Source organism: Roseateles albus, assembly GCF_028595345.1.
GTDB classification, from domain to species: domain Bacteria; phylum Pseudomonadota; class Gammaproteobacteria; order Burkholderiales; family Burkholderiaceae_C; genus Paucibacter_A; species Paucibacter_A albus.
Map to the genome: position 1 here is coordinate 395,474 of NZ_JAQQXT010000003.1, position 92,135 is coordinate 487,608.

Genomic DNA, 92,135 nt, shown 5'->3' on the forward strand with positions numbered 1-92,135 from the left:
CTGTCGTCGATCGGGCGGCCCAGTGGCAAGTCAGCGCCGGATTCGGGCGCCTGTCCTTCGGCCGTATCAAGGGTGCAGTCCCAAGCGGTGGCGAAGATGGTGGCTTCCGTTGGACCGTAGACATTGAACAGTTGTGCGCCGGTTTCACGCACAAAACGCGCGGCCAACTCGGGCGCCAAGACCTCGCCGCCGCAACAGGCCACACGCAGCTTCAGCCCCGGCTTGCCATGCCAGCCGGCCAAGAGCCCGGGCAGGCTGGAGGGCACCAGGGCGCTGAAGGTCGTGCCATGCCTGAGCATGAAGTCCGCCAAACGCTGCGGGTGCAGCTTGCCGGGCGGCGGCAGCGCAATGCTGGCCCCTTGGGTCAGCGGCAGCAAGAGCTCGATCAGCGCCGGGTCAAAGACCAGTTGTGTGCCTTGGGCCGAGCGGTCGTTGGCGTCGATCGCCCAGGCGCGGGACAGCCAAGCCAGCCGCCGTGACAAGGCGCCGTGCTCGACCATCACGCCCTTTGGCCGCCCGCTGGAGCCCGAGGTAAACAAGACATAGGCCAAGTCATCGGGGCTGGCTTTCGCCCATGACCCTTGCGCTTGCGAGGGCGCCACCGCTGAGTCTGAAGCCACACGCACAGGCAGGCAGCGGCTGTGCAGCGCCGCCAAATTGGGGGTGGCCGAAGCGTCCAACAGCAAGGCGACGGCGCCGCTGTCCGCCAAGATCTCGGCTAAGCGAACCGTGGGCGCTTGCGGGTCCAGCGGCAAAAACGCGGCGCTGGCGCGAGAGATGGCCAACAATGCGGTCACCATCTCAGGCCCGCGTTCAATGGCCAGGGCCACCACCTTGTTACGTGCAGCGCCCAAGTCGCGCAAGCGTCGGGCCAGCATTTCGACCCGCTGAGCAAGCTCACCGTAGCTGAGGCTGCCGCCATCCCACACCAGCGCACAGCGCTGCGGCCACAGCGCGGCTTGATGCTCGAAAAGATCGATATAGGCTTGCGGCGCGTCCAACTGAGCGAGATCTTTGTGCAGCCCTTCCAGCAAGGCCCAGCGCTCTTCGGAGGGGACAATGTCTAAGGCCTCAAGGGAGCGGTTTGGGTGCAGGGCCAAGGCCTCTGCCAGGGCCTGCGTCAAGTGCCAAAGCCTGCGCGCCAAAAGCTGCGGCTCACCCGGCCCGAAGCAGTCTTGGCTGGCTTCAACAATCATCTCCGGGTCGGCCTGGGAATCAAACTCGCACACCGTCAGCGCCAGCGGATAGCGTGCCACGCCGGCAAAGAGTTGGCGAGAGTCCACCAGCTGTGCCGCGCCGAAAGACAAGGCGTAGTCTTGCCGCTCAAAAGACAGCACAAGGTCGAGCAGACTGTCGCGACCCGCACGCATCAGCGGCAAGGAATGACTCAGCTCACTCAAGGGGTAACGCGGATGGCGCAGCGCGCCCTGGATTTGCTGGCTGACATGGCGCAGCAAGTCCGCCGCGCTCGCACCGGCTTCGATCTGCACGCGAACCGCCAGAACGCCGACAAACATACCCGGCGTGGCGCGGTAGCGCCGGCCCGAGCGGTTCAGGCTGGGCACGCCGATCAGCAATGACGAGCGGCCCAGCAGGCGGGCGTAATACAGCGCGACTGCGGCCAAAAAGCAGGCAAAGACGCTGCTCCCCGAGGCTTCTGCGCTGGCCGCCAGGCGGTCGTAGGCGGGTCTGGGCAAAGGCAGTTTGAAAACATCGGCTTCGGGCAGGGCTTGGCGCCTTAGCTGGCCTTGGCCTTGGCTTTGGCGCGGTGCAATCAAGGCGCCGTCCAGCAGGCTTTTTTGCTTCCCCGCGAGGTGTTCGCCGAGCTGCTGCTGCCAATAGATTGCGTCTCGCTCAAACTGCACCGAACTTTTGTAGGCCACAGACTCGGCAATAAAGTCTTGGTAGCTGGGTGCTGGCAATGTCGTGTGGGCTGAGTCTGAGTCCAGCTCCGCGTAGATTTCGCTCCAGGCTCGCATCACTTGGGTGGTGCCCCAGCCGTCCATGACCAGATGGTGAAACTGAATCGTCAGCCCATGCAGCAGATCGTTGGCCCGCAGCAGGGTGAAGCGCCAAGGAGGCTGGCCGTCTAACTCGAAATGCTGTCGCATGCTTTGCTGCCACCAGGCGCGCATGCTTTCACGTGGGTCGTCGCTGGCATCAAGCCTGATCAAGTCGAGCTGCGGCTCGAAGTGGCTGAGCAGGCATTGTGTGCCGTCGGCGTGAGGGGCCAGGCGCAGCGCGTCATGGCGCGCCACCAACAGCAGCAAGGCCTGCTGCAGGCGTGCCACATCCAGCGGCCCGACAAGGAAGCCGGCGCCGCCGATGTGCAGATGTGTGCTGCCCGGCCAAGCGCGCTGATCGAGCCAAACCTCACGCTGGCTGAGGGATAAATCGAGTTTCAAGCCCGGGGTGGGTCTGACTGCTTGGGAAGATCCCATTGGCCAATTTTCTCCATCGCATAGCGGTAACCAATTTCGGCAATATCGGCACCTCGCCCGTAGGCCATGAGGGCATATTCACCGACCGGCGGTTCCAAATAATGGTCAGCCTGAGCGATGGTGCGAACTCTCTGGTTCATGCTGCCCACATGGCTTGCGCTGTAAAGAATTTCGGCAATCCCAGGGGAGACCGGCGCGCGGGTAGAAAATTTTGACTTCAGGGTGCTCCAGGCGCTCAGGCGCTTGAGCGCGTGATCGGCAAGCAGATTGGCACGCACATCCACATCAATCGCGATGATCAAACCGTTGCCGCGCCGCCTTTCTAACTTGGTACCTAGGCGCATGCGCATCGCCTGAACGGGCACGTTGTCCAGAATGGCACCATCCACCAGCAAGGCGCCTCGCATCAATACCGGCGGCAACAGGCCGGCCGGGGAGTTGCTCGCCAGCACGGCCTTCCACAGCGGGCCGGCGTCCAGCACCTGCGTATTGCCCAGGCTCAGATTGCAGGCTGCCGCGAAATAAGGACGCCAGAGTTGCTCAATCTGAGCGTTGCCAAACATGCGCTTGAGGTCGCGCTCGACCCGGCGCCCAGCCGCCAGCGATACCAAGGGCAGGGTCGGCCTTTCGCCGCCGGCCGCGAAGCGCTGCGTGTGTCGCAGGATATCGGCCAAATCATGGCCTAGCGCGTATTGCGCGCCGATCAAGGCGCCCATGCTGTTGCCGCCGATCAGATCGACCGCAAGCCCGCATTCCTGCAAGGCACGTAAGACCCCCAGATGCGCGAAACCGCGCGCACCGCCGCCGCCCAACACGATGCCGACGGCGCTGCCGGTCAGAAAGCGCGCCAAGCGGGCCGAGTCTCCCAGCCTGCCCCGGCGCAGCGGGTAAATGCGCTCGACATCACGCCCCAACAACCAGGGCGCTGGCGGCACAGCTTGCACTTGCGCGGGGCTGTGCAGCAACACCAAGTGACGGCGTTTGAGCAAATAGCCGGGCTCTTGACAGAGCGTCAACTCGATATCGGCAAGCCTGGGGTCGGCATCGGCATCGGCCACAAACACGACTTGATCGGCTTGCCTGAAGGCGTAGCGGGTCCAAGCGCAGTCTTCGCCCGAGCTCTCGTACAGGATGAACTCATGCTCTTCCTCGATGCGAGGCAGGGCTTCGCGTGGCACGGCTTGGCCATTCAGCAATAGCTTGCTGCCATCGGCAGCAGCTTGAAGGTGCGCCACCCGGCCATGCTTGGCAAATGCCAGGGTCAGGTCTTGCCCCAGGCTTGTTTGCTGCCCGTGTTGTTGCTGGTGTTGAAGCGGCAGCAGCACAAAAGTCTGGGCCAGATGTCGATCGGCCGGGTCGGGTGCATTGCGCATGCGGTCATAGACCGCCTTGAGGAAAACCTGCGACAGCTCGAGCGGGAAGCATTGCAGCAGCCGCTCGTAGGCTTGGCGGCTCAGCAGGGCCAAGCGCGAATCGCGCACGGCCGTCACATCTTGGGCGCGCGCCTGGCCCAGGATCATCCCCAATTCGCCAATGCTTTGGCCGGGCTGAATCTGGTTATAGAGCAGCAGTTGGCCGTCGGTGCCCTGGCGAGAAACCCGCAGCCCGCCGCTGATCACGAAGATGATGCAGTCGGATGCGGCGCCCTCATGAATCACGGTTTCGCCGCCGTGCACGCTCTTGAGCGTCATCGCGTCGGCCAAGGCCTCAATGATCTCGGTCTGGAGCGCACCAAATACCGAGCTTGAACGCAAAACGTCGATGACGCGGGCACGGCTGCTTGGGGAAGGCTGCATCGAAGCAGTCTAGCCTGTGGCGGTGCCCCGAGTGGACACAAATCAGCCCCCGATTGCAGGCACGAGGTCAGTGCAGAAAGAACAACACCCGCTGCTCGGTAAGAAACAGCGGGTGCGGGAGGCAGCCAGGTCCAAAGCCTGCTTGCAGACAGTGCCGGCCTGAGTGCCGGCGCAGACCTTAGTTGGGTATCAGCGCCGAACCCAGCGCCTGCACGGCTTCGTCCAACTTGGCTGAAGCCAAGGCTTTGCACTGTTCCACCGATGCATTGGCTTGCGAGCCAAATGTGGTGGCGCTCTTGGCCGGCTTGAAAAGCAGATCCTTGCCCTTGACCGGCAGCATCAGCGTGCGGGCGGTGATCACGCAAGTCTTGTTCGCATCAATGCCACCTTCGACTTGGCTCAGAAAGCCCCATTTTTTGGCGGGAAAGAGCTTGACGAACTTGGCCGTGGGGGCCTTCAACCAGATCGCTTCGGCGCTGGCTTGATCCATCCAGGGGGCGGTCGAGTGGTCGATGATGATGTATTTGACGGGTGCTGCAAAGGCCAGCGAGGCGCAGGGCAACAAGAGGGCGGCCATCAGCTTGGAGATTTTCATGGGTTTCTTTCGATGTGTCGGTGTGCAAATGGACGCGACCGAGCATGGCGGCCGACTGCGCGGATTGTAGGGAGAGTTTTCGAGAAAAATCTGTGTTTGGTGCTTGCTGACTATCGGCGTAAACCCGAGTGTCGGCCGTAGGCCGCGCGGCCCGTGCCGGTTTGCGTGAAATGTTGAAGCTGCTGGCTATCATCCGGTTCATGGTGACCTCAACTCCGCGCAAATCCTCCGCCGCTTCCAGCGTAAGAACGGCTGCTCCTACCAAGACGGCCAAGACGGCCAAGACAGGCAAGTCGGCCGTTGCGGCCAAGGCGTCCAAGCCCGCAAAGCGGGGTACGGCGGCAAGTGAGGAGGCGGCCCCACAAGCCCTTGAGGAGCCGTCGGCCCAGCCTTCGCTGCGCTTTATGCACAGCCAGGCCATGCGAAAGCAGACGCTGAAGGTGCTGTCTGCGATGGAGCAGGCGGACGCGCCCGGCGAGCACCGGGCAGCCTTGGCCGATATGGTCGTGGTGTTGATGACTGCCGGCATGGATTTTTATTTCCTCGCCCCACTCAAACAAGCCAAGGCCGGCTTTGTGATTCAGCAGTCGGCCAATCTCGGTATGGTCGGCGTGCAGCAGCTGATGGGCGGGGTGATCCGCAACATCATCGGGCGCATGGATGGGCCGGCCTTGTTGAGTGTGTGTGGCTCCATTCGCTCGATGATGCGCTGAGCTGACTAGCTCAGCAGCCATGTGCTGAGCCTGAAGGTGACGAAGGACGCCAAGTAGGCCAGGCCGAACAGGTAGGCGGCCATCACCAGCGGCATGCGCAGCCCGCCGGTTTCTCGCCGCACCGCCGCCAAAGTAGCCAGGCATTGCGGCGCGAAGACGAACCAAGCCAATAAGGACAAAGCGGTCGGCAGGCTCCAGCTCTGCGCGATCAGCGGTGTCAAGGCTTGGGCCGCGTCCTCGGCTCCGGCCGACAAGGCATAGACGGTGCCCAAGGCGCTGATGGCGATCTCGCGCGCTGCCAGGCCGGGCACCAAGGCCAGGCTGATTTGCCAGTTGAAGCCAATCGGCTCGAACACATGGGCCAGGCCGCGCCCGAGCATGCCGGCCACGCTGTACTCGATGGCCGCGCCGGTGGCGCCGTCCGGCTTGCCGGGGAAACTCGACAGCGCCCACAGCAGCAAGGTCAGGCACAAGATGATGCCGCCGACGCGTTTGATGAAGATCGCGGCCCGCTGCCACAGGCCAATCATCACATTGCGCGGATTGGGCCAGTGGTAATTCGGGAGTTCCATCATCAGTGGCCTCACTTGGCTGCCGCTGGTGAAGCGTTTGAGTACCCAGGCGACGGCGAGGGCGCCCAAGATGCCGACCAAATAGAGCCCCAGCAAGACCAAGCCTTGCAGCTCGAAGCCACCCCATACCAGGCGCTGCGGAATGAAGGCCCCAATCAACAAGGCATAGACCGGCAAGCGGGCAGAGCAGGTCATCAGCGGGGCAATCATGATGGTGACCAAACGGTCGCGCGGGTTGGCGATGCTGCGCGTGGCCATGATGCCGGGAATCGCGCAGGCAAAGCTCGACAGCAAGGGGATGAAGCTGCGCCCGGACAGGCCCACGCTGCCCATCAAACGGTCGAGTAAGAAGGCGGCGCGCGGCAAATAGCCCGACTCTTCCAGCACCAGGATGAAGAAGAAAAGAATCAGAATCTGCGGCAAAAACACCAGCACGCCGCCAACACCGGCGATCAAGCCGTCGACGATCAAGCTGCGCAACCAGCCGTCTGGCAGCTGGCCCGAGGCCTGTTGCCCCAGCCAAGCCATGCCCGCTTCGATCTGATCTTTGGGCCATTCGGCCCAGCTGAACACCGCTTGGAACAAAAGGAATAACACCAGCATCAAGATCAGCGGGCCGGCAACTGGGTGCAGCAAGACCCGGTCTATCCGGTCGCTGGGCAAATGCGGCAAGACTTGGTCGAGGTCCAGCGCCTGCAAGATCTGCCGCACGGCGGCGTGGTCGCTGGCTTGATGCCCTGCCGGCGCGCTGGCCGCGTTCAGCTCGGGCAAGGCCTCAGCAGCCGGCGACCAGACCTCGCGCTGATCGAGCAGCAACTTCAGCTCGTCCACGCCAAGGCCTTGCGTGGCTACGGTGCGAATCACCGGCACACCGATGGCCGCGGCCAACTTGTCGGCGTCGATATGGATGCCGCGGCGGTCGGCCAAGTCAGTCATATTGAGCGCCACCACGCAGGGCAGGCCCAGGCGCTTGACCGCCAGTACCAGGCGCAAGGTGCGGCGCAGATTGGTTGCGTCGAGCACGCAAATCACCAAATCGGGTCGCTTCTCGCCGCGCGCACGGCCGGCCAAGACATCACAGGTGACGCGCTCGTCCGGCGAGCGCGGATGCAAGCTGTAGGTGCCGGGCAGGTCGAGCAGGCGCAGGCTCTTGCCCGCCGCGCTGCTCAGGCGTCCTTCCTTGCGCTCGACCGTCACGCCGGCATAGTTGGCGACTTTTTGCTGGCTGCCGGTCAGGCGGTTGAAGAGGGCGGTCTTGCCGCAGTTCGGGTTGCCCACCAGCGCCAACAAGGGGCCGCTCGGGTGCAGATGGATGACGGCTTCACGCACCGAGGCTTCCCTCATTCAAGACGGTGATGCAGGCCGCTTCGGCCCGCCGCAGCGCAAACGTCGACTGGCCGATGCGCACCACCAAGGGGTCTGCGCCGGGTTGGCCGCGCGCTATCACCCGCACCGCTTCACCGGGCAAAAATCCCAGCTCTTCCAGCCATTCGGCCCACTCGGGGGCATAGCTGGGTGAGCTCACACCAACGACGCTGAGCGCCGCGCCAATCGCGGCCTCGGCCAGGCTGTCTGGGGCTTCGTGGGTCATGGATTTTGAAGTGGGTTTAATGCAATCAAGAATTATTCGCATTGTACCCATGCCGGGCGGCGCTCAGGAACTTGGCTGACTCAATGTTTGATCAAGCGCAAGCTTGAGTTGCTCAAGTCCGGCGGCAAATTGTTCCCCTTGGCGCATATCGGCGAAGCGCTCAAGTTCATCGCTTAAGTCGTAGCTGCGCCCCTGGGGTTCGATGAAGGCCAGGCAGCCTTTGATGCCGTGCACGGTGGTGGCTGCCGCAGGCCAGTCGGCTTGGGTCATCGCGGCTTCGATTTCCTGCAGGCGCAAGGGCCATTGCTCCTTGAAGGCGCTCAACATCTGCCCCTTCAGTTCGCGCACGCGCTGCGCTCGAATCTCTTGCTTGCTGACCGGGGTGGCGGGGCTGCTCGGTGCCGAAGGGCTTGCTGGGATGTGTGGGCCTTGCTCAGACTGATCAATGGGCTGATCGCGTGGCAGCTCAGGCGGCACATTGCGCGGCCTGAGTGGGCGACCTTGGATGCGCCGCGCTTCAATAACGTCGGCGAGCACCTGATGCAGCGCTCGCTCGTCGATGGGCTTGCTCAGAAAACCGGCCATGCCGCTGCTCAGGAAGCGCGCTCGGTCCTGCTCGGAAGCATTGGCTGTCAAGGCAATGATGGGGATCTGCGGCTCAGGGAACACCAGCTCGCGCCAACGTCCGGCGCGGATATGGCCGGTCGCTTCCAGCCCATCCATCACCGGCATACGGCCATCCATCAAGATCAGGTCAAAGGCCTCCTGGGTCAGCGCCTGCAAGGCCTGCTCCCCGTTGTTCACCAAGGTCAGGGTGTGGCCCATATCGTTGAGCAGGGCCTTGATGATCAACTGATTGGTCTGCGCGTCCTCGGCCACCAGCACATGCAGCGCATGGGCATGGGGGACTAAGTCCTGCTCGACCACTTGCTGCGGCTCTTGCCCAAGTGCAAAGGGCACTTCAAAGTAGAAGGTGCTGCCCGCGCCCAGGCTGCTTTGCAGGCCGATGCGCCCGCCCATCAATTCCACCAACTGCTTGCAAATCGACAAGCCCAGGCCGGTGCCGCCGAAATTGCGCGTGGTCGACATATCGGCCTGTTCGAACTTCTGGAATAGCCGTCCCTGAGCCTCCTCGCTGATGCCCAAGCCTGAATCTTGGACGGCGAAGTAAATCGATACTTGCGCGGGCCCAGGCCCGGTCGCGTCGCAACGCTCGGGGCTGCTCAAGCTGGCGGCCACGGTGACACCGCCGCGTTCGGTGAATTTGATGGCGTTGCCGACCAGATTCAACAGCACTTGGCGCAGCCTTGTCGGGTCGCCCTGCAGGTAATCCGGTATTTGCGGGTCCAGGTGCAGCTCCAGCCGTATGCTTTTTTGGCCCGCGCGCTCGTTCAGCAGTTGCATGGCGTCGTCCAGCAAGGGCCGTAAGGCAAAGTCCACCGTTTCCAGCTTGAGTTTGCCGGCCTCGATCTTGGAGACATCGAGCAAATCATTGACGATCTGCAGCAAGGCCTGCGCATTCTTGCTGGCCAAATCAACGCGCTCACGCGCGAGCGGCTCCATCTGCCCGCGCAAGCCAAGTTTGAGCATGCCCAAAATACCGGCCAGCGGCGTTCTCAACTCATGGCTCATCATCGCCAGGAAAGCACTCTTCAGGGTCGAGGCCTGTTCGGCCGCATCTTTCAGGGCCAGCAAGCGGCTGTTGCTGTCCTCCAGCTGGCTGTCGCGTTTGACGATCTGGTCGAGCATGCGGTTGAACACCGTGCTGAGCGCGCCGACCTCGTCATTGGCCACCACCTGGGCGCGAACGGTGAACTTTTCGCGTTGTGACACCTCTTCCATGACCTGCTTCAGGCCGGTGATGGGGGTCAGCGCACGACGCAAGAAGCGGCGTGCCAAAAGCAAGGCTGCAGCACCCGACAGCCCCAGCGTCAGCACCAGGGCCAGGGCGAAATGAAGAATGGATTGCCACATCCGCGCCAAATCCACCTTGGCAACCAGCGTACCCACGCGAGCATCCGACAACATCACCGGTGCAGCCAAGATCAGCGAGTTCTCGAACAGGCGGGATTCGCGCTGCAGTTGCAACTCGGCATTGCTCAGACCCATGTTTGCGCTGGCCAGGTGGCTGGCAATGATGCTGCCGTTGACGCGCAAGATGTAGACCGACTGCAGACCGGGATAGATGCTGGCGGCGCGCAAGATTTCACCGGCCGCCTTCTCGTCATCAAAAACCAGCGGAGACGCCGCTTGCACCGCCAGGGTATTGAGCCAGGCTTGGCTGCCGTCGATCACGGCGGCGCGCTGCATCACGGCCTCCTGCGCGGAGGTCAGCAGCAGCGCGATGGCCAAGGCTGCCGCGAGCGCGGCGGCAAGAATGCGCTCAAGCCGCGTGACCAAGGAGCGCTGCTTGGCATGATTCAGGGCTGTGCTGGTCTGAGGACTTGTCACCGTTGCTTCAGGGTCGGGTTGGATAGGCGGGCTGGGGTTGGGCGTCAATTCGTGCTTCTGGCCAATTGCAAGACTTTGGACGACAAAACGATGCCGACCTTTTTGGCCCGCTGGATATTGACATCAAACACCAGTCGTTTGCCGTCCAGCGACAATAATATTGCCGCACCGGCTGCCACCGGCGTATCGGCCACCGTCAAGACCGGCGCGTCCGCCAAGTGTTTCAGGATGGCTTGCATATTGGGTGCCTCTTGCTCGGTGACGAAGAGCAGCTGGCATTTTTTGATACCGGCCAAGCCGTTCATGCGGCTGACCGACAAGCGCCGGCCGTTGACATTCTTGCCTTCGAGACTGCTCAAGGCCTCGCCGAAACTGTCCTGACCCAGCACGCAAAGCGTCAGACCTTCCTGCGGCGTTTGGGGGTCCAAATTGGGCCATTCGGCAAAGATCATGAAGTTGTAAAGATAGCTGGCCTTCATGGCGTACTCGGGCACGGCTTGCGCTCTCGCAGTCGGGCACAAGGTCGAGCTCAGGCCGGCCCCCAGCAGCAAGGCCGGCAGCAGCAATCTCAGCTTCGACAGCAAAAGGCGCTTCATCCTTATTTCCAGAAGTCCCAGCTGACTTGCAGCCAATAAGTCCGCCCGTCCATCTGCATGGTGTCAAGCGCCATGCCTTCGCGCGTGTTCCGGACCACCGAGGCCGGCACCTCAAATTGGCGATTCAATGCGTTCTTGATGCTGAAGGACGCGCCGAGACCGTTCCACCGCTGCGCGGAGGTCAGCGTCAGATTGAAGAAGCTGGTGCCGCCCACTGGGCGGCCCGGCCGCACCATGACGTTGTCTGAGTTGCGCAACTCCTTGGTGATGCGAGAGCCCAGGTACTGGGCTTCCAAACCTATGCGCAAGATGTTGTCGAGCGCCGGCCAGCTGAGATTGACCTTGCCCAAGCTGCGCGGCGAATTGACCAGTCGCAACCCTTCGGAGTCCGTGGCGTCTTGCCAAGCGGCACTGGCGCGCAGCTGCACATCGCCGGCCCAGCTTTGGTCGATCTGCACTTCCAAACCCTTGGTTTTGCTCTGACCATCGAAGACATCGGCACCGCTGGCGGACGCCACATAGTGCTGATCAGACAAGACATAGTGGTAGACCGATCCGGTCAAGCGCAGCTTGGGGCTCACGTCGTGTAGCAGCACCAACTCTGACGCGCTGACATGCTCGGGTTTGAACAAGTCCGATTGCTTGGAAGAGCTGATGTCGTAGGGGTTGGGCAGGCGAAAAGCCTGGCTGTGGGACGCCTTGATGGTGGTCTCGGCGTCGGCCTGCAGGGTCAGCGCCAGCCTCGGGCTGATGGCGGCCTTGTGGGCATAGCGAATGCAAGGTTCGACCGAGCAGTCGATGGCATTGGGTTTGTCATAGCGCAGGCCGACATTGGCGCTCAGTTTGTCACTGACGGTGAACTCGTCGGTGGCATACAGGCTGTAAGTCCTGTTGGTATAGGGGTAGCGGTAATAAACGAATTGTTTTTGAAATTTGGCATCCAGCGCCACCGGAGAAAATACTTGTTTGAAATCATCCCGGTACTCGGCTCCAAAAACCAAGGTATGCCCGGTAAAGCGGGTCAGCGCAAACTTTTGATCGAGTCCCCACCACCGGCCTTCATGTTGGTTTTGCCTGAATTGCTCCTTGGGGTCTATGGCGCCATATTCGCGAATCGATTTATCTTCATACAGGCCGTAGTACAGGCGCGAAACCGATTTGAAATCCTGGCTGATATTGAAGTCATATTTCGCACTGGCGTGGCTGGTCTCGTCGACCAAATGGTAGATCCGGTTGAAAGCGTCCTCGCGTCTTGGTAGAGGGGAGGCCTTGGTTCGGGTCACGCTGGCGGCCTGCAGGCTCAAACCATTGAATTCAACTTTCGCGAACAGGCGCCGAGCCTCTTCAAAATCCTGACCGATGGCCCAACCATTGTTTTGCTTGGGAGTGTCAAAGTAAGGGAAGTAGAAGTCTTGCCCATCGCTCTTGAGCCAAGACGCCGAGAACAACAGGTCCAGGCCGTTGTCCAACTTCTTGCCGAAGCTCAGCCGCTCTTTGCGGCCGCCATGGCTGAAAACGTCAGCGGCCACCTGGGCTGAATTGAAATCGCTGCCTTTTTTGGTGATGACATTGATAATCCCCAACAAGGCATTGTTGCCGTAAGTGACCGAGCCGGTGCCGGGTACATATTCAACCCGGTCTATTAGTTCGAGGTCAATCAAGCCCGAGTTGTCAATATAGGCTTGGTTGTAGAGATTGTCTTGGGTGGCGCTGCCATCAATCAATACCATGATGCGGCCGACATAATCACCCGGTGCACCAAAACCTCGGCCGCCCAGATATTCATAGCGCCGATCAAATGTGGTGTAGAGCCCGCGCATGCTGTTGATGACGTCGGCCAAGGTGCGATATCCAAAAGTTCGGATGTCGGCAGCGGTCACGATAGAAACCGCCGAAGGTGAATCGCTGACTTGCTTGGCTAGTTTGGACGCGGTGATCACGTCTGTTTGAGTGAGTTTCTCAAACGGCAACGAGGTCAAGTCCAATGGCTTGTCCTGCGCCCAGGACTGGGCGCTGCAGGCGAGGGCCAAGCAGAGAATCGTAGTAGGTCGCATGCGTTGAAGAGTCGTCAGGGGGACCTGAATGGGCGAAGGGGGCTACGCGCCGAGTTCGAACTGTACTTGAGCGAAGCTGCGTCAAGACCTATGCAAACCCCTTGGGGCTGTCCGAACTGCTGGCCTCGACTTCGACAAGACAAGGCCGCCGCTTGGCTGAAAGATTGCCAAAACTTTGCCAAGTTCGGCCAATGCTGGTCTGTGTTGGTCGCTGTTAGTAGGTGGGCGGCAAAGGCGCGGGGCAAGGGTGCAGGTCAAAAGTGCAGAAGCTAAAAACCGCTGTTTTTCCGCACAAAATCGAGGGCGCAAACGTTTAGCGTTTTCCTTTAGACGGGAAGACCTGCAAATTTCCTACAATGCACGGTCCTTGTTCGGGTCCGCCTGAGCATGCCTGTTCTGCCGATATTCGCGCAGATGATTTTTAGCCAAAGCTCCAAGCCATGATTGCTTCCCCGAAGTTTGCTCCTCCTGCTCGCACAGCCCTGGCGCTGGCTTTGTCATTGTTGGCGCTGGCCGCGCAGGCCCAGACCAAGCCGGCGGTGATTTTTGACATGGGCGGCAAGTTCGACAAATCGTTCAATGAGTCGGCTTACCGGGGCGTCGAGCGCTGGAAGGCGGAGACCGGCAAGCCCTATCTCGAGTTCGAGATCAGCAACGACACGCAGCGCGTGCAGGCCATCCGCCGCATGGCCGAGCGTGGCGCCAGCCCCATCATCAGTGTTGGTTTCGCCCAAGCCTCGGCGCTGGAGCAGGTTGCCAAAGAGTTCCCCAAGACCCAATTCGCCATCATCGATGCCGAGGTCAAGCTGCCCAATGTGCAGTCGCTGCTGTTCAAGGAGCATGAGGGCAGCTATCTGGTCGGTGCGATGGCCGTGCTGGCCAGCAAGACCGGCAAGGTCGGTTTTGTTGGCGGCATGGACATCCCCCTGATTCGCAAATTCCAGTGCGGTTACGAGCAGGGTGCCAAGGCTACCAACCCCAAGGCCGAGGTGTTCTCCAATATGACAGGAACGACCTCGAGCGCCTGGAACGACCCGACGCGCGGCGGTGAGTTGGCCAAGGCACAGTTTGCCAAGGGCTCGGATGTGGTCTTTGCCGCCGCCGGCGGCACCGGCTCTGGCGTCTATCAGGCCGCCAAGGATGCCGGCCGCTTGGCCATCGGCGTGGACAGCAACCAAAACCATTTGCAGCCCGGCACCATGCTGACCTCAATGGTCAAGAACGTCGATGTGGCGGTCTATAACGTGCTCAAGGGCTGGAAGCCCGGCACCACGATGCTGGGCCTGAAGGACGGCGGCGTTGAATATGCGCTGGACCAACACAATGCCAAGCTGGTCACGCCGGCCTTGAAGGCCAAGGTCGATGCGATCAAGGCCGACATCGTGGCGGGCAAGATTCGCGTCGCCGACTATATGGCTGACGGCGCCTGCAAGTACTGATGAAACGTTCAGCAAGCCAGGGCGCTGCGGCACCCGCCGTGCGCCTGTCTGCGATCTCCAAGCGCTTCGGCGCGGTGCAGGCCAACCGCGAGGTCAGCCTGACCGTGGCTGCCGGCACGGTGCATGGACTGGTGGGCGAGAACGGAGCGGGCAAGAGCACCTTGATGGCCATTCTCTATGGCTATTACCAAGCCGACTCGGGCTCGATTGAAGTGGCGGGGCAGCCGGTCCATATCGGCAACTCGCAACAGGCTATCGCCCTGGGCATCGGCATGGTGCATCAGCACTTCATGTTGGTCGATACCTTGAGCTGCCTGGACAATGTGATGCTGGGTGCGGAGCCCGGCTTCTTCTTGGCCAGCGGCGCGCGCAAGGTGCGGGCCAAGCTGCAAGCCTTGATGACCGAGACCGGCCTGCATGTGAGGCTGGACGCCATGGTCGGCGACCTCCCTGTCGGCGAGTTGCAGCGCCTGGAGATTTTGAAGGCGCTTTACCGGGGCGCCCGCGTGTTGATTCTGGATGAGCCGACGGCCGTGCTGACGCCGCAGGAAACCCAGCAGTTGTTCGAGACGCTGCGGCGCTTGCGAGCGAGCGGTGTGACAATTTTGCTGATCACCCACAAGCTCAAGGAAGTGATGGCCTTGTGCGACACGGTCACCGTGATGCGGGCCGGCCAGATCGTGCAGACCACGCCAATCGCCGACACCAGTGCCGAGGACTTGGCCCAGGCCATGGTCGGGCGCAAGGTCAATTTGGGCCGCAAGGAATCCGAGGGCGTCGTCGCTCAAAAGGCGCTGCGCCTGCAAGCCCGCGACTTGAGCCTGCGCGCCGCCAATGGTGTGCCGACGCTGGCCGGCGTGAGCCTGAGCTTGTATGCCGGCGAGATCGTCGGCGTGGCCGGTGTGTCGGGCAATGGCCAGAGCGAGTTGCTGGAGGTGCTGTCTGGCATGTTGGCGCCCGAGGCGGGCCACTTGCAGCTCGACAACAGTCCGTTTGATGCGGCCGCCGGCAATTGGCTGACGCCGAGCAGGGCGCGTGAATTGAAGCTGGCCCATGTGCCCGAAGATCGCCATGCCTGCGCAATGGTGATGAACTTCCCGGCCTGGGAAACTGCCGCGCTCGGCTATCAGAATCTGCCAAGCTATCGCAGCGGCCCGGCCGGGCTGGGCATGAACCAAGGCTTGATGCGAGAGCAGACCGCCCTGATGCAAGAACGCTTTGATGTGCGGCCGCGCGACGTCAACCTGGGCTCGTCCAAGTTCTCCGGCGGCAATCAGCAAAAACTGGTGTTGGCGCGTGAGATTGGGCAGGCGCCGACGGTCTTGCTGGTCGGCCAGCCGACGCGCGGCGTTGACATCGGCGCAATCGAGTTCATCCACGGCCAGTTGCGCGCGCTGCGCGACACCGGTTGCGCGGTGCTCTTGGTCAGCAGCGAGTTGGATGAGATATTGGCCTTGGCGGACCGCGTGATTGTGATGAATGGTGGCCGAGTGACTGGGGAGTTAGACATTGCCGACTGTGACGAGAAGAGCTTGGGCCTGCTGATGGCAGCGCAAGCCGATTTGAATGAAAAGGCTTCGGCATGAGCGCAAACCAAACCGCCGCGCTGCCGCGTTGGATCGACGTCGGCCTCTTGCCGCTGTGGAATTTGGGTGTAGCGATGGGCGTCGCTGGCCTGGTTGTGCTGGCGATTGGTCAGAGCCCTTTGCAAGCGCTCACCGTGCTCTTGCAGGGTGCGCTGGGCAACGCGCGCGGCATCGGTTACACGCTCTACTACACGACGAGCTTTGTGTTCACCGGCTTGGCCGTCGCGGTGGCCTTTCACGGTGGGCTCTTCAATATCGGCGGCGAGGGGCAGGCGACGCTGGGTGGTATCGGCTTGGGCCTGCTGGCGCTGGCCTTGGGGCCGCTGTTGCCGGCCGCCTTGTTGTTGCCTCTGCTGGTCTTGGCCGCGGCCTTGTTCGGCATGGTCTGGGCCCTGGTGCCTGCGGCGCTGCAGGCTTGGCGCGGCAGCCATGTGGTCATCACCACCATCATGTTCAACTTCCTGGCAGCCAGCCTGAATGTGTATTTGCTGGTCAACTGGCTGCGGCCCAAGGGCAGCATGTCGGTGGAGAGCGATGTCTTTGCTGAGTCGGCCCGCATGCCTGCCCTGCATGAGATCGCCGCAAAATTCGGCCTTGAGCTGCCTTCGTCGCCGCTTAACTTGAGTCTGTTGCTGGCGCTGCTGGCCTGCTTCTTTGTGCACTGGTTTTTGTGGAAGAGTGCGGCCGGCTACGCCTTGCGTGCCGTCGGCAGCGCGCCGCGCGCCGCGCATTACGCCGGCATCAAGCCGCGCTGGCAGATCATGATTGCGATGGGTTTGTCGGGCGCTTTGGCGGGCTTGGTGGCCGTCAATGAAATCTCCGGCGTGCAGGGCAAGCTGACGCTGGACTTTGTCGCCGGCGCCGGCTTTACGGGCATTGCGGTCGCCCTGATGGGGCGCAACCATCCGGTCGGCATCGTGCTGGCTTCGCTACTGTTTGGCGTGCTCTATCAGGGGGGTGTTGAGGTCTCGTTCGAGTTGCCCGGCTTCAGCCGCGAAATGGTGGTCACGGCGCAAGGTTTGATCGTCTTGTTTGCCGGTGCGATGGCGACCGTCAGTGCGCCGATGTTCGGCCGCATTTATGCCGCCCTCAAGCCAAAGGAGCCAGCTCATGGATGAGATATTGATCGGCTCAGTGTTGGCGTCTACCTTGCGCGTTAGCACGCCGCTCTTGTTGTGCGCGCTTGCTGGCCTGGTTGCTGAGCGTTCCGGCGTGGTGGACATCGGCCTGGAAGGCAAGATGCTGTTCGCCGCTTTTGCTGCAGCGGCCGCCGCCAGTGTCAGCCATTCAACGGGTTGGGGCATGTTAGCGGCGATTGCCGTGGCTTGTTCCATTTCATTGATCCACGGTTTTGCCTGTGTCACGCATCGCGGCGACCAGGTGGTGTCGGGCGTGGCGCTGAATATGGTGGCGGCAGGTCTGACGGTCGTATTGGGCATTGCCTGGTTCCAACAGGGCGGGCAGACCCCGCCGGTAGCGGCGGATTTGCGCCTGACCGGCCTGATCCCGGCCTGGAGCGAGCTGGATGGCGCGGTGGCGGATTTGGGCCCCTGGCTGGGCGCGGTGATCGGCCATGGCCTCTTGAGCCACAACATCCTGGTTTATCTGGCCTTTGCCCTGGTGGCCGGCGTCTGGTTCTTTCTGGAGCGCACCAAGCCGGGCCTGCGCCTGCGCGCGGTGGGAGAGAACCCGGCCATGGTGGACGCTGCCGGTGTGTCCGTGCCGCGTCTGCGTTATGCCGCCTTGATGATCAACGGCCTGCTGTGCGGCCTGGCCGGCAGTTACTTGGTGCTGGCGCAGAACGCGGCCTTCTCGCCCAATATGACGGCGGGGCGCGGCTATATCGCGCTGGCGGCGATGATCTTCGGCAAGTGGCGTCCGCTGCCGACGATGTTCGCTTGCCTGCTGTTCGGCTTTCTGGACGCGGTCGCGATTCGCATGCAAGGCGCTCATTTGCCTGCTGGCTTGGGCGGTGCCGAGATACCGGTGCAGCTGATCCAGGCCTTGCCCTATCTGCTGACCGTTGTTTTGTTGGCCGGCTTTATCGGCCAGGCCCTGGCGCCCAAGGCGCTGGGCCGGCCGTATGTGAAAGAACGTTGAAGTGAAGGAGCGTTGAAGAAATGAAGCTCACGCAAGAAGTACAAGCGCAGCTGCTGCAAGCCTCTTTGGGCGCTCGGGAACATTCCCATTCGCCGTATTCAGGCTATGCGGTAGGTGCGGCGCTGCTGGACGAGCAGGGCCGCATCCATGTCGGCACCAATATCGAGAATGCGGCCTATCCGCAAGGTTGGTGCGCCGAGGCCTCGGCGCTGACCGCGATGGTGATGGCCGGCGGCAAACGCGCGACGGCCGTGCTGGTGACCGGCCCCGGCCCGGACGTGATCACGCCTTGCGGCGGCTGCCGGCAAAAGCTGCGTGAATTCGCCGGCCAAGATTTACTCATCATTGCCGGCGACCCATCCGGCATCAAACAGCAATGGACGCTGGGCGAATTGCTGCCCTTCAGTTTCGGCCCCGAACATCTCACCGTCAGTGGAGTTAAAAAATAATGATTGATAACAAGACCCTCAATATCGCGATCGACGCCACGGTAGCCAAGCTGAACGATTCTTTCGGCGCAGCCCCCGCCGTGGCCGTGGTGCTGGGCTCGGGCTGGGCCGGCGCGGTCAGTCTGGTGCAGGACGCCAAGCACCTGTCCTATGCCGAGCTGGCCGCTTTCCCGCAGCCCAAGGTTGAAGGCCATGTCAACGAGATCGTTGTCGGCAGCATTGGCGCGCAGCGCGTCGTGATGTTGCGTGGCCGCGCTCACACCTATGAGAGCGGCGAATGCACCGGCATGGCCGGCGCCTTGCGCAGCTTGAAGCGCTGGGGCGTGCAAGTGCTCTTGCAGACCAATGCCTCGGGCTCTTTGCGCACGAATATGGGCCCCGGCAGCCTGATGCTGATCAGTGACCATATCAACGCACCGCAGCGCTCGCCGCTGGTGGGCGAGCAGGGCAGCGAGCGCTTTGTCGACATGAGCCATGCCTATGACGGCGAGTTGCGAGCGCACGCCAAGAAGGTCGCACAAGCGCAGAACCTGATGCTGGGCGAGGGCGTGTATTGCTGGGCGCTAGGCCCGCAGTTCGAGACCCCGGCCGAGATCCGCATGTTCGCCGCCTGGGGCGCCGACGCGGTTGGCATGAGCACCGTGCCCGAGACCATTCTGGCCCGCCACGCCGGCCTGCGCGTGATGGGTCTGGCCTTGATGACTAATATGGCCGCCGGCCTGTCGGCCGAAGCGCTGACCCATGCCTTGACGCTGCAGCAAGCCAGCCTGTCGGGCGAACGCGCCGCCAGCTTCCTGGGCGCGGTGGTGGCCGGCTTGGCCGACTTGCCTTCCTTGCAGCCGGTGGCTTGATGATGGATGAGAGTTTGATGAAAAAAGCGGCCCAGCAGGCCTTGCAATGCCTGGACCTCACCAGCCTGAATGAAGGCGACACCCCGGCCGATATCGATGCACTTTGCGCCCGTGCCCAGACTCCGTTTGGCCCGGTGGCGGCCGTCTGTGTCTGGCCGCGTTTTGTGGCCCAGGCGCGTGCCTTGTTGCCCGCCAATATTCGTGTCGCCGCGGTGGCCAACTTTCCCGCCGGTGATTTGGATCTGGCTCGCACCTTGGCCGATGTGCAAGAGATTGCTACGGCCGGCGGCGACGAAGTCGATGTGGTCTTGCCTTACCGAGCCTTGATCAAGGGCCAGACGGTCGAATGTGCGGAGTTCTTGGCCGAAGTGCGTCATGCGACGCGGCCCTTGACGCTCAAGGTCATCATCGAAAGCGGCGAGCTGCTGACGAATGATTTGATCGCACAGGGCGCGCGCCTCGCCTTGATGGCCGGGGCCGATTTCGTCAAGACCAGCACCGGCAAGACCAAAGTGTCGGCGACGCCCAAAGCGGCCGGCGTGATTCTTAAAGAAATCAAGCTCAGCGGCCTGGGCTCGGCCGGCTTCAAGGCTTCGGGTGGTATCCGCACGGTGGCCGACGCGCAAGTCTATTTGCAGCTGTTCGAGACCCATCTTGGCGCAGCGGCGATTGGGCCGCAGCGCTTGCGCTTTGGCGCCAGCGCCTTACTTGGCGATATCGAGGCGGTCTTGTCCGGCAGCCAAGTCGCCGCCGCCAGGAGCGTTTACTGAGAGCCGGCCATGCTTGCTCAGGAGATCATCCGCACCAAGCGTGACGGCGCGGCAATGTCGCTGGCGCAGATCGAACACTTTGTGCGCGGCTTGGTCGACGGCAGCTGGAGCGAGGGGCAGGTCGCCGCTTTGGGCATGGCAGTTTTTTTGCGAGGTATGGGCAAAGCCGAATGCGTGGCGCTGACCACCGCGATGATGCGCTCCGGCCGTGTGATGAGCTGGCCCGATATGCCGGGGCCGGTTCTGGACAAGCATTCCAGCGGCGGCGTCGGCGACAAGGTTTCGTTGATGCTGGCGCCCCTGGTGGCTGCCTGCGGCGGCTTTGTGCCGATGATCTCCGGCCGTGGCCTGGGCCACACCGGCGGCACGCGCGACAAGTTCGATGCCATCCCTGGATACAGCTGCACACCGTCGGCCGCCTTGTTCGACCGGGTGGTGCGTGAGGTCGGCTGCGCGGTGATCGGCCAGACGGCCGATCTGGCGCCGGCCGATGGGCGTTTATATGCCACTCGCGATGTCACCGCGACCGTCGAAAGTGTGCCGCTGATTACAGCCAGCATCCTGTCCAAAAAGCTCGCCGCAGGTCTGCAAGGCTTGGCCATGGACGTGAAATGCGGCAACGGCGCTTTTGCCGACACGCCCCAAATGGCCCAAGAATTGGCGCAGAGCATTGTCGAAGTAGCGAATGGCGCCGGCCTGCCGACGCGGGCGCTGATCACCGATATGAGTCAGGTGCTGGGGAGTGAGGTCGGCAATGCGCTGGAGATGGCCGAGGCCATCCGTTACTTGAAGGGCGAGGGCTTGCGTGACGCGCGTCTGCATGAGGTGACGCTGGCCCTGGGCGCCGAAATGCTGCTCTTGGGTGGTCTGGCGCGCGATACGACCGAGGCGACGCTGAAGCTGCAACAAGCGCTGGACAGCGGCGCTGCCGCCGAGCGTTTTGCCCGCATGGTGGCCGGTCTTGGTGGCCCGGCCGATCTGCTGGAGAGGCCGACTGCCTATCTCGCTAGCGCGCCGGTGATCATCCCGGCGCCGGCCCTGCGCAGCGGCCGCCTGACGGCCATGCAGACCCGCGATATCGGTATTGCCATCGTCGAGCTGGGCGGCGGCCGGCGCAAGGCGAGTGATGTGATCGACTTCCGGGTCGGTTTGAGCGCCATGCGGCAATTGGGCGATGAAGTTCGCACTGGCGAGCCATTGGCTTATGTGCATGCGGCAGATTTGGCTGCCGCCGAACGTGCGGTGGCGCAGTTGCAGGCGGCCTGCCATTTGAGCGAAGACGCCAATGGCTGGCAGCCTGCCTCGCCCATCTTGGCGCGGGTCGGCTAGACTTCCGACCCCGCTTCGCGTCTTTATCAACTTCAACGGCATGTCTGACACCACCCCCGCACCCGCTCCCGAGAGCACGCCAGAGAACGCGCCAATGAACGCGCCAGAAAAGCCGCTAGACCCGGCCCAGCATCGCCCGATCAAGAGCTTTGTCGTACGCGCCGGTCGCATGGGCTCGGGCCAGGTCAAGGCCTTGGCCGAGTTGGGTCCGAAGTTCGTGCTGCCCTTCAAGGCCGAGCGATTGAATCCGGCCGAGGTGTTTGGTCGCGAGGCGCCGCTGGTGTTCGAGATTGGCTTCGGCATGGGCGACGCCACCGCCAAGATCGCACAAACACTCGCTGATACCGACTTCATCGGCTGCGAAGTCCACGCGCCCGGCGTCGGCGCGCTGCTCAAACATATCGACGAGCGGGGCTTGAGCAATATCCGCATCGTTCAGCATGACGCGGTCGATGTGCTGGAGCAGATGATTGCGCCCGATTCGCTGGCCGGCGTGCACATCTTTTTCCCCGACCCTTGGCACAAGGTGCGCCACAACAAGCGCCGGCTGATCCAGTCGCCGTTTGTCGCTCAGTTGGTCAAGCACATCCGCCCGGGTGGCTACCTGCATTGCGCGACAGATTGGGAGCCCTATGCCCAGCAAATGCTGGAAGTGCTTGGCGCTGAGCCGCTGCTCGAGAACACGGCTGAAGGTTTTGCCCAGACGCCTTCTTATCGCCCGCTGACCAAGTTCGAGAACCGCGGCATCAAGCTCGGCCATGGTGTCTGGGACGTGGTGTTCCGCCGCAAGGCTTGAGTACAAAGGCCTGCCATGTCTGACTCCCATGCCCATGCCCTTGCCGGCAAGCACATCTTGCTCGGCCTGTCCGGCGGCATCGCCTGCTACAAGTCCGCTGAGTTAACGCGTTTGCTGATCAAGGCCGGCGCTACCGTGCAGGTCGTGATGAGCGAAGCGGCCGAACATTTCATCACCGCGGTGACGATGCAAGCGCTGTCCAACCGGCCCGTCGTCAGCAGCCAATGGGACGCCCGCGAGCCCAACAATATGGCGCATATCAATCTGAGCCGCGAGGCCGATCTGATGCTGGTGGCGCCGGCCAGTGCGGATTTCATTGCCAAGCTGGCGCAGGGCCGGGCCGATGATTTGCTCAGCCTGACCGCGCTGGCGCGGCCGCTTGAGCGCTGCCCGCTGGCGGTGGCGCCCGCGATGAACCGCGAGATGTGGGCGCACCCGGCCACGCAGCGCAATGTTGCGCAGATTCAGGCCGACGGCGCCAGCCTGTTTGGCCCCGGCAGCGGCGAGCAGGCCTGCGGTGAGGTCGGCGACGGCCGCATGTTGGAAGCGGCCGAGTTGCTGGACGAGGTGATTGCCTTCTTTCAGCCCAAGCTACTGGCGGGTCGCCGTGTGCTGATCAGCGCCGGCCCGACCTTTGAGCCGATTGACCCGGTCCGTGGGATAACGAATCACTCCAGCGGCAAGATGGGTTTTGCCGTGGCCCGCGCGGCTCGCGAGGCCGGCGCCGAGGTCACGCTGGTGGCCGGCCCGGTGCATCTGGCCACGCCGCGCGGCGTCAAACGCATCGACGTGCAGACGGCACAGCAGATGTTTGACGCAGTGCTGCCCTTGGCGGAGCAGCATGAGATCTTTGTCGCCACCGCAGCGGTGGCCGATTGGCGGCCGGCGGCCGTGCAATTGCACAAGATCAAAAAGGACGGCAGTGGCAGCCCGCCGAGCCTGAGCATGACGGAGAACCCGGACATTTTGGCCTCAGTCGCCAAATTGGCCGACAGTCCGTTTTGTGTTGGCTTCGCCGCCGAGAGCGAGGACGTGCCCAAGCATGGTCGCGCCAAGCTGCTGCGCAAAGGCGTGCCGCTGATCGTTGGCAATATCGGTCCGGCCACCTTTGGCCTCGACCATAACGCACTGCTGCTGATCGACGCCGATGGTGAGCGCGAAATCCCCCATAACGACAAGCTCAGCCTGGCGCGCGAATTGGTGCGTGAGATCTCCGAGCGTTTTGAAAAGAAGACCAAAAGCAAATGACCACGGTTGACCTGAAAGTGCTCGATACCCGCATGGCTGAGCAGTTGCCCGCCTATGCCACCCCTGGCAGCGCCGGCCTCGACCTGCGCGCCTGCCTGGACGCCGCCATCACCCTGGAGCCCGGCCAAACCACCTTGATCCCGACCGGACTGGCCATTCATATTGGCGACCCTGGTCTGGCCGCCATCATCCTGCCGCGCTCGGGTCTGGGCCATAAGCATGGCATCGTGCTGGGCAATTTGGTCGGGCTGATCGACTCGGATTACCAGGGCCAGCTGATGGTCAGCTGCTGGAATCGCGGTCAGACCGCTTTTGTGATCGAGCCGATGGAGCGCATCGCGCAGCTGGTCTTGGTGCCGGTGGTGCAGGCGGCGTTCCGTGTGGTGGATGATTTCTCCGATGCTTCGCAGCGCGGCGAGGCGGGGTTCGGGTCAACCGGCAAGGCTTGAGCCGGCGCTGAATCGCTAAAAGGCTAAAGAGCTAAAAAGGCCGGCCTGGCTCTCAGCGACCGGGCGTGTAGATTTGATCGAAGTAGCCGCCGTCGGCGAAATGCGTCTTCTGGGCCGCACGCCAGCCGCCGAAGACTTCATCCACCGTGATCAGCTTGGTCTGGCTGAACTGCTTGGAATATTTGGCCGCCACCTTGGGGTCACGCGGCCGGTAGTAATGCTTGGCGGCAATCTCCTGACCTTCCGTTGTGTAGAGGTATTCCAGATAGGCCTGAGCCTGCTTGCGCGTGCCGCGTTTGTCGACCACCTTGTCGACCACGGCCACCGGCGGCTCGGCCAGGATGGACAGGCTGGGTGTCACGATTTCGAACTTGTCCGGGCCCAACTCCTTGACGGCCAGATAGGCTTCGTTTTCCCATGAAATCAGCACGTCGCCGATGCCGCGCTCGGTGAAGGTGGTCAGCGAGCCGCGCGCGCCCGAGTCCAAGACCTTGGTGTTCGCGTAGATGCGTTTAACAAAGGCTTTGGCACTGTCGGCATTGGCGCCGGGCTGCTGCAAGGCATAGCCCCAGGCGGCCAGATAGTTCCAGCGCGCGCCGCCCGAAGTCTTGGGGTTGGGCGTGATGACATCGATACCCGAACGGGCCAGATCCGGCCAGTTCGTGATCTTCTTCGGATTGCCCTTGCGCACCAGGAACACGATGGTCGAGGTGTAGGGCGATGCGTTGTGAGGCAATCGTTTTTGCCAGTCTGCGGGCAGTAGCTTGGCGTTGTCGTGCAGCGCGTCGATGTCATAGGCCAGGGCCAGCGTCACCACATCGGCCTCCAGGCCATCGATCACCGAGCGCGCTTGCTTGCCTGAGCCGCCGTGCGACTGCTTGACCGTCAAGGTCTCGCCGGTCTTGGCCTTCCAATGCTTGGCAAAAGCGCTGTTGAAGTCTTGATACAGCTCGCGCGTCGGGTCATAGGAGACATTGAGCAAAGAGACTTGGGCCTGAGCCTGGGTCAGGCCGGCAGCGCTCAGCAGCAGGGCTGCGGTCGCGAGGGAGAAGTGGCGTCGGATGGCGTTCATGGATACAGAGCGTTCGGTGATGGGCTGAGAGGAGCTTTAGAGCAAGCTTATGCATAAGGTTCAGCGCCACTGTAAGCAAGCAGGCAGGGCGCGTGAACCAAGAAGTTCTTCTATGCATATGAGAAAAACGCAGGGCGAGCGCAAAGATGCGCTGCAAAACGCATGTCACGCCTGTCTTGTCAGTTGCTGCTCGCGGCTTGTAGGGGCGCCGAGCGGCACCATCAGCCCATCTACCTTGTTTACTTGGGCGCGGGTGCGACCGTAATCCAGCGCCATTCCAGCCAGTTGTCCGGCCTGTGCACGACCGTGACATTGCTGCGCGCCGCCCAGGGGATGTATTGGCGGTGCAGCGGGATGTAGTGCAGCTGCTCGGCCATGCGCTTGAGCGCTTGTTTGATCAGTTGCTGACGCTTGACTTCATCGGGCTCGCGGCTGGAGGCGGCAACGACGGCGTCAAGCTCATCATCCTTGAAGTTGCCGCGGTTGTATTCGCCGACGCCTTTGTCTACGCCTTTGTCACCCCGGTTGCGGAAGTGGCTGGTGAAGATGCTTTCCGGGTCGGTGATGGCGCCGCCCCAGCCGAACAGATAGGCCGAGGTATCGAGCTTCTCGATCTTGTTGAAGAACAGCGCCTTGGGCTGAGCATTGACCTTGACCTTGAGTCCCAGCTTGGCCCATTGCGAGGCCAGCGTCATGCAGATGCGCTCATCATTGACGTAACGGTTGTTCGGGCAATCGAGCGTGAACTCGAAGCCGCTGGCGTAGCCTGCCTCGTTCAAGAGCTTTTTGGCGGCCGCCAGATCGAAAGGCAGGCGCGCTTCCAGCGCCGGATCATTGAAGCTGCCCAAGGGCGAGGGCACCATAGCGCCAGTCGGCGCAGCCTGGCCGTCCATCAAGCGGGTCTTGATGGTCTCGATGTCGATGGCCTGGTAGAGCGCGCGCCGCACGCGTACGTCCTTGAAGGGATTTTTGCCCTTGGGTCTGCCGGACAGCAACTCGTCACGGCCTTGATCGAGACCAATGAAGATGATGCGGTTCTCGGGCCCGCTGATGATCTTCAGGCCGCTGCTTTGTGCCAGTCGGGCCAAGTCGCGTGGCGCGGGGTCGAGCACAAAGTCCACCTCGCCCGAGATCAGCGCCGCTGTGCGTGTGGCTTCGCTCTTGATCGGGGTGTAGATCACCTCTTGCACATTGCCTTCGATCTGGCCCCAGTAATTGGGGTTGCGCTTGAACACGGTCTTGCTGTCCGGTGCGCGGCTGACCAGGATGAAAGGGCCGGTGCCATTGGCATGGAAGGCGGCATAGCTTTCTTCCTTATTGGCAAAGTCTTGCGTCTTGGTCGCCTTATTGGCCTCGGCCCAGCCCCGGCTCATGATGTAGAGGGTGCTGAGATGCTGAAGAAAGATCGGGTTGACCTGGGGCAAGTTGAACTCGACCGTCAAGTCGTCGACTCGGCGCGGCTCGCCCACGGCATTGGCATACATGGCGATCTGCGAGCTGGGCTGGCGCGCGCGCTGGATGGAGAACACCACATCGTCGGCTGTGAAAGCTCGCCCGTCATGAAACTTCACGCCTGGGCGCAGCTTGAGCAGCCATTTCTGCGGCCCGGTCTGTTTCCATTCGGTCGCAAGTTGCGGCACCAGCTTGAGCTGCTTGTCGCGGGTGACCAGGAATTCGTAGATCTGCCCGTTGACGGTGTTTGTTAGGGTTTCATTCTGAGCGTAGGGATCCAGCGTAAGCGGGTCGCCGGCGCTGGCCCAGCGCAGCGTTTGGGCCGAGGAAAAACAGCTGGACAAGGCTAGGCCGGCAGCTAAGGCAGCGCTGATGACTAAATTGGATTTGCGCATTTGATTCATGGGGGTAGTCTGGCAGAAGCGGGCCAAGGCTGCTTGCGCAATGGCTTAGAAGCCAGCGTGCCAGCTTGCCCTTAGGTTTGGCAGCTATCTGGTGCGCGCTTGCACGAAAGGGCCGAACTCTTCCGCTGGCATCGGTTTGGCAAACAAGTAACCCTGTACCTCATTGCAGCCTTGCTCACGCAGAAAGTCCAGCTGGCCCTGTGTCTCCACGCCCTCGGCGATGGTTTGCAGGCCGAGGCTTTTGGCCATGCTGATGATGGCGCTCACAATCGCCCGGTCTTCGGGGTCATCGCTGAGGTCGCGCACAAACTGCTGGTCGATCTTGAGCTTGTAAACGCGGAACTTTTTCAGATAGCTGAGTGAGGAGTAGCCGGTACCGAAGTCGTCGATCGACATGCGAATGCCACGGTCATGCAGGTCATTCATCACCGCGATGGCGCCGAGCGGATCGTTCATGGCGACCCCCTCGGTCAGTTCCAGCTCAAGCAACGCGGGCGCTAGCTGGCATTCGTCCAGAATGCGGCTGACCAGGGACGGCAGGTCGGCACGGCGGAATTGCACCGAGGACAGATTGACGGCCATGATGATGGGGGGCAAGCCCTGCGTCATCCAGTCCTTGAGCTGCAGGCAGGCGGTGCGCAGCACCCACTCGCCGATTTGCAGAATCAGGCCGCTGGCCTCGGCGATCGGAATGAATTCTGCCGGGCTGATGGCGCCCAGGTCGGGGTGATGCCAGCGCAGCAAGGCTTCGGTCCCTATCACTCGGCCGCTCGTCATGCAGATTTGTGGCTGATAGTGCAGCTTCAGCTGATCACGCTCCAGCGCGCGGCGCAAGGCGTTTTCCAGCAGCAGGATGCGGGCGGACTCGGCCTGCATCTCAGCGGTGAAAAACCGGTAGGTGTTGCGCCCGTCCTGCTTGGCGCGGTACATGGCCACATCGGCGCAGCGGCACAGCGCATCAAAATCAAGGCCGTCGAGTGGATACAGCGCCACGCCGATCGAAGGTGTGACCGTGATCTCATGCTGTTCGATTTGAAAGACCTGGCAGGCCAGATCCATCACTTTGGCCGCCACATGAGCGGCGCCAGCCGCGTCGGCGCCGGGCAGCACCAGGATGAATTCGTCGCCGCCCAGGCGCGAGACCGTGTCTTGCTCGCGCACCGCCGATTTGAGCCTGCGCGCCAGCTCCTTGAGTAACTCGTCACCAAAACGGTGTCCGAGCGAGTCATTGACGTTCTTGAAATGATCCAGATCGAGGAAGAGCAGGGCCAGCGTGCTGCTGTGGCGCTTGGCGATGTCGATCGCTTGGTTGCTGCGCTCATTCAGCAAAGCCCGGTTGGGCAGGCCGGTCAGCGTGTCGAAATGCGCGAGTTGCTGAATGCGCGCCTCGGAGGCTTGCTGTTCCAGGACCTTTTGCTCCAGCGCCTTGACCGAGGCATTGAGCTCCTGGGTGCGCTGGGCCACCATTTGTTCGAGCTGCTGTTTGGCCTGCACAAGGGCGGCCTCGGCGTCCTTGCGGGCGCTGATGTCCATGGTGATCCAGATCGAGCCCAGGGCCAGATTGCTTGGATCTACGGCTTTGGAGCGCACCTCGCAGAAGATTGGCGAGCCGTCCTTCTTGCGCAGCATCATCTCGCCTTGGAAGGCATGACCTGCAGCGAAGGGCGCATAACACTGCTGGCCAGCGGCTTCCCAGTCGGCGTCGCTCAAATACCACTGGCGCGAGGAGCCGCCGTCGAGCTCTCCCGACGCGTAGCCCAGCAGCTCCTCGAAGCTGCGGTTGCACTGTGTCACCTGACGATCGCGCAGAAACACGATGCCGACCATCGCATGGTCCAAAATCAAACGCTGGCCGGTCGTGATCGACAGCAACTCAGCCTCGGCGGCTTTTTGCTCGCTGATGTCGTCGACGATCCAGATCGATCCCTCCTTGGCGTCAGCGGGGTTGACCAGGCGCCCGGTCAGGCTGCACCAAAATTGCTCGCCGCCCAGGCGCTTCATCAGGCGTTCGGTTTTGAAGCGTTGACCGGTGGCCAGTACCGGATAGGCCTGCGCACCCAACTGCTTGAACGCGGCCTCGTCGGGGTAAAGCTCGACGCTGCTGAAGCCCAGCATGTCTTGCGCCCGAGCGTGGCCGAAGATCTCGGCATATCGCTGATTGCACCTGTTAACGCGCCTTTGCTTGACAAAAACAATGCCCACGCCGGCGGTCTCGAGAATGACATCGCGCTCGCGCAATGCCTGCTCAAGCTGCTGATAGACGCTGGAGACCGAGAACGATTGGGGCTCAGTCATGCTGCTGCTGTCAAACGCTGGTCAATGCAATTGGGCGTCAGGTGGCGCGCCCGACTCAGGATTCCCAACTTGGAAAATGGCTTCACCGAGGCTGCCGGCTTCGATCTCTTCCTCGCTGGCTTCGCGCACGTCCAGCACCTTCAAATGCATGCGCAGGCCCACGCCGGCCAGCGGGTGGTTGCCGTCCAGCACCACATGCTCGGGATAAACGTCGGTGACGGTGTAGATGCCGGGCGCCATGCCTTCGGTGACAGCACCTTCGGGCAGACCTTCGATCTGCATGCCGGCTTCGACACCGTCAGGGAAGAGGCTGCGCGCCTCAAAGCAAACTAGGCTGGAGTCATAGTCGCCAAATGCGTGTTCGGGTTCCAGCGCAATGCTGGCTTCGAAACCGGCTTCTTGGCCGGCCAACTCCTCTTCAACCTTGGCGAACAAGTCATCACCGCCATAGAAGAACTCCAGCGGATCTTCCAACTCGTCGATCAACTGACCTTGGGCGTCTTCGAGTCTCCAGCGCAGGGAGACGATGCAGGGGGCGGAAATTTTCATGGCGATATTGTTTCACAGGGCCGCGCTGTGCATCGCCGGGGCCGTGCAAGGCTTGCGCTGGCCATCGCCCGTGCCGTCCACCCCTCAGGGCGAGATCTCCCGCAAAAACTCCCGGCAATGGGCGGCCACCAAGTCGGGCGCCTCCACCATGGGCACATGGCCGAGGTCGGCAAAAACATGCTTGCGGCTGCCCGGGATGGCCGAGGCCAGCAGGTCGGCGTCGGCAACATGCAGCACCCGGTCCAGCCCGCCCCACAGAATCAGCGTCGGGGCGCGGATGCTGGCGAGGCCGGCGCGCTGATCCTGATCGCGTTTCAGGTCCGCCAGGAGTCGGCGTTCGATGTTGCGGCGCTGGCGTTTGTGCTCCAGCAGTATTTGCATCACGAAGCGGGGCAGCCAGGGCTTTTTGGCCATCCCCCAGTCCAGCATGGCGCGGTAGTCGGCCAGGCTGTCGACCTCGATCATCGGATGTTTGTGGCCCTGCTCGACATGGGCGCGCAGCTCGCTGCGGCGGCTTTCGGCGCCTGCCGCGTTGATCAGGATCAGCGATTGGACCCACTGCGGCCTTTGTTGCGCCAAGCGCAGTGCGAGCGCGCCGCCCATCGAGTTGCCCACCAGGTGCAAGCGGCTGAGGCCCAAGCTGCCCAGCCATTCGATCAAACGCTCGGCCTGCGCGGCGATGCCCAGGTCCATCTCAGGCGCCGAGGCACTCTCGCCATGGCCCGGTAGATCGGGCAGCAACAAGCGCCGCCGCGGGCCCAATGCGCGGGCAAAGCGCAGCCAACTGCTGTGGTCCGCGCAAGCGCCGTGCAGCAAGAGCAGCACTTCGCGCCGCTTGGGTGCCCCAGCCCCCGCCCTAGCTGCAGCACCGCTGTCCAGATAGGTCATGGAGCCGAAAGACAGCTGGCGACGCTGCACGGTCAGGCCGGCGCGCTTGCGCTCGCTGGCCATCGCCTGGCGAAATAGCCAGGCCTTCATGGCGCTTGCTCCTGGGGCCCTTGCGTAACCGCGGAGGTCAAGGCCAGCGCAAACATCTGGCCATTGAACTCGGCCAGGCGATCCAGAAAGGCCTCGTCCATGGGCCTCTCCATTTGCGCCTCGAAGTTTTCTCTCAAGAGCATGGGCATCATGGCGAGGCTGGTGAAGGCCAGGCGCAGCAGGTCCGGGTCAAGCCCGGCTTGCTGCAGCCCGCTTTGCTGCATTTCATCCAGCCGGCGGGCGCCGCGTTTTTGGCCCCGCTCCAGCAGTTGTTGCACGAAGCGCCGGCCCGGCCCCTCGCTGAGGGCTACCACCTTGAACATCAGCTTGGGCAACTCCGGCGTGGCCGACATGGTGCGGTAGTAGGTGCGCAGGTAGTCGATATAGCCTTGGCGGGTCGTCAAGGTATCGCTGTCGAGTGCGTCGAGTATCGGCGTCAGCGCGGCCCGAATCATCTCTTCGTACAGACCCTCCTTGTTGCCGAAGTAGTAGCGAATCATCGCGGTGTTGACCTTCGCCGCCTCGGCAATCCGGCGGGTGCTGACCTGGTGGTATTCATCGGACAGGAAGAACTGCTTGGCCGCCAGCAGCAGGCGTTCGGGCACGCTGAGCGCGGAGCTCGTGCTGTCGGCTTGTTTTTCGGAGTCGTTCATTGGAAAACGCCTGGCGCGGTGGATACAGCAGAAGGTTGTTTGGAACTTGTCAGCAAGCAATGTTCGATTTGGCCGCACAACGCCCTGGCATCCGCGCGGCGGTCGAACTGCAATGCCACCTGCGCGCAGCGCGCCTGCACGGTCGCTGAACCGGCCAGCGCGGCAAGAGCGCCTGCCAGTTTGCCCGCCGTCAGGCGTTTGGCCGGGATGACCCGACCGACGCCCAGTGCAGCCACACGGGCGCCGTTGTCGAACTGATCCCAGGCGAAAGGCGTCAGCAATTGGGGCGTGCCGCAGCGCAGCGCCTCGGCCGTGGTGCCAATGCCGCCATGGTGGATCAGCGCGCGCGACTGCGGCAGCAGCGTGGCCAGCGGCACATAGGCTTGCCAGCGCACCGAGTCGGGCAGATGCGCCGGTATCTGCGCCCGCTCTTTGCTCAAGAAGATGGCGCGCGCGCCCAGCTGTTGGGTGGCCGCCAGCGCACAGGCGAAGAATTTTTCGGCATGTAAATTGCCGGTGCCGGGCGTGAATACCAGTGGCCGCTCGCCGGCCGCCAGCCAGGCCGACAGCTCCTCATCGAGCTCCCCGGCCGGGCCAGCTTCGAACAACTGGAAATCGCCTTCGATCAGCGCTTGCGGCCAATCCGGCTGCCTCGGTGCAAACCAGGACGGGAACAGGGTCAGCGACAAATCTGGCGCCGCGGCGATATGCCCGAGAAAAGATCGCACCGGCGCCAGCCCCAGCGGCTCGCGCAGCGCATTGACCTGCGCCAGCGCGACCGGGTCAATCCAGCCTTTCTCGATATAGCGCCAAAGTGCGCGGCGCCACGCCATCGGAACCCAAGTCGGCACCGAGGTCGGGCCTATGGTCAGCGGATCAAAGCAAGTCTTCAAATTGGACGGCGCCAGATAGGCCGCTACAACCGAATCGACCAGGCCTAGCTCGCGGGCCATGGCCGCGCCCGGTACCAAAAAGGGATGGCTGATCACGACCTTGGGTGCGTGCGGCGGCAGTGAGCGGAGCAAGTCCAACAGCTGCGCCAGCCCCTCGCGGTAGCCGCTGGCCAAGAGCGCACCGAAGGACTTCTTGGCATCCCAGATGTCGGGGTTGCTCAGCAAGCGCAGGTATTCCTCGTCCGAGCCCAAGCCCATGCAGGGGATGCCGGCCTGGCGCAGCAGGGGCGCATGAAAGCTGTGCGTGATGAAAGTGACCTGTCGGCCAAGCGCTTGCAAGCCTTTGGACAGACTCATCATCGGGTGAATGTCGCCGGTCGTGCCGACCGTGATGACTAGGTAGTGGGGCGCCTCTGAGGCGGGAGTAATTTTCATGGCCAAGAGCTTAGTGCTTGGTGCGCCGCATGCCCAGCGAAGTTGCCACTCAAAACAGCCGTTTTGGATAAACAGGGCGGCCTGCCCAGGCCTGCCTCCCCGAGCGTGGCGCTATGTCTTGAGGGATCAGCGGCCGCCTTGACCGATGGCGCTGAAACGCAAGATCGCCGCGCAGCCCCGGCCCGGCCCATCCCGGCGAGGCTCAAGGCTCAAGCTGCCTTGATGGGCCTCGGCAATCTGCCTGGAGAGCACCAGGCCGATGCCCGCGCCCTCGGGCTTGGTGGTGTAGAAGGGCACGAACAGATTGGCCGGATTGGCGATGCCCGGTCCGCAGTCCAACACGCTCAACTGCAGAGGCTGGACTTGGCAGCGCAGCTCCAGCGCCGCGCCGCCGGCCTCGACGCCGTTCTTCAGCAGATTGATCAAGAGCTGCTCGATCTGCACCGGATCGCCGAAGAAGGGCAGTTTGAAGTTGCTTGGCATCGGTGCAAGACAGTCGCCCGCGATCGTCAAGCTTAGCCCGGCTTCGGGCAGCATGGTCGGCAAGCGCCGCAGCAAGGCGGCCAGATCGAACAGCTGCTTTTGCGGCTCGGGCAGACGTGCGAGCCTGGCGTAACGGCGCACGAACTCGGCCAGATGTTTCGCGCGCTCGTGAATGATGGCCAGGCCTTCATCCAAGTCGGCCGTGCCGACTCGGGCCAGATTGCTGTGCAGCGTGGCACTCAGGCTGGAGATCGGCACCAGCGAGTTGTTGACCTCGTGACTCAAGACCCGCAGCAGGCGCCGCCAGGCTTGCAACTCCTCGCTGCGCAGCACCTGTTTGAGGTCGGTGACGAAGAGCAGGGTCTGCTCGCGGCCATCGACCGAATAGGGCAGGCGCCGCAGCCGCCACAGGCCGGCCGCGCCGGCAAACACATGTTCGCTCAAGACGGCGGTGTCGGCCGTCAACAGTGCCGCCAAGCCCAGTTCGGCGGCGCTGCGGCCCAGCACCCCGTCCTTGTCGCGCAACAACAGCGCCAATGCGGCGGGGTTGGCCAGGCGCAGACTAGCCTGCTCATCAAACGCAAAGATCGCCACATCGATGCCCTGCAAGACGGCGTCCACCAGACAGTGCGCTTCTTCCGCGCGCAGGCGCTGGCGATGCAGCGTGTCGACCAAGGCATTGATCTGTTCGCCTAACTGCTCATTCGCACTGGCACTGCGCAGGCGCTGGCTGTAGTCACCCGAGGCGATGCCCTCGACAACATTGCCTAGGGTCTGGAGCTGAAACTCGGCCCGCCTTGCCAGGGCCCAAGCAGCCCCCAGCCAAGCGCCGCTGCACAGCAGCCAGAGCAGGATCTTGGGGTAGATCAGCCATGTTTGTTGCCAGATAAAGTAGCTCGCCAAGCCCCAGGCCGGCGCGCCGCCGGCCAAGGCCCAGAGCCCCAGCCGCTTGGCAAAACCCGGGTATGACTTCACAAGCGGTACTTTTCGAGCCGGCGATAAAAGGCCGAGCGGCTCAGGCCCAGTGCTTGAGCGGCCTGCGGTGCGTTGCCGCCGGCGCGCTTGAGCGCCGTGCGTATCAAGATCACCTCGGCCTCCTCCAGCGTCAACTCGCCCGCATCAAAGGCTGCCGTGGCGACCGGCGCTGTTGCCCCGTTCAAACCCAGATCGGCGGGCTCCAGCAACTGATGCTGAACCAGCAAGCTAACTCGTTCCATGCAGTGCGCCAATTCGCGCACATTGCCCGGCCAGTGATGCTGCAACAGCGCCTCGCGGGCGGCCGGGCTGAGCGTCTTGGCCGGGCATTGATAGCGCCGCGAATGGCTGGCCAGGTAATGCTCGGCCAGGCTCACAATGTCGGCGCCGCGCTCGCGCAGCGGCGGCAAATGCAGTTGCACGCTATTGAGCCGGTAAAGCAGATCGCGGCGAAAGCTGCCCAGCTCAACCATCTGCGCCAGATCCGCGTTGCTGGCCGCGATCAAGCGCACATCGGCCCGGCGGGGCTTGGCCGAACCGAGCCGCTCGAACTGCCCGCCCTCCAGCACTTGCAAGAGCTTGGCCTGCTGATTCAAAGGGATGTTGCCGACTTCGTCGAGGAACAATGTGCCGCCATCGGCCAACTCGAAGCGGCCGATGCGGGTCTGACGGGCATCGGTGAAGGCACCTTTTTCATGGCCGAACATCTCGCTCTCGAACAAGGTGTCGGGGATGGCGCCCATATTGACGCTGATGAAGGGCGCCGGGGCGCGCGCTGAAGTGCGGTGGATGGCCTGCGCGAGCTGGCTTTTGCCGGTGCCGTTTTCGCCGGTGATGAGCAGATTGACGCCGGCATCTTTGAGCCGTTCCACCTGCGCCATCAAGGCCTGCATCGTCGGCGAAGCCGCTATCCAGGGCCGCTCGCTCTGGCCCTCGGCGCTCAGCAATTGATTCCTTGCCGCCAGCCGCTGGTTGGCTTGGCGCGTTTGGCGCAGCGCCAATAAATTGCGCAGCATGCTGGCCAGGCGGTTGTTGTCCCAGGGCTTCTCGATGAAGTCACTGGCCCCGCCCCGCATCGCCTCGACCGCCAGCGCGACCGTGCCCCAGGCGGTCATCGCGATGATGGGCAGCTGGGGGTCGACGGCATTGGCTTGGGCGATCAGGCTCAGGCCTTCCGCGCCTGAGGTGGTGTCGCGGCTGTAGTTCATATCGGCCAGCAAGACGCCAAACTCGCGCCGCGCCAGCGCCGCCAAGGCCTCGGCCGGCGAAGCCACCAGCTCGCAGTCCAGCCCCTCGCTATTGAGAAAAATCCTCAAGGTGCTGCGCACGGCGGCATCGTCATCGGCCACCAAGATGGGCAGGGCAGGGAGCTGAGCGGTCATTGGGAAGGGCTGATCGTCGGGCGGGCTTGCGGCGCATTCTCGCCCAGGCCCGTGTCCAGGCTCATGGCGCCCAAGTTCATTCGCAATGCAAGGCCATATTCGGCGGCATCGCGATCGCGCGCCTAGCCGGCAACCACGTCGCCATCATCACCACCGCGCTGATTACGATGCCGACGGCCAGCACGCCGAGCAGAAAGGCCGGCCCAACCTCATCCATCTGCGTGACCGCCAGCCAGCCCAGCAGCAGGCCCAGCGGCATGCCCAGCGCCAAGGCCCAAAGCCCTTGGCGCAGCAGCAAGCGCAAAACCTGCGCATCGCTGGCGCCGACCGCGCGGCGCACCCCGATCTCCTGCGTGCGCTGAGCCACCGCCCGGCTGGTCACGCCGTAGATGCCGCTAACGCCTAAGGCCAGCGTCATCAAACCCAGGATCAAGCACAGTGCCGCCATCACCTCGGAGCCGCCGTAGGCAATCTTTTGCCGCTCCTCGGCGCTGTAGACATGCTCCAGAGCCAGCGCGGGGTCGGCGCGGGCGATGGCCTTGGCCAGCAGCTCCCGGTTGGTGGCCGTGTCGGCCCAGCCAACCATGGCGATGCCCAGCTGATCGGGGACCGACTGGCTGATAGGCAGATAAATGTTGTGACTGCGCATACCGTTGTCGCCGCCCGTGCCTTGCACCAAATGGCCGTTGACGCCGACCACGGTATACCAGTCGCGCACCTTCGCCCCGGTCTTGTCGACCTTGGGGTTCAAGGCAAAACGTTTACCCAACACGGCTTGCGGGTCCAGGCCCGGCCAATACTGTGCCGCGAAGTTGCGATTGACGATGGCCACATGCAAGCTGTCCGCGCGGTCATGGCTGCCGAACTCGCGCCCGGCCAGCAGGGCCACCTCGAGTGTCTTGAAGAAGCCGCTATTGACGCTATAGACGCCGGCTTCGGGGTAACGCTCATCTTCCACGGTCATGCCTTCGGGCAAAACCTCTTCGGTTGAGGACATGCCGCCGCCGGGCAGGCTCAGGCTCAAGGCGACGCCGGCGCTGGATGCTGCCGCACTGTCGCGCAGACTTGTTTCGACCCGAGCCCAGAGTTGGGCGCGGGCGGCTTCGTCTTTGGTGTAGGCGGCCTGGCGTGGCCGCAGCATGGCCGTCAAGACGCCCTCGGTGCGGGCGCCGGTGCCGGCGTTCAGGCGTTGATGGACCGAATAGGTCTGCGCGGCCGACACCAGCAGCAACAAGCTCGACAACATGATTTGCAAGAACACCAGCACGCGGCTGAAACGCCCGGCCGCCCGGCCGCTGGCGCCGCGGCCATCGCGCAGCACCGCTGCGGCATCGACAGCCGAGGCGCGCCAAGCCGGCAGCAAGCCGGTGGCCAGCGCGGTGACAAAGGTCAGTCCCAGGCCAAAGGCCGCCGCCGCGCCGCTCATCTGGATGCGAATCCAGAAGGGCATGCGGCCGTCTGAGGTCTCAAAGACCGCTTGCTGTGTTGCCTCCAAGGCCCAGGCGCTGAAGAACAGGCCGATCAGCGCGGCGGCCAGGCTCAGGATCAAGGCCTCCGCGAGCATTTGCTGAATCAGGCGGCCACGCGGCGCGCCCAGCGCTGCCCGCACCGCCAACTCTTGGCGCCGCTCGTTGGCGCGTGCAAGCAGCAAGTTAGCGGTGTTGATGCAGACCAGGCTCAGTAGTAACACCGCCGCGCCGGCCAGACCGAGATAGATGGCGTCGGTGTCCGGCATGGTCCACTTGGCATAGGGCAGCGCCACGGCGCCGACCTTGGCATTGCTCTTGGGGAAGCTGGCGGCCAAGCGCTGCGCCGTCAGGTCCAGCTCCTGCTGAGCTTGGGCGCGGCTCGCCCCGGCCTTGAGTCGCCCCAGTACAAACACATGCTTGGCCGTGCCCATCTCCATAGCCTGCGCGCGCACCATGCCGGCGCCGGGCATATTGAAGGGCAGCCAGAGCTGTTGCGTCATCGGGAAACGCAGCGCGGCCGGCGCCACGCCGACGATTTCGGTGCTGACGCCGTTGATGCTGATGTGGCTGCCGATGACTTGCTTGCTGCCGCCCAAAAAGTTGCGCCAGATATCCGCGCCGATGACGACCACCGGCGGTGCGCCGGGCAACTCGTCGCTGGCTTGCAAAAGGCGCCCGGCCTCGGGCTTGGCCGCGTCGCCCAACCAGGGCCAGATGGCGGCCGGCACATAAGCGGCCTGGAAGTTCTGCGGGTATTGCTGCGTGCCGCCGAGCGTGACGGTGGCCGTATCCAGCGCCTGCAGCCCTTCCAGGCTGGGTGTTGCGCGGGCGTATTCAAGAAAATCCAGGTAGTGAACGCTCTTGCCCTGCGTGCGTTCATCGTGGCGAGTGGCTTCAACGGCAAGCAGCCGTTCAGGCTCGGGGAAGGGGATATTGCCGGCGGTGAAGCTGAAGTAGATGGCCGCGCTATAGATTGCAAAGCCCAGGCCGCAGCTCAGCGTCAACAGGCTCAGCAGCGCGAAGCCGGGAGCGCGGCGCAGCGAGTTCAGGGTTTGGCTCAGGTCGTCCCACATCACAGCTGCTCCGCGGTTTGACGCGCGACCAGAGCTGGCGCAGGCGTCGGTGCAAGCGTTGGCATCAAGGTGGGCATGTCGGCGACCACGCGGCCGTCAAACAGCGAGATCGTGCGCTGCGCGGCCGCCGCGTAGCGCGGGTCATGCGTGACCATGCACAGCGTGGCGCCGCCGGCATGCACATCGCTGAGCAACTGCATCACCAGATCGGCGTTGCGTGAATCGAGATTGCCGGTCGGCTCATCCGCCAGGATCAGGCTGGGCTTGCCGACCAGGGCTCGCGCGATGGCCACGCGCTGCTGCTGGCCGCCGGAGAGCTGGGCAGGGTAATGGCGCGCGCGGTGGCCCATATCGACCTGCGCCAGCACCTCGGCCACGCGGGCGCGGCGCTCGGCGCGACTCATTTCGCTGCGGTAGGTCAGCGGGAGTGCGACGTTATCTTCTACGCTCAGGTCGCCGATCAGGTTGAAGGCCTGAAAGACAAAGCCAATCTGGCGGTTGCGCAGCAGTGCGCGGGCGCGGTTGTCGAGCGCCTCCACGGACTGTCCGGCCAAGGCATAGCTGCCGGCGCTGGGGCTGTCGAGCAGGCCCAGGATGGCCAGCAAGCTGGACTTGCCGCAGCCGGACGGCCCGCTGACGGCCAAGAACTCGCCGCTGTGGATTTGCAGATCAACGTCGTCCAGCGCGCGGGTCTCCAACTCATCGGTGAGAAAGCTTTTTTGGATGCCTTGCAGCTTGATCAGAGGCGGGGTGAAAGTCATAGGGGTGTCTCCTGGGTTAACTATTTGAACTTGAGTTCAGCGGATGCTGACGCGGGCGGCCTGGCTCCAGGCGCTGGTGTCGGATACGACGATGCGGTCCCCTTGGCTCAGGCCCGAAAGAACGGCAATTCGGCCGACCGAGGCCGCACCGAACTGCACCGGCACGCGTTCGGCCACGCCGCCCGTGCCGATGCGGAACACGCTGGCCGTCGACTGCGCTTGACTGAAGACCGGACGCTGCACTTGCAAGGTGTCGGCGAGGCGTGTAATGGCGATCGTGCCGTCCACGCTCAGATCGGGCCTGGCACCGCGCGGCAGCGGGCCTTGCAGGCTGATGTCGACCTGGACCGAGCCCTTGCTGACTTTGGGCGCAATGCGCGCGACGAGGCCGGCGATTTGGCCGTCGCTGCCGCCGGTGCGCAGATCAAGCCGCACGGTTTGGCCGATGGCGATGTCGCGGGCCATCGCCTCTTGCACCTGCAATTCGGCGTAAAGAGCGTCGGCCCTGGCCATCTTGGCCAGATTGGCGCCGGCCGACACGCTTTGCCCGGGCTGCAGGTTCAGCTCCTGCAAGATGCCGCTCATCGGCGCGCGCACCGTCAAGGCGGCTACTTGGTCGAGATCACGCTGCAGGCTTTTGCTCAATTTGGCGAGCGTCGCCTGCTTGGCACTCAGCTGCGCTTGTTGGTTAGCTTGGGCTTGTTGGAAGAGTTGGCGCTCCAGGCTCAGGCCTTGCGTGCTTTGTTTGAGGTTGAACTCGCTGCGCTGATAGGCCAGCTTGGACACCATGCCGTCCTTCAGCAGCTCCTGGTCGGCAGCCCACTGCAGTTGCGCGCTTTGCAGCGCCAATTCGGCCCGCTGAATGGCGGCGCTGGCACTCATTTGCTGGCTCTCCAAGCTTAAGCGCAGCGCACGCGCCTCGGCCTGTGCCTGCTCCAGGGTCCAGCGGCTTTCCTCGGCGCGCTGTTGCAACTGCGGATTGCTCAAGACCAGCAAGACCTGACCCTGCGCCAGTTCGGCCCCAGCTTGCACGGCAATGCGCTCGACCCTGCCTTCGCTCTGAGCGGCGATCCAGCGGACCTCGCTGGGTAACAAGATGCCGCTGGCACGTAGGTCCAAGTCCAAGGCGCCGCGCTCGACGGTGGCCAGGCTGACGGTCTTGGCGCTCACGCTCATCGAGGCCGGGCGTGCGTTCAGGCCTAGGCTCAGGGCGCCGCCCAATAGCGCGAGGCCGGCGGCGGCGAGGCCACTCCACTTGACGATGGGGCGACGTAAAAAAGCGAATCGGTGAGGGCTGCGGCGGATGTCCATGAGCTATCTATTGCAGGACTCGTGCCAGGCGCCTCTCGCTGGCTAAGTGTTTGATTTACAAGCCCCTGGGCCACCGGCGTGGACTTGAGTTGGCGCAAGCGGTCTCGAAATTGGGACGGGCCTGCTGTCGTTTTTCCCGTTACTGGGACGCCAGGGGGGCGCGTTCGCCCGCGCCAGCAAGCACAATGTCGCCCATGAACATTGAATCTCCACTGCCGCTGCTGGCCGGCCTTTCGCCCGAACAATTCATGCGCCTGCATTGGCAAAAAAAGCCTTTGCTGGTCCGCCAAGCCTTGCCCGGCATCAAACCGCCGGCGACTCGTACCGAGTTGGCCCGCATGGCCGCCAGCGAGGATGTCGAGTCGCGCTTGGCCAGCTCGTTCGAGGGCCGCTGGGCGCTTTATCCGGGCCCGGTGGCCAAGTTGCCGCCTTTTTCAAAACCCGGCTGGACCTTGTTGATTCAAGGCCTGGAGCAGCATTTGCCGGCCGCGGCCGATTTATTGAACCAGTTTCGCTTTGTGCCCGAGGCGCGGCTCGATGATTTGATGATTTCCTATGCCACCGATGGTGGCGGGGTCGGCCCGCATTTCGATTCTTACGATGTGTTTTTGATTCAAGTGCAGGGCCAGCGCCGCTGGCGTATCGGCCGACAGCCAGGCGCGGAGTTGCGGGATGACGTGCCGCTGAAGATCATCAAGACCTTCGAGTATGAGGAAGAGTTTGTGCTCGACGCCGGCGACATGCTGTACCTGCCGCCGGGCTGGGCGCATGACGGTGTGGCGGTGGGTGAGTGCATGACCTGCTCGGTCGGATTTCGCACGCCTTGGCGGGCCGAGTTGGCCAAGGATCTGCTCAGCCGTTTGATGGACGATGAGGATCAGGGTTACGCCAACAAAATGTATGCCGACCCCAAGCAGGCGGCGACTGCCACGCCGGGCCTGGTGCCCGAGCAGCTGATCGAATTTGCCCGTGACGCCGCCGAGCGGGCGCTGCGCGAACCGCGCGCCTTGGAGCGCGCCTTGGGTGAGGCCCTGACCGAGCCTAAGCCGCGTGTTTGGTTCGAGGCGGGCGCCGAGTTTGCGCCGGATCAGGGTGTTAGCCTGGATAGGCGCAGCCGCATGATGTATGACAAGTCTCATGTCTTCATCAACGGTGAATCCTTCCGTGCAGGCGGGCGCGATGCGACGCTGATGCGTGCGTTTGCTGATAGCAAGCTGCTGACACGCAAGCAGGTCGCTCAGTTGTCGGAGGGTGCCCGTGATCTGCTGGCTCAGTGGGTCGAAGATGGTTGGGTCCAGCAAGAGGTGGAGCAGGGCTGATGGACGCGCTGGCTCCGAGCAAGTTCGAGGGCAGGGCGGCTTATGTGGCCAATTTGCGGCAAGCCTTGCTACAGGCTTGTGCGGCTAACGCACGGGACCTGTACTGCTTCGATGAAAACCTGGTCGATTGGCCCTGGTCGGATGCCGATGTTCTCGCGGCCTTGACGACTTGGGCCAAGCCGCACCGGCGCTTGCATCTGTTGGCCGCGGAGTACGAGGATTTGCGCCAACGTCATCCGCGCTTTGTGCGCTGGCGCGGCAACTGGGGGCATTGCGTGCAGGCCCTGGCTTACACGCCCGAGGCTTTTGCCGCGGCCGGATCCTGTGGTGGGGTGCAATCGTTTTTCACATGCGTTGGTACTGCGCAGGCTCTGAGCCTCAGCCTGTTCGACAAGAGGCTTTGGCGGTCGTCAATTTCCACCGAAGCCGAAGATTCATTGCAAAAAAGCCAATGGTTTGATGCATTAGCGCAACGATCAAGCGAATCGTTTGCTGTTACGACACTGGGCCTCTGAGAGGCTTCAAGCGAGCAAGCTATAATTTGCGGCTAGGCGGTGGAAGCGCTCGAGGTTTCCTCGTCTTGTCATGCCGAAGTTTTACAACAACAGCCACCGCGAGGTTTGGTCAACGTTGTTGGACTTCAAAAAATTACCGGTAATTGCAATTTCGTTTAACGATTTTTGAGGATAAGTATGAACAAGTCGATCCTGTTGGCTGCTGTGCTGGCTGCTGTTGCTCTGACCGCTTGCGGCAAAAAAGAAGAAGCTCCTGCTGTTGTGGCTCCTGCTGTTGCTGAAGCCGCTTCGGCTGTCGCAGTGGCTGCTGACGCAACTGCCTCGGCAGCTGTGACTGCTGTTGACGCTGGCGCTTCGGCTGCCGCGGCCGGCGTTGCTGACGCTGCTTCCGCAGTGGGCGGCATGGCTGCTGACGCCGTCAACAAGGCTGCTGATGCAGCTAAGGACGCTGTCAAGAAGTAATCGCTTCTCGATGTGATCGGTTCCGATCACCGCGAAAACCGCCCGGTGCAAATCAGGCGGTTTTTTTACGTCTGATGTTTTACTGCTTGGTTTCAGCTCAGTTCGGTCCAGGCGCAGCCTAGGTCCTGGCTGGCGACGGCGATCACCTCGGGCGAGCAGCCCAGCACTGCGGCCAAGCTTGCGGCGGCCAGCGCCGGCCTGTTGTTGCTTTCGCTCAGATGGGCGGCGACCACATGCTGAAGCCCCGTGTGCAGGCAGCTCCGTAGCAGTTCGGCGGCACTTTCATTGGACAGGTGGCCGTGGCTGCCCAGGATGCGGCGCTTGAGGCTGGCGGGGTAGCTCGATGCGCGCAGCAACTCCTCATCGTGATTGCACTCCAGCAACAGCCCTTGGCAGCCTTGCAAGGCTTGCGCCACGGAGGCGCAGGCGTGACCGAGATCGGTGATCAGGCCGAGCGAGCGGGCGCCGTCGCTGCAACGCAGATGCAGCGGCTCTTGCGCGTCGTGCGGCACGGCAAAGGGCTTGATCTGAATGTCGCCCAAGTCGGCGCATTCGCCGTCCTTGATCAGATGCAGCAGCGCCGGGTCGAAGTCGGCCGCCGACATATTGTTCGGCCGGTCATTCAGGGCTCGCCAAGTGCCACGGCTGGTCCAAAGCGGGATGCGATAGCGCTGCGCCAAGTTCAAGGCGCAGCCGATATGGTCGCCATGTTCATGGGTGATGAAGATGGCGTCCAAGTCGGCCGGGCTGCTGCCGGCGCGTTCCAGGCGGCGCGTCAATTCGCGCAGGCTGAAGCCGCAGTCGACCAAGAGCTGCGTGCTGGTGATGCCTTGACTGGCCTCGATCAGGCTGGCGTTGCCTCCGCTGCCGCTGCCTAGGCTGCAAAAACGCATTGAAAAACCTTCTGGGCGAGAACAATAAAAAACGCCGCAGACCTTGCGGCAGCGGCGTTAGCTTGATCGGGGCAGGCCCGGTTCAGCGCAAATCGTCCATCAGCAAGTTGAGGATGCGCTTGGCATTCTCGTTGGTTTGCTGCTGACCCTTGTCGTCCAGCACCATCACCGTGCTGCGCTCGCCTTCAGACTTGACCGAAACACGGTAACGCGTCGCCACCGGGGCAGCATCCGAGCTGAACAATTTCTGGAAGAAATTAGGCTCTTCCTTGCCAGCCTGGGTCGGGTCGGCATAGCGCAAGAAGAACAGGCCTTGCTTGCGGTCACGGTCTTCAATCGTGAAGCCGTGGCGGTCCAGCGACTGGCCAACTCGGCGCCATGCGCGCTCGAAGCCTTCGTTGACCTGCAAGGAGTCCGGAACTTCGGCCAAAGAGCGCGTGGTGGCTGCAAGAGCCACGCCCGTCGGGGCCACTGCTGCAGCAGCAGAACCTGCTGGCAATGCTTGCACCTTGGCGGCGGCAAGCGCGGCCTTGGCCTGCTCGTCGCTGGCACCCAGCTTGAGCATTAGGCGCGACAGCATTTCGGCTTCCAACTGCGGATCGCTCGGGCGCGGCTGCCAGGCGGTATTGTCTTTTTGCGCGCCGGTGTAGATCTCTTGCATGCCGCGGTGGCTGATGAAGACCTCGGTGCCTACGCCGTTGGCGCCGCGCTCCAGGCGCGTGCGGAACATGTCTTTTTCGCCGGTCGAGTAAAAGCTGTCCAGCACCTTGCCAATGGTCGAGCGGATGATGTCTTGCGGCAACTTGGCACGGTTTTCGTTCCAGTTGGTTTCCATCACGCCAACATCGGCCGAGTCCTTCAAGACCTCGAAGCCGCGCTCTTGCCAGAAGTCACGCACCAGTGGCCACATTTGCTCGGGCGTCAAGCTGCTGACCAGCCAGCGCTGCGAGCCACTGCGCTCAATGCGCATATCGGCCACCGCGTTCAAAGCCACCGTGTTGGCGGGTTGGCCGGCGGCCATGGCCGCTTTTTGCTCCTTGCCCTTTTGCTGAAAGCTCGCCGCGCTGACGCTTTCGCCTTGCGGCTGGTTGCGGTTGTCGCGCGCCAATTGCTTCAAATCGGGTGGAATATCCAGCCCGGTGGTTTGGCGTGCGCCGCTGCGGTAGTCCACCTTCTCGGACGAGAAAGTGTTGTCAAGAGTGCTGCAAGCAGCCAATGATCCCAGCAAAGATGCGATTGCCAACTGGCATGCCAGGCGCACCGGAGTGGCCGTGGAGGAAACAAATGAGGAACGAGTCACGCTAGACATCTCCGAGGGAATCAGGGCGGCTGGGACCGTATGAGCACGGCCCAAATTTCAAAAAGCGAATGGGGGATTAGAGCAGACTGCAGCAGCGGCGGCGATCAGAGCAAACCAGCCTCATGCATCGCCCGCTCAACCTTGGCCTGGCCGTCCACCGTCAAGGTGGTGATGGGCAGGCGCAGCGCATTCTTGCAGCGGCCCAGTTTGGCCACTGCCCATTTGGTCGGGGCGGGGCTGGGCTCGCAGAACAGCTGTTTGTGCAGGTCCAGCAGTTGGAAGTGAATCCGGCGCGCCTCTGCCACTTGGCCGGCCAAGGCCGCGCGGCACAACTCGCTCATCAAACGCGGCGCCACATTGGCCGTGACACTGACGTTGCCGTGGCCACCCAGCAGCATCAGAGCGATCGCGGTGCCGTCGTCACCCGAGTAAATCGAAAAGCCTTTGGGCGCCAGCTTGATCAGCTGAGCCGCACGTTCAATATTGCCGCTGGCTTCCTTCACGCCGAAGACGCCGGGCAAGGTCGCACAGCGCAGCGTGGTTTCGGGCTGCATATCAGCGACGGTGCGGCCGGGCACGTTGTAAAGCATCATGGGCAGGTCGACCGCCTCGGCGATCGCCTTGTAATGCTGATAGATACCTTCTTGCGAGGGTTTGTTGTAGTAGGGCACAACCGACAAGCTGCAGTCGGCGCCGACCTTTTTGGCGAAGCGACTCAGATTGATGGCCTCGGCGGTGGAATTGGCGCCGGTGCCAGCCATGACGGGGACACGGCCGGCTGCATGCTCAACCGCAACCCGGATCACTTCGCAGTGCTCTTCCACGTCCACCGTGGGCGATTCGCCGGTTGTGCCGACCACGCAGACGCAGCTGGTGCCCTCATTGATATGCCAGTCGATCAAATTGCGTAGTGCAGCGTAATCAACGCTGCCGTCTTCTTGCATCGGTGTCACGAGTGCGACGATGCTGCCAACTAATCCGTTCATTGCAATTCCTAGTTATCCGACAATTCTACTCAGCGGCGGCAGGGACTCAGTTTTGATCCAAGGCGTAGCGCTGAAACACCCCGTCATGGAGGTCGCGCACAGCAGCAACGCGCTGCACAAAGCGTGGGTTGACGGCCATCACCTCGAATCCATCTTCAAAGGCCACCACGCTGAGGCCTTTGCAGGCCTCCAGCAACTCGCCCGGCTGCAGCAAGAACTCGGGCCGCGCGGGCCGGCCAATGCTTTGCTGGCCCTGGGCGAAGGTCTCATAAATCAGCCAACCGCCCGGCGCGACCGCGGCGGTGATCAAGGGGATCAAGGGGCGCCAGAGGTAGTTGGTGACCAGCACCAGATCGAATTGACGGCCCGCTAGCGGCCAAGGGCCGGACTCGATGTCGGCATTGATGATTTCGGCTTTGCTCTCTAATCCGGCGGTGGCCGCCGCATCGATATCGACGCCGGTGACCTTCATCCCCAGCGCGGCCAAGTGCTGGACATGGCGGCCGCTGCCGCAGGCCAGATCAAGGGCCGTACCGCCGGCGCGCATCGCTTGCGGCCAGCGTAGCAGCCATTTTGAGGGGGGAGAAGAAGTGCAGGTCATCAAAAACAAGCCCAGATTTGTTCGGAAAGCCGGATCATCAAGTCCGTTTGAAAATAGCTGAGAAACACCGCCCCAAGCAAGGCCAGGGCGGCCAAGCGGAATAGCCATAGCGAGCTGCGCTTCATGCTGGCAGCGGTCTATGGATCGGCTCTTCGCGCACCGGCAGATTGACCAAGGCGGCCATCACGCCCAACGCCACGGCGAGCCACCACACCACATCGTAGCTGCCGGTTTGGTCATACAAGCGCCCGCCCAGCCAGACGCCCAAGAAGCTGCCGATCTGGTGGCTCAAAAAGACAAAGCCGCTCAGCATTGACATATGCTGGATGCCAAACATCTGCGCCAGTACCGCATTGGTGGGTGGGATGGTCGACAGCCACAGTAGGCCCATCACGGCCGAGAACAGATACACCGAGCTTGGCGTTAGCGGCGCAGTCAAGAAGGCCACGATGGCGACCGAGCGCAGCGCATAGATGCACGACAGGATGTAGCGCTTGGGGAAGCGCTGGCCAAGCGAGCCGGCCGCGTAAGTGCCGAACACATTGAATAGGCCGATCAAGGCCAAGGCATAGGTGGCGACTTGCGGGCTCAGGCCCTGGTCCTTCAGGTAACTGGGCATGTGCACGCCGATGAAAACGACCTGGAAGCCGCAGACGAAATAGCCGGCCATCAGCAACTGGAAGCTGCGGTAGCCAAAGGCCTCGCGCAAGGCCTGCACAATGCTTTGCGAATGAGTATGCGGGCTGGGTGCGGCTGTTTTGGGCTCACGCAAGCCAAAAGCGAGCGGGATGATGATCAAGGACATGCAGGCGAGGATGAAGAGCGCGTCTTGCCAGCCGTTGGAGCTGATCAGCCAATTCGACACCGGCACCATCAAGAACTGCCCAAAAGAGCCTGCGGCCGCCGCCACGCCCATCGCCCAACTGCGCTTGGCTGGGTCGACATTGCGCCCGATCACGCCGTAAATCACCGCGTAGGTGGTGCCCGACTGGGCAATGCCGATCAGCAGCCCGGCGCTGCCGGTGAAGGCCAGGCCGGAGGTCGACAAGGCCATCAAGACCAGACCGACGGCGTACAACAAGCCGCCCACCATGAGCACGCGGAACGGCCCGAAGCGATCGGCCAACATGCCGGTGAAGGGCCCAGCCAGACCCCAGGCAATGTTTTGAATTGCCAGCGCGAAGGCAAAGGTCTCGCGCGTCCAGCCCCGGTCCATGGTGATGGGCTGCAAAAACAGACCGAATCCGTGGCGTATGCCCATGGACAAGGTGACGATCAAGGCGCCGCACAGCAGCACTTGCTTCATCGACAAGCGGGGGGATTGGGGTGTCATCATCTGCCGCAATATAGCCAGAACCGCCAGGGTTTGTCTGTCACGGAGATTGCAGGTTCAGCATCCGGCCCTGCTTGACGCGCAGCTGAATGCGACCAATCGCGGCCAAATCTTGAAGTGGATTGGCCGCAAGCAACAAAAAGCTCGCCTCGCAGCCGGCATCGAAGCAGCCCAGGCGCCGCTTGGGGTAGAGCGCCTGCGGCGTGGTGATGCTGGCCATGCGCAAGAGCGTGGCGCGGTCGAGCACGCCCAGGCTTTCAAGATGTTGAAGCTCGGGCAGTGCTGAGCCGTTGAAAAGGTCGGAGCCCAACAGCAGCTTGGTTCCGGCGGCCTTGAGCGTTTGCAGGTTTTCGATTTGCAGGCGGCGCACGGCCGCTTGCGTCTCCGGCGGGGCTCGGAACAGCGTTGCCGCCGCCGTGCCGGTGATAACGGCCACATGTTTCTTGGCCGCTTCGGCGGCCATATCGGCGCTGAGCCGGTAGGCCTCGGGGCCAAGACCTTCATGGAAAAAATAGCCCGGTATATGGTCAATCCAGTCCACACCGGCTTGCACCGCCAGCGCAAAGTCAGCGGCCGTCTCGACATGGGCGATCACCCGCAAGCCGTCTTGGTGGGCGCGTTTGACGATGGCCGGCAAGACTTCGGGCTTGAGGCCCAAACGGCCTTGCTGCTTGGTATCCCCCCGCAGTTCGGGGCTCTCGCTGCGGCTCAGCATCAGCTTGACCAGATCGGTCTTGCGCGTGGCCACAAGCGGCCATTTCTGCGCCACGTGTTCGGGCGTATCCGTGATCAGCAGCAACTTGTCTGCCACATCTTCGAGTTTCAGCTTGGTGCCACCCATTTCCTCACCGAGCAATTGCGCGAGCGGTTGGCCATCTGATGAGGTAATACAGGCGCTGACGAACAAAATGTCCGGTGCGGCCGGCTGATTCGCCAGTCCGCGTGCCAAGGCCACGCCCTTGGGCTCCCCGCAATGCATGGCCGCAAAGAAAACACCGTCCCGCAAATAGCTGTTCGCATAGCGCGCGTAGCCCCAGCCGTTTTGCAGATTGTGGTTGTGCGCCTCGGCCAGGGGCGGGATCAAGTACTGGCCGCTTAAGTCCAGGCTGCGCTGCGGCTTCTTGATTTTCTGAGTGCTGAAAACGCCATCTTTGACATAGAGCGTGCCGCGCTTGACGAAGCCCTTGCCATCAAACCATTGGGCATTTTTAAGTTCCATGCTGAGCGGCGGACCGGCCTTGAATGGCGTGCTTTCGGGCTCGGCTGCCGCGAGTCCGCTCAAACTCAGGGCGAGACAGGTCAGCAGGTAAGAAGTAAGGGATCTCAGGTGCATAGGGGCGACATGCTAGCCGGGAACTTGGCAGCGTTTGCGCACTTGGCCGCGGGCCGCCGCCTAGAATCTGCCCCATGGCGACCAGCAAAGCATCAACTTCTCCCAGCAACTCCCCGGCCTTGGGCTCCTATGGCGAGGGCTCGATCCGCGTACTCAAGGGCCTTGAGCCCGTCAAGCAGCGGCCGGGCATGTACACGCGTACCGACAACCCGCTGCACACGATCCAGGAGGTCATCGACAACGCGGCCGACGAAGCGTTGGCCGGCTTCGGCAAGCGCATCGACCTGATCCAGCACAGCGACGGCTCGGTTTCGATTGCCGACGACGGCCGCGGCATTCCCTTTGGCCTGCACCCCGAAGAGGGCGTACCGGTGGTCGAAATCGTCTTTACCCGCTTGCATGCCGGCGGCAAGTTCGACAAGGGCTCGGGCGGCGCCTACAGCTTCTCGGGTGGCTTGCACGGCGTTGGCGTCAGCGTCACCAATGCCTTGGCCAAGCGCTTGGAGGTGACGGTTTGGCGCGGCGGCGAGGTGGCGACCTTGGCCTTCGAGAACGGCGATGTGGTTGAACCGGTGGTGGCTCGCAAGGCCGAGCGCGGCGAGCGCAAGCAGGGCACGACGGTGCGCGTCTGGCCCGATGCCAAATATTTCGAGAGCGCCGAGCTGCCTAAGAACGAGCTGATCCACCTCTTGCGCAGCAAGGCGGTCTTGATGCCGGGCGTGATCGTCACGCTGACGAACGAAAAGACCGGAGATGTGCAAACCTGGTCCTATCAAGGCGGGCTGCGCGACTATCTGATGCAGACGCTGAACGCCGAGCCGCTGATCCCTCTGTACGAGGGCGAACAATATGCCGGCCGGGCCGAGACCGAGAACTTCGCCGAGGGCGAGGGCGCCGCCTGGTGCGTGGCCTTCACCGAAGAAGGCGCGGCGATGCGCGAGAGCTATGTCAATTTGATCCCGACCGTCGCCGGGGGTACGCATGAATCCGGCCTCAAGGACGGCCTGTTCGGTGCGGTCAAGGGCTTTATCGAGATGCACAGCCTCTTGCCCAAGGGCGTCAAGCTGATGCCGGACGATGTGTTTTCGCGCGCGTCTTTTGTGCTGTCGGCCAAGGTCTTGGACCCGCAATTCCAGGGTCAGACCAAGGAGCGCCTGAACAGCCGTGACGCGCTGCGCCTGGTCTCCACCTATGTCAAACCGGGCCTGGAGTTGTGGCTGAACCAGCATGTGGAGTTCGGCAAGAAGCTGGCCGAACTGGTCATCAAGCAGGCGCAAACCCGCCAGCGCGCTTCGCAAAAAGTCGAGAAGCGCAAAGGCTCGGGCGTGGCCGTCTTGCCGGGCAAGCTGACCGACTGCGAGAGCCGCGACCTCTTGCACAACGAGATCTTTCTGGTCGAGGGCGATTCGGCCGGCGGCAGCGCCAAGATGGGCCGCAACAAGGAGACGCAGGCCATTCTGCCGCTGCGCGGCAAGGTCTTGAATACCTGGGAGGTCGAGCGCGATCGCCTGTTTGCGAATAACGAAATTCACGATATCTCGGTCGCGCTGGGTGTCGACCCTCATGGCAAGAACGACTCGCCGGACCTGAGCGGTCTGCGCTACGGCAAGGTCTGCATCCTGTCGGATGCGGACGTGGACGGCTCGCATATCCAGGTCCTCTTGTTGACACTGTTCTTCCGCCATTTCCCCAAGCTGGTCGAGACAGGGCATATCTATGTTGCCCGCCCGCCGCTGTACCGGGTCGACGCGCTTGCGCGTGGCAAAAAGCCGGCCGCCAAGATTTATGCGCTGGACGAGGGCGAGTTGACCGCCACGCTGGACAAGCTGCGCAAGGAAGGCGCGCGCGAAGGTTCATGGAGCATCAGCCGCTTCAAAGGCCTGGGCGAGATGAGCGCCACGCAGCTGTGGGACACGACGCTGAACCCCGAAACCCGGCGGCTGAGCGTGATCGCGCTCGGTCAGCTGAATCTCACGGAAACGGAAACATCGATCAACAAGCTGATGGGCAAGGGCGAGGCCTCGTCCCGCCGTGAATTGATGGAGATCCACGGCGACTCGGTCGAAGTGGATATCTGAAGCCATGAACGCTCCGCGCGTCAGCCTGCGCCCGACCATGTTGTCGGACCTGGATTTTGTGGTCTCGGTGGAGCAGGACGCCGCCAACCGGCCCTTCATCACGCCCTGGGAACGTACGCAACATGAGGGCGCGGTGCGTTTCCCGGATTTTCGCCACTTCATCATCGAGGTCGGGCCGGAATCCAAACGGTCCGGCTTCGTGATTTTTCAGGGTTGCCGCAATCCGCACGGCTCGGTTGAGTTGAAGCGCATCGTCTTGGCGCCCAAGGGTCAAGGCCTGGGTCGCGCCTGTGCGCGCCTGCTCAAGAAACTGGCCTTCACGCAGTTGCATGCGCATCGCTTCTGGCTGGATGTGAAGGCACTCAACACGCGGGCCTTGAAACTCTATGCCAGCGAAGGCTTTGTCGAGGAAGGCCGGCTGCGCGAGAGCGTGCGGGTCAATATCGAAGGCGCGGATGGCTACGACAGCCTGATCGTGATGTCCATGCTGGACCGCGAGTACCAGGCTCGGGTGGCGCTCGGTGAGGAGCAGGGCGGATGAGGTTTGGGCTCGTCTTCTTTCTGGCGGCGCTCGCTTGGCCTGCTCAAGCTGAGCTATGGGCTTATGTTGACGGTGCCGGCACCGCGCATCTGGCCGATCGGCAGCTCAGTGGCGCCTATAACTTGGTGCTGGGCGCGCCGGACCCAAGCAAGGGCCGCGTGCCGGGTAAACAGGACGGGAGCCGGCATTTGCTGACTTGGCTGGAGATCGCGCCCGAGGTCAAGGCGGTGCAGCCCTATTTGCGCGAGGCGGCAGCCAAGTCCGGCGTGGATATGGCTTTGCTGAAGGCGGTCATTGCGGTGGAGTCGGGCTACAAATCGGCCGCGGTGTCGCCGCGCGGCGCCATCGGCCTGATGCAGATCACCCCGGACGCGGCCGCTCGTTATGCCACGCTGCTGGAGCGCCTGCAGCCCGCTGAAAAGCGCTTGCTGGACCCTCGAACCAATGTGTTGACCGGCGCTCGCATGCTGGCCGATCTGATCAAACGCTTTGGCCGCATTGATGCGGCGCTGGCGGCCTGGAACGCCGGCGAAGGCGCCGTGCGTCGCGCCGGTGGTGTCGTGCCGCCGATTGACGAAACCCAAGCCCATGTTCATTTGGTGCTGGAGCTGTACTGGACCTTGCTGCAAAACGGCATGCACGCCACAGCTCAACACCTGACGATTCACTCTGACAAACCATGACCCAAACTTCGATATTCGACGCACCCCCGCCGCAGGATGACCCTGACGCGCTGACCCTGGGCCATTACGCCGAGCGCGCTTACCTTGAATACGCGCTGAGCGTTGTCAAGGGCCGGGCCTTGCCCGATGTTTGCGACGGCCAAAAGCCGGTGCAGCGGCGCATTTTGTATTCCATGGAGCGCATGGGTCTGGCCTTCACCGGCACTGCCGGCGCCAAACCGGTCAAGGGCGCGCGCGTGGTCGGTGATGTGCTGGGGCGCTTCCACCCGCATGGCGATCAGTCGGTCTATGACGCGCTGGTGCGCATGGCGCAAGACTTTTCGCAGCGCTATCCGCTGATTGATGGCCAGGGCAACTTCGGTAGTCGTGACGGGGACGGCGCTGCGGCGATGCGTTATACCGAGGCGCGCTTGGCGCCGATTGCCCGCCTGCTCTTGGATGAGATCGACGAAGGCACGGTCGACTTCCAGGCCAATTACGACGGCTCGACTCAGGAGCCACGTCAGTTGCCCGCTCGCCTGCCTTTTGTACTGTTGAACGGCGCCAGCGGCATTGCCGTGGGTATGGCGACCGAGGTGCCCAGCCACAATCTGCGCGAGGTGGCGGCCGCCGCGGTGGCGCTGTTGCGTGACGACAAAATCAGCGACGAGGCTTTGTTCACCATCCTGCCCGGCCCCGACTATCCGGGCGGCGGCCAGCTGATCAGCTCGGCCGAGGATATCCGCTCGGCCTACCAAACCGGTCGCGGCAGCATGAAGCTGCGCGCGCGCTGGAAGATCGAAGACCTGGCGCGGGGCCAATGGCAGTTGGTCGTCACCGAGTTGCCGCATGGTTGCAGCAGCCAGCGCGTGCTGGAAGAAGTCGAGGAGCTGTCCAACCCCAAGATCAAGACCGGCAAAAAGGCTTTGAGCGCCGAGCAGTTGCAGCTCAAGGCCAGCCTGCTGGCGGTGTTGGACTGCGTGCGTGACGAGTCGAGCAAGGACGCTGCAGTGCGCCTGGTGTTCGAGCCCAAGAGCCGCACGGTGGAGCAGCAAGACTTGATCTCGACCTTGCTGGCGCACACCAGCCTGGAGACCTCGGCCTCGATCAATCTGACCATGATTGGTGCCGATGGCCGGCCGACCTTGAAGAGCGTGCGCCAGATCCTCAGCGAATGGCTGGGCTACCGCCAGCAGACGGTGCAGCGCCGCACGCAACACCGCTTGGCCAAGGTGTTGGATCGCATCCATGTGCTGGAAGGGCGCCAACTGGTGCTCTTGAACATCGATGAGGTGATCCGCATCATCCGCAATGCCGATGAGCCCAAGCCAGCGCTGATCACTCGCTTCAACTTGAGCGATCGCCAGGCCGAAGACATTCTTGAAATCCGTTTGCGCCAGTTGGCGCGGCTGGAGGCGATCAAGATCGAGCAGGAACTCAAAGGCTTGCGCGAAGAGCAGAGCAAGCTGGAGGACATCCTGGGCAATCCGGGCAGCCTGAAGCGTACCGTCATCCGCGAGATCGAGGCCGATGCCAAGCAGTTTGGCGACGAGCGCCGCACGCTGATCCAAGAGGAAAAGAAGGCTTCGGCCGAGGTCCGCATCGTTGACGAGGCGGTCACCGTGGTCGTCAGCGGCAAGGGCTGGGTGCGGGCGCTGAAGGGTCACGATATCGAGGCCGGCGCGCTGGCCTTCAAATCAGGCGACCAGCTCTACGGCACCTTCCAATGCCGCAGTGTTGACGCGCTGATCGTCTTCGGCAGCAATGGGCGGGTCTACTCGGTGCCGATCTCCTTGCTGCCCGGCGGGCGTGGCGACGGTCAGCCTATCACCTCCCTGATCGAGCTGGAAAGCGGCAGTCAAATAGCGCATTACTTTGCCGCCAATGCCGAAACCCGCTTGGTGCTGGCCGGCACCGGCGGCTTCGGCCTGATTGCCAAGGTTGGCGATCTGGTCGGCCGCCAAAAGGCCGGCAAGACCTTCCTGAGCCTGGAAGGCGAAGAGAAGATCTTGCCGCCGGCGCCGGTGCCCGCCGGCGAGGTTGTCGGCGTTCAAATGGCTTGCCTGACGCTGAACGGCCGGCTGCTGACCTACGCGCTGGATGAGCTCAAGCACCAGCCCAAGGGCGGGCGTGGCCTGACCCTGATCGACCTGGAAGCTAAAGACGCCTTGATCAGCGTCGCCGCCTTCACGCAGGCGCTGCAGGTGCTGGGTACGGGCCGTGGCGCCAAGCCTAAGGAAGAAATTCTGAAGGGTGTGGGCCTGGCGAGTTATGCAGGCAAGCGCGCGCGCAAAGGCAAGCAGGTCGAGGCCTTCCAGAAAGTTCTGCGAGTGCTGACACCTTGATGATGATTCAGCGGCGTTTGATTCTGCTGGCGGGTTTGCCTTTGCCCTTGTCGAGTTTGGCGACGCCTCAAGCTGAAGCCTCTTTGCAAGCGCGCTGCGCGGCGCTGCAAACCCAGATCGGCGGGCAGATCGGCGTGTTCGCCTTGCATACCGGTAGCCGTGCGCAGTTTGCCTTTCAGGCCGGGCAGCGTTTTGCGATGTGTTCGACCTTCAAGCTGCTCTTGGCTGCAGCCGTCATGGCCAAGGTCGATAGCGGGCGCTTGGACTTGAATCAGCGCGTGCGCTTTGGCCCGCGCGACTTGGTGCCTCATGCGCCGGTGACGGGGGCCTTGCTGCAAGCCGGCTCGGTATCGGCCTCGCTCAGCGTGGGCGAGTTGTGTGCGGCCATGCTGGAGCTCAGCGACAACCCGGCCGCCAACTTGCTCCTGCCTTTGGTTGGCGGCCCGGCTGGCCTGACCCGTTTCTTGCGCGAACTGGGCGACACGGTCACACGGTTGGACCGGATCGAGCCCGCACTCAATAGCAATCTGCCGGATGACGCGCGTGATACCAGTACGGCGGCGAGCTATGTCGGCCTGATGGAACATCTGCTCTGCAGCGATTATTTCTCGGGCGAGTTGCGCCAGCAATTGCTGGTCTGGATGAATGCGTCTGAGACCGGTTTGCAGCGGCTGCGGGCCGGCGCTCCACAGGACTGGCCCGCCGGCGACAAAACCGGCAGCGGGGCCAATGGCGCTGTCAATGATGTGGCGATATTCTTTCCGCCCAAGCAGGCACCCATCCTGATGGCGGTTTTTATGACCGGCTCTACCCAGTCCTTGGCGGCTTTGAATGCCGTGCATGCGGAATTGGCGACCCTGGTACTGAGCCACTTGCAGGCCGGGGAAGCCGGCATGTCGAGGTAGATTCAGCCAAGAGGGGCGGGTTCTCGAGAGGCTTGCCGCCGGGCGGCTTGCCTACAATGCGCAGCATGAGAATACTGATAGCCAATGACGACGGATACCTTGCACCGGGCTTGATGGCCTTGGTCAAAGCCTGCGAGGGCTTGGGGCAAATTGATGTGATTGCACCTGAGCAGAACGCCAGCGGCACCTCCAACTCGCTGACCTTGGGCCGGCCGCTGTCGGTTTACACAGCCAGCAACGGTTTTCGCTATGTCAACGGCACACCGTCCGACTGCGTCCACGTGGCGCTGACCGGGCTGCTGGATTACAAACCCGATCTGGTGCTGTCGGGCATCAATAACGGCGCCAATATGGGTGACGACACCCTGTATTCGGGCACCGTGGCCGCGGCGACCGAAGGCTTTTTGTTCGGCATTCCCTCGATCGCTTTCTCGCAGGTGGACAAGGGCTGGGGTCAGCTTGACGCCGCTGCCGCCATGGCGCGCAGCTTGGTCGAGCAGGTCATCGCGTCCGGCTTGAACGAGGCCTTTTTGCTCAACGTCAATATCCCCAATCATGCCGATGCGCCCCATTTGCCTCGGTGCATTACGCGCCTGGGGCGCCGGCATGCCAGCGAAGCGGTGATTCGTCAGCAAAGCCCGCGTGGCGACACGATTTACTGGATTGGCCCGGCCGGAGACGCACGCGAGGCGGGCGAGGGCACCGACTTCTATGCGACCGCCAACAATAGGGTGTCCGTCACGCCCTTGCAGGTTGACTTGACGCACCATGCGGCATTGCCGGTCTGGAGCAATCGCCTGGGCTTGCCTCTATGAGCGACGTACCGGCGCGTTCTTCGCGCTTTCCTGTGCCGCTGGCCGGTATTGGCGCGAAGAAGTCGAGTCAGCCAAGTGGCACGTCCTCCGCCGCAGCGAGCCGCGAGGTCTTGATGCCCCAGCGCCATCTGCGCGAGGCGGCGCAGGATGCGGCGCGCCGCTCTGCACCCAGCGGTCTGGGGCTGGATTCGGCCATGGTGCGCCAACGCATGGTCAGCCGCTTGCAGCAAGACGGGCTGCGTGACGAGCGGGTGCTGCAAGCGCTGGCGGGGGTCTATCGGCACGAGTTTGTCGACAGCGCCTTGGGCGTGCAGGCCTACGAAGACACCAGCCTGCCGATTGGTCATGGCCAGACGATCTCCAAGCCGTCGGTGGTGGGTCGCATGATCGCGATGCTGTTTGGCGGCGCTGCTGCGGCGCAGCAGGCAAGCCTCGGGCGTGTCCTGGAGATCGGCACGGGCTGTGGCTATCAGGCCGCCGTGCTGGCGCTGTTGGCCAAGCAGGTCGTCTCGATTGAGCGCCTCAAGCCTTTGCATGACAAGGCCCGCCTGAACTTGGCCGCCGCGGCACGCGGCAATATCCGGCTCGTGTATGGCGATGGGCGACTGGGCTTTGCGGGCGCGGCGCCCTTCGACAGCATCATCGCTGCGGCAGGGGGTGAAGACTTGCCGCAGGCCTGGTTGGATCAGCTGGCGCCAGGCGGACGTTTGGTCGCACCGATGGTGGCACCGGGAGGCCGTGGACAGGTTCTGGTGGTAGTTGACCACCTGCTCGAAGCGGGCGTTAGCCGTTTTGTTCGTAGCGAGTTTGAGGCGGTGCTGTTCGTGCCTCTAAAATCAGGTGTGATGTAAGCGCCCGATAGATTTTGCGGGCGCGATTTTTTGCACATCAGGCCTGCCTTGCGGGCTTGATCCCAGCCCGTCAAAGTCTTTATAGCGCCGCATGCAAAAGAACACCTTCCGTTTTAAGAATATCTTGCTGTCCGCCGGGCTCGCGGGCCTGGCCGTTTTGGCGGGATGCAGCTCAACACCCAATAAGGCGCCGGTCGAGGCACGCGATATCAAGGGTGGCGCGGCCAAGCCGTCCAATCCTGTGCCCGTGCCGAGCACGCCAACACCCGAAGTCAAGCCCTTGCCCGGTGCCGAGAACGCCGGCAAGCCGGGTTATTACACCGTCAAACCGGGCGACAACTTGATCCGTATCGCCATTGATAATGGTCAAAGTACGCGGGATTTGATCAAGTGGAATGCCCTTGAGAACCCGAATCGGATTGAGGTGGGCCAGGTCTTGCGCGTGTTGGCGCCTGGCGTCGATGCCGCAGCGGTGACGACCAAGTCGGTGCCAGCGGCCAAGGTCGAAAGCCGGCCTCTCGATGCCAAGGCCACAAGCGCAGTCGGGGCTGCATCAGCGGCATCGGCGACTACTGCGTCAGCGTCAGCATCTGCCTCGGCGGCGGCCGCTGTGCGCGACAACGATGATGATCCGGTCTGGGGCTGGCCAGCCGCTGGAGCGGTCAATGTCGGCTTTGACGAGCAGCGCAACAAGGGTTTGGCCTTCTACGGCAAGGCCGGCGATGCAGTGCTCGCAGCGGCCGACGGTCGCGTGGTTTATGCAGGTTCGGGCTTGCGTGGTTACGGCAATCTGGTCATCATCAAGCACAACTCGACCTATTTGACGGCCTACGCGCACAACCAGACCTTGTTGGTGAAAGAGGATCAGGCGGTGCGCAAGGGCCAGAAAATTGCCGAGATGGGTTCCAGTGACGCTGATCAAGTCAAGCTGCACTTCGAGGTGCGCAAGCAAGGCAAGCCCATCGACCCCGCGAAGTTGCTCCCAGGTCGCTAAAGCCTCATCGGCGCAGCGAAATTGATGCCATGAAACATCCTGCGCCAAATCATTCCTCTCACGCTCATAGCAATGGGCATATCGCCTCAGGCGATGAGCTTGACCCCAAGCTGGCTGATGAGGATGTGGCGGAGGCGATCGGTGTGGCGGGTGCTGGCGGTGTTCAGGCCGGCCTGCTGGAGAGTGCAGAGCTTGAGCTTGGCAACGCGCTGCAGGCTTATCTGAGAGATATTCGCCGTACACCCTTGTTGACGCCGCAAGAGGAGTACGACACGGCGGTGCAGGCCAGGGCGGGCAGCTTTGAGGCCCGGCAGTCAATGATCGAGCACAACCTGCGTTTGGTCGTTAGCGTGGTTAAAAATTACCTCGGCCGTGGTCTGCCGATGAGTGATCTGATCGAGGAGGGCAATCTCGGTTTGATGCACGCGATAGGCAAGTTTGAGCCCGAACGGGGGTTTCGCTTTTCAACCTACGCCAGCTGGTGGATTCGCCAAAGCGTCGAGAGCGCCCTGATGCATCAGGCCCGCTTGGTGCGCCTTCCGGTGCACATTGTGCGCGAGCTCAACCATGTGCTCAAGGCGCGGCGTGCGCTGGAGGCCGCGCATGCACGCAATGGCAAGGACGGCAGCAGTACGCGGGTCAAGGTCGAAGAAATCGCCGCCGCGGTGGGCCGACCGCTTGCGGAAGTGGCGGAGTTGCTGTCCTTCGCGGAGTTGCCTAGCTCGCTCGACTCGCCGGCCGAGCGCGGTGTCGATGGTGGTGACACGGTGATGGATCTGGTGGCCGACGAGCATGCGGTGGATCCGCTCGGATTGCGGCTTAGTCATGAGGTAGATGCCTTGCTGGAGAACGGCATGGCCGCATTGAATGAACGCGAACGCGAGGTTTTGGCCGGCCGTTATGGGCTGGCCGACCGGGAGCCCGAGACCCTGGATGTGTTGGCGCTGCGTCTGCACCTGACGCGTGAGCGAATTCGGCAAATCCAGATCGAAGCCTTGGCCAAGCTCAAGCGCGGCATGTTGAGGCATGGCATAGACCGAGATTCTGTTTTTTAGCGCTTGAAGTTTGCAGCAGGGCGAAACGGCCGGTTCGGGCTGGGATAATCCCGCCCATGACTCAACAATCAGAATGGCTCAAGGTCGAATCGATGGACCTGGACGCCCAAGGCGTTGCCCGCAACGAAGAAGGCAAAGTGGTGTTCATCGAAGGCGCTTTGCCCGGTGAAGAGGTGCAAGTCACCGTTGGCCGCAAAAAAAGTAGCTGGGAGCAGGGCACGCTGGTGGCAATGCGGCGTGAAAGCTCGCAGCGCGTGACGCCCGGTTGCCCGCATGCCGGCCTGCACGCGGGCTCTTGCGGCGGCTGCAAGATGCAGCATTTGCACGCCGGCGCGCAAGTCGCCGTCAAGCAGCGGGTGATGGAGGACAACCTCTGGCACCTCGGCAAGGTCAAGCCCGAGATGGTCTTGCGCCCGATCGAAGGCCCGACCTGGGGCTATCGCTACCGGGCGCGCTTTTCGGTCCGCTATGTGATCAAAAAGAGCATGGTGCTGATCGGTTTTCACGAGCGCAAGAGCCGCTATGTGGCCGATATGCAGGTCTGCAAAGTGGTGCCGCAGCGGGTCAGCGATCTCTTGATGCCGCTGCGCGAAATGATCGCCAGCATGGATCAGCGCGACAACTTGCCTCAGATCGAGTTGGCCATGGGGGACGAGGTGATCGCTCTGGTCTTGCGCCATTTGAATCCCTTGCCAGAGTCGGACAAAACGATTCTGCGCGAGTTCGCTGCCCAGCACACCGGCGTGCAATGGTGGCTGCAGCCCAAGGGGCCGGACACGGTGGCCTTGCTGGACGCTGGCGGCCCGGCGCTGTCTTACAGCCTGCCCGAGTTTGGCGTCGTGATGCCCTTCAAGCCGACCGATTTCACCCAGGTCAATCCGCATATCAACACCGTGCTGGTCGGGCGGGCGCTGCGCCTGCTGGATGTGCAGCGCGATGAGCGTGTGATTGACTGGTTCTGCGGCTTGGGTAATTTCACCTTGCCTTTGGCGACCAAGGCACGCGAGGTCTTGGGCATTGAGGGCAGCGAGACGCTGGTGCAGCGCTCACGCGAGAATGCTGTGCTGAATGGCCTATCGGCCAACACGGCCTTCGTTGCACGCAACCTGTTCGAGATGACGCCTGCATTGCTGGTCGCCGATGGTTCGGCCGACAAGTGGTTGGTGGACCCACCGCGCGATGGCGCCCATGCACTGTCGCAGGCCTTGGCCGACATCCATCTTGACCCGAGCTTGGCCCCGGGCTGGCAGGCGCCCAAGCGCATCGTTTATGTCAGCTGCAACCCGGCGACGCTGGCGCGTGATGCCGGTATTTTGGTCAATCAGGCGGGCTACCGTTGCACGGCGGCCAGCGCGGTCAATATGTTCCCGCATACCTCCCATGTTGAAAGCATCGCGGTCTTCGAGCGCGATGCTTCAGAGTAAGCTCATATCGCGTTAGCGATGTGATGCTGGAACTAAAGCATCGCAGTCTTTGAGCGCGGTGTTTCGGAGTAAGCTCATACCGCTTTAGAGATGTGATGCTGGAACTAAAGCATCGCGGCATTTGCGCGCGATTGAGGGCCAGCAGCGTTCCGGCATAAAAAAACGGGGTCCTCGGACCCCGTTTTCTATTCTTTGTCGATCAATCAGTCTCTTTCGCCGCCGAAGATACCCAACAGCGACAGCAGGCTCTGGAACACGTTATAGATGTCCAGGTAGATCGCCAAGGTGGCCGAGATGTAGTTGGTCTCGCCGCCATCCAGCACGCGCTTGATGTCATACAGCATGAAGGCCGAGAAGACAGCCATCGACAGCGCCAGCATCGTCAGCATCAGCGCCGAAGACTGGATGAAGATATTGGCCAAGCCGACCACCAGCAAGATGATGGCGCCGACGTACAAGAACTTGCCCATATTCGACAGATCACGCTTGATGACGGTGGCGAGCGTTGCCATCGCGAAGAAGATCGCACCGGTGCCGCCGAAGGCCATCATGATCAGGCTGCTGCCGTTGCGGAAGCCCAGAATCTGCGCCAGCATGCGCGACAGCATCAAACCCATGAAGAAGGTGAAGGCCAGCAACACATAGACACCGGTGCTGGAGTTCTTGGTCTTCTCGACGGCATACATCAGACCGAAAGCGCCGATCATGAATACCATCATGCTCATGCCCATGCCCATCGTGGCCATGATGCCGGTAGTGACGCCAACCCAGGCGCCCAGCACGGTCGGCACCATGGACAAGGCCAGCAGCCAGTAGGTGTTGCGCAAGACGCGTTGACGGTCGACGGACAATCCGCCGTTCAAGGCGCCGCCGTATTGGTTTTGCAGGGTTTCGTTCATAAATCCTCCAGACTGAAAATTGGTGCGGATGCTTGAATCCGTGAGCACATCTCAAGCAGGACTGTAGCTTGAGTTCGCAATCCGCGCCTCGGGGTTGGCATCTAGCTCCTTGCGAGCAGACACCGGCCAGCCTCGCCTATTACAGTGCGGGCTTTAGCGAGGAGTTCAACAGCATGAAGCAAAAACCATTTATCGGACTGGAAGAGGTCAAACGCATTGCCGCTGCAGCCGAGGCCGAGGCCTTGGCAAATCAATGGGCAGTCTCCATCGCCATCGTTGACGATGGTGGTCATCTTTTGTGGCTGCAGCGCTTGGATGGTGCGGCAGCCATTTCCGCTCAAATCGCACCCGCCAAAGCGAATACGGCGGCCTTGGGGCGGCGCGAATCGAAAGTCTATGAGGACATCATCAATCAAGGTCGGGTTTCTTTCTTGAGTGCGCCGGGGCTGAGTGGTTTGCTCGAGGGTGGTGTGCCCATCATGGTGGACGGCTTTTGCGTCGGTGCGGTGGGTGTCAGCGGCGTGAAGTCGAGTGAAGATGCTCAGATCGCCCGGGCAGGTATTGCGGCTCTGGCCTGAATTGCGAGGGGTAGGCGAGGCTGCGGGAAAAAGTTACATCAGCATGTCAATCGAGTCTGCTAGGCATTGGTGAATACCCTGCTCGGGTATACTCAGCAGGTTTACCCGCAATAGTTTTACGCAACCACACGTACGCCCCGCGAAACTCCACCAGTTTCCTAATCCCGGATTCCGGCTCTTTGACTGTCCAGGTCTCAAAAAAGAGTAGAGCAGGGCGCGCGCTACTACCGGAGTCCCCCCGTGCTGCCCGAATTGCTCTCATCCCCCAAAGCGATCCTCGCCCTGGCAGACGGTACGGTCTTCAAAGGCTCCTCGATCGGTGCAGCCGGTCAGACGGTCGGCGAAGTGGTGTTCAACACCGCGATGACCGGCTATCAAGAGATCCTCACCGACCCGAGCTATTGCCGCCAGATCGTGACACTCACGTATCCGCACATCGGCAATTACGGCGTCAACGATGAGGACGTCGAGGCGCAGAAGATCCATGCCGCTGGCCTGATCATCAAGGAACCACCGATCCTTGACTCCAACTTCCGCAAGACCCGCAGCCTGGTGCAGTACCTGCAAGACGAAGGCACCGTGGCGATCGCCGATATCGATACCCGCCGCCTGACCCGCGTCTTGCGCACCACTGGCGCGCAAAGCGGCTGCATCATGGGCTTGGCCGCCGGCCAGGCCATCACCGACGAGTTGATTGCCAAGGCGATTGCGCTGGCCAAAGGGGCGCCCAGCATCGCCGGATTGGATCTCGCCAAGGTCGTCAGCACCGAGGCCACGCACAGCTGGACCGAGACCGAATGGGTCTTGGGTAAGGGCTATGGTCAGCAAACGCAGCCGCGCTTCCACGTGGTTGCGTATGACTTCGGCGTGAAGAGCAATATTCTGCGCATGCTGGCCTCGCGGGGCTGCAAGATTACCGTGGTGCCGGCGCAAACGCCGGCGTCTGCCGTGTTTGATCTGGAGCCGGATGGCGTGTTTTTGTCCAACGGCCCCGGCGATCCGCAGCCTTGTGATTACGCGATCAAGGCCGCCGCGCAATTGATTGAGGCCGGCATTCCAACTTTCGGCATCTGCCTGGGCCATCAGATCATGGCCCTGGCTTCGGGCGCCAAGACCTTCAAGATGAAGTTTGGCCACCACGGCGCCAACCATCCGGTCAAGGACCTGGACAGCGGCCGCGTCAGCATTACCAGCCAGAACCACGGCTTCGCGGTGGATGCTGATAGCCTGCCGGCCAATCTGCGCGCCACCCATATCAGCCTGTTCGACGGCACGCTGCAAGGCCTGGCCCGCACCGACAAGCCGGCGTTCTGCTTCCAGGGCCACCCCGAGGCAAGCCCAGGCCCCCACGATATCGCCTACCTGTTTGACCGTTTCATTGGCCTGATGGCCAAGTCCTGAAAACAGCACAGAACAGAACTAGGCGGACGGAGTAAAGACATGCCAAAACGTACAGACATCAAGAGCATTTTGATCATCGGGGCCGGCCCCATCATCATCGGCCAGGCCTGCGAATTCGACTATTCGGGCGCCCAAGCCTGCAAGGCGCTGCGCGAGGAGGGCTACAAGGTCATCCTGGTGAACAGCAACCCGGCCACCATCATGACGGACCCGGACACGGCCGATGTCACCTATATCGAGCCCATCACCTGGCAAGTGGTCGAGAAGATCATCGCCAAGGAGCGCCCCGACGCGGTGCTGCCGACCATGGGTGGCCAGACCGCCTTGAACTGCGCGCTCGACCTGCACAAGCACGGCGTGCTGGAGAAGTACAAGGTCGAGATGATCGGCGCCAATGAAAAGGCGATCGAAAAGGCCGAAGACCGTCTGAAGTTCAAGGACGCGATGACCAAGATCGGCCTGGACTCGGCCCGCTCCGGCATTGCGCACAGCATGGAAGAGGCGCTGCAGGTGCAAAAGCGCATTGCGACCGAAGTCGGTAGCAACGGTTTCCCGATGGTGATTCGCCCCAGCTTCACGCTCGGCGGCAGCGGCGGCGGGATCGCTTACAACCCAGAAGAATTCGAGGAAATCTGCAAGCGCGGCCTGGATCTCTCGCCTACCAGCGAGTTGCTGATCGAAGAATCCTTGATCGGCTGGAAAGAGTACGAGATGGAGGTCGTGCGTGACAGCAAGGACAACTGCATCATCGTTTGCTCTATCGAAAACCTGGACCCGATGGGCGTGCATACCGGCGACTCGATCACCGTGGCCCCTGCCCAGACCCTGACCGACAAAGAGTACCAACTGCTGCGCAATGCTTCGATCGCGATTCTGCGCGAAATCGGCGTCGACACCGGTGGCTCGAATGTGCAGTTCTCGATCAACCCCGAGAACGGCCGCATGACGGTGATCGAGATGAATCCGCGCGTGTCGCGTTCATCCGCCTTGGCCTCCAAGGCGACCGGCTTCCCGATCGCCAAGATCGCCGCCAAGCTGGCGGTCGGCTACACGCTGGATGAGTTGCGCAACGACATCACCGGCGGCGTGACCCCGGCTTCCTTCGAGCCCAGCATCGACTACGTGGTCACCAAGATCCCGCGTTTCGCGTTCGAGAAGTTCCCGATGGCCGATTCGCGTTTGACGACGCAGATGAAGTCGGTTGGCGAGGTGATGGCGATGGGCCGTACCTTCCAGGAAAGCTTCCAGAAGGCCTTGCGTGGCTTGGAGACCGGCATTGACGGTCTGACCGAGCGCAGCAGCGACCGCGAAGAAATCATCCAAGAGATCGGTGAGCCCGGCCCCGAGCGCGTGCTCTATGTGGCGGATGCCTTCCGCATCGGCATGAGCATGCAAGAAGTGTTCGAAGAAACCGCCATCGATCCGTGGTTCTTGGCGCAGATCGAGCAGTTGGTGAAGATCGAGATGTCGTTGGCCGGCCGTTCTTTGGAGTCGCTGAGTGCCGACGAGTTGCGTCTGCTGAAGAAAAAGGGCTTCTCGGACAAGCGCCTGGGCAAGCTTCTGGCCACCAACCAGCATGAGGTGCGGCGCGCCCGTCATGCGCTGGGTGTGCGTCCGGTCTATAAGCGGGTCGATACCTGCGCGGCCGAGTTCAGCACCGAGACTGCCTATCTGTACTCGACTTATGAGGAAGAGTGCGAGGCCGAGCCGACCAATAAGAAGAAGATCATGGTCTTGGGCGGCGGGCCTAACCGTATCGGCCAGGGCATCGAGTTCGACTATTGCTGCGTGCACGCGGCGATGGCGCTGCGCGAAGACGGTTACGAGACCATCATGGTCAACTGCAACCCCGAGACCGTGTCCACCGACTACGACACTTCGGATCGTTTGTATTTCGAGCCGGTGACGCTTGAAGACGTGCTGGAAATCGTGGCGAAAGAAAAGCCGGTCGGCGTGATCGTCCAGTACGGCGGCCAGACGCCATTGAAGCTGGCCCTTGATCTGGAAGCCAATGGCGTGCCCATCATCGGCACCACGCCCGAGAGCATAGACATCGCCGAGGACCGAGAGCGCTTCCAAAAACTGCTGCATGAGCTTGGGCTGAAGCAGCCGCCGAACCGCACAGCGCGCACAGAAGATCAGGCCGTGGCCTTGGCCAACGAGATCGGCTATCCGCTGGTCGTGCGCCCGAGCTATGTGCTGGGCGGCCGGGCGATGGAAATCGTCCATGGCGACAAGGACCTGGAGCGCTATATGCGCGAAGCGGTGCGGGTGTCTGAGAAGTCACCCGTCTTGCTCGACCGATTCTTGGAAGATGCGCTTGAGGTTGACGTCGACTGCATCAGTGACGGCGTCGATGTGATGATTGGCGGCATCATGGAGCATGTGGAAGCTGCCGGCATTCACTCCGGCGACTCGGCCTGCTCCCTGCCGCCTTACACCTTGTCCAAAGTCTTGCAAGACGAGTTGCGCAGGCAGACCGCGGCCATGGCGCGTGGCTTGAATGTGGTGGGCCTGATGAATGTGCAGTTCGCCATTCAGGGTGACGTGACCGGCGGCCTCGACAGTGCGACGGTCTACGTGCTGGAAGTCAACCCGCGCGCCTCGCGTACCGTGCCTTTTGTGTCCAAGGCGACCGGTCAGCAATTGGCGAAGATTGCAGCGCGATGCATGGCCGGGCAAAAGTTGAAGGACCAGAAGGACCGCAATGGCCGTGTGCCCGCCGAGGTCATACCGCCTTACTTCAGCGTCAAGGAAGCGGTCTTCCCCTTCAACAAGTTCCCCGGTGTCGACCCGGTTTTGAGCCCTGAAATGCGCTCAACCGGCGAGGTCATGGGTGCCGCGCGCACCTTCGGAGAAGCGATGCTGAAGAGCCAGTTGGGTGCCGGCTCGCGCCTGCCGCGCCAGGGTAATGTCTTGATCACGGTGAAAAACGGCGACAAGGCACGCGCCTTGGTCGTGGCGCGTGATTTGCATGCGCTGGGCTTCGGTGTCGTGGCCACCAAGGGTACGGCGGCTGCGATTGCCGAGACCGGCGTGCCGGTCCGTGTTGTCAACAAGATCAAGGACGGCCGCCCGCACATCGTCGACATGGTCAAAGGCGGCGAGATTCAACTGGTCTTCACGACGGTTGATGAGACCCGCACCGCGATCGCCGACAGCCGCTATATCCGTCAGGCCGCTTTGGCCGCTCGTGTTACCTACTACACGACCATGGCAGGCTGCGAGGCGGCGGTTGAGGGTATGAAGCACCAGGATGGCTTGTTGGTGCAATCCCTGCAAGAGTTGCACGCCGAACTGAACTAAACTCCAGGGCAACGAAATCCGCCGCAGCGCCTCGGGAGTTCCCGAGCCGCAGCGGCGGTTTCATTTTGTATTTCAAGCTTAGCGAAAAATCATGGCCACTATTCCACTCACCACATACGGTGCTGAAAAGCTCAAAGAAGAACTTCATCGCCTCAAGGGTGTTGAGCGGCATGCCGTGATCGCGGCCATCTCCGAGGCGCGCGCCCAGGGCGATTTGTCCGAAAACGCCGAATACGAAGCGGCCAAGGACAAGCAAGGCTTTATCGAGGGGCGCATTCTCGATATCGAAGGCAAGTTGGCGGCGGCTTTGATCATCAACCCGGCTGAGGTTGATGCCGGTGGTCGGATTGTGTTTGGCACCACGGTGGATCTGGAAGAAGAGTCCACGGGCGCGGCGGTGACCTACCAAATCGTCGGTGACGACGAGGCTGATTTGAAACTGGGCAAGGTCTCGATCAGCTCGCCGATTGCTCGCGCCTTGATTGGTAAAGAGGAGGGTGATGTAGCCAATGTGCAGGCGCCTGGTGGCGTCAAGAGCTACGAAGTGGTCAAGGTCCGTTACGTCTAAGCAACAGGTGCTGCGCCGATCTCGTGCTGTATTGGCCGCCATTTGGGGCGGCTTTTTGCTTTGCATCGCATTTGCTGCCGCTCCCTCGGCTTTTGCGGTGTTGGAGCGGGCTCAAGCAGGCGCCTTGGTCGGTCGGCTTTTCGCGCTGGAAGCGCAGGTCGCGCTGGCCACTGCCTTGCTGCTGATCTTGATGGAGCGTCGCATGGCGCGGGACACAGGTTCCAAAAACCTGTCGGCAGAATTCTTTTTGCCGGCCGGGGCCCTTTTTTGCACCGTGGCGGGCTATTACGCGCTGCATCCGATGATGGAGGCGGCCAAAGCCGGGCAGGGTTCATGGAGCTTCATGACCCTGCACGCTTTTTCTTTCGCTTTTTTTGGTTTGAAGACCTTGGCTGTGCTGGCTTTGGCTTGGCGCACCAGCAACAATTCCAAGGTCTGACTCACGTCAGTTTTTACTGATCTTGGGCGTTCTTTTTGACGCTGGTCAGGCGCTTTTTAGCGCGCTTGATCTCGCCGCCTTGAGCAACCCGTTCGTTACCCAGAACGCGCAATTTCTTGACCTGTGGTCGGTGGTTGCCGCTCTTGGAGAATTTCACAATCTTGACCACGCGAGGACCGGCTTTGCCGTCACCGCCTTCGGCTTCTTCCTTGTCCGGCAGTGGCCGCCACAGCACCAGCAATTTGCCGATGTGCTGAATCGGGGCGGCATTGAGTTCCCCGCAAAGGGACGCAAAAATGCTTTCGCGGTTGGCGCGGTCGTCCGAGAAGATGCGCACCTTGATCAGCCCATGGGCATTCAAGGCAGCGTCGGTCTCTTTGACGACAGCAGGGGTGAGTCCATCCGCGCCTATCATGACAACTGGGTCAAGATGATGGGCTTCGGAGCGTTTTTCCTTGCGCTGGGCAGGAGTCAATTGAATCGCAGGCATACGCGTATTATCCGTGCAACATGAAGATCAAGACTAAAAGCAAGAAACTTAATAAGACATGGTTGCATGAGCACATCAATGACCCCTACGTCAAGATGGCTCATCGCGATGGTTTTCGAGCCCGTGCCGCCTACAAGCTCAAAGAGATCGACGAAACCTTGAAGCTGGTTCGCCCTGGCCAGATTGTGGTCGATTTGGGTGCAGCACCTGGCGCTTGGAGCCAATATTTGCGGCGCTGTTTTGCGCCCAAGGAGGCCGGCATCGGCGGCGCCGCTGTCGGCAGGCTCAACGGCACCATCATCGCGCTCGATTTGACCGAATGCGAGCCGATCGAGGGCGTGCAATTCATTCAAGGCGACTTTCAAGAGCAGGCCGTGCTGGATCAACTTGAAGCTGCATTGGCGGGGCGCGCGGTGGACTTGGTTGTGTCGGATATGGCACCCAATCTGTCTGGCATTGAAAGCTCGGACGCCGCGCGGGTGGCCGGCTTGGTGGAGTTGGCGATCGATTTTGCCCAGCAGCACCTGAAGCCCGAGGGTGCTTTGGTGGCCAAGGTCTTTCATGGCAGCGGCTACACCCAGTTGGTTGAGCAGTTCAAGGCGACCTTTAAAAAGGTCAAGCCGATCAAGCCAAAGGCTTCCAAGGATCGGTCGACCGAGACCTTTTTGATCGGCATTGGGCTGAAACAGCCGAAGCGGTAATTCCGCGCTTTCGAGCGGGTTTGTCAAAAGCAGATTTAGCTCTTGACTGCCATAGAATCAACCCCATATGGCCTGCAGAGACCGCACACAGTGTGGTCAGGTTTGAGTGAATTAAGGAGTCTCGGTGAACAATCAGTGGTTCTCGAAGGTAGCTGTCTGGATAGTGATTGCCCTGGTGCTGTTCACGGTCTTCAAACAATTTGATCGTGGTGCGGCAGCCGGTGGGCAAATTGGCTATTCCGAATTTCTGGACGAAATTCAGGCGCACCGCATCAAGCAAGTGACCTTGCAAGAAGGTGGGGCCGGGACCGACATCCTTGCTGAAACCACCGATGGCAAGAAGCTGCGCGTCGCAGCCACCTATCTTGACCGCGGTCTGATTGGTGATCTGCGCAATAACGGTGTGAAGTTTGACGTCAAGCCGCGCGAGGAGCCTTCCTTCCTGATCAGCATGCTGATCAGCTGGGGCCCGATGCTGTTGTTGATCGGCGTGTGGGTCTATTTCATGCGCCAGATGCAGGGCGGCGGCAAGGGCGGCGCCTTCAGCTTCGGCAAGTCAAAGGCCAAGCTGCTCGACGAAGCCCAGAACACGACGACCTTCGCCGATGTGGCGGGTTGCGATGAAGCCAAGGAAGAAGTCAAAGAGCTGGTCGACTTCCTGAAGGATCCGTCCAAGTTCCAAAAACTGGGCGGCCGTATTCCTCGCGGCGTGCTGCTGGTCGGCCCTCCGGGAACCGGCAAGACCTTGCTGGCCAAGGCAATTGCAGGTGAGGCCAAGGTGCCATTCTTCGCCATCTCGGGCTCTGACTTCGTCGAAATGTTCGTCGGCGTCGGCGCGGCCCGCGTGCGCGATATGTTCGAGCAAGCCAAGAAAAGTTCGCCTTGCATCATCTTCATCGATGAAATCGACGCTGTTGGCCGCCACCGCGGCGCCGGCGTGGGTGGTGGTAATGATGAGCGCGAACAGACCCTGAATCAGATGCTGGTCGAGATGGACGGCTTTGAGACCAATATGGGCGTGATCGTGATGGCGGCGACCAATCGCCCTGACATTCTCGACCCTGCCTTGCTGCGTCCAGGTCGCTTTGACCGCCAGGTTTATGTGACCTTGCCCGATGTGCGTGGTCGTGAGCAGATTCTCAATGTGCACATGCGCAAGGTGCCGGTTGGTCAAGACATTCGCGCCGACATCCTGGCACGTGGCACGCCCGGCTTCTCGGGTGCCGATTTGGCCAATCTGGTGAACGAGGCCGCCTTGTTTGCCGCTCGCCGCAATGGTCGCGTGGTCGAGATGGTCGACTTCGAGAAGGCCAAAGACAAGATCATGATGGGCCCAGAACGCAAGTCCATGATCATGCCGGAGGAAGAGCGCCGCAACACCGCCTATCACGAGGCCGGTCACGCTTTGGTTGCCAGATTGATGCCTAAGACCGACCCGGTGCACAAGGTGACAGTGATTCCGCGCGGCCGCGCCTTGGGCGTGACCATGCAGTTGCCCGAAGGTGATCGCTACAGCTTGGACAAGGAGCGCATGCTCTCGACCATCTCGGTGCTCTTTGGCGGACGAATTGCCGAAGAGGTGTTCATGAACCAGATGACCACCGGCGCTTCCAACGATTTCGAGCGTGCCACCGCAATTGCACGCGATATGGTGACCCGTTACGGCATGACCGATGAACTCGGCCCCATGGTTTATTCCGACAATGAGGGCGAGGTCTTCTTGGGTCGCTCGGTCACCAAGACCACCAATATGTCCGAAGAGACCATGCGCAAGGTGGATCTGGTGATTCGCCGAATCATCGACGAGCAATACGGTATTGCGCGGCGCTTGATTGAAGAGAATCAGGACAAGATGCATGCGATGGCCAAGGCCTTGTTGGAGTTCGAGACCATAGACGCCGATCAGATCGAAGACATCATGACCGGCAAGGCGGCCCGCCTGCCCAAGGATTGGACGCCTCCGAGCGGTGGCAAGTCCGACACTCCGCCGCCACCGGTGAGCACCGATACCCCGGCTGCTGCGCTGTGATTCGCTTGGGCTGAGATTTCAGTCCGGGCCAATGTAAATTTCGGGGCCCGTCTTCACAGACGGGCCCCGATTTTCTAGGCAGAGCTGCTTTGGGTTCTCAATCTTCTATGCATTGGCACACCACGCGTTTCCAAATTGACCTGAGTCGCCCCCGGGTGATGGGTATCGTCAATGTGACGCCCGATTCGTTCTCCGATGGCGGCCAGCACGCAGCACCAAAGCACGCTATTGAGTGTTGCGAGCGCATGGTGCTGGACGGCGCTGACCTGCTCGATATTGGCGGCGAGTCCAGTCGGCCGGGGGCAAGCAGCTTGTCGGCAGGCGAAGAATGGGCTCGCATCGCGCCGGTTGTCTCGGCCGCGTTAAGCTTAGGCGTGGCGGTCTCTGTGGATACCTGCAAGGCTGAAGTTATGTCGCGCGCCTTGGACTTAGGTGTGGACGTCATCAACGATATTCATGCGCTGCAAGACCCGCAGGCTGTCAACATCGTCCAAGCGCATGGGCATTGCGGTGTTTGCTTGATGCATATGCGCGGCACACCCGCCACCATGCAGACCCTGATCGATTACGACGATCTGCTGAGCGATGTTGCGGGGTTTTTAGCCGGCCGCGCGGCAGCGCTGCGCTCGGCACAGATTGCGCGAGAGCGCATTGTTTTGGACCCCGGTTACGGTTTCGCCAAGACCACCGCACAAAATTTTGAGCTGCTGGCGCGCCAGGCGGAACTGCTGAATCTGGCTTATCCGCTGTTGGTCGGGTGGTCACGCAAGCGCGCGCTGGGCGACGTCACCGGGCGGCCGGTTGATCAGCGTTTGGCTGCCAGTTTGGCGGCGGGTCTGGCTGCAATTGCGCAGGGCGCAAAGATCTTGCGTGTGCACGATGTCGCGGCAACCGTCGATGCGATCAAGGTTTGGCAGGCTGCGTCGGCTCAGTCCTCGGCTAGTCATTTTGCTGAACGACAATAGATCAATATTTTTTTAAAAGGGATGCTCACAATGAGCCGTAAGTATTTTGGTACCGATGGTATTCGTGGCACGGTCGGGCAAGGCGCGATCACACCTGATTTCATGCTGCGCCTGGGCCATGCCGTGGGGCAGGTCTTGCGTAAGAACGGTGGGCGCCCCAGTGTCTTGATTGGCAAAGACACGCGCATCTCCGGCTACATGATCGAGTCGGCTTTGGAGGCGGGCTTTGCCTCGGCCGGCGTCGATGTGCTGTTGACCGGCCCTTTGCCCACACCCGGCGTGGCCTATATGACCCGCGCGCTGCGCCAGGATCTGGGCGTGGTGATCAGCGCTTCGCACAACCCTTTTGCCGACAACGGCATCAAGTTTTTCTCGGCCAAGGGCGAGAAGCTGTCAGACGCCTGGGAGCAAGCGGTTGAGTTGGCGCTGGAAGATCCGCCGACCTGGATCGACTCTGCCAATTTGGGGCGTGCCCGCCGCATCGCCGAAGCGCGCGGCCGCTATATCGAGTTCTGCAAGAACAGTTTTGGCCAGGATCTCAGCCTCAAGGGTTTGAAGATCGTCATTGACGCAGCCAACGGTGCGGCCTACCACGTGGCACCCGATGTGTTCCATGAGTTGGGCGCCGAAGTGATCTCGATCGGCTGCAGCCCCAATGGCTTCAATATCAATGATGGCTGTGGCGCGACTTCGCCGGCGGCCCTGGTGGCTGCCGTCAAAGAACATGGTGCGCATTACGGTGTTGCACTGGACGGCGACGCCGATCGCTTGCAACTGGTGGACGGCGAAGGTCGTTTGTATAACGGCGACGAGTTGCTGTATTTGATGGTCGCGGACCGCCTGGCCCAAGGCGGGCAGGTGCCAGGTGCGGTCGGCACCTTGATGACGAATATGGCGGTCGAACTGGCCATCAAGGCCCTGGACGTGGACTTTGTTCGCGCCAAGGTGGGCGATCGTTATGTGTTGGAAGAACTCAGCGCACGAGGCTGGCAGCTGGGCGGGGAGGGTTCTGGCCATCTGCTGGCTTTGGACAAGCACACCACCGGTGACGGCATCGTCAGCGCGCTGCTGATTCTTCAGGCGGTGATGCGCACCGGCAAGAGCATGTCTCAGCTCTTGGCACCGGTCACCTTGTTCCCGCAAGTCTTGATCAATGTGCGTCTGCAAGCGGGCCAGGACTGGAAGAGTAACGCCCAGCTGGCGCGTGTGCAGGCCGAAGTGACGGCCGAGTTGGCAGACCGTGGTCGGGTTCTGATCCGGGCCTCGGGTACCGAGCCTTTGTTGCGCCTGATGGTCGAGGCGAGCGACGGTGCGACGGCGCAGCGCTGTGCCGAACGCTTGGCCGAGGCGGTCAAGAGCTAAAGAACCAAGAGGCTCAATGCCTGGTCGGCAGTGCTTCTTGTTCCAGCGCTGCCGATTTGCTGCCATGTCAGCGACATTCAGTGGCCGGTCTGCAGCCCAATCCATTCATAGATCGCAAAGCGAACCCGCCAGATGCCGTCGTCCGACGGCATCCAGTCCCGCAACTCCGACTTGCCGTCGCGCAGCAAGCCGACCGGGGCGGCTAGGATTTCGATGTCGCCCTGAGCTGCAGCGCTGAAAGCTCTCAAGGAGCGAGGCATATGCTGCTCATGGGTCACCAAGACGATCTTCTTGATGCCATCGGCGCGGAGCATTTGCAGACTGAGTGCGGCGTTTTCGCGCGTGTCGCGCGAGCCGCCCTCTGCCCATCTCAAGCTGTTGCCAAATTCTTCCTGCGCGATTCGCTGCGCAATTGTGGCCTCGCTGTCTTTCTGGCGTCTGGCCGCCCAGCCTATGCCGCCGGAAAAACCCAGCGGTGCCTTGATCTGCTTGGCCAACCACACGCCGTAGCGCAGTCTTTGCAGGCTGATGGTGTTCAGGCTTGGCCTATCGTACTCCGGCGCATATTGACGGGCGCCACCACCCAGCACCAACACCGCCACGTCTTTTTGAGTCTGGCTGCGCCGTGCCAGCTCGGCTATGTCCTGCGTACTCAAGGCCGCTGGGGTGTGCAGCAAGTGCTGTGAAAGAACTTGGCCAAACCCTTCGCTGGTACTGAGCCAGATGCCCAGCACGCCCAAACCGATAACCAGCCGGCCCCATATCGGTGGCCTTTTTGATGAGCCTCGCAGCATCCATGCGCCGAGCGCAATCAGCACCAGAAAGGGCACTGGGGGCAGCGCCAAGGTCAGGGCGAAGGGCTTGATTTGGTGCAGCAGGGCGGCAGAATTCAAAATAGGTCCGGGCGTCGGGGGCAGGGCGGTCTCTGGAAACCTCTGAGCAACTGTTAACTAACGAGTCATCGAAGCAGAGCCGGGGCTCGAATATATTCAATAATTGTGCCGTGCTGGAGACAGATGGCCCCAATGACGCGCAATATGACGCCCCCTATGACGCCCGACCAAAGATCAAATGCCACGCCGAGGGCCAAGCCCATGCAGTCCTGGAAGCCCTGGCAGCGCCTGCTGGTCGGCTTGTTTGGGGCACTGTCGGGCCTGCTCTTGCTGCTCTTTTTCGCCAGTTGGCTTGTATTGCCCAACTGGCTGAAAACGAGCGGCGCCGAGCTGGCGAGCAAGACGCTGGGTCGTGAAGTTAGCGTACGGGCGGTGAGCTTTCATCCTTGGGCCCTTGCCCTGACGCTGGACGGCGTGAGCGTCGCGGGCACGGCGCAGCAAAAAGAGGCCTTGCTGGAGCTGGAGCAGCTCACCGTCAATTTGTCCAGCAGCTCGCTGTGGTTGCGCAGCCCGGTGATTGAATCGCTGACCGTCGTGCGCCCGGTCCTGCGTCTGACGCGCTTGTCCGCCGGCCACTACGACATCGATGATTTGATCGAACGCTTCGCCAAGCCCGCGGCTCCGGCCGCGCCCGATGCCAAACCCTTTGCACTCGCGCTTTACAACATCGAACTCAGGGATGGCGCGGTGTCGCTGGATGACAAGCCCATGGCGCGCCGCCACGAAATCGATCATCTGCTGCTGCAACTGCCTTTTGTTTCGACGCTGGTCGCCGACGTGAAAGTTCATGTTCAGCCGCAGATTGCCGGCCGTCTGAACGGCGTAGCCTTTGGCGCAAAAGGCAGTGCCTTGCCCTTTGCCGAGCAGCGTGTGGCCACACTTGACTTCAAGTTAGACAGCCTGGATCTCGCGCCATATGCCTCTTATGTGCCGGCAGCTGCGCCGCTGCGCTTGAAACAGGGCAAGCTGGCTACAAATCTGCAACTGAAATTTCAGCAAAACGCAGGGGCGTTGCCGGCGCTGGCGCTCGCGGGCCAAATCAATTTGTCTCAGTTTGCCTTGCAAACACCGACTTCAGCACCGAGTTTGTCTTGGCGCGAACTGGAACTGCACTTGCTCGATGTTCAGCCGCTGCAGCGGATCATCGGCTTGGGTGCAGTCAAATGGGTTGCACCCAGCTTGTCTGTGTCCAAAGACGCACGGGGAAAATTGCATTTGGCAGGGATGGGGCTTGGAGGCGGGCCTACACAGGGGCAAGAGACCGCGCAAGAGATGGACCCGAAAAAGCAAGTCCAAGCCGAGAAGGCCGCGCCCTGGCTGCTGTCCCTGAATCAATTCGAACTCAGCGCCGGCGGGCTAGACTGGCAAGACGCTTCCACCAAGCCGGCCGTTAGCCTATTGTTGCGGGATATTGATTTCAAGCTGGGTGCATTGGCCTGGCCACTGAAGGCGGCAACGCCCATCAATCTGGCTTTTCGCGTCCGTCCAGCCGATGGCCCCGCAACGCTTTCGGCGGCCAGCCTTGACGGTGCGGGTAGCCTAAGCGCCGAAAGCATCGGCTTTGATTGGCATTGGCAGGGTTTTGATCTTCAGTGGCTAACACCCTATCTGCAGGCCCAGTTGCCGGGGCAGGGGTCGCTGCGGGTGGCAGGTTCGATGGCCGGCAAGGGTGGACTGCTGGTGCAGCAGCCGCTGATGCCAAAAGCCGAGCAAAGAGCGAAGGCGACGCTGGCTGATCTGCAGCTGAGCGGCCTTTCTATTGGCGCCAAGTCGACCCGCGACCCCTTGTTGCGTCTGGGAGCGGTGGATCTCGATCAGCTCTCTGTGGATACAGAAGCCCGCAAGATCAGTGGCGGTGAGCTCAAGTTCAGCCGACCGGCTTTGGCGCTGGCGCGCAGCCAAGACGGTAGATGGAATTACCAAGACTTCTTGCCCCCCGCTAAAACGTCGCCGGCGGATTCGCCTAGAGCCAAGGAGCCCGCCTTGGCCTGGTCGCTTTTCCTCAAGGGCTTGAAGCTGGATCAGGGTTCGCTGCAGTTGCAGGACGCCGGCACCCGGACGGCAAGCAGTGCAGTGCGTGGAGCGCCGAGCGCGGTAAAGCTCGAGCAAATCAAGCTGGACATGCGTAATTTCGCTTGGCCGGATCAGACCAAAGCGATGCCGGTCAATCTGAGTTTGAAGTTGGCGCCGACCAAGCGCGGCAGCGCTCCCTCGGGGCAGCTGCAATGGCAGGGCGAGGCAAGCTTGGCTCCGCTGATGGCGGCCGGCAGCCTGCGCCTTGAACGCATGCCTTTGCAGTTGCTGGACCCTTATCTGGACCCGGCCTTGGGTCTGCACCTGCAAAAAGGCGAACTGGGCCTGCGTGCTCAGTTCAAGGCTCGGCAGACAGCCGCCGGCCTCGATGGGCAGGCGACGGGCAAGCTCTTGCTCGCCGACTTGCTCTTGCACCAGGCGCGCGAAGTCGACGGCCAAGACGTTGTGGGCGAAGAACTGCTGAGCTGGCAGGCCATGAATCTGGACGGCATCAAGCTGCTGCTCAAGGCTGGCAGTCCGCCTCAGCTGTCGGTGGCCGATGTGTCGCTGAACGACTTTTTTGCCCGTGTCATCATCAATGAGCAGGGCAAGGTCAATCTGCGCGATGTCGGCCAGGTCGAGCGCAAGCCGGCGGGGCCGGCTGTGGCCGAGGCTGCAGCGAGTGCGCCCGACTTAGCAGCCAGCGCTGCGCCGCGTATGCCGATTTCTATCGGTCAGATTCGCGTGAGCAAAGGCAGGCTGGACTTCAATGATCGTTTTGTGCGGCCTAACTACAGCGCTCAGCTGAGCGAGCTGCACGGCAGCCTGGGCGCGTTCGGCTCTGAGCGGGCCGAGTTGGCCCCGCTGAGCTTGCGCGGCCGTGTGGCCGGTACCGGCCTGCTGGACGTGGTGGGGGATGTCAATCCGCTGGGCAAGCCCTTGCTCTTGGATATCAAGGCGACGGCCTCCGATATCGAGTTAGCGCCACTGTCACCCTATGCCGCCAAATACGTGGGTTATGCGATCGAGCGTGGCAAGTTCTCGACCAAGGTGCAGTACAAGATCGATGCAGGCGGCGCCTTGCAGGCCAATAACCAAATCATCTTGAATCAGCTGACTTTTGGCGAGCGCGTCGAAAGCCCGGACGCGACCAAGTTGCCGGTGCTGTTTGCGGTCGCTTTGTTGAAGGACAAGAATGGCGTCATCGACGTCGAAGTGCCCATCAAAGGCTCGATCAACGAGCCTGAGTTCAGCGTCGGTGGGGTGATCTGGAAGGTCATCGGCAATCTGCTGGGCAAGGCCTTGTCGGCGCCGTTTTCGCTGTTCAGTGGCAGTGGTGACGCCGATCTCAGTCGGCTCGAATTTGCCCCCGGCAGCGCGCAGCCGCTGGCGCCGGCTCATCTCGACAGCGTTGCCAAAATGATGGAAGAGCGCCCCGGCCTGTCTCTGACGATCAAAGCTTGGGCCGACCCCGTCGCCGAGCGCGCCGCGCTGCAAGAGCGTCAGCTGGAGGCGGCGCTGCTGGCCGAGTTCAAGCGCGAGCAGCAACGGGATCTGCAGCGCCAAAGCAGCAGCCCGGCGCAGCCGTCCCCCGCCGAGGCCAGGCTGAGCGACGCTGACCGAAGCCGCTTGTTGAAACCGGTCTACCAAGCTGCCAAGCTGCCCAACAAGCCCAAGAACATGATCGGCTTCGCCAAGGACATTGCGCCGGAAGAAATGCGGGCGCTGCTGCTGTCCAACTATGCGGTCAGCGAAACCAGCGTGAGGGCGCTGGCCTTGGAACGCGGTGTGCTTGTGCGGGATGCTTTGATTGCCAAAGGCCTGGCCAATAGCCGGATCTTCCTGGGTGCGCCAAGCTTGCATGAGCCCGAGGCCGGGGCGCAAGAGGCCTGGAAGCCCTTTGCGGATTTACAGCTCAGTGCGCACTGAAGGCTTGAGGCGTCGTGCTCGGCTATGCTTTGGAGGCTCCGATGAAATCAGCAACTAGATCCTGCCAATAGAAAGCCACAGCCAGACCATGAGCGATTTGCCTAAGAACCTGTCCCGTATCACCCTCGGCGGCGGCTGCTTTTGGTGCACCGAGGCGGTTTTCGAGCGCGTCAAGGGCGTGCACAGGGTCGAGTCCGGCTATTGCAACGGCCATGTGCAGCAGCCCAGCTATGAGCAAATTTGCAGCGGCAACACCGGCCATGCCGAAGTGGTGCGGCTCGATTTTGATCCGGCCGAAGTCAGCCTGACCGAGTTGCTGGAGGTGTTCTTTGCCATTCATGACCCCACCACACTCAACCGCCAAGGCGCCGATATCGGCAGCCAATACCGCTCCGGCATCTACACCCACGGCGGTGAGCAAGAAGCGATAGCCCGCGAGGTACTGGCCGAAGCGCAGGTGGCGCACCAGGGGCGGGTGGTAACCGAGTTGCAGCCTGAGCGCAATTACTGGCCGGCCGAGGCCTACCATCAGCGCTATTACGCCCGCAACCCCGAGCAGGGTTACTGCGCTTTCGTGGTGGCAGCCAAGGTCGACAAGTTTCTCTCCACCTTTGCGCGTTTGACGCGCAATGCTTGATTTGTCGGGCTGCGTGGGACTGTGTGAATTGGATTGCGTGATTTGGACTTCGTGAAGGCTGCCGTCGCTTGGGCCGGTCTGCGCTACGCATATGCGCAGGGCCCGCTGCTGCACTTTGATGATTTCATGCTGCCGGTCGGCCAACATCTGCTGCTTCGCGGTGGCTCGGGCACGGGCAAGTCAACCTTGCTGGCCTTGCTGGCGGGTTTGTTGACGCCTTCGGCCGGCAGCTTGCATCTGGGCGGGGCCGGTTTGCACAAGCTTTCGCCACGACAGTTGGATGCCTGGCGCGGCGCGAATCTGGGTTTTGTGCCGCAGCGCCTGCACCTGAGCGCCGCGCTCAGCGTGAATGAAAATTTGAGCCTGCCCTATGTCAGTGCGGGCCTCAAGCCGGAGCCGGCCCGCGCGGCCGAGCTGTTGGATCGTTTGGGGCTCAGCGGCTTGGGTGAGCGCCAGCCGCATCTGCTCAGCGTCGGGCAGGCGCAGCGTGTGGCCTTGGCACGCGCCTTGATGCGGCGGCCGCCCTTTTTGTTGGTCGATGAGCCAACGGCCAGCCTCGACGATGACAGCGCCGCTCAAGTCATCGACTTGCTGCTGCAGGCCGCCCTTGAGCAGTCGGCCACCTTGGTCCTGGCGACGCATGACGGGCGCATCGCCGATCGCGTCTTGGCCGCCGGGATCAAAAATTGGCGTGAGCTGCGCTTGCCAACCCTGGCACTGAGTGCTCAAAGCGCATGAGCTTGTTGCGACTGGCTTGGCGCTATCTCTGGGCTCAGCCTTTGACGGCCGGGCTGAACCTGCTCTTGCTGAGCCTTGGTTTAGGGGCGATTTGCTTTGTGCTGCTGGTCAGCGAGCAGATCGAGCAGGGCGTGCAGCGTGATCTGGCGGGCATCGACCTGATCGTGGGCGCCAAGGGCAGCCCGATGCAAATCATGTTGGCGGGCGCTTTCCATCTGGATGTGCCAACCGGCAATATTCCCTTGGCCACGCTGGAGACGCTGCGCGCGCAGCCCCTGGTTGCGCAGGCGCTGCCGATGTCTTTGGGCGACAGCTTGCAAGGCTTTCGCATCGTCGGCAGCACGCCCGACTATCTGCAGCACTATCAGGCAAGGTTCGCCAGCGGCCAAGTCTGGAGCGGCCCCATGGAGGCGGTGCTCGGGGCCGAGGTTGCCGCCCGCACGGGGCTCAAGCTGGGACAGACTTTTTCCGCCAGCCATGGTTTGAGCCAGCAAGGCGCTGCGCATGGGGAGGAGCAGGTGTATCGGGTGGTCGGTTTGCTGAGCGCCAGCGGCAGCGTGCTGGACCGCTTGATCGTCACCGACTTGGCTTCGGTCTGGCAGCAGCATGAAGCGCATCACGCCGCTGGTCATGAGGCCGCCGATGAGGAACGCGAAATCACCATGGTCCTGCTGCGCTACCGCAGCCCCTTGGCCGCTGTGTCCCTGCCGCGCTGGGTCAATGCGCAGCCGGGTCTGCAGGCCGCAGCGCCGGCGCTTGAAACCGCGCGTTTGTTGCGCATGGTTGGTGCAGGGACCGAGGTTTTACGTGGTTTTGGCCTGGTCTTGTTGCTGGCCGCCGCCGCTTCGGTGTTTGTGGCCCTGCTGCACGCGGTGCGAGCGCGGCAGAGCGATTTGGCCATGCTGCGCATGTTGGGTGCGCCACCCTGGCGGGTCGCCCTGCTGGTCAGCCTGGAGGCGCTGAGCCTGGCCGGCATGGCCACGCTGCTTGGTCTTGCACTCGGACATGGCCTGACGGCCGTTTTGGGCGCGCTCTTGGCCGGCCAGCAGTCGCTGCAGATCAGTGGTGCGTGGGTTTCGCCCTGGGAGGCGCTGATACCGCTGCTGGCTATTGGCTTGGCGCTGCTGGCGGCCGCCTGGCCGGCCCGCGCGGCCTTCAAGCTAGATGTCACCGAGTTGCTGCAGGCGCCGCGTTGATCTGGTTTTGGGCGCCTCGCCTAGCGTGGTGATGAGGGTCAAGCGCAACAGCAAGGGCACAATCGCCCCTATGGAATTGATCGAATGAAAAAGCTAATTGAAATTGCCGCTTTGGCTGTGTTGACCGCAGGCGCCTTGAGTGCCGGGGTCCAGGCTCAACCCGCCCCAACGGTCGGCACCGGTGCGGGTTTTCACGACCCGCGCAGCCCCATCAAACCGCTGCAAGAGCGCGAAGGTGTGTTGGCCTGGGCGCTGCTGTCTTCGGTCTCAACCAAGGTTGAAAAGAACAAGCTCATCCCGGTGTTCCCCGCCCAGGTGCGTGCGCTGGACAAACAAAAAGTCCGCGTGCAGGGTTTCATGATGCCGCTCGAGCCGGGTGACAAGCAGCAGCATTTTTTGCTCTCCGCCGTGCCTACTTCCTGCGCTTTTTGTGTGCCCGCTGGCCCGGAAGGGCTGATCGAGGTGCGCAGCAAGCAGCCGGTGCGCTACAGCCTAGAGGCCATCACCCTCGAAGGCCAGTTGTCGGTACTCAGCGATGACCCCTACGGCATGTTCTATCGCCTCACAGACGGCCAAGCCTTGAAGCCCTGAGGCCAAATTTCGCCGATTCTTCGAGCTGACTTGATTGGCGTTGATAATCGGCGCTCGCATGAATCAGCCCGCCCGTCTCCGCGCTCTCCGTCCACATCAACAGATCAGGTCTAAGTTTTGGCTGATCGTTGGGCTGGTGCTTGCGCTGCTGAGTTTTCAAACGCTCGGGCATTTGCATCGCCATGCCCATAGCCACGGCGTGGCCAAGGGCAGCGGCATGTTCGCCGCCAAGGCGACACCGGTGGACGGCTGGGGCCATCAAAGCGGCGATCTGAGCTGCCAGTTGTTTGATCAACTCAGCCAGGATCACGCACCCGGCGGGCAGTACGCAGTCGATGCCTCGGTGCAGGCGCATTTCTTGCCGGCTGCCACGCCTTGGATTGATGGCTCGTCCGCTAGCTTTTGGAAGCGCGGCGCGCGCGGACCGCCTCTCCAGGCTTGAACTGATTGATGTCTCGGGCGGTCTGCCCGATTGAGTTCATGCCTGCGCCGCCCGCATTCCTACCAGCCGGGCGCGCATCTGGAGAGATTGATGCATTCCCATATTTTTACGCAGCGGGCCCTGGCCCTGGGCGCTAGCCTGCTTTGCCTGTCACTGTCGGCCTGGGCGCAAGAAGCAGTCCCGCAAGCCGCTTCAATGAAGGAGCAAGGCCAAAGCGAGAAGCTGGGCAAGGTCGTGTTGACGGGCAACCCCTTGCGCCAGCAGGAACTGGCCCAGCCCAGCAATGTGTTGGACGGGGACGCGCTGATCCTGCGCCGTGGTTCGACGCTGGGTGAAACCTTGGAGGGCTTGCCTGGCTTGTCCTCCAGTTACTTCGGCCCCAATAGCAACCGCCCGACGATACGTGGCCTGGACGGTGACCGGGTCCGCATGCTGAGCAATTCGGGCGCCTCGGTGGATGCGTCCAGCCTGAGTTTCGATCACGCCGTTCCCTTGGATCCCCTGGTGATCGAGCGCATCGAGGTCTTGCGCGGCGCTGCCGCGCTGCTCTACGGCGGCAATGCGATTGGCGGGGTGGTCAATACCATCGACAACCGGATTCCCCGGCAAGCGCCGCTTGGCGATGGCGGCTTGAGCGGTGCTACCGAGCTGCGTCTCGGCGGCGCTGCGGCCGAGCGCAATGGCGCCATGGTCCTGGAGGGCGGTGACAAGCGCTTTGTCTGGCATGCCGACGCGTCGGCCCGGCGCGCGCAAGACCTGCGCGTGCCCAGTTTCACGGCCGATGGCGTGACCGCCCAGGTGGTGCGCAACTCGGCCTCCGACAGTCACGGCGCCGCTCTGGGCGGCTCGCTGCTGTTTGCCAATGGTTTTGCCGGGCTGTCGGTCGATGACTCACGCAACAACTACGGTGTCACGGTCGAACCCGATGTGACGGTGGAGATGCAGCGTCAGCGCCTGTCGGCCGCCGGCGAGTGGCGCTTTGACGCCAAGGAGACACCGCCGAAAGAGGCGGCGCTCGTCCAACGCTTGAGCTGGAGCATGGGCAGCACGCGTTACGAGCATCGCGAGGTGGAGGGCACGGGCGCGGTCGGCACCATTTTCAAGAGCCGCGGCAAAGACCTGCGTGTCGAGCTAGAGCATGCCAAGCTGGGCCCGCTGCACGGCGTCATCGGCCTGCAATTGGAGGATTCGGATTTCTCCGCGCTGGGGGCCGAGGCCCTGGTGCCGAGCACCAGCACCCGCAATGGCGCCGTCTTTGTGCTGGAGCAATTCAGCAGCGGCCCCCTGGCCTTGTCCGCCGGGGCAAGGCTGGAGTCGGTGCGGGTGGACTCGCGGGGTGATGAGGCGGCAAATGGCGGCGAGGAGCGCTTTGGCGCGCCCAGCCGGCGCAGTTTCAGCCCGCACAGCCTGTCCTTGGGCGGCAGCTATAAATTGCTCGGCGAAGCCGGAACGGCGAACACGGCCACAAGCCACGGCCTGAGCCTGACGGCCAATCTGAACAGCACTGAACGCGCGCCGATGTTTTATGAGCTGCACGCGAACGGCGTGCATGTGGCCAGTGGCGCGTTTGAGCGCGGCGATGCCCAGCTGCGCACCGAAAGCGCGCTCGGCCTGGATTTGGGTCTGGTCTGGCAGGGTAGCCAAGAAATGCTGCGGCTGAACGTCTTTCGGACCCGTTTCTCGCGTTACATCGCCTTGGATGCGACCGGCGCGCAAATTGAGGCCGACGGGCAGTCGCTGCCCGAGTACGCCTTCAAGTCGGTGCCTGCGCTGATGCAGGGCTTTGAGTTGGAGGGCCGTATGGACCTGCCCCAGCTGCGCTCCGGGGCCAAGCTGAGCCTAACGGCGCAACTCGACGCGGTACGTGGCGAGAACCGCGATAGCGGCGAGGCTTTGCCGCGCTTGGCGCCGCTGCGTGCCAGCCTAGGGCTGGATGCCCAACAAGACCAGTGGTCGGGCCGGTTCGAGCTGAGGGCGGCTGCGCGCCAAGACCGGGTGCCGGCGCTGGACCGCCCGACGGCAGGCTATGCCATCGTCAAGCTGAGTCTGGCGCGGCAATTCCGCTTCGCCGGGACTGACGGGCTGTGGTACCTGAAGCTCGACAATCTGGGCAACAAGCTGGCCTATAGCGCCAGCTCGGTGGCCACCATCCGCGACCTCAGCCCCTTGCCGGGGCGCTCGGCGCATACGGGTGTTCAGTTGCGCTTCTGATCCCGCCTCAAGGCGCCAGTCTTTGCTTGATCCACTGGCCGTCTTGGAGCTGGTAGCTGAGCCGGTCATGCAGACGGGACTTGCGGCCCTGCCAGAACTCCCAGGCCTGGGGCTGCAGCCGGTAGCCGCCCCAATGCGGCGGGCGCTGCGGGTGCAGGCCATGCTGCAGAGCTGCTTTGGCCGCGTTGGCCACCAGCACGCCGCGTGAGCTGATCACCTGGCTTTGCGGCGAGGCCCAGGCGCCCAGGCGTGAATCCAAGGGGCGAGACTGGTAGTAAGCGTCGGACTCGGCCGGGTCGATGCGCGAGACCTGACCCTCGATCCGGACCACCCGCTCCAATTCCACCCAATGGAATTGCAGTGCGGCGTGCGGATTGAGCGCTAGTTCTTGCCCCTTGCGGCTCTCGTAATTGGTGAACCAGACGATGCCTTGTTCATCAAAGCCCTTGATCAGCACAATGCGGGTTGAGGGCCGGCCGTCCGGGCCGACGGTGGCCACCGTCATCGCGTTAGGTTCGGGCACTTTGCTGGCCAGCGCATGGTCCAGCCACTGTTTGAATTGGATCAGCGGCTCTTGGGCGGCCAGATCTTCGTCGAGCTCACCTTGCTCGTAACTCTTTCGCAGGTCGGATAGCTTGTTCATACCCCGAGTATCCAATGAAGCGGGCAACACCCGGTAGTCAAAGCAGGTAGAACACCTTAGGTATTGCTCCCACTGGTTCTTGGCATGCTCATACGGCATGCTATGCGCACAAGCGGTAAAGCTCGGCGCAATGATCGGGCGGCGCTGAGGGTGTCCAAAGGAAAACTGAGAATGGCGAAAAGACGACCGGCGGTGATAGTGCTGGCGGCAGGGCGGGGCATGCGCTTTCTGGGGCAAGGTCACAAGCTGGAGCAGCACTTGGGCGGCGCTCTTGATCCGGCCATAGACGCTGCGGCGGATACCGTGTTGGCCCAGACGCTAGCTCATGTGATTGCGACCGGCATGCGGTTGGTGGTCGTGACGACCCAAAAGTTGACACCCTTGATTCAGCCTTTGATTGCGGCACGCGACGTCGTGGCGATACCGGAATTCGATGGCCATGGCCGGCCTACGCCCATAGGCATGGGCTACTCGATTGCGGCCGGCGTTGAAGCGACCGGTGATGCTGATGGCTGGTTGATCGTGCCGGCCGATATGCCTTTGCTGCGCCCGGCCACTATGTTGGCCGTGGCTGCGGCCTTGGAGCACTACCCGGTGGCCTATGCGCAGCATCACGGCCGCCAAGGGCATCCGGTCGGCTTCAGTGCCGAGCTGTATTCGGAATTGATCGATCTGCAGGGCGATGAGGGTGCCCGCCGCATCGTGGCGCGCTACCCCTCGCAAGCGGTTGAGGTGGACGACCCCGGTGTGCTGATCGATGTCGATACGGTCGAGGATCTGGCCCGCTTGAAGGCCCAATATGGCTTGACCGGCCTGGCCGAGCCCATCGGGCGCCAGGGCCTAGCCAACGAGGGGCTGGCAAAGACCGTGCAGGGCGGCTAGCAGGCATTGGCGTTCCAGCTCCGCGTCCCGCAAGCCGTGCTGACGCAGCCCCTCGACGGTACGCAGCAGGTAGTCCAGGGTCGAGCCATAGCGCCCCTGCGCATGTTTGAAGATGTGCAATAAGTCGGCATCGCTCAGTGCGCCTACATGGCCCGGACTTTGGCGCGATAGCGTGAAGCTCAAGGCCCGCTGCGGCCCCTTGGGGGTTTGGCAGTTCAGCCAACGCGGGGCATAGGAGCCGATCACCATCTCGCGAGCCCACAACTCGTTCAACAAGCTCTCGCTCTGCGCTGGCTCCGCCCGGTAAAGCAGGCCTCGGCAACTGCCGCCCGACAGCAGCGCCAACACCAGGCCCGGCTGAGCGGCATTCCCCCGGTTGACCAGCGAGCGCAAGCGCAGGGCGCGGTGGTAACCATGGACTTGCGCGGGCAGGGTGGCGGCAGGTGTAAAACCCGGCTTCCAGATCAAAGAGCCGTAGGCAAAGATCAGCAAGCCTTGGCGGCGATCCCACTGGGTCTGGGCAATGGCCAGCAGCTCTTGGCTGCGCTGCGGCAGCGGGTGTGCGGGGCTGCTTGAAGAAGGTGCGCTCGGGATGGCCATGCCGCCATACTGCCACAAGCTTTTTGCCTTGCCGGCAGGGCTGCTTCTGCCTCGGCCAGCAACCTGGGGCTTACACGCTTGCGCGTGCGCCTGGGCTGGAGACAATGCAAAGCCAATTGATGTGATTTCACGCCACCTTTGTCTTCGACCTGCGAGCGCGCTCTTGATCCTGCTTCCGAAATTTATGCGTCGCGCCATGCTGGGTCTCTTTTCTGGCTTGTTGGCCGGCTTGCTGGCACATACGGCCAGCGCCGAGGCGTTTGACTCCAGCACGCTGCGAAAAGTCCGCGATACCGGCGTGATCGTGCTCGGCTACCGGGTCGACTCGGCGCCGTTTTCCTATTTGGACGAGAAGTTGCGGCCGATTGGCTACTCGCTCGAGCTGTGCGGCCACATCACCGAAGCGATCAAGAAACATCTGCACAAGCCCGAGTTGGAGCTCAAATTGGTGGCAGTCACATCAGCCACCAGGATGCCGCTGGTGGCCAACGGTTCGGTGGACTTGGAGTGCGGCGTCACGACCAATACCCTGGAGCGTCAAAAGACGCAGGCCTTCTCAACGACGACCTTTGTGGCCGAGACCCGGCTGCTGTCCAAGCGCAGCGCCGGCGTACGCGGCTTGGGGGACCTGCGCGGCAAGCCGGTGGCCTCGACCATCGCCACCACCAGCATCCAGCTGCTGCATCAGGCCAATTTGAACGAGCAGCTGGGTCTGAAAATTCTGATCGGGCAAGACGATCGCGACGCTTTTCGCTTGCTGCAGAGCGGGCGCGCGATTGCTTACGCCATGGACGATGTGTTGCTGCGCATGTTGCTGCTCAGCGTTGCCAATGCCGGCGACTATGAAATTTCCGCCGAGGCTTTTTCGGTCGAGCCCTATGCGATTGGTCTACCGCGAGCAGATGCGGGCTTCAAGGCCCTGGTGGACGAGACCCTGGCCGGCTTGTATCGGCGTGGAGAGATCCAGGCCATTTACCGCCGCTGGTTTCAGTCTGCTTTGCCCTCGCGTGGCCTGAACTTGCAGTTGCCGATGAGCGAAGCCTTCAAGCGGGTGGTCGCCCACCCCACCGATTCAGCCGACCCGCAGCATTACCGCTAAGACGCGCCTTAGCCTAACCCGTCAGCGGAAGCGCTCAAGCTCGATGCCATGCCGGTGCAGCTTGTCGTACAGCGTCTTTTTGGCGCAGCCCAACAACTCCATGGCCGCTGGCACGCGCCCTTGGCAGCGCCGCAGCGCTTGTTCGATCAAGGTCTTTTCAACCTGGTCCATCTGCTGCGCCAGGCTCGCGCCATTGCTGGCACCACCGCTCGCCGATGAAGCCTCAGCTTGAGCGCCTTCACTGCTGGCAATGTCTAGCACAAACCGATCGGCGGCATTGCGCACTTCACGCACATTGCCGGGCCAGTCATGCGCCAACAGCTCGCGCAGGCGCTGTGGGCTCAGCTCCGGTGCCTCGCGTCCATAGCGGCTGCTGGCTTGGGCGACAAAATGCTCGAACAAGAGTGCGATGTCTTCGCGCCGCTCGCGCAGCGGCGGCAGCTGCAAGGTCGCCACATTGAGCCGGTAGTAGAGGTCGCCGCGAAATTTATGCTGCTCGCTCAAGGCGCGCAAATCGGCCTTGGTTGCGGCAATAACGCGCACATTGACCGGTAGCTCATCGTTGGAGCCCAGGCGCTCGACGCGGCGCTCCTGCAAGACCCGCAGCATCTTGATTTGGAGCACAAGCGGCATGGTTTCGATTTCGTCCAGCAGCAGCGTGCCGCCATTGGCGTGCTCGATTTTGCCGATGCGCCGCTTGGCCGAACTGGTGAAAGCGCCCGGCTCATGGCCAAACAACTCGCTCTCGAACAAGGCCTCGGGCAGGCCGCCGCAGTTGATGGCGACGAAATTGCGGTCGCGCCGCTCGCTTTGGTCGTGCAAGCAGCGCGCCACCAGCTCTTTGCCGGTGCCGGTTTCGCCCAGAATCATCACATCCGCCGAGGTGTCCGCCAGGTTCAGTACTTGGCGGCGTACGTTTTGCATCGCGGCCGAGTTGCCCAATAGCACCGCTTCCATGCCGCTGCGCCGCTGCAGTTGGCCACGCAGTTCGTCCACCGCCACGCGCAGCACGCGCTTGTCCAGCGCACGGGTCAAGGCATCAACAAAGCGCTCCGGCGCAAAAGGCTTTTCGATGAAGTCATAGGCGCCGGTGCGCATCGCCCGCACCGCCATCGCTACATCGCCATGCGCCGTCACCAGCACGACCGGGATGCTGGCATCGGTCGCCATCACATGATCAAGCAGGGCCAGGCCGTCCATGCCGGGCAAGCGCACGTCGGTGGCCACCACCAGTTGCGCGCCGGGCTGGATATGGGGCAGCGCCTCTTCGGCCGAGCCGCAAGCCAGCACGTCCAGGCCGGCCAGCTCCAGCGTTTGTGTCAGGCTGGCGCGTACAGGCGGGTCGTCCTCGACAAACAAAACCTTGAATCCCTCAAACATGCGGCCCATCCTCTTTGCTGACTTCCAGATCGAATTCGAACATCATGCCGCCACCGAGTTCGGCTTCAATGGCGATGGCCCGCAGGCTGCCGCCAAATTCATGGATGATTTTGGAAGAAATCACCAAGCCCAGGCCCAGGCCTTGTCCGGCCGGCTTGGTGGTGAAAAACGGCTCGAACAAGCGCGCGGCCAAGTCTGGCGCGATGCCCGGGCCGGTGTCGATGATTTGCACCAAGGCGCGCTTACCCGCGCTGCCTGTCATGGGCTTGGCGCTGATGCTGAGCCGCTTGACGGCGGCGTCTTTCATCGCGTCGATCGCATTACCGAGCAGATTGACCAAGACCTGCTCCAGCCGATTGGCCTCGCAGCGCAGCAGCAAAGCCTCGCTCACCTCCACGCGAACATCGATGCCTTCGGCCTTGATGCGGTGCTCCAGCAGCAAGCGCGCGCCGCCGATGGCCCGCAACAAGGATACCGGCGCATGCGCGGCTTCGGCCTTGCGCGCAAAGCTCTTGAGCTGCCGGGTGATGCCCGTCATGCGCTCCACCATCGCGTCTATGCTTTGCAGGTTCTCGGCCACGCTGGCGTTGCGCCCCTTTTCGAGCAGCAGCAGGCCGTTGCGCGACAAGGCGCGCATGGCGGTCAGCGGTTGGTTGATTTCATGCGCAATGCCGGCCGACATCTGCCCCAGCACCGCCAGCTTGGCGGACTGCATCAGCTCGTCTTCGGCCTGCAGGCGTTGGGCAATCTGGCGCTTGAGTTCCCGGTTGGTCTGGCTCAGCTCCTGGGTGCGTGCGTCGACCTGACGCTCCAGCTGAGCATGCGCCAGTTGCAGCGCGCTGCTCGCTGCAAAGAGCTGCGCATGGGCGCGTCGCCGCGCGGCCAGATAGATGCCCAACATGCCGATCGAAGCGCCAATCGCGCCGCCGCCCCAGGCCGCATAGCGTGCCTGACGCCAAACCTCGGCGGGGTCGGACAGCGTCACCAAGCGCAGCGCCAGCGGCAGCACGGCCCGTTCTTGGGCCAGCAGCTGTTGCTCGCGGCTTGGACCCGTGCCGCCCGTCGCTTCGTGCTTGTTCAAGCTTGGCACCTGGATCAGAGCCGCCTCCTGCTGCAAATCCTCATGTACAAACAGACCCAGCGGGCCCGACAGCGGTCCCGTATAGCGCGGCGAGGCTTGCAAGGCGGCCAGCTGCTCGGCGCTGCGCGGGTTCAGCCAATGGTTTCTCCATTGCGGCACCGAAGACATGATGACCACCTCCCTGTCGTCCACGACCAGGATCTTTTCACCCTGCGAGCGCAGACCTTGGTCTACCCAGGTCGCCTCCAGCGGTGCCAAGTTTTGCATCACCACCACTTGGCCCACATGCTTGCCGCCGCGCTTGAGCGTATGCATCAAGAAATAGTTGCTGCTGCCATTGGTTTCATCGGCGGCGAAAAAATGCCCGCTGGCTTGCTCGGTCGCTGCGGCCAGATACGCAGCGAAGCGTTGCGCAGCCCGGGCCGAAGCGCTGCCTGCGCCGCTGCCGTCGCTGGCGGCCAAGACCTGACCCTCGGTGTCCAGCACCATGCTCAGGCCCAAACCGGCCCGCACATTGATGCCAGCGAGCTTGCGGTTAGCGTGCTGGCGCAGCTCGACATCCTGCGGCGCATTCAGCAAGGCCTGCAGGTCGGCGTCGATTGCGATCAGGCTGGGCAAGTAAGCGTGGCGAGCCAACTCGGCCTCCAGGCTGGCGGCATATAGCTCCAAACGTTCTGCACCCACGGCCGCCAACTGAGCCATACCGGCGCGCTCGCTCCAGCGCTGGCCCAGCAGCAGCCCAAGACCCACCATGGCAATCAAGGCCAGGGTCAGAAAGCTCATCAGGCCTTGGCCACGCAGGCCGAGCCTCAAACGAGGCAGGAAGCGGTGCTGCCGGTTGAAGTCGGCATCGGTGGAAGGAGAAGCTAAGCGCGGTTTCATGCAGCAAGAGGTGAGGGCTGCTCAGTGTGCCTAATGCGCGCGCATCTGTCCCGGCTCATCGTGCAAAGAATTTTTTGCACTTGCCGGCAGCGAGCCAGATTGGTTGGCGGTTTGTGTCGAAGTCCGCACCGGCGTGTGTGCTGCAGTGTCGAATTCCGCCCAGGTCGGTCGTAGCTGTGGTGCCAGGGCTTGTGGGCGCCATAGAGGGCTCTCAGTGAATACCCGCGCACCCTGACTTTTGGCATGTGGCTTGCGAGCTAGCAGCCCAGTTCGACGATAGATTCGCACATAAAGGAAGACAGCAATGGAAACTTTTTTGCAACAGATCATCAATGGTCTGGTGCTGGGCAGCATGTATGCCTTGGTGGCCCTGGGTTACACCATGGTTTACGGCATCATCAACTTGATCAACTTCGCGCATGGCGAGATTTTGATGGTCGGTGCGCTGGTCAGCTGGACTGTGGTGGGCGCGCTCGCTGACAGCGGCATGCCGGGCTGGCTGATGATGTTGATTGCGCTGGCCTGTGCCGTCGTCGTCTGCACCTCGCTGAACTTCTTGGTCGAGAAGATTGCCTACAGGCCGCTGCGCAATGCGCCACGCCTGGCACCCTTGATCACCGCGATGGGCATGTCGCTGCTGCTGCAAACGCTCGCGATGATCATCTGGAAGCCGAACCCAAAGCCGTTCCCGCTGCTCTTGCCGACCACCCCGATTGATCTGGGTGGCCCGGTGATCACGGTCACGCAATGCGTGATCCTGGGCAGCACGGTGATGATCCTCGCCACGCTGATGTGGCTGGTCAATCACACCAAGCTGGGCCGCGCGATGCGGGCTACCGCCGAGAATCCACGGGTTGCGGGCCTGATGGGCGTCAAGCCCGACTTCATCATCTCCACCACTTTTGTGATCGGCGCCGCGCTCGCGGCAGTCGCCGGCCTGATGTGGGCCGCTAACTACGGCACCGTGCAGCACACGATGGGCTTTATGCCGGGGCTCAAAGCCTTCACGGCGGCGGTCTTGGGCGGCATTGGCAACCTGGCCGGTGCGATGGTGGGGGGCATCTTGCTGGGGCTGATCGAAGCGATCGGCGCGGGCTATCTGGGTGACTTGACCGGCGGCGTGCTGGGCAGCCATTACGCCGACATCTTCGCCTTCGTGGCGCTGATCCTGGTGCTGACTCTGCGGCCTTCGGGCTTGCTGGGTGAGCGTGTGGCGGACCGAGCCTGATCCAGCTGAGGAGAAATTCATGCAATCACAGCAAAAAAACAAAGTCTTCGTCTTCCTGCTGGCGGCCCTGGGCCTGCTGGTAGTGCCGCTGTTCGCGCAGCAGTTCGGCAACGGCCCGGTGCGCATCATCGATCTGGCCTTGCTCTATGTGCTCTTGGCGCTTGGGCTCAATATCGTGGTCGGCTACGCGGGTCTGCTGGATCTGGGTTATGTGGCCTTCTATGCAGTGGGCTCCTACATGTTCGCGCTGCTGGCCAGCCCGCATCTGAGCGAGAACTTCGAGTCCTTCCGCGCCGCCTTCCCCGACGGCTTGCACTCGCCCTTGTGGCTGATCATCCCGCTGGGCGCTGGCCTGGCGGGACTCTTCGGCATCTTGCTGGGTGCGCCTACGCTGAAGTTGCGCGGGGACTATCTGGCCATCGTGACCTTGGGCTTTGGTGAAATCATCCGGGTCTTCTTGAACAACCTCGAGCACCCCGTCAACATCACCAATGGCCCACGCGGCATCGGGCAGATCGACTCGATCCAC

At 62.3% G+C, this 92,135-nt stretch carries 79 protein-coding genes (1 of these 79 cut by a window edge); 45 read left to right on the top strand and 34 right to left on the bottom strand.

The window, feature by feature from the left end; genetic code table 11:
* The 3 genes from PRZ03_RS07100 to PRZ03_RS07110 all read right to left on the bottom strand — a co-directional run.
* Positions 1-2,405, bottom strand: the 5' portion of a protein-coding gene (locus tag PRZ03_RS07100) for a non-ribosomal peptide synthetase (RefSeq protein ID WP_273599638.1). It extends 1,540 nt beyond the left edge of the window; only the first 2,405 of its 3,945 coding nucleotides appear in the window; its start codon is at positions 2,403-2,405; its stop codon lies beyond the left edge, outside the window.
* On the bottom strand, positions 2,402-4,237 hold the full coding sequence (locus PRZ03_RS07105) for a cyclic nucleotide-binding and patatin-like phospholipase domain-containing protein (protein ID WP_273599639.1): 1,836 nt from the start codon (positions 4,235-4,237) through the stop codon (positions 2,402-2,404). The genes PRZ03_RS07100 and PRZ03_RS07105 overlap by 4 nt, the downstream gene beginning before the upstream one ends.
* A gap of 178 nt (positions 4,238-4,415) precedes the next feature.
* Positions 4,416-4,832, bottom strand: coding sequence for a hypothetical protein (locus PRZ03_RS07110; protein WP_263533047.1), 417 nt, complete (start codon positions 4,830-4,832; stop codon positions 4,416-4,418).
* Positions 4,833-5,032: 200 nt separating this feature from the next.
* Between PRZ03_RS07110 and PRZ03_RS07115 the strand changes: the two genes are divergently transcribed.
* A complete protein-coding gene (locus PRZ03_RS07115; RefSeq protein ID WP_273599640.1) occupies positions 5,033-5,545 on the top strand; it encodes a hypothetical protein in 513 nt (170 codons plus the stop codon).
* A 5-nt stretch (positions 5,546-5,550) separates the two neighbouring features.
* Here the strand turns inward: PRZ03_RS07115 and feoB are convergent, their stop codons facing one another.
* From feoB to PRZ03_RS07140, 5 genes are all read right to left on the bottom strand, one after another.
* The gene (gene feoB / locus PRZ03_RS07120) at positions 5,551-7,461 is read right to left on the bottom strand and encodes a ferrous iron transport protein B (RefSeq protein ID WP_409993933.1); all 1,911 of its coding nucleotides are present in this window, start codon (positions 7,459-7,461) and stop codon (positions 5,551-5,553) included.
* Entirely contained in the window at positions 7,439-7,708 is a 270-nt protein-coding gene (locus tag PRZ03_RS07125; RefSeq protein ID WP_273599642.1) for a FeoA family protein, read from the bottom strand. Before PRZ03_RS07125 ends, feoB begins: the two co-directional genes overlap by 23 nt.
* Before the next feature lie 63 nt (positions 7,709-7,771).
* Positions 7,772-10,159, bottom strand: a complete 2,388-nt coding sequence (locus PRZ03_RS07130; RefSeq protein WP_273599643.1) for an ATP-binding protein — start codon at positions 10,157-10,159, stop codon at positions 7,772-7,774.
* 44 nt (positions 10,160-10,203) lie between these two features.
* Positions 10,204-10,755 carry a YfiR family protein gene (locus PRZ03_RS07135; RefSeq protein WP_263533042.1) on the bottom strand — a complete coding sequence of 184 codons (552 nt, stop codon included), beginning with the start codon at positions 10,753-10,755 and terminating at the stop codon, positions 10,204-10,206.
* Positions 10,756-10,757: 2 nt separating this feature from the next.
* Positions 10,758-12,740 (bottom strand): TonB-dependent receptor plug domain-containing protein, encoded by a 1,983-nt coding sequence (locus PRZ03_RS07140; RefSeq protein ID WP_273599644.1) that lies wholly within the window; start codon positions 12,738-12,740, stop codon positions 10,758-10,760.
* Between the two features lie 509 nt (positions 12,741-13,249).
* On the opposite strand from PRZ03_RS07140, the gene PRZ03_RS07145 reads away from it, so the two are divergent.
* The 11 genes from PRZ03_RS07145 to dut are packed head-to-tail and all read left to right on the top strand — an operon-like array spanning position 13,250 to position 23,826.
* A complete protein-coding gene (locus PRZ03_RS07145; RefSeq protein WP_273599645.1) occupies positions 13,250-14,248 on the top strand; it encodes a BMP family lipoprotein in 999 nt (332 codons plus the stop codon).
* A complete protein-coding gene (locus PRZ03_RS07150; RefSeq protein ID WP_273599646.1) occupies positions 14,248-15,834 on the top strand; it encodes an ABC transporter ATP-binding protein in 1,587 nt (528 codons plus the stop codon). The genes PRZ03_RS07145 and PRZ03_RS07150 overlap by 1 nt, the downstream gene beginning before the upstream one ends.
* Positions 15,831-16,952 (top strand): ABC transporter permease, encoded by a 1,122-nt coding sequence (locus tag PRZ03_RS07155; RefSeq protein ID WP_273599647.1) that lies wholly within the window; start codon positions 15,831-15,833, stop codon positions 16,950-16,952. The genes PRZ03_RS07150 and PRZ03_RS07155 overlap by 4 nt, the downstream gene beginning before the upstream one ends.
* The gene (locus PRZ03_RS07160; protein WP_273599648.1) at positions 16,945-17,934 is read left to right on the top strand and encodes an ABC transporter permease; all 990 of its coding nucleotides are present in this window, start codon (positions 16,945-16,947) and stop codon (positions 17,932-17,934) included. Before PRZ03_RS07155 ends, PRZ03_RS07160 begins: the two co-directional genes overlap by 8 nt.
* Positions 17,935-17,954: 20 nt before the next feature.
* The gene (gene cdd, locus PRZ03_RS07165; RefSeq protein WP_273599649.1) at positions 17,955-18,383 is read left to right on the top strand and encodes a cytidine deaminase; all 429 of its coding nucleotides are present in this window, start codon (positions 17,955-17,957) and stop codon (positions 18,381-18,383) included.
* The gene (locus PRZ03_RS07170) at positions 18,383-19,234 is read left to right on the top strand and encodes a purine-nucleoside phosphorylase (RefSeq protein ID WP_273599650.1); all 852 of its coding nucleotides are present in this window, start codon (positions 18,383-18,385) and stop codon (positions 19,232-19,234) included. Before cdd ends, PRZ03_RS07170 begins: the two co-directional genes overlap by 1 nt.
* A gap of 17 nt (positions 19,235-19,251) precedes the next feature.
* Complete coding sequence (gene deoC / locus PRZ03_RS07175) at positions 19,252-20,004, top strand: deoxyribose-phosphate aldolase (protein ID WP_273599651.1); 753 nt, start codon at positions 19,252-19,254, stop codon at positions 20,002-20,004.
* 9 nt (positions 20,005-20,013) lie between these two features.
* Positions 20,014-21,333, top strand: coding sequence for a thymidine phosphorylase (gene deoA / locus PRZ03_RS07180; RefSeq protein WP_273599652.1), 1,320 nt, complete (start codon positions 20,014-20,016; stop codon positions 21,331-21,333).
* Positions 21,334-21,373: 40 nt separating this feature from the next.
* Positions 21,374-22,129: a tRNA (guanosine(46)-N7)-methyltransferase TrmB gene (gene trmB / locus PRZ03_RS07185; RefSeq protein WP_409993934.1), complete on the top strand. Its 756-nt coding sequence runs from the start codon at positions 21,374-21,376 to the stop codon at positions 22,127-22,129.
* 15 nt (positions 22,130-22,144) lie between these two features.
* Complete coding sequence (gene coaBC / locus PRZ03_RS07190) at positions 22,145-23,377, top strand: bifunctional phosphopantothenoylcysteine decarboxylase/phosphopantothenate--cysteine ligase CoaBC (RefSeq protein WP_273599653.1); 1,233 nt, start codon at positions 22,145-22,147, stop codon at positions 23,375-23,377.
* The gene (dut, locus tag PRZ03_RS07195) at positions 23,374-23,826 is read left to right on the top strand and encodes a dUTP diphosphatase (protein WP_273599654.1); all 453 of its coding nucleotides are present in this window, start codon (positions 23,374-23,376) and stop codon (positions 23,824-23,826) included. The genes coaBC and dut overlap by 4 nt, the downstream gene beginning before the upstream one ends.
* A 52-nt stretch (positions 23,827-23,878) precedes the next feature.
* Here the strand turns inward: dut and PRZ03_RS07200 are convergent, their stop codons facing one another.
* The 12 genes from PRZ03_RS07200 to PRZ03_RS07255 form a co-directional block, all read right to left on the bottom strand.
* The gene (locus PRZ03_RS07200) at positions 23,879-24,898 is read right to left on the bottom strand and encodes a sulfate ABC transporter substrate-binding protein (protein ID WP_273599655.1); all 1,020 of its coding nucleotides are present in this window, start codon (positions 24,896-24,898) and stop codon (positions 23,879-23,881) included.
* Between the two features lie 239 nt (positions 24,899-25,137).
* Positions 25,138-26,745, bottom strand: coding sequence for an ABC transporter substrate-binding protein (locus tag PRZ03_RS07205; RefSeq protein WP_273599656.1), 1,608 nt, complete (start codon positions 26,743-26,745; stop codon positions 25,138-25,140).
* A gap of 93 nt (positions 26,746-26,838) precedes the next feature.
* On the bottom strand, positions 26,839-29,049 hold the full coding sequence (locus PRZ03_RS07210) for a sensor domain-containing protein (RefSeq protein WP_273599657.1): 2,211 nt from the start codon (positions 29,047-29,049) through the stop codon (positions 26,839-26,841).
* A 21-nt stretch (positions 29,050-29,070) separates the two neighbouring features.
* Positions 29,071-29,598, bottom strand: coding sequence for an FKBP-type peptidyl-prolyl cis-trans isomerase (locus tag PRZ03_RS07215; protein ID WP_263533026.1), 528 nt, complete (start codon positions 29,596-29,598; stop codon positions 29,071-29,073).
* Between the two features lie 84 nt (positions 29,599-29,682).
* Positions 29,683-30,576 (bottom strand): alpha/beta fold hydrolase, encoded by an 894-nt coding sequence (locus PRZ03_RS07220; RefSeq protein WP_273599658.1) that lies wholly within the window; start codon positions 30,574-30,576, stop codon positions 29,683-29,685.
* On the bottom strand, positions 30,573-31,229 hold the full coding sequence (locus tag PRZ03_RS07225; protein WP_273599659.1) for a TetR/AcrR family transcriptional regulator: 657 nt from the start codon (positions 31,227-31,229) through the stop codon (positions 30,573-30,575). The genes PRZ03_RS07220 and PRZ03_RS07225 overlap by 4 nt, the downstream gene beginning before the upstream one ends.
* Complete coding sequence (locus tag PRZ03_RS07230) at positions 31,226-32,557, bottom strand: glycosyltransferase (protein WP_273599660.1); 1,332 nt, start codon at positions 32,555-32,557, stop codon at positions 31,226-31,228. The genes PRZ03_RS07225 and PRZ03_RS07230 overlap by 4 nt, the downstream gene beginning before the upstream one ends.
* A gap of 126 nt (positions 32,558-32,683) precedes the next feature.
* Complete coding sequence (locus tag PRZ03_RS23930) at positions 32,684-34,015, bottom strand: sensor histidine kinase (RefSeq protein ID WP_273599661.1); 1,332 nt, start codon at positions 34,013-34,015, stop codon at positions 32,684-32,686.
* On the bottom strand, positions 34,012-35,397 hold the full coding sequence (locus PRZ03_RS07240) for a sigma-54-dependent transcriptional regulator (RefSeq protein WP_273599662.1): 1,386 nt from the start codon (positions 35,395-35,397) through the stop codon (positions 34,012-34,014). Before PRZ03_RS07240 ends, PRZ03_RS23930 begins: the two co-directional genes overlap by 4 nt.
* 76 nt (positions 35,398-35,473) lie before the next feature.
* On the bottom strand, positions 35,474-37,939 hold the full coding sequence (locus PRZ03_RS07245) for an FtsX-like permease family protein (RefSeq protein ID WP_273599663.1): 2,466 nt from the start codon (positions 37,937-37,939) through the stop codon (positions 35,474-35,476).
* Positions 37,939-38,700 (bottom strand): ABC transporter ATP-binding protein, encoded by a 762-nt coding sequence (locus PRZ03_RS07250; protein ID WP_273599664.1) that lies wholly within the window; start codon positions 38,698-38,700, stop codon positions 37,939-37,941. The genes PRZ03_RS07245 and PRZ03_RS07250 overlap by 1 nt, the downstream gene beginning before the upstream one ends.
* A 36-nt stretch (positions 38,701-38,736) precedes the next feature.
* Positions 38,737-40,011: an efflux RND transporter periplasmic adaptor subunit gene (locus tag PRZ03_RS07255; protein WP_273599665.1), complete on the bottom strand. Its 1,275-nt coding sequence runs from the start codon at positions 40,009-40,011 to the stop codon at positions 38,737-38,739.
* Between the two features lie 194 nt (positions 40,012-40,205).
* Here PRZ03_RS07255 and PRZ03_RS07260 point away from each other — a divergent pair, with 194 nt between their 5' ends.
* From PRZ03_RS07260 to PRZ03_RS07270, 3 genes are all read left to right on the top strand, one after another.
* A complete protein-coding gene (locus tag PRZ03_RS07260) occupies positions 40,206-41,330 on the top strand; it encodes a JmjC domain-containing protein (RefSeq protein WP_273599666.1) in 1,125 nt (374 codons plus the stop codon).
* Positions 41,330-41,845 carry a hypothetical protein gene (locus PRZ03_RS07265; protein ID WP_273599667.1) on the top strand — a complete coding sequence of 172 codons (516 nt, stop codon included), beginning with the start codon at positions 41,330-41,332 and terminating at the stop codon, positions 41,843-41,845. Before PRZ03_RS07260 ends, PRZ03_RS07265 begins: the two co-directional genes overlap by 1 nt.
* A gap of 177 nt (positions 41,846-42,022) precedes the next feature.
* The gene (locus tag PRZ03_RS07270) at positions 42,023-42,307 is read left to right on the top strand and encodes a hypothetical protein (protein ID WP_263533015.1); all 285 of its coding nucleotides are present in this window, start codon (positions 42,023-42,025) and stop codon (positions 42,305-42,307) included.
* Between the two features lie 92 nt (positions 42,308-42,399).
* On the opposite strand, the gene PRZ03_RS07275 is transcribed toward PRZ03_RS07270, so the two are convergent.
* The 6 genes from PRZ03_RS07275 to PRZ03_RS07300 form a co-directional block, all read right to left on the bottom strand.
* Positions 42,400-43,200 (bottom strand): MBL fold metallo-hydrolase, encoded by an 801-nt coding sequence (locus tag PRZ03_RS07275; RefSeq protein WP_273599668.1) that lies wholly within the window; start codon positions 43,198-43,200, stop codon positions 42,400-42,402.
* A gap of 82 nt (positions 43,201-43,282) precedes the next feature.
* A complete protein-coding gene (gene bamC / locus PRZ03_RS07280) occupies positions 43,283-44,509 on the bottom strand; it encodes an outer membrane protein assembly factor BamC (protein ID WP_409993935.1) in 1,227 nt (408 codons plus the stop codon).
* A 95-nt stretch (positions 44,510-44,604) separates the two neighbouring features.
* A complete protein-coding gene (gene dapA, locus PRZ03_RS07285) occupies positions 44,605-45,486 on the bottom strand; it encodes a 4-hydroxy-tetrahydrodipicolinate synthase (protein WP_273599670.1) in 882 nt (293 codons plus the stop codon).
* Positions 45,487-45,532: 46 nt separating this feature from the next.
* Positions 45,533-46,087, bottom strand: coding sequence for a class I SAM-dependent methyltransferase (locus PRZ03_RS07290; protein ID WP_273599671.1), 555 nt, complete (start codon positions 46,085-46,087; stop codon positions 45,533-45,535).
* A 121-nt stretch (positions 46,088-46,208) separates the two neighbouring features.
* Positions 46,209-47,423 (bottom strand): MFS transporter, encoded by a 1,215-nt coding sequence (locus PRZ03_RS07295; RefSeq protein WP_273599672.1) that lies wholly within the window; start codon positions 47,421-47,423, stop codon positions 46,209-46,211.
* 37 nt (positions 47,424-47,460) lie between these two features.
* Positions 47,461-48,639: an amidohydrolase family protein gene (locus PRZ03_RS07300; RefSeq protein ID WP_273599673.1), complete on the bottom strand. Its 1,179-nt coding sequence runs from the start codon at positions 48,637-48,639 to the stop codon at positions 47,461-47,463.
* A 188-nt stretch (positions 48,640-48,827) separates the two neighbouring features.
* On the opposite strand from PRZ03_RS07300, the gene PRZ03_RS07305 reads away from it, so the two are divergent.
* The 10 genes from PRZ03_RS07305 to rlmD all read left to right on the top strand — a co-directional run bounded on the left by PRZ03_RS07305 (position 48,828) and on the right by rlmD (position 60,423).
* Positions 48,828-50,831, top strand: a complete 2,004-nt coding sequence (locus tag PRZ03_RS07305; RefSeq protein ID WP_273599674.1) for a DNA topoisomerase IV subunit B — start codon at positions 48,828-48,830, stop codon at positions 50,829-50,831.
* Between the two features lie 4 nt (positions 50,832-50,835).
* The gene (locus PRZ03_RS07310) at positions 50,836-51,372 is read left to right on the top strand and encodes a GNAT family N-acetyltransferase (RefSeq protein WP_273599675.1); all 537 of its coding nucleotides are present in this window, start codon (positions 50,836-50,838) and stop codon (positions 51,370-51,372) included.
* The gene (locus tag PRZ03_RS07315; protein ID WP_273599676.1) at positions 51,369-52,055 is read left to right on the top strand and encodes a lytic transglycosylase domain-containing protein; all 687 of its coding nucleotides are present in this window, start codon (positions 51,369-51,371) and stop codon (positions 52,053-52,055) included. Before PRZ03_RS07310 ends, PRZ03_RS07315 begins: the two co-directional genes overlap by 4 nt.
* Positions 52,052-54,379, top strand: a complete 2,328-nt coding sequence (gene parC / locus PRZ03_RS07320) for a DNA topoisomerase IV subunit A (protein ID WP_273599677.1) — start codon at positions 52,052-52,054, stop codon at positions 54,377-54,379. Before PRZ03_RS07315 ends, parC begins: the two co-directional genes overlap by 4 nt.
* Entirely contained in the window at positions 54,379-55,284 is a 906-nt protein-coding gene (bla, locus tag PRZ03_RS07325) for a class A beta-lactamase (RefSeq protein ID WP_273599710.1), read from the top strand. Before parC ends, bla begins: the two co-directional genes overlap by 1 nt.
* A gap of 65 nt (positions 55,285-55,349) precedes the next feature.
* Entirely contained in the window at positions 55,350-56,099 is a 750-nt protein-coding gene (gene surE / locus PRZ03_RS07330; RefSeq protein WP_263533003.1) for a 5'/3'-nucleotidase SurE, read from the top strand.
* Positions 56,096-56,950 (top strand): protein-L-isoaspartate(D-aspartate) O-methyltransferase, encoded by an 855-nt coding sequence (locus tag PRZ03_RS07335; RefSeq protein WP_409993936.1) that lies wholly within the window; start codon positions 56,096-56,098, stop codon positions 56,948-56,950. Before surE ends, PRZ03_RS07335 begins: the two co-directional genes overlap by 4 nt.
* Positions 56,951-57,041: 91 nt before the next feature.
* Positions 57,042-57,944 (top strand): peptidoglycan DD-metalloendopeptidase family protein, encoded by a 903-nt coding sequence (locus PRZ03_RS07340; RefSeq protein ID WP_273599678.1) that lies wholly within the window; start codon positions 57,042-57,044, stop codon positions 57,942-57,944.
* A gap of 29 nt (positions 57,945-57,973) precedes the next feature.
* Positions 57,974-58,999, top strand: coding sequence for a sigma-70 family RNA polymerase sigma factor (locus PRZ03_RS07345; RefSeq protein ID WP_273599679.1), 1,026 nt, complete (start codon positions 57,974-57,976; stop codon positions 58,997-58,999).
* 56 nt (positions 59,000-59,055) lie between these two features.
* Complete coding sequence (gene rlmD, locus PRZ03_RS07350) at positions 59,056-60,423, top strand: 23S rRNA (uracil(1939)-C(5))-methyltransferase RlmD (protein ID WP_273599680.1); 1,368 nt, start codon at positions 59,056-59,058, stop codon at positions 60,421-60,423.
* Positions 60,424-60,626: 203 nt separating this feature from the next.
* On the opposite strand, the gene PRZ03_RS07355 is transcribed toward rlmD, so the two are convergent.
* Positions 60,627-61,322: a Bax inhibitor-1/YccA family protein gene (locus tag PRZ03_RS07355; RefSeq protein ID WP_273599681.1), complete on the bottom strand. Its 696-nt coding sequence runs from the start codon at positions 61,320-61,322 to the stop codon at positions 60,627-60,629.
* A 173-nt stretch (positions 61,323-61,495) separates the two neighbouring features.
* Here PRZ03_RS07355 and PRZ03_RS07360 point away from each other — a divergent pair, with 173 nt between their 5' ends.
* The 5 genes from PRZ03_RS07360 (at position 61,496) to PRZ03_RS07380 (ending at position 67,614) form a co-directional block, all read left to right on the top strand.
* Entirely contained in the window at positions 61,496-61,900 is a 405-nt protein-coding gene (locus PRZ03_RS07360) for a GlcG/HbpS family heme-binding protein (protein ID WP_263532998.1), read from the top strand.
* A gap of 240 nt (positions 61,901-62,140) precedes the next feature.
* Positions 62,141-63,301 carry a glutamine-hydrolyzing carbamoyl-phosphate synthase small subunit gene (gene carA / locus PRZ03_RS07365; RefSeq protein ID WP_273599682.1) on the top strand — a complete coding sequence of 387 codons (1,161 nt, stop codon included), beginning with the start codon at positions 62,141-62,143 and terminating at the stop codon, positions 63,299-63,301.
* 39 nt (positions 63,302-63,340) lie between these two features.
* A complete protein-coding gene (carB, locus tag PRZ03_RS07370) occupies positions 63,341-66,607 on the top strand; it encodes a carbamoyl-phosphate synthase large subunit (protein WP_273599683.1) in 3,267 nt (1,088 codons plus the stop codon).
* Positions 66,608-66,698: 91 nt separating this feature from the next.
* Positions 66,699-67,175, top strand: coding sequence for a transcription elongation factor GreA (gene greA / locus PRZ03_RS07375; protein WP_263532995.1), 477 nt, complete (start codon positions 66,699-66,701; stop codon positions 67,173-67,175).
* A 7-nt stretch (positions 67,176-67,182) separates the two neighbouring features.
* The gene (locus tag PRZ03_RS07380; RefSeq protein WP_273599684.1) at positions 67,183-67,614 is read left to right on the top strand and encodes a DUF4149 domain-containing protein; all 432 of its coding nucleotides are present in this window, start codon (positions 67,183-67,185) and stop codon (positions 67,612-67,614) included.
* A 13-nt stretch (positions 67,615-67,627) separates the two neighbouring features.
* Here PRZ03_RS07380 and PRZ03_RS07385 read toward each other — a convergent pair whose 3' ends face one another.
* Positions 67,628-68,104, bottom strand: a complete 477-nt coding sequence (locus PRZ03_RS07385; protein ID WP_263532993.1) for a YhbY family RNA-binding protein — start codon at positions 68,102-68,104, stop codon at positions 67,628-67,630.
* Between the two features lie 20 nt (positions 68,105-68,124).
* On the opposite strand from PRZ03_RS07385, the gene PRZ03_RS07390 reads away from it, so the two are divergent.
* The 4 genes from PRZ03_RS07390 (at position 68,125) to glmM (ending at position 73,161) form a co-directional block, all read left to right on the top strand.
* The gene (locus tag PRZ03_RS07390) at positions 68,125-68,805 is read left to right on the top strand and encodes an RlmE family RNA methyltransferase (protein WP_273599685.1); all 681 of its coding nucleotides are present in this window, start codon (positions 68,125-68,127) and stop codon (positions 68,803-68,805) included.
* A gap of 124 nt (positions 68,806-68,929) precedes the next feature.
* On the top strand, positions 68,930-70,834 hold the full coding sequence (gene ftsH, locus PRZ03_RS07395; protein ID WP_263532991.1) for an ATP-dependent zinc metalloprotease FtsH: 1,905 nt from the start codon (positions 68,930-68,932) through the stop codon (positions 70,832-70,834).
* A gap of 107 nt (positions 70,835-70,941) precedes the next feature.
* A complete protein-coding gene (gene folP, locus PRZ03_RS07400; RefSeq protein WP_273599686.1) occupies positions 70,942-71,799 on the top strand; it encodes a dihydropteroate synthase in 858 nt (285 codons plus the stop codon).
* Between the two features lie 30 nt (positions 71,800-71,829).
* Complete coding sequence (gene glmM / locus PRZ03_RS07405) at positions 71,830-73,161, top strand: phosphoglucosamine mutase (protein WP_263532989.1); 1,332 nt, start codon at positions 71,830-71,832, stop codon at positions 73,159-73,161.
* A 77-nt stretch (positions 73,162-73,238) separates the two neighbouring features.
* Here the strand turns inward: glmM and PRZ03_RS07410 are convergent, their stop codons facing one another.
* Positions 73,239-74,054 (bottom strand): YdcF family protein, encoded by an 816-nt coding sequence (locus tag PRZ03_RS07410; RefSeq protein ID WP_273599687.1) that lies wholly within the window; start codon positions 74,052-74,054, stop codon positions 73,239-73,241.
* 201 nt (positions 74,055-74,255) lie between these two features.
* Between PRZ03_RS07410 and PRZ03_RS07415 the strand changes: the two genes are divergently transcribed.
* The 5 genes from PRZ03_RS07415 (at position 74,256) to PRZ03_RS07435 (ending at position 81,158) form a co-directional block, all read left to right on the top strand.
* Positions 74,256-77,996 carry a DUF748 domain-containing protein gene (locus PRZ03_RS07415; protein ID WP_273599688.1) on the top strand — a complete coding sequence of 1,247 codons (3,741 nt, stop codon included), beginning with the start codon at positions 74,256-74,258 and terminating at the stop codon, positions 77,994-77,996.
* A gap of 88 nt (positions 77,997-78,084) precedes the next feature.
* Complete coding sequence (gene msrA / locus PRZ03_RS07420) at positions 78,085-78,633, top strand: peptide-methionine (S)-S-oxide reductase MsrA (protein ID WP_273599689.1); 549 nt, start codon at positions 78,085-78,087, stop codon at positions 78,631-78,633.
* A gap of 51 nt (positions 78,634-78,684) precedes the next feature.
* Positions 78,685-79,371, top strand: a complete 687-nt coding sequence (locus PRZ03_RS07425) for an ABC transporter ATP-binding protein (RefSeq protein WP_273599712.1) — start codon at positions 78,685-78,687, stop codon at positions 79,369-79,371.
* Entirely contained in the window at positions 79,368-80,567 is a 1,200-nt protein-coding gene (locus PRZ03_RS07430; RefSeq protein ID WP_273599690.1) for an FtsX-like permease family protein, read from the top strand. Before PRZ03_RS07425 ends, PRZ03_RS07430 begins: the two co-directional genes overlap by 4 nt.
* 84 nt (positions 80,568-80,651) lie before the next feature.
* Positions 80,652-81,158 carry a DUF3299 domain-containing protein gene (locus PRZ03_RS07435; RefSeq protein ID WP_263532984.1) on the top strand — a complete coding sequence of 169 codons (507 nt, stop codon included), beginning with the start codon at positions 80,652-80,654 and terminating at the stop codon, positions 81,156-81,158.
* Here PRZ03_RS07435 and PRZ03_RS07440 read toward each other — a convergent pair.
* Positions 81,130-81,330 carry a hypothetical protein gene (locus tag PRZ03_RS07440; protein ID WP_273599691.1) on the bottom strand — a complete coding sequence of 67 codons (201 nt, stop codon included), beginning with the start codon at positions 81,328-81,330 and terminating at the stop codon, positions 81,130-81,132. The genes PRZ03_RS07435 and PRZ03_RS07440 overlap by 29 nt on opposite strands.
* On the opposite strand from PRZ03_RS07440, the gene PRZ03_RS07445 reads away from it, so the two are divergent.
* The gene (locus tag PRZ03_RS07445; protein WP_273599692.1) at positions 81,331-81,600 is read left to right on the top strand and encodes a hypothetical protein; all 270 of its coding nucleotides are present in this window, start codon (positions 81,331-81,333) and stop codon (positions 81,598-81,600) included.
* 90 nt (positions 81,601-81,690) lie between these two features.
* Entirely contained in the window at positions 81,691-83,811 is a 2,121-nt protein-coding gene (locus PRZ03_RS07450) for a TonB-dependent receptor (RefSeq protein WP_273599693.1), read from the top strand.
* Positions 83,812-83,818: 7 nt separating this feature from the next.
* Here the strand turns inward: PRZ03_RS07450 and pdxH are convergent, their stop codons facing one another.
* Positions 83,819-84,454 carry a pyridoxamine 5'-phosphate oxidase gene (pdxH, locus tag PRZ03_RS07455; protein WP_263532980.1) on the bottom strand — a complete coding sequence of 212 codons (636 nt, stop codon included), beginning with the start codon at positions 84,452-84,454 and terminating at the stop codon, positions 83,819-83,821.
* Between the two features lie 171 nt (positions 84,455-84,625).
* Between pdxH and PRZ03_RS07460 the strand changes: the two genes are divergently transcribed.
* The gene (locus PRZ03_RS07460; RefSeq protein ID WP_263532979.1) at positions 84,626-85,336 is read left to right on the top strand and encodes a nucleotidyltransferase family protein; all 711 of its coding nucleotides are present in this window, start codon (positions 84,626-84,628) and stop codon (positions 85,334-85,336) included.
* On the opposite strand, the gene PRZ03_RS07465 is transcribed toward PRZ03_RS07460, so the two are convergent.
* Entirely contained in the window at positions 85,295-85,936 is a 642-nt protein-coding gene (locus PRZ03_RS07465) for a gamma-glutamylcyclotransferase (protein WP_273599694.1), read from the bottom strand. The two genes, PRZ03_RS07460 and PRZ03_RS07465, sit on opposite strands and share 42 nt — an antisense overlap.
* Positions 85,937-86,132: 196 nt before the next feature.
* Here PRZ03_RS07465 and PRZ03_RS07470 point away from each other — a divergent pair, with 196 nt between their 5' ends.
* Complete coding sequence (locus PRZ03_RS07470; RefSeq protein WP_273599695.1) at positions 86,133-87,035, top strand: amino acid ABC transporter substrate-binding protein; 903 nt, start codon at positions 86,133-86,135, stop codon at positions 87,033-87,035.
* Between the two features lie 21 nt (positions 87,036-87,056).
* Here PRZ03_RS07470 and PRZ03_RS07475 read toward each other — a convergent pair whose 3' ends face one another.
* Positions 87,057-88,415: a sigma-54-dependent transcriptional regulator gene (locus PRZ03_RS07475; RefSeq protein ID WP_273599696.1), complete on the bottom strand. Its 1,359-nt coding sequence runs from the start codon at positions 88,413-88,415 to the stop codon at positions 87,057-87,059.
* A complete protein-coding gene (locus PRZ03_RS24050) occupies positions 88,408-89,316 on the bottom strand; it encodes a sensor histidine kinase (protein WP_409993938.1) in 909 nt (302 codons plus the stop codon). The genes PRZ03_RS07475 and PRZ03_RS24050 overlap by 8 nt, the downstream gene beginning before the upstream one ends.
* A 1,366-nt stretch (positions 89,317-90,682) precedes the next feature.
* Here PRZ03_RS24050 and PRZ03_RS07485 point away from each other — a divergent pair.
* Positions 90,683-91,606: a branched-chain amino acid ABC transporter permease gene (locus PRZ03_RS07485; protein ID WP_273599698.1), complete on the top strand. Its 924-nt coding sequence runs from the start codon at positions 90,683-90,685 to the stop codon at positions 91,604-91,606.
* Positions 91,607-91,625: 19 nt separating this feature from the next.
* A partial coding sequence (locus tag PRZ03_RS07490; protein WP_409993937.1) for an ABC transporter permease subunit occupies positions 91,626-92,135 on the top strand: 510 nt, incomplete at its 3' end.

What these genes read in the sequence shown, in the direction of transcription:
- PRZ03_RS07345 (WP_273599679.1), top strand. Translation starts at nt 57,974, where the DNA reads ATGAAACATCCTGCGCCAAATCATTCCTCTCACGCTCATAGCAATGGG.
- PRZ03_RS07305 (WP_273599674.1), top strand. Translation starts at nt 48,828, where the DNA reads ATGGCGACCAGCAAAGCATCAACTTCTCCCAGCAACTCCCCGGCCTTG.
- dapA (WP_273599670.1), bottom strand. Translation starts at nt 45,486, where the DNA reads ATGAACGGATTAGTTGGCAGCATCGTCGCACTCGTGACACCGATGCAA.
- folP (WP_273599686.1), top strand. Translation starts at nt 70,942, where the DNA reads ATGCATTGGCACACCACGCGTTTCCAAATTGACCTGAGTCGCCCCCGG.
- msrA (WP_273599689.1), top strand. Translation starts at nt 78,085, where the DNA reads ATGAGCGATTTGCCTAAGAACCTGTCCCGTATCACCCTCGGCGGCGGC.
- PRZ03_RS07105 (WP_273599639.1), bottom strand. Translation starts at nt 4,237, where the DNA reads ATGCAGCCTTCCCCAAGCAGCCGTGCCCGCGTCATCGACGTTTTGCGT.
- feoB (WP_409993933.1), bottom strand. Translation starts at nt 7,461, where the DNA reads ATGAGGGAAGCCTCGGTGCGTGAAGCCGTCATCCATCTGCACCCGAGC.
- PRZ03_RS07460 (WP_263532979.1), top strand. Translation starts at nt 84,626, where the DNA reads ATGGCGAAAAGACGACCGGCGGTGATAGTGCTGGCGGCAGGGCGGGGC.
- PRZ03_RS07170 (WP_273599650.1), top strand. Translation starts at nt 18,383, where the DNA reads ATGATTGATAACAAGACCCTCAATATCGCGATCGACGCCACGGTAGCC.
- surE (WP_263533003.1), top strand. Translation starts at nt 55,350, where the DNA reads ATGAGAATACTGATAGCCAATGACGACGGATACCTTGCACCGGGCTTG.
- PRZ03_RS07300 (WP_273599673.1), bottom strand. Translation starts at nt 48,639, where the DNA reads ATGGAACTTAAAAATGCCCAATGGTTTGATGGCAAGGGCTTCGTCAAG.
- PRZ03_RS07335 (WP_409993936.1), top strand. Translation starts at nt 56,096, where the DNA reads ATGAGCGACGTACCGGCGCGTTCTTCGCGCTTTCCTGTGCCGCTGGCC.
- PRZ03_RS07245 (WP_273599663.1), bottom strand. Translation starts at nt 37,939, where the DNA reads ATGTGGGACGACCTGAGCCAAACCCTGAACTCGCTGCGCCGCGCTCCC.
- PRZ03_RS07485 (WP_273599698.1), top strand. Translation starts at nt 90,683, where the DNA reads ATGGAAACTTTTTTGCAACAGATCATCAATGGTCTGGTGCTGGGCAGC.
- PRZ03_RS07250 (WP_273599664.1), bottom strand. Translation starts at nt 38,700, where the DNA reads ATGACTTTCACCCCGCCTCTGATCAAGCTGCAAGGCATCCAAAAAAGC.
- PRZ03_RS24050 (WP_409993938.1), bottom strand. Translation starts at nt 89,316, where the DNA reads ATGTTGGGCATCTATCTGGCCGCGCGGCGACGCGCCCATGCGCAGCTC.
- deoA (WP_273599652.1), top strand. Translation starts at nt 20,014, where the DNA reads ATGCTTGCTCAGGAGATCATCCGCACCAAGCGTGACGGCGCGGCAATG.
- PRZ03_RS07385 (WP_263532993.1), bottom strand. Translation starts at nt 68,104, where the DNA reads ATGCCTGCGATTCAATTGACTCCTGCCCAGCGCAAGGAAAAACGCTCC.
- PRZ03_RS07225 (WP_273599659.1), bottom strand. Translation starts at nt 31,229, where the DNA reads ATGAACGACTCCGAAAAACAAGCCGACAGCACGAGCTCCGCGCTCAGC.
- PRZ03_RS07110 (WP_263533047.1), bottom strand. Translation starts at nt 4,832, where the DNA reads ATGAAAATCTCCAAGCTGATGGCCGCCCTCTTGTTGCCCTGCGCCTCG.
- PRZ03_RS07275 (WP_273599668.1), bottom strand. Translation starts at nt 43,200, where the DNA reads ATGCGTTTTTGCAGCCTAGGCAGCGGCAGCGGAGGCAACGCCAGCCTG.
- PRZ03_RS07310 (WP_273599675.1), top strand. Translation starts at nt 50,836, where the DNA reads ATGAACGCTCCGCGCGTCAGCCTGCGCCCGACCATGTTGTCGGACCTG.
- PRZ03_RS07205 (WP_273599656.1), bottom strand. Translation starts at nt 26,745, where the DNA reads ATGCGCAAATCCAATTTAGTCATCAGCGCTGCCTTAGCTGCCGGCCTA.
- PRZ03_RS07135 (WP_263533042.1), bottom strand. Translation starts at nt 10,755, where the DNA reads ATGAAGCGCCTTTTGCTGTCGAAGCTGAGATTGCTGCTGCCGGCCTTG.
- PRZ03_RS07220 (WP_273599658.1), bottom strand. Translation starts at nt 30,576, where the DNA reads ATGAAGGCCTGGCTATTTCGCCAGGCGATGGCCAGCGAGCGCAAGCGC.
- coaBC (WP_273599653.1), top strand. Translation starts at nt 22,145, where the DNA reads ATGTCTGACTCCCATGCCCATGCCCTTGCCGGCAAGCACATCTTGCTC.
- PRZ03_RS07230 (WP_273599660.1), bottom strand. Translation starts at nt 32,557, where the DNA reads ATGAAAATTACTCCCGCCTCAGAGGCGCCCCACTACCTAGTCATCACG.
- PRZ03_RS07355 (WP_273599681.1), bottom strand. Translation starts at nt 61,322, where the DNA reads ATGAACGAAACCCTGCAAAACCAATACGGCGGCGCCTTGAACGGCGGA.
- PRZ03_RS07440 (WP_273599691.1), bottom strand. Translation starts at nt 81,330, where the DNA reads ATGCCCGAGCGTTTGAAAACTCAGCAGCGCAAGCACCAGCCCAACGAT.
- dut (WP_273599654.1), top strand. Translation starts at nt 23,374, where the DNA reads ATGACCACGGTTGACCTGAAAGTGCTCGATACCCGCATGGCTGAGCAG.
- PRZ03_RS07210 (WP_273599657.1), bottom strand. Translation starts at nt 29,049, where the DNA reads ATGACTGAGCCCCAATCGTTCTCGGTCTCCAGCGTCTATCAGCAGCTT.
- PRZ03_RS07240 (WP_273599662.1), bottom strand. Translation starts at nt 35,397, where the DNA reads ATGACCGCTCAGCTCCCTGCCCTGCCCATCTTGGTGGCCGATGACGAT.
- PRZ03_RS07295 (WP_273599672.1), bottom strand. Translation starts at nt 47,423, where the DNA reads ATGATGACACCCCAATCCCCCCGCTTGTCGATGAAGCAAGTGCTGCTG.
- pdxH (WP_263532980.1), bottom strand. Translation starts at nt 84,454, where the DNA reads ATGAACAAGCTATCCGACCTGCGAAAGAGTTACGAGCAAGGTGAGCTC.
- PRZ03_RS07200 (WP_273599655.1), bottom strand. Translation starts at nt 24,898, where the DNA reads ATGAACGCCATCCGACGCCACTTCTCCCTCGCGACCGCAGCCCTGCTG.
- trmB (WP_409993934.1), top strand. Translation starts at nt 21,374, where the DNA reads ATGTCTGACACCACCCCCGCACCCGCTCCCGAGAGCACGCCAGAGAAC.
- cdd (WP_273599649.1), top strand. Translation starts at nt 17,955, where the DNA reads ATGAAGCTCACGCAAGAAGTACAAGCGCAGCTGCTGCAAGCCTCTTTG.
- PRZ03_RS07290 (WP_273599671.1), bottom strand. Translation starts at nt 46,087, where the DNA reads ATGACCTGCACTTCTTCTCCCCCCTCAAAATGGCTGCTACGCTGGCCG.
- PRZ03_RS07360 (WP_263532998.1), top strand. Translation starts at nt 61,496, where the DNA reads ATGAAGCAAAAACCATTTATCGGACTGGAAGAGGTCAAACGCATTGCC.
- PRZ03_RS07260 (WP_273599666.1), top strand. Translation starts at nt 40,206, where the DNA reads ATGAACATTGAATCTCCACTGCCGCTGCTGGCCGGCCTTTCGCCCGAA.
- PRZ03_RS07115 (WP_273599640.1), top strand. Translation starts at nt 5,033, where the DNA reads ATGGTGACCTCAACTCCGCGCAAATCCTCCGCCGCTTCCAGCGTAAGA.
- bla (WP_273599710.1), top strand. Translation starts at nt 54,379, where the DNA reads ATGATGATTCAGCGGCGTTTGATTCTGCTGGCGGGTTTGCCTTTGCCC.
- PRZ03_RS07475 (WP_273599696.1), bottom strand. Translation starts at nt 88,415, where the DNA reads ATGTTTGAGGGATTCAAGGTTTTGTTTGTCGAGGACGACCCGCCTGTA.
- greA (WP_263532995.1), top strand. Translation starts at nt 66,699, where the DNA reads ATGGCCACTATTCCACTCACCACATACGGTGCTGAAAAGCTCAAAGAA.
- rlmD (WP_273599680.1), top strand. Translation starts at nt 59,056, where the DNA reads ATGACTCAACAATCAGAATGGCTCAAGGTCGAATCGATGGACCTGGAC.
- PRZ03_RS07465 (WP_273599694.1), bottom strand. Translation starts at nt 85,936, where the DNA reads ATGGCCATCCCGAGCGCACCTTCTTCAAGCAGCCCCGCACACCCGCTG.
- PRZ03_RS07255 (WP_273599665.1), bottom strand. Translation starts at nt 40,011, where the DNA reads ATGGACATCCGCCGCAGCCCTCACCGATTCGCTTTTTTACGTCGCCCC.
- PRZ03_RS07150 (WP_273599646.1), top strand. Translation starts at nt 14,248, where the DNA reads ATGAAACGTTCAGCAAGCCAGGGCGCTGCGGCACCCGCCGTGCGCCTG.
- carB (WP_273599683.1), top strand. Translation starts at nt 63,341, where the DNA reads ATGCCAAAACGTACAGACATCAAGAGCATTTTGATCATCGGGGCCGGC.
- bamC (WP_409993935.1), bottom strand. Translation starts at nt 44,509, where the DNA reads ATGTCTAGCGTGACTCGTTCCTCATTTGTTTCCTCCACGGCCACTCCG.
- PRZ03_RS07430 (WP_273599690.1), top strand. Translation starts at nt 79,368, where the DNA reads ATGAGCTTGTTGCGACTGGCTTGGCGCTATCTCTGGGCTCAGCCTTTG.
- PRZ03_RS07435 (WP_263532984.1), top strand. Translation starts at nt 80,652, where the DNA reads ATGAAAAAGCTAATTGAAATTGCCGCTTTGGCTGTGTTGACCGCAGGC.
- PRZ03_RS07315 (WP_273599676.1), top strand. Translation starts at nt 51,369, where the DNA reads ATGAGGTTTGGGCTCGTCTTCTTTCTGGCGGCGCTCGCTTGGCCTGCT.
- PRZ03_RS07390 (WP_273599685.1), top strand. Translation starts at nt 68,125, where the DNA reads ATGAAGATCAAGACTAAAAGCAAGAAACTTAATAAGACATGGTTGCAT.
- PRZ03_RS07450 (WP_273599693.1), top strand. Translation starts at nt 81,691, where the DNA reads ATGCATTCCCATATTTTTACGCAGCGGGCCCTGGCCCTGGGCGCTAGC.
- parC (WP_273599677.1), top strand. Translation starts at nt 52,052, where the DNA reads ATGACCCAAACTTCGATATTCGACGCACCCCCGCCGCAGGATGACCCT.
- PRZ03_RS07155 (WP_273599647.1), top strand. Translation starts at nt 15,831, where the DNA reads ATGAGCGCAAACCAAACCGCCGCGCTGCCGCGTTGGATCGACGTCGGC.
- PRZ03_RS07145 (WP_273599645.1), top strand. Translation starts at nt 13,250, where the DNA reads ATGATTGCTTCCCCGAAGTTTGCTCCTCCTGCTCGCACAGCCCTGGCG.
- deoC (WP_273599651.1), top strand. Translation starts at nt 19,252, where the DNA reads ATGAAAAAAGCGGCCCAGCAGGCCTTGCAATGCCTGGACCTCACCAGC.
- PRZ03_RS07340 (WP_273599678.1), top strand. Translation starts at nt 57,042, where the DNA reads ATGCAAAAGAACACCTTCCGTTTTAAGAATATCTTGCTGTCCGCCGGG.
- PRZ03_RS07265 (WP_273599667.1), top strand. Translation starts at nt 41,330, where the DNA reads ATGGACGCGCTGGCTCCGAGCAAGTTCGAGGGCAGGGCGGCTTATGTG.
- PRZ03_RS07160 (WP_273599648.1), top strand. Translation starts at nt 16,945, where the DNA reads ATGGATGAGATATTGATCGGCTCAGTGTTGGCGTCTACCTTGCGCGTT.
- PRZ03_RS07415 (WP_273599688.1), top strand. Translation starts at nt 74,256, where the DNA reads ATGCAGTCCTGGAAGCCCTGGCAGCGCCTGCTGGTCGGCTTGTTTGGG.
- PRZ03_RS07470 (WP_273599695.1), top strand. Translation starts at nt 86,133, where the DNA reads ATGCTGGGTCTCTTTTCTGGCTTGTTGGCCGGCTTGCTGGCACATACG.
- glmM (WP_263532989.1), top strand. Translation starts at nt 71,830, where the DNA reads ATGAGCCGTAAGTATTTTGGTACCGATGGTATTCGTGGCACGGTCGGG.
- PRZ03_RS07215 (WP_263533026.1), bottom strand. Translation starts at nt 29,598, where the DNA reads ATGAAAATTTCCGCCCCCTGCATCGTCTCCCTGCGCTGGAGACTCGAA.
- PRZ03_RS07270 (WP_263533015.1), top strand. Translation starts at nt 42,023, where the DNA reads ATGAACAAGTCGATCCTGTTGGCTGCTGTGCTGGCTGCTGTTGCTCTG.
- PRZ03_RS07125 (WP_273599642.1), bottom strand. Translation starts at nt 7,708, where the DNA reads ATGACCCACGAAGCCCCAGACAGCCTGGCCGAGGCCGCGATTGGCGCG.